This is a genomic window from Bacillus sp. CCNWLW194 (assembly GCF_037120585.1).
GTDB classification, from domain to species: domain Bacteria; phylum Bacillota; class Bacilli; order Bacillales; family Bacillaceae_G; genus Bacillus_A; species Bacillus_A basilensis.
Genome location: NZ_JBBBBL010000002.1, coordinates 345,636 through 460,978 on the forward strand (window position 1 = coordinate 345,636; position 115,343 = coordinate 460,978).

The 115,343-nt window shown below is 35.3% G+C and carries 124 protein-coding genes, 1 tRNA gene, 2 pseudogenes and 2 riboswitches (2 of these 129 cut by a window edge); of the genes and pseudogenes, 37 read left to right on the plus strand and 90 right to left on the minus strand.

Features of this window, described 5'->3' with window-relative positions; translation table 11 throughout:
* The 4 genes from V7S50_RS05170 to amaA form a co-directional block, all read right to left on the minus strand.
* Positions 1–514: the 5' portion of a hypothetical protein gene (locus tag V7S50_RS05170; RefSeq protein ID WP_242251098.1), read on the minus strand. It extends 260 nt beyond the left edge of the window; 514 of the gene's 774 nt are visible here — the first part of the coding sequence; the start codon lies at positions 512–514; its stop codon lies beyond the left edge, outside the window.
* A 24-nt stretch (positions 515–538) separates the two neighbouring features.
* Positions 539–985, minus strand: coding sequence for a flavodoxin (locus V7S50_RS05175; RefSeq protein ID WP_000041146.1), 447 nt, complete (start codon positions 983–985; stop codon positions 539–541).
* Entirely contained in the window at positions 978–1,148 is a 171-nt protein-coding gene (locus V7S50_RS05180) for a hypothetical protein (RefSeq protein ID WP_176545730.1), read from the minus strand. Before V7S50_RS05180 ends, V7S50_RS05175 begins: the two co-directional genes overlap by 8 nt.
* A gap of 230 nt (positions 1,149–1,378) precedes the next feature.
* Positions 1,379–2,548 (minus strand): N-acyl-aliphatic-L-amino acid amidohydrolase, encoded by a 1,170-nt coding sequence (amaA, locus tag V7S50_RS05185; RefSeq protein ID WP_242251097.1) that lies wholly within the window; start codon positions 2,546–2,548, stop codon positions 1,379–1,381.
* A 337-nt stretch (positions 2,549–2,885) separates the two neighbouring features.
* Here amaA and V7S50_RS05190 point away from each other — a divergent pair, with 337 nt between their 5' ends.
* The 5 genes from V7S50_RS05190 (at position 2,886) to dltD (ending at position 7,202) form a co-directional block, all read left to right on the plus strand.
* The gene (locus V7S50_RS05190) at positions 2,886–3,032 is read left to right on the plus strand and encodes a teichoic acid D-Ala incorporation-associated protein DltX (RefSeq protein WP_242251095.1); all 147 of its coding nucleotides are present in this window, start codon (positions 2,886–2,888) and stop codon (positions 3,030–3,032) included.
* 12 nt (positions 3,033–3,044) lie between these two features.
* Positions 3,045–4,559 (plus strand): D-alanine--poly(phosphoribitol) ligase subunit DltA, encoded by a 1,515-nt coding sequence (gene dltA / locus V7S50_RS05195; RefSeq protein WP_242251093.1) that lies wholly within the window; start codon positions 3,045–3,047, stop codon positions 4,557–4,559.
* Entirely contained in the window at positions 4,556–5,722 is a 1,167-nt protein-coding gene (dltB, locus tag V7S50_RS05200) for a D-alanyl-lipoteichoic acid biosynthesis protein DltB (RefSeq protein WP_242251091.1), read from the plus strand. The genes dltA and dltB overlap by 4 nt, the downstream gene beginning before the upstream one ends.
* A gap of 68 nt (positions 5,723–5,790) precedes the next feature.
* Positions 5,791–6,030, plus strand: coding sequence for a D-alanine--poly(phosphoribitol) ligase subunit DltC (dltC, locus tag V7S50_RS05205; RefSeq protein WP_000807310.1), 240 nt, complete (start codon positions 5,791–5,793; stop codon positions 6,028–6,030).
* On the plus strand, positions 6,027–7,202 hold the full coding sequence (gene dltD, locus V7S50_RS05210; RefSeq protein ID WP_242251089.1) for a D-alanyl-lipoteichoic acid biosynthesis protein DltD: 1,176 nt from the start codon (positions 6,027–6,029) through the stop codon (positions 7,200–7,202). Before dltC ends, dltD begins: the two co-directional genes overlap by 4 nt.
* A 17-nt stretch (positions 7,203–7,219) precedes the next feature.
* On the opposite strand, the gene V7S50_RS05215 is transcribed toward dltD, so the two are convergent.
* Complete coding sequence (locus tag V7S50_RS05215; RefSeq protein ID WP_242251087.1) at positions 7,220–8,317, minus strand: NAD(P)H-dependent flavin oxidoreductase; 1,098 nt, start codon at positions 8,315–8,317, stop codon at positions 7,220–7,222.
* A gap of 115 nt (positions 8,318–8,432) precedes the next feature.
* Here V7S50_RS05215 and V7S50_RS05220 point away from each other — a divergent pair, with 115 nt between their 5' ends.
* Positions 8,433–9,353, plus strand: a complete 921-nt coding sequence (locus V7S50_RS05220; protein ID WP_242251086.1) for a S66 peptidase family protein — start codon at positions 8,433–8,435, stop codon at positions 9,351–9,353.
* Positions 9,354–9,380: 27 nt separating this feature from the next.
* Here V7S50_RS05220 and V7S50_RS05225 read toward each other — a convergent pair whose 3' ends face one another.
* The 3 genes from V7S50_RS05225 to V7S50_RS05235 form a co-directional block, all read right to left on the minus strand.
* Positions 9,381–9,779: an SseB family protein gene (locus V7S50_RS05225; protein WP_242251085.1), complete on the minus strand. Its 399-nt coding sequence runs from the start codon at positions 9,777–9,779 to the stop codon at positions 9,381–9,383.
* 86 nt (positions 9,780–9,865) lie between these two features.
* Positions 9,866–10,420, minus strand: coding sequence for a cysteine hydrolase family protein (locus V7S50_RS05230; RefSeq protein ID WP_242251084.1), 555 nt, complete (start codon positions 10,418–10,420; stop codon positions 9,866–9,868).
* Positions 10,389–10,904, minus strand: coding sequence for a carboxymuconolactone decarboxylase family protein (locus tag V7S50_RS05235; RefSeq protein WP_242251083.1), 516 nt, complete (start codon positions 10,902–10,904; stop codon positions 10,389–10,391). Before V7S50_RS05235 ends, V7S50_RS05230 begins: the two co-directional genes overlap by 32 nt.
* A gap of 63 nt (positions 10,905–10,967) precedes the next feature.
* On the opposite strand from V7S50_RS05235, the gene V7S50_RS05240 reads away from it, so the two are divergent.
* Positions 10,968–11,420: an Lrp/AsnC family transcriptional regulator gene (locus tag V7S50_RS05240; protein WP_242251082.1), complete on the plus strand. Its 453-nt coding sequence runs from the start codon at positions 10,968–10,970 to the stop codon at positions 11,418–11,420.
* Positions 11,421–11,520: 100 nt separating this feature from the next.
* A complete protein-coding gene (locus V7S50_RS05245) occupies positions 11,521–11,703 on the plus strand; it encodes a DUF3913 family protein (RefSeq protein WP_000707107.1) in 183 nt (60 codons plus the stop codon).
* Positions 11,704–11,732: 29 nt separating this feature from the next.
* Here the strand turns inward: V7S50_RS05245 and V7S50_RS05250 are convergent, their stop codons facing one another.
* From V7S50_RS05250 to V7S50_RS05305, 12 genes and pseudogenes are all read right to left on the minus strand, one after another.
* The gene (locus V7S50_RS05250; RefSeq protein WP_242251081.1) at positions 11,733–12,746 is read right to left on the minus strand and encodes a CPBP family intramembrane glutamic endopeptidase; all 1,014 of its coding nucleotides are present in this window, start codon (positions 12,744–12,746) and stop codon (positions 11,733–11,735) included.
* Between the two features lie 199 nt (positions 12,747–12,945).
* Complete coding sequence (locus V7S50_RS05255) at positions 12,946–13,722, minus strand: ABC transporter permease (protein ID WP_242251079.1); 777 nt, start codon at positions 13,720–13,722, stop codon at positions 12,946–12,948.
* Complete coding sequence (locus tag V7S50_RS05260) at positions 13,722–14,624, minus strand: ABC transporter ATP-binding protein (protein WP_242251078.1); 903 nt, start codon at positions 14,622–14,624, stop codon at positions 13,722–13,724. The genes V7S50_RS05255 and V7S50_RS05260 overlap by 1 nt, the downstream gene beginning before the upstream one ends.
* A gap of 14 nt (positions 14,625–14,638) precedes the next feature.
* Positions 14,639–15,433: an ABC transporter permease gene (locus V7S50_RS05265; RefSeq protein WP_242251077.1), complete on the minus strand. Its 795-nt coding sequence runs from the start codon at positions 15,431–15,433 to the stop codon at positions 14,639–14,641.
* A complete protein-coding gene (locus V7S50_RS05270; RefSeq protein WP_242251076.1) occupies positions 15,430–16,128 on the minus strand; it encodes an ABC transporter ATP-binding protein in 699 nt (232 codons plus the stop codon). Before V7S50_RS05270 ends, V7S50_RS05265 begins: the two co-directional genes overlap by 4 nt.
* A complete protein-coding gene (locus tag V7S50_RS05275) occupies positions 16,125–16,505 on the minus strand; it encodes a GntR family transcriptional regulator (protein ID WP_000687513.1) in 381 nt (126 codons plus the stop codon). Before V7S50_RS05275 ends, V7S50_RS05270 begins: the two co-directional genes overlap by 4 nt.
* Positions 16,506–16,721: 216 nt before the next feature.
* Complete coding sequence (nrdF, locus tag V7S50_RS05280) at positions 16,722–17,690, minus strand: class 1b ribonucleoside-diphosphate reductase subunit beta (RefSeq protein ID WP_001203014.1); 969 nt, start codon at positions 17,688–17,690, stop codon at positions 16,722–16,724.
* A 93-nt stretch (positions 17,691–17,783) separates the two neighbouring features.
* Positions 17,784–18,734: a ribonucleotide reductase gene (locus V7S50_RS05285; RefSeq protein WP_306295567.1), complete on the minus strand. Its 951-nt coding sequence runs from the start codon at positions 18,732–18,734 to the stop codon at positions 17,784–17,786.
* Positions 18,735–19,116: 382 nt separating this feature from the next.
* Positions 19,117–20,244 (minus strand): annotated as a pseudogene (locus V7S50_RS05290) (ribonucleotide reductase N-terminal alpha domain-containing protein); the annotation flags it as partial.
* Entirely contained in the window at positions 20,231–20,590 is a 360-nt protein-coding gene (gene nrdI, locus V7S50_RS05295) for a class Ib ribonucleoside-diphosphate reductase assembly flavoprotein NrdI (protein ID WP_000959447.1), read from the minus strand. The pseudogene V7S50_RS05290 and the gene nrdI, both read right to left, overlap by 14 nt.
* 476 nt (positions 20,591–21,066) lie before the next feature.
* On the minus strand, positions 21,067–21,384 hold the full coding sequence (locus V7S50_RS05300) for a hypothetical protein (RefSeq protein WP_242251075.1): 318 nt from the start codon (positions 21,382–21,384) through the stop codon (positions 21,067–21,069).
* Between the two features lie 26 nt (positions 21,385–21,410).
* On the minus strand, positions 21,411–21,605 hold the full coding sequence (locus tag V7S50_RS05305; protein ID WP_000356685.1) for a hypothetical protein: 195 nt from the start codon (positions 21,603–21,605) through the stop codon (positions 21,411–21,413).
* Positions 21,606–21,850: 245 nt separating this feature from the next.
* Between V7S50_RS05305 and V7S50_RS05310 the strand changes: the two genes are divergently transcribed.
* A complete protein-coding gene (locus V7S50_RS05310; protein WP_063224495.1) occupies positions 21,851–22,429 on the plus strand; it encodes a GNAT family N-acetyltransferase in 579 nt (192 codons plus the stop codon).
* 34 nt (positions 22,430–22,463) lie between these two features.
* On the opposite strand, the gene V7S50_RS05315 is transcribed toward V7S50_RS05310, so the two are convergent.
* Both V7S50_RS05315 and V7S50_RS05320 read right to left on the minus strand, forming a co-directional pair.
* Positions 22,464–23,066 carry a histidine phosphatase family protein gene (locus V7S50_RS05315; protein ID WP_242251074.1) on the minus strand — a complete coding sequence of 201 codons (603 nt, stop codon included), beginning with the start codon at positions 23,064–23,066 and terminating at the stop codon, positions 22,464–22,466.
* 89 nt (positions 23,067–23,155) lie between these two features.
* Positions 23,156–23,338, minus strand: a complete 183-nt coding sequence (locus V7S50_RS05320) for a hypothetical protein (protein ID WP_142332716.1) — start codon at positions 23,336–23,338, stop codon at positions 23,156–23,158.
* Between the two features lie 235 nt (positions 23,339–23,573).
* Here V7S50_RS05320 and V7S50_RS05325 point away from each other — a divergent pair, with 235 nt between their 5' ends.
* Entirely contained in the window at positions 23,574–23,759 is a 186-nt protein-coding gene (locus V7S50_RS05325) for a YkvS family protein (RefSeq protein ID WP_001165081.1), read from the plus strand.
* A 55-nt stretch (positions 23,760–23,814) separates the two neighbouring features.
* Here the strand turns inward: V7S50_RS05325 and queF are convergent, their stop codons facing one another.
* Genes queF through queC form a run of 4 tightly spaced genes read right to left on the minus strand, consistent with a single transcriptional unit; the run spans position 23,815 to position 26,193 of the window.
* Entirely contained in the window at positions 23,815–24,312 is a 498-nt protein-coding gene (queF, locus tag V7S50_RS05330) for a preQ(1) synthase (protein WP_000918895.1), read from the minus strand.
* A gap of 18 nt (positions 24,313–24,330) precedes the next feature.
* Positions 24,331–25,047, minus strand: a complete 717-nt coding sequence (gene queE, locus V7S50_RS05335; protein ID WP_098556558.1) for a 7-carboxy-7-deazaguanine synthase QueE — start codon at positions 25,045–25,047, stop codon at positions 24,331–24,333.
* Positions 25,040–25,531 (minus strand): 6-carboxytetrahydropterin synthase QueD, encoded by a 492-nt coding sequence (gene queD / locus V7S50_RS05340; protein WP_063224498.1) that lies wholly within the window; start codon positions 25,529–25,531, stop codon positions 25,040–25,042. The genes queE and queD overlap by 8 nt, the downstream gene beginning before the upstream one ends.
* Complete coding sequence (gene queC / locus V7S50_RS05345) at positions 25,531–26,193, minus strand: 7-cyano-7-deazaguanine synthase QueC (RefSeq protein ID WP_000711596.1); 663 nt, start codon at positions 26,191–26,193, stop codon at positions 25,531–25,533. Before queC ends, queD begins: the two co-directional genes overlap by 1 nt.
* 93 nt (positions 26,194–26,286) lie before the next feature.
* Positions 26,287–26,330, minus strand: a riboswitch (PreQ1 riboswitch).
* Between the two features lie 207 nt (positions 26,331–26,537).
* Between queC and kinB the strand changes: the two genes are divergently transcribed.
* The gene (gene kinB / locus V7S50_RS05350; RefSeq protein ID WP_048526810.1) at positions 26,538–27,746 is read left to right on the plus strand and encodes a sporulation sensor histidine kinase KinB; all 1,209 of its coding nucleotides are present in this window, start codon (positions 26,538–26,540) and stop codon (positions 27,744–27,746) included.
* Between the two features lie 11 nt (positions 27,747–27,757).
* Here the strand turns inward: kinB and V7S50_RS05355 are convergent, their stop codons facing one another.
* The 4 genes from V7S50_RS05355 to V7S50_RS05370 all read right to left on the minus strand — a co-directional run bounded on the left by V7S50_RS05355 (position 27,758) and on the right by V7S50_RS05370 (position 30,949).
* Complete coding sequence (locus V7S50_RS05355; RefSeq protein ID WP_000038254.1) at positions 27,758–27,874, minus strand: DUF6254 family protein; 117 nt, start codon at positions 27,872–27,874, stop codon at positions 27,758–27,760.
* Between the two features lie 100 nt (positions 27,875–27,974).
* Entirely contained in the window at positions 27,975–28,508 is a 534-nt protein-coding gene (locus V7S50_RS05360) for a DinB family protein (protein WP_016088772.1), read from the minus strand.
* Positions 28,509–28,647: 139 nt separating this feature from the next.
* Complete coding sequence (locus tag V7S50_RS05365; protein WP_242251073.1) at positions 28,648–30,342, minus strand: M3 family oligoendopeptidase; 1,695 nt, start codon at positions 30,340–30,342, stop codon at positions 28,648–28,650.
* A gap of 160 nt (positions 30,343–30,502) precedes the next feature.
* Complete coding sequence (locus V7S50_RS05370; protein ID WP_242251072.1) at positions 30,503–30,949, minus strand: MarR family winged helix-turn-helix transcriptional regulator; 447 nt, start codon at positions 30,947–30,949, stop codon at positions 30,503–30,505.
* Positions 30,950–31,143: 194 nt separating this feature from the next.
* On the opposite strand from V7S50_RS05370, the gene V7S50_RS05375 reads away from it, so the two are divergent.
* Positions 31,144–32,640, plus strand: coding sequence for a DUF3149 domain-containing protein (locus V7S50_RS05375; RefSeq protein WP_336375979.1), 1,497 nt, complete (start codon positions 31,144–31,146; stop codon positions 32,638–32,640).
* A 29-nt stretch (positions 32,641–32,669) separates the two neighbouring features.
* On the opposite strand, the gene V7S50_RS05380 is transcribed toward V7S50_RS05375, so the two are convergent.
* The gene (locus V7S50_RS05380; protein WP_063224501.1) at positions 32,670–32,951 is read right to left on the minus strand and encodes an aspartyl-phosphate phosphatase Spo0E family protein; all 282 of its coding nucleotides are present in this window, start codon (positions 32,949–32,951) and stop codon (positions 32,670–32,672) included.
* Between the two features lie 395 nt (positions 32,952–33,346).
* On the opposite strand from V7S50_RS05380, the gene V7S50_RS05385 reads away from it, so the two are divergent.
* Complete coding sequence (locus V7S50_RS05385; protein WP_242251070.1) at positions 33,347–34,117, plus strand: divergent polysaccharide deacetylase family protein; 771 nt, start codon at positions 33,347–33,349, stop codon at positions 34,115–34,117.
* Between the two features lie 67 nt (positions 34,118–34,184).
* Here V7S50_RS05385 and cbpA read toward each other — a convergent pair whose 3' ends face one another.
* From cbpA to V7S50_RS05440, 11 genes are all read right to left on the minus strand, one after another.
* The gene (gene cbpA / locus V7S50_RS05390; RefSeq protein WP_242251069.1) at positions 34,185–34,808 is read right to left on the minus strand and encodes a cyclic di-AMP binding protein CbpA; all 624 of its coding nucleotides are present in this window, start codon (positions 34,806–34,808) and stop codon (positions 34,185–34,187) included.
* A gap of 129 nt (positions 34,809–34,937) precedes the next feature.
* Positions 34,938–35,567 carry a class II aldolase/adducin family protein gene (locus tag V7S50_RS05395; protein ID WP_063224504.1) on the minus strand — a complete coding sequence of 210 codons (630 nt, stop codon included), beginning with the start codon at positions 35,565–35,567 and terminating at the stop codon, positions 34,938–34,940.
* Between the two features lie 260 nt (positions 35,568–35,827).
* On the minus strand, positions 35,828–38,110 hold the full coding sequence (locus V7S50_RS05400) for an NEAT domain-containing leucine-rich repeat protein (protein WP_242251067.1): 2,283 nt from the start codon (positions 38,108–38,110) through the stop codon (positions 35,828–35,830).
* 429 nt (positions 38,111–38,539) lie between these two features.
* A complete protein-coding gene (locus V7S50_RS05405) occupies positions 38,540–39,322 on the minus strand; it encodes a DeoR/GlpR family DNA-binding transcription regulator (RefSeq protein ID WP_242251065.1) in 783 nt (260 codons plus the stop codon).
* 40 nt (positions 39,323–39,362) lie between these two features.
* A complete protein-coding gene (locus tag V7S50_RS05410) occupies positions 39,363–40,547 on the minus strand; it encodes a saccharopine dehydrogenase family protein (RefSeq protein WP_242251063.1) in 1,185 nt (394 codons plus the stop codon).
* Positions 40,544–41,641: a 2-aminoethylphosphonate--pyruvate transaminase gene (gene phnW / locus V7S50_RS05415; protein WP_242251061.1), complete on the minus strand. Its 1,098-nt coding sequence runs from the start codon at positions 41,639–41,641 to the stop codon at positions 40,544–40,546. Before phnW ends, V7S50_RS05410 begins: the two co-directional genes overlap by 4 nt.
* A gap of 15 nt (positions 41,642–41,656) precedes the next feature.
* Positions 41,657–42,451 (minus strand): phosphonoacetaldehyde hydrolase, encoded by a 795-nt coding sequence (gene phnX, locus V7S50_RS05420; RefSeq protein WP_063224509.1) that lies wholly within the window; start codon positions 42,449–42,451, stop codon positions 41,657–41,659.
* A 21-nt stretch (positions 42,452–42,472) separates the two neighbouring features.
* A complete protein-coding gene (locus V7S50_RS05425) occupies positions 42,473–44,230 on the minus strand; it encodes a putative 2-aminoethylphosphonate ABC transporter permease subunit (RefSeq protein ID WP_242251059.1) in 1,758 nt (585 codons plus the stop codon).
* Complete coding sequence (locus V7S50_RS05430; RefSeq protein ID WP_242251057.1) at positions 44,231–45,232, minus strand: putative 2-aminoethylphosphonate ABC transporter ATP-binding protein; 1,002 nt, start codon at positions 45,230–45,232, stop codon at positions 44,231–44,233.
* 20 nt (positions 45,233–45,252) lie between these two features.
* Positions 45,253–46,329 carry a putative 2-aminoethylphosphonate ABC transporter substrate-binding protein gene (locus tag V7S50_RS05435; protein WP_242251054.1) on the minus strand — a complete coding sequence of 359 codons (1,077 nt, stop codon included), beginning with the start codon at positions 46,327–46,329 and terminating at the stop codon, positions 45,253–45,255.
* A gap of 228 nt (positions 46,330–46,557) precedes the next feature.
* Positions 46,558–46,710 carry a hypothetical protein gene (locus V7S50_RS05440; RefSeq protein WP_000240799.1) on the minus strand — a complete coding sequence of 51 codons (153 nt, stop codon included), beginning with the start codon at positions 46,708–46,710 and terminating at the stop codon, positions 46,558–46,560.
* 148 nt (positions 46,711–46,858) lie between these two features.
* Between V7S50_RS05440 and V7S50_RS05445 the strand changes: the two genes are divergently transcribed.
* Positions 46,859–47,194, plus strand: a complete 336-nt coding sequence (locus tag V7S50_RS05445; protein WP_063224513.1) for a DUF3905 domain-containing protein — start codon at positions 46,859–46,861, stop codon at positions 47,192–47,194.
* A gap of 38 nt (positions 47,195–47,232) precedes the next feature.
* On the opposite strand, the gene V7S50_RS05450 is transcribed toward V7S50_RS05445, so the two are convergent.
* The 5 genes from V7S50_RS05450 to phaR all read right to left on the minus strand — a co-directional run bounded on the left by V7S50_RS05450 (position 47,233) and on the right by phaR (position 52,440).
* Complete coding sequence (locus V7S50_RS05450) at positions 47,233–48,582, minus strand: TrkH family potassium uptake protein (protein ID WP_063224514.1); 1,350 nt, start codon at positions 48,580–48,582, stop codon at positions 47,233–47,235.
* A 22-nt stretch (positions 48,583–48,604) separates the two neighbouring features.
* Positions 48,605–49,798: an NAD(P)/FAD-dependent oxidoreductase gene (locus V7S50_RS05455; protein WP_242251052.1), complete on the minus strand. Its 1,194-nt coding sequence runs from the start codon at positions 49,796–49,798 to the stop codon at positions 48,605–48,607.
* Between the two features lie 96 nt (positions 49,799–49,894).
* Positions 49,895–50,980 (minus strand): class III poly(R)-hydroxyalkanoic acid synthase subunit PhaC, encoded by a 1,086-nt coding sequence (phaC, locus tag V7S50_RS05460; RefSeq protein WP_060630047.1) that lies wholly within the window; start codon positions 50,978–50,980, stop codon positions 49,895–49,897.
* Positions 50,981–51,062: 82 nt separating this feature from the next.
* Positions 51,063–51,806 (minus strand): acetoacetyl-CoA reductase, encoded by a 744-nt coding sequence (locus tag V7S50_RS05465; protein ID WP_000250412.1) that lies wholly within the window; start codon positions 51,804–51,806, stop codon positions 51,063–51,065.
* A 151-nt stretch (positions 51,807–51,957) separates the two neighbouring features.
* Positions 51,958–52,440 (minus strand): polyhydroxyalkanoic acid synthase subunit PhaR, encoded by a 483-nt coding sequence (gene phaR / locus V7S50_RS05470; protein ID WP_000566952.1) that lies wholly within the window; start codon positions 52,438–52,440, stop codon positions 51,958–51,960.
* Positions 52,441–52,638: 198 nt separating this feature from the next.
* Here phaR and phaQ point away from each other — a divergent pair, with 198 nt between their 5' ends.
* The 7 genes from phaQ (at position 52,639) to V7S50_RS05505 (ending at position 58,114) form a co-directional block, all read left to right on the plus strand.
* Entirely contained in the window at positions 52,639–53,091 is a 453-nt protein-coding gene (phaQ, locus tag V7S50_RS05475) for a poly-beta-hydroxybutyrate-responsive repressor (protein WP_000939954.1), read from the plus strand.
* Positions 53,092–53,133: 42 nt separating this feature from the next.
* Positions 53,134–53,658, plus strand: a complete 525-nt coding sequence (gene phaP / locus V7S50_RS05480; protein WP_063224516.1) for a polyhydroxyalkanoic acid inclusion protein PhaP — start codon at positions 53,134–53,136, stop codon at positions 53,656–53,658.
* A gap of 101 nt (positions 53,659–53,759) precedes the next feature.
* Positions 53,760–54,203 carry a MaoC family dehydratase gene (locus tag V7S50_RS05485; protein ID WP_242251050.1) on the plus strand — a complete coding sequence of 148 codons (444 nt, stop codon included), beginning with the start codon at positions 53,760–53,762 and terminating at the stop codon, positions 54,201–54,203.
* 147 nt (positions 54,204–54,350) lie between these two features.
* A complete protein-coding gene (locus V7S50_RS05490; RefSeq protein ID WP_000241212.1) occupies positions 54,351–54,536 on the plus strand; it encodes an alpha/beta-type small acid-soluble spore protein in 186 nt (61 codons plus the stop codon).
* 114 nt (positions 54,537–54,650) lie between these two features.
* Entirely contained in the window at positions 54,651–55,970 is a 1,320-nt protein-coding gene (locus V7S50_RS05495) for a TrkH family potassium uptake protein (protein WP_242251049.1), read from the plus strand.
* A gap of 38 nt (positions 55,971–56,008) precedes the next feature.
* Positions 56,009–56,174, plus strand: a riboswitch (yybP-ykoY riboswitch).
* A gap of 90 nt (positions 56,175–56,264) precedes the next feature.
* On the plus strand, positions 56,265–57,059 hold the full coding sequence (locus V7S50_RS05500) for a TerC family protein (protein ID WP_000383325.1): 795 nt from the start codon (positions 56,265–56,267) through the stop codon (positions 57,057–57,059).
* Positions 57,060–57,262: 203 nt separating this feature from the next.
* A complete protein-coding gene (locus V7S50_RS05505) occupies positions 57,263–58,114 on the plus strand; it encodes a formate/nitrite transporter family protein (RefSeq protein WP_063224519.1) in 852 nt (283 codons plus the stop codon).
* Positions 58,115–58,141: 27 nt separating this feature from the next.
* Here the strand turns inward: V7S50_RS05505 and V7S50_RS05510 are convergent, their stop codons facing one another.
* From V7S50_RS05510 to V7S50_RS05550, 9 genes are all read right to left on the minus strand, one after another.
* A complete protein-coding gene (locus tag V7S50_RS05510; RefSeq protein WP_242251048.1) occupies positions 58,142–58,453 on the minus strand; it encodes a cyclic-phosphate processing receiver domain-containing protein in 312 nt (103 codons plus the stop codon).
* 14 nt (positions 58,454–58,467) lie between these two features.
* Positions 58,468–59,190, minus strand: a complete 723-nt coding sequence (locus V7S50_RS05515) for a prepilin peptidase (RefSeq protein ID WP_242251047.1) — start codon at positions 59,188–59,190, stop codon at positions 58,468–58,470.
* A gap of 112 nt (positions 59,191–59,302) precedes the next feature.
* Positions 59,303–60,013 carry a LutC/YkgG family protein gene (locus tag V7S50_RS05520; RefSeq protein ID WP_242251046.1) on the minus strand — a complete coding sequence of 237 codons (711 nt, stop codon included), beginning with the start codon at positions 60,011–60,013 and terminating at the stop codon, positions 59,303–59,305.
* Positions 60,013–61,434: a LutB/LldF family L-lactate oxidation iron-sulfur protein gene (locus tag V7S50_RS05525; RefSeq protein WP_242251045.1), complete on the minus strand. Its 1,422-nt coding sequence runs from the start codon at positions 61,432–61,434 to the stop codon at positions 60,013–60,015. The genes V7S50_RS05520 and V7S50_RS05525 overlap by 1 nt, the downstream gene beginning before the upstream one ends.
* 16 nt (positions 61,435–61,450) lie before the next feature.
* Positions 61,451–62,170, minus strand: a complete 720-nt coding sequence (locus V7S50_RS05530; RefSeq protein WP_242251044.1) for a (Fe-S)-binding protein — start codon at positions 62,168–62,170, stop codon at positions 61,451–61,453.
* A gap of 166 nt (positions 62,171–62,336) precedes the next feature.
* The gene (locus tag V7S50_RS05535) at positions 62,337–63,026 is read right to left on the minus strand and encodes a FadR/GntR family transcriptional regulator (protein ID WP_257148953.1); all 690 of its coding nucleotides are present in this window, start codon (positions 63,024–63,026) and stop codon (positions 62,337–62,339) included.
* Between the two features lie 227 nt (positions 63,027–63,253).
* Positions 63,254–64,654 (minus strand): sensor histidine kinase, encoded by a 1,401-nt coding sequence (locus V7S50_RS05540; RefSeq protein WP_242251043.1) that lies wholly within the window; start codon positions 64,652–64,654, stop codon positions 63,254–63,256.
* Positions 64,655–64,657: 3 nt separating this feature from the next.
* Entirely contained in the window at positions 64,658–65,329 is a 672-nt protein-coding gene (locus V7S50_RS05545; RefSeq protein ID WP_140968928.1) for a response regulator transcription factor, read from the minus strand.
* Positions 65,322–66,296, minus strand: coding sequence for a YncE family protein (locus V7S50_RS05550; protein ID WP_242251042.1), 975 nt, complete (start codon positions 66,294–66,296; stop codon positions 65,322–65,324). Before V7S50_RS05550 ends, V7S50_RS05545 begins: the two co-directional genes overlap by 8 nt.
* Positions 66,297–66,432: 136 nt before the next feature.
* Between V7S50_RS05550 and V7S50_RS05555 the strand changes: the two genes are divergently transcribed.
* From V7S50_RS05555 to V7S50_RS05570, 4 genes are all read left to right on the plus strand, one after another.
* Entirely contained in the window at positions 66,433–67,548 is a 1,116-nt protein-coding gene (locus tag V7S50_RS05555) for a CdaR family transcriptional regulator (RefSeq protein WP_242251041.1), read from the plus strand.
* 117 nt (positions 67,549–67,665) lie between these two features.
* Positions 67,666–69,078, plus strand: coding sequence for a glycolate oxidase subunit GlcD (gene glcD, locus V7S50_RS05560; protein ID WP_242251040.1), 1,413 nt, complete (start codon positions 67,666–67,668; stop codon positions 69,076–69,078).
* Positions 69,075–70,403 carry a (Fe-S)-binding protein gene (locus tag V7S50_RS05565; protein ID WP_242251038.1) on the plus strand — a complete coding sequence of 443 codons (1,329 nt, stop codon included), beginning with the start codon at positions 69,075–69,077 and terminating at the stop codon, positions 70,401–70,403. Before glcD ends, V7S50_RS05565 begins: the two co-directional genes overlap by 4 nt.
* 465 nt (positions 70,404–70,868) lie before the next feature.
* Positions 70,869–71,687 carry a CAP domain-containing protein gene (locus V7S50_RS05570; RefSeq protein ID WP_242251036.1) on the plus strand — a complete coding sequence of 273 codons (819 nt, stop codon included), beginning with the start codon at positions 70,869–70,871 and terminating at the stop codon, positions 71,685–71,687.
* 40 nt (positions 71,688–71,727) lie between these two features.
* Here the strand turns inward: V7S50_RS05570 and V7S50_RS05575 are convergent, their stop codons facing one another.
* The 11 genes from V7S50_RS05575 to inhA1 form a co-directional block, all read right to left on the minus strand.
* Positions 71,728–72,333 (minus strand): DUF1648 domain-containing protein, encoded by a 606-nt coding sequence (locus V7S50_RS05575; RefSeq protein ID WP_060630033.1) that lies wholly within the window; start codon positions 72,331–72,333, stop codon positions 71,728–71,730.
* A gap of 91 nt (positions 72,334–72,424) precedes the next feature.
* Positions 72,425–73,348 (minus strand): RluA family pseudouridine synthase, encoded by a 924-nt coding sequence (locus V7S50_RS05580; RefSeq protein ID WP_242251033.1) that lies wholly within the window; start codon positions 73,346–73,348, stop codon positions 72,425–72,427.
* Between the two features lie 99 nt (positions 73,349–73,447).
* A complete protein-coding gene (locus tag V7S50_RS05585) occupies positions 73,448–73,864 on the minus strand; it encodes a hypothetical protein (RefSeq protein WP_060630031.1) in 417 nt (138 codons plus the stop codon).
* A gap of 100 nt (positions 73,865–73,964) precedes the next feature.
* The gene (locus V7S50_RS05590; protein ID WP_242251031.1) at positions 73,965–76,157 is read right to left on the minus strand and encodes an MMPL family transporter; all 2,193 of its coding nucleotides are present in this window, start codon (positions 76,155–76,157) and stop codon (positions 73,965–73,967) included.
* Positions 76,158–76,267: 110 nt separating this feature from the next.
* On the minus strand, positions 76,268–76,885 hold the full coding sequence (locus tag V7S50_RS05595; protein WP_080468707.1) for a phosphatase PAP2 family protein: 618 nt from the start codon (positions 76,883–76,885) through the stop codon (positions 76,268–76,270).
* A gap of 86 nt (positions 76,886–76,971) precedes the next feature.
* A complete protein-coding gene (potD, locus tag V7S50_RS05600; protein WP_242251028.1) occupies positions 76,972–78,021 on the minus strand; it encodes a spermidine/putrescine ABC transporter substrate-binding protein PotD in 1,050 nt (349 codons plus the stop codon).
* 38 nt (positions 78,022–78,059) lie between these two features.
* On the minus strand, positions 78,060–78,860 hold the full coding sequence (gene potC / locus V7S50_RS05605; protein WP_000714199.1) for a spermidine/putrescine ABC transporter permease PotC: 801 nt from the start codon (positions 78,858–78,860) through the stop codon (positions 78,060–78,062).
* 6 nt (positions 78,861–78,866) lie between these two features.
* Positions 78,867–79,715 (minus strand): spermidine/putrescine ABC transporter permease PotB, encoded by an 849-nt coding sequence (potB, locus tag V7S50_RS05610; RefSeq protein WP_000715496.1) that lies wholly within the window; start codon positions 79,713–79,715, stop codon positions 78,867–78,869.
* On the minus strand, positions 79,712–80,695 hold the full coding sequence (gene potA / locus V7S50_RS05615) for a spermidine/putrescine ABC transporter ATP-binding protein PotA (RefSeq protein WP_242251027.1): 984 nt from the start codon (positions 80,693–80,695) through the stop codon (positions 79,712–79,714). The genes potB and potA overlap by 4 nt, the downstream gene beginning before the upstream one ends.
* Before the next feature lie 238 nt (positions 80,696–80,933).
* On the minus strand, positions 80,934–82,301 hold the full coding sequence (locus V7S50_RS05620) for an aldehyde dehydrogenase (RefSeq protein ID WP_242251026.1): 1,368 nt from the start codon (positions 82,299–82,301) through the stop codon (positions 80,934–80,936).
* Between the two features lie 171 nt (positions 82,302–82,472).
* On the minus strand, positions 82,473–84,860 hold the full coding sequence (inhA1, locus tag V7S50_RS05625; protein WP_063224539.1) for a M6 family metalloprotease immune inhibitor InhA1: 2,388 nt from the start codon (positions 84,858–84,860) through the stop codon (positions 82,473–82,475).
* A gap of 343 nt (positions 84,861–85,203) precedes the next feature.
* Between inhA1 and V7S50_RS05630 the strand changes: the two genes are divergently transcribed.
* Both V7S50_RS05630 and V7S50_RS05635 read left to right on the plus strand, forming a co-directional pair.
* On the plus strand, positions 85,204–85,338 hold the full coding sequence (locus tag V7S50_RS05630) for an anti-repressor SinI family protein (RefSeq protein ID WP_060630024.1): 135 nt from the start codon (positions 85,204–85,206) through the stop codon (positions 85,336–85,338).
* A gap of 79 nt (positions 85,339–85,417) precedes the next feature.
* A complete protein-coding gene (locus tag V7S50_RS05635) occupies positions 85,418–85,741 on the plus strand; it encodes a helix-turn-helix domain-containing protein (protein ID WP_000578882.1) in 324 nt (107 codons plus the stop codon).
* Positions 85,742–85,816: 75 nt separating this feature from the next.
* Here the strand turns inward: V7S50_RS05635 and calY are convergent, their stop codons facing one another.
* From calY to V7S50_RS05665, 6 genes are all read right to left on the minus strand, one after another.
* Positions 85,817–86,410 (minus strand): biofilm matrix protein CalY, encoded by a 594-nt coding sequence (gene calY / locus V7S50_RS05640; RefSeq protein ID WP_063224540.1) that lies wholly within the window; start codon positions 86,408–86,410, stop codon positions 85,817–85,819.
* 400 nt (positions 86,411–86,810) lie between these two features.
* On the minus strand, positions 86,811–87,581 hold the full coding sequence (locus V7S50_RS05645; RefSeq protein WP_242251024.1) for a DUF4047 domain-containing protein: 771 nt from the start codon (positions 87,579–87,581) through the stop codon (positions 86,811–86,813).
* Positions 87,582–87,742: 161 nt separating this feature from the next.
* Positions 87,743–88,330, minus strand: a complete 588-nt coding sequence (locus tag V7S50_RS05650) for a CalY family protein (protein WP_000172840.1) — start codon at positions 88,328–88,330, stop codon at positions 87,743–87,745.
* A gap of 62 nt (positions 88,331–88,392) precedes the next feature.
* Positions 88,393–88,962, minus strand: a complete 570-nt coding sequence (gene sipW, locus V7S50_RS05655) for a signal peptidase I SipW (protein WP_063224542.1) — start codon at positions 88,960–88,962, stop codon at positions 88,393–88,395.
* Positions 88,963–89,152: 190 nt separating this feature from the next.
* Positions 89,153–90,439 (minus strand): D-alanyl-D-alanine carboxypeptidase family protein, encoded by a 1,287-nt coding sequence (locus V7S50_RS05660; protein ID WP_242251023.1) that lies wholly within the window; start codon positions 90,437–90,439, stop codon positions 89,153–89,155.
* Positions 90,440–90,594: 155 nt separating this feature from the next.
* The gene (locus V7S50_RS05665) at positions 90,595–90,822 is read right to left on the minus strand and encodes a hypothetical protein (protein ID WP_000251865.1); all 228 of its coding nucleotides are present in this window, start codon (positions 90,820–90,822) and stop codon (positions 90,595–90,597) included.
* 354 nt (positions 90,823–91,176) lie between these two features.
* Here V7S50_RS05665 and V7S50_RS05670 point away from each other — a divergent pair, with 354 nt between their 5' ends.
* The 3 genes from V7S50_RS05670 to V7S50_RS05680 all read left to right on the plus strand — a co-directional run bounded on the left by V7S50_RS05670 (position 91,177) and on the right by V7S50_RS05680 (position 92,724).
* Positions 91,177–91,932: a class I SAM-dependent methyltransferase gene (locus tag V7S50_RS05670; RefSeq protein ID WP_242251022.1), complete on the plus strand. Its 756-nt coding sequence runs from the start codon at positions 91,177–91,179 to the stop codon at positions 91,930–91,932.
* 305 nt (positions 91,933–92,237) lie between these two features.
* Complete coding sequence (locus tag V7S50_RS05675; protein ID WP_212956578.1) at positions 92,238–92,462, plus strand: hypothetical protein; 225 nt, start codon at positions 92,238–92,240, stop codon at positions 92,460–92,462.
* 189 nt (positions 92,463–92,651) lie between these two features.
* Positions 92,652–92,724, plus strand: a tRNA-Val gene (locus tag V7S50_RS05680).
* Positions 92,725–93,220: 496 nt separating this feature from the next.
* Here the strand turns inward: V7S50_RS05680 and V7S50_RS05685 are convergent.
* The 10 genes and pseudogenes from V7S50_RS05685 to V7S50_RS05735 all read right to left on the minus strand — a co-directional run bounded on the left by V7S50_RS05685 (position 93,221) and on the right by V7S50_RS05735 (position 96,968).
* Positions 93,221–93,409, minus strand: coding sequence for a hypothetical protein (locus V7S50_RS05685; RefSeq protein ID WP_242251021.1), 189 nt, complete (start codon positions 93,407–93,409; stop codon positions 93,221–93,223).
* A 50-nt stretch (positions 93,410–93,459) separates the two neighbouring features.
* Positions 93,460–93,707, minus strand: a pseudogene (locus V7S50_RS05690) (DUF4176 domain-containing protein).
* A 171-nt stretch (positions 93,708–93,878) separates the two neighbouring features.
* Positions 93,879–94,073, minus strand: a complete 195-nt coding sequence (locus V7S50_RS05695; protein WP_242251020.1) for a hypothetical protein — start codon at positions 94,071–94,073, stop codon at positions 93,879–93,881.
* 2 nt (positions 94,074–94,075) lie between these two features.
* Entirely contained in the window at positions 94,076–94,507 is a 432-nt protein-coding gene (locus V7S50_RS05700; RefSeq protein ID WP_242251019.1) for a hypothetical protein, read from the minus strand.
* A gap of 202 nt (positions 94,508–94,709) precedes the next feature.
* Positions 94,710–95,123 carry a hypothetical protein gene (locus tag V7S50_RS05705; protein WP_252209200.1) on the minus strand — a complete coding sequence of 138 codons (414 nt, stop codon included), beginning with the start codon at positions 95,121–95,123 and terminating at the stop codon, positions 94,710–94,712.
* Positions 95,124–95,386: 263 nt separating this feature from the next.
* A complete protein-coding gene (locus V7S50_RS05715; protein ID WP_242251017.1) occupies positions 95,387–95,656 on the minus strand; it encodes a hypothetical protein in 270 nt (89 codons plus the stop codon).
* Between the two features lie 18 nt (positions 95,657–95,674).
* Complete coding sequence (locus V7S50_RS05720; protein ID WP_242251016.1) at positions 95,675–96,031, minus strand: hypothetical protein; 357 nt, start codon at positions 96,029–96,031, stop codon at positions 95,675–95,677.
* 136 nt (positions 96,032–96,167) lie between these two features.
* Positions 96,168–96,350: a DUF3976 domain-containing protein gene (locus V7S50_RS05725; protein ID WP_001178300.1), complete on the minus strand. Its 183-nt coding sequence runs from the start codon at positions 96,348–96,350 to the stop codon at positions 96,168–96,170.
* A gap of 28 nt (positions 96,351–96,378) precedes the next feature.
* Entirely contained in the window at positions 96,379–96,756 is a 378-nt protein-coding gene (locus V7S50_RS05730) for a hypothetical protein (RefSeq protein WP_063224556.1), read from the minus strand.
* Between the two features lie 2 nt (positions 96,757–96,758).
* Positions 96,759–96,968, minus strand: coding sequence for a helix-turn-helix transcriptional regulator (locus V7S50_RS05735; protein WP_000428510.1), 210 nt, complete (start codon positions 96,966–96,968; stop codon positions 96,759–96,761).
* An 825-nt stretch (positions 96,969–97,793) separates the two neighbouring features.
* Between V7S50_RS05735 and odhA the strand changes: the two genes are divergently transcribed.
* The 5 genes from odhA to V7S50_RS05760 all read left to right on the plus strand — a co-directional run bounded on the left by odhA (position 97,794) and on the right by V7S50_RS05760 (position 107,601).
* Positions 97,794–100,661 carry a 2-oxoglutarate dehydrogenase E1 component gene (odhA, locus tag V7S50_RS05740; RefSeq protein ID WP_242251014.1) on the plus strand — a complete coding sequence of 956 codons (2,868 nt, stop codon included), beginning with the start codon at positions 97,794–97,796 and terminating at the stop codon, positions 100,659–100,661.
* A 132-nt stretch (positions 100,662–100,793) separates the two neighbouring features.
* A complete protein-coding gene (gene odhB, locus V7S50_RS05745; RefSeq protein ID WP_063224558.1) occupies positions 100,794–102,053 on the plus strand; it encodes a 2-oxoglutarate dehydrogenase complex dihydrolipoyllysine-residue succinyltransferase in 1,260 nt (419 codons plus the stop codon).
* A gap of 125 nt (positions 102,054–102,178) precedes the next feature.
* Positions 102,179–104,098: a putative thiazole-containing bacteriocin maturation protein gene (locus V7S50_RS05750; RefSeq protein ID WP_242251013.1), complete on the plus strand. Its 1,920-nt coding sequence runs from the start codon at positions 102,179–102,181 to the stop codon at positions 104,096–104,098.
* Positions 104,095–106,044 carry a TOMM precursor leader peptide-binding protein gene (locus V7S50_RS05755; protein ID WP_242251010.1) on the plus strand — a complete coding sequence of 650 codons (1,950 nt, stop codon included), beginning with the start codon at positions 104,095–104,097 and terminating at the stop codon, positions 106,042–106,044. The genes V7S50_RS05750 and V7S50_RS05755 overlap by 4 nt, the downstream gene beginning before the upstream one ends.
* A gap of 15 nt (positions 106,045–106,059) precedes the next feature.
* Entirely contained in the window at positions 106,060–107,601 is a 1,542-nt protein-coding gene (locus tag V7S50_RS05760; protein ID WP_242251009.1) for a SagB family peptide dehydrogenase, read from the plus strand.
* Positions 107,602–107,631: 30 nt separating this feature from the next.
* Here the strand turns inward: V7S50_RS05760 and V7S50_RS05765 are convergent, their stop codons facing one another.
* The 3 genes from V7S50_RS05765 to V7S50_RS05775 all read right to left on the minus strand — a co-directional run bounded on the left by V7S50_RS05765 (position 107,632) and on the right by V7S50_RS05775 (position 110,112).
* The gene (locus tag V7S50_RS05765; protein ID WP_098555452.1) at positions 107,632–108,042 is read right to left on the minus strand and encodes a DUF3908 family protein; all 411 of its coding nucleotides are present in this window, start codon (positions 108,040–108,042) and stop codon (positions 107,632–107,634) included.
* A 146-nt stretch (positions 108,043–108,188) separates the two neighbouring features.
* Positions 108,189–108,677, minus strand: coding sequence for a GNAT family N-acetyltransferase (locus V7S50_RS05770; RefSeq protein ID WP_242251008.1), 489 nt, complete (start codon positions 108,675–108,677; stop codon positions 108,189–108,191).
* A gap of 100 nt (positions 108,678–108,777) precedes the next feature.
* Complete coding sequence (locus tag V7S50_RS05775; protein ID WP_242251007.1) at positions 108,778–110,112, minus strand: CoA-disulfide reductase; 1,335 nt, start codon at positions 110,110–110,112, stop codon at positions 108,778–108,780.
* 200 nt (positions 110,113–110,312) lie between these two features.
* Between V7S50_RS05775 and V7S50_RS05780 the strand changes: the two genes are divergently transcribed.
* On the plus strand, positions 110,313–110,744 hold the full coding sequence (locus V7S50_RS05780) for a hypothetical protein (RefSeq protein WP_063224565.1): 432 nt from the start codon (positions 110,313–110,315) through the stop codon (positions 110,742–110,744).
* 44 nt (positions 110,745–110,788) lie between these two features.
* Here V7S50_RS05780 and V7S50_RS05785 read toward each other — a convergent pair whose 3' ends face one another.
* Together V7S50_RS05785 and V7S50_RS05790 are read right to left on the minus strand one after the other, a co-directional pair.
* Complete coding sequence (locus tag V7S50_RS05785) at positions 110,789–112,024, minus strand: TcaA 3rd/4th domain-containing protein (protein WP_242251006.1); 1,236 nt, start codon at positions 112,022–112,024, stop codon at positions 110,789–110,791.
* A 19-nt stretch (positions 112,025–112,043) separates the two neighbouring features.
* On the minus strand, positions 112,044–112,829 hold the full coding sequence (locus V7S50_RS05790) for a zinc ribbon domain-containing protein (protein ID WP_242251005.1): 786 nt from the start codon (positions 112,827–112,829) through the stop codon (positions 112,044–112,046).
* Positions 112,830–113,024: 195 nt separating this feature from the next.
* Here V7S50_RS05790 and V7S50_RS05795 point away from each other — a divergent pair, with 195 nt between their 5' ends.
* Complete coding sequence (locus V7S50_RS05795) at positions 113,025–113,858, plus strand: hypothetical protein (protein ID WP_063224567.1); 834 nt, start codon at positions 113,025–113,027, stop codon at positions 113,856–113,858.
* A 45-nt stretch (positions 113,859–113,903) separates the two neighbouring features.
* Here V7S50_RS05795 and V7S50_RS05800 read toward each other — a convergent pair whose 3' ends face one another.
* Entirely contained in the window at positions 113,904–114,875 is a 972-nt protein-coding gene (locus tag V7S50_RS05800) for a DUF4179 domain-containing protein (RefSeq protein ID WP_242251004.1), read from the minus strand.
* Positions 114,876–114,879: 4 nt separating this feature from the next.
* Positions 114,880–115,343, minus strand: partial view of a sigma-70 family RNA polymerase sigma factor gene (locus V7S50_RS05805; protein WP_242251003.1) — the 3' portion only. The gene runs 76 nt beyond the window's last position; only the last 464 of its 540 coding nucleotides appear in the window; its start codon lies beyond the right edge, outside the window; the stop codon is at positions 114,880–114,882.

Here is a 115,343-nt window from a genome sequence, read left to right on the forward strand (position 1 = left end):
AACTGAATACTGTCATTAACTTTTGGCAAAGAGCAAGCATTTCCTCATCCGCATCGACAACATACTTTTTAATTACAAACGACTCAGTACTCCACTCACCAACTTCTAATGTCAATGACATGTGGACACCTAACTCTTCCATGTATGTTTGAAATTTTTCATATAAAAATAACGGCGGTGTCTGACTATCATCTCTTTCAACAAACTGTAATAAGTGATCCGTTAGCTTTGCTAACACAATATAATACTCCGTCTTCGAAGCAAACATATTAATCCTTACTTTTTTCCAATACTTTTCTATTAATATTAAAAGTACAATTTTCGTTTGTTGACCCGCAGGTAACGTGTAATATTCGTTAATAATTCGATTCACAATCATTTGTGCGATTTGTTGCCATTCAAACGAAGAAGGTTCTCTTCTTTTTATATGACGAAAATAAAATTTATGCGGACAACGCATAAAATCATACAAATGATAATCTGTCATCGTTTTGATCGCGATTTTCTCATGCACTTGCTCTTCATCTCCCTTCTGCCATTAAGAAAGGTGTTTTACAAATTCAGCTCCAAACTGTAAACATTTTTCTACATCTTCATCTTCTGGCGTTAATTCTACTTTTAGTCCTTCTAACACAACTGCTGCCCCGCGTTCTTGTAGCTTTTCTATTAAAATGTCAACCGCCACGCCATATTTTGGATAAGCCGAATCACATGATCCGAATACTGCCGCTTTTTTCCCAGTTAGATCAATAGAATCCATTGCGTCATAAAAATCTAAGAAATCATCAGGAAGGTCACCATCTCCCCAAGTGTATGCTCCTAAAATAATTCCATCATACTGTTCTAATATAGAAGCTTCTGGTGAATCCATAATATCAATAACTTCAATTTCATTCTCTGTTTCACGAATTGCACCGGCAATATGATCAGCCATTTCCTCTGTATTTCCACTCATACTTGCAAAAATCATCACTAACTTACTCAACTGAACCTCTCCCTTTACTTTGTATCTCTTTTTCTGTTTGAATGCTCTTTTTCTCATCTACATATTCAGACCGAATTACATTTCGTTGCCATTCCATATGCTGATCAACATCTTTATTTTTATCTTTTAATCCCCTCCGCAGAAGGTGAAATTTTTTTCTCATTAACATGTCGCATCCATCATATTGATAATAATTATCAATTTCAACTATATTTAGATTAATTGACATTGATTATCAATGTCAACAACTATTTTAAAAAAAATGATTAAAATGTACAAGCTTGTCCGTTAGCTATTCATATACTATAAATGAGCATAGTTCTTTCTCAGCCCTCTCTGACGGAAAGAAATAAAAGCAACTGCGATAGAGCGCAGTTGCCTTTTTTTATTTCTCTATGATTTTAGCAGTCTTATCACTGTCTCTAAAAATAGTTCCACTCCATAAACTAGAGCTGATTCGTCTACATCAAATTTTGGATGATGATGCGGATAGCAAGTATCTATCTTTTCATTACCGGTTCCTAGTTTAATGAAACAACCCGGTGCTTTTCTTAAATATGCTGAAAAATCTTCTCCTCCCATAGAAGGTTCCAACTTCACAACACACTCATCTCCAAACAAATGTAGTGCACTTTCTTCCACTACTTTCGTAATATATTCATCGTTAATAACCGGATCATATCCATATCGATACGTATATGTATACTCCCCTCCATGTGCTTTTGTAATGCCTTTCACGATTTGCTCAATTTTCTCTTCTGCTTCTACCCTTAATGCTTGATTAAATGAACGAACGGTTCCCATTAAAGTTGCTGCACTAGGAATGATATTATCAGCCATTCCCCCATGAAACTGCGTAACTGAAACGACTCTTTGCATGAAAGCACTTGTATTTCTTGATACGATATGTTGTAGATTTGTAATAATCTGTGCTCCGATAGCAATAGGATCTATCGTTTCTTCTGGCCTCGCCGCATGCCCTCCCTTCCCTTGAATTTCGACTGTAAATACGTCTGGTGCCGCCATCATCGGCCCATACGCAATTCCTATCTTCCCGCTCTCCAATCCAGACATAACATGTAAACCTATTACATAATCAACATCATCCATTACACCTGCCTCAACCATTTCTTCTCCCCCGCCGGGATACACTTCTTCTGCATGCTGAAAGAATAGACGAATCTCACCTGCAAAATCTTCCTTTATATTTGATAGCACTTCTGCTGTACTTAACAAAATAGCTGCATGAGCATCATGCCCACATGCATGCATTATTCCTTTATTCACAGACATATAAGATTTACTTGTCTCCTCTTGAATTGGCAAAGCATCTATATCAGCTCGAATCGCAATCACTTTCCCTTGTTCCGTTCCTCTTTTAATTGCTAGTACACTATATTTCGTCGGTCTTGTTACTTCAAAAGAAGAAAATGAGCATAATGTATCATATATAAACTGCGAAGTTTCTTTTTCATGAAATGATAATTCCGGATACTTATGAAAATGCCTTCTCCATTTCACGATATTTTCTTCCGAAATTAGACTCTTCCACACTCTATTCATGATAATTTCCTCCTTTTCAAAAGAGCTAGAAATTGTAAACTTTACTCTGTCTCAAATGATTAATGAAAACAAATACTCTATTTTTACGTATTCTTATAGTCCACTTTTATGTATTCACACAATCTACTTCCTATTTACATGTCAAACCCATTACAAATTCATGCTTAATGTAATATAATTGCTAAGTTAGGGATTTTCTTTTTTAGTATTTAGTGCTAATATCAGAAAAGAGCCTTTTGACTTATTTTTACCTAAAATGTGGAAGTTTGTTTTTTTCACAATAATGTAGGACATGATACCTACAAAGAGCTATTATTTCATTAAGAGAGGGACAGACATGCAAAGATTAAAAGAGATATGGTCTCAACCACTCACACAATGGGTTGCAAAGACGGTTTATTACCTTGCAATTTTATTTGCACTACTTTGGTTGTATGGATTCCATGATACAAACACAAGTACATTTATTTACAACGAATTTTAGGGTGGGAACGTTATGAAGTTATTAGAACAAATTGAAAAGTGGGCTATTGAAACGCCTGATCAAACTGCTTTTGTTTGGCGAGATGCGAAAATTACGTACAAACAATTAAAGGAAGATTCTGATGCGTTAGCACATTGGATTTCTTCTGAGTATCCAGATGATCGTTCACCAATTATGGTGTATGGCCATATGCAACCTGAAATGATTATTAACTTTTTAGGATGTGTAAAAGCTGGACATGCTTATATTCCTGTAGATTTATCTATCCCAGCTGATCGTGTACAACGTATCGCTGAAAATTCTGGTGCGAAATTACTTTTATCAGCAGCAGCAGTAACTGTAACTGATTTACCAGTTCGCATTGTAAGTGAAGACAACTTAAAAGATATTTTCTTTACTCATAAAGGGAACACTCCAAATCCTGAACATGCGGTAAAAGGTGATGAGAACTTCTACATTATTTACACATCAGGAAGCACAGGTAATCCGAAAGGGGTTCAGATTACTTATAACTGCCTTGTAAGCTTTACAAAATGGGCTGTAGAAGATTTCAACTTACAAACAGGACAAGTATTCTTAAACCAAGCACCTTTCTCATTCGATTTATCTGTCATGGATATTTACCCATCATTAGTAACAGGTAGTACACTTTGGGCAATCGACAAAGATATGATTGCACGTCCAAAAGACTTGTTTGCTTCTTTAGAGCAATCGGATATACAAGTATGGACTTCAACACCATCTTTCGCAGAGATGTGTTTAATGGAAACATCTTTCTCTGAGAGTATGCTACCAAACATGAAAACATTCTTATTCTGCGGTGAAGTATTACCAAATGAAGTAGCTAGAAAATTAATTGAGCGTTTCCCGAAAGCAACAATTATGAATACGTACGGTCCAACAGAAGCTACTGTCGCTGTAACAGGTATTCACGTTACAGAAGAAGTGCTTGATCAATACAAATCACTTCCAGTTGGTTACTGTAAATCAGACTGTCGCCTTCTTATTGTGAAAGAAGATGGCACTCTTGCACCTGATGGTGAAAAAGGTGAAATCGTAATTGTCGGTCCAAGCGTAAGCGTTGGATATTTAGGAAGCCCTGAATTAACAGAAAAAGCATTTACTATGATTGACGGTGAGCGTGCCTATAAAACAGGCGATGCTGGCTATGTTGAGAATGGTCTTCTATTCTATAATGGTCGTCTTGATTTCCAAATTAAGCTGCATGGTTATCGAATGGAATTAGAAGAAATTGAGCATCATCTTCGTGCGTGTTCTTACGTAGAAGGAGCAGTTATCGTTCCAATTAAAAAAGGTGAGAAATACGATTATTTATTAGCGGTTGTTGTTCCTGGAGAACATTCATTTGAAAAAGAATTCAAATTAACATCTGCAATCAAAAAAGAACTCAATGAGCGATTACCAAACTATATGATTCCACGTAAATTCATGTATCAATCTTCTATTCCAATGACACCAAATGGAAAGGTAGATCGCAAAAAATTATTGAGTGAGGTTACAGCATGACCGCATATGGATCATTTTATTTTTTCGCTATAGTGGGCATTTTATTAATACCTACTATCATAGCTGGATTTAAAGGTAAAATGTTGCGTAAATATAATGCCGTTTTAACACTAGTAATGCTTGCTATTATCTTCTCGGATAAGCCAAAGCAAGCGATTATGTTAGCCGCATTTATTATTTGGCAATATGCCCTAATTAAAGGCTATTTACTTTTAAGAAAACAAAATAATAGCACATTCACATTCTGTATAGCTGTTATTTTATCAATTTTGCCACTTATTTTGGCAAAAATCGCACCGTTTGCACCTGAACTAAAGTTTATTGTATTTTTAGGGATGTCTTATGTAACATTTAGAGCAGTGCAAATGGTATTTGAAGTTCGCGATGGATTAATTAAGGAACTTTCCTTCTTTAATTTTTGGGAATTCGTTTTATTCTTCCCGGCGATTTCAACAGGACCTATCGATCGTTACCGTAGATTCCAAAAAGATATCCAAAAGCCACCTAGCGCTGAAGAATATCAAAATTTACTATATACAGGATTAAACCGCATTTTCCAAGGTTTCTTGTATAAATTTATTATCGCTTACTTAATAAAGCAATATTTTATGGATCCAGCATTTGCTCAGCAAGATACAATCCTATCCAATATGATTTACATGTATAGCTATAGCTTATATTTATTCTTCGACTTTGCTGGTTATAGCTCATTTGTAATTGGTGTAAGTTATATGATGGGTATTAAAACGCCTGAAAACTTTAATAAACCGTTCATTAGTCGTAATATTAAAGACTTCTGGAACCGTTGGCACATGAGTTTATCATTCTGGTTCCGTGACTTTATTTACATGCGTTTCGTCTTTTTTGCAACGAAGAAAAAGTTAATTAAGAACCGTTACACAATTTCGTATATCGGTGCATTTTTGAACTTTTTCATCATGGGAATTTGGCATATTACTGGTGAGCATGTGTATCAATACATTATTTATGGTCTATATCATGCTGCACTGTTTATTCTATTCGATATTTTCGAACGAAAAAACAAGAAGCATAAGTTTTGGCCAAACAATAAATTTACACACGTCCTTGCGATTGTAATTACATTCCACGTTGTATGTTTCGGTTTCCTAATTTTCTCTGGACACCTTAACAGATACTTTTAATGCACCCTTCTTATACTATTAAGAAGTTGCACATATAATATATTTCGGATATAAAGGAGATTTTAAAAATGGCAGAATTCAAAGAGCAAGTATTAGATATTTTAGAAGAAGTATGTGAAAACGATATTGTGAAAGAAAACTTAGATGTTCAATTATTTGAAGAAGGTATTCTTGATTCATTCGCTGTAGTATCTTTATTAGTTGAATTCCAAGAGCGTTTAGATATTGAAGTTTCTATTTCTGATTTTGATCGTGACGAGTGGGCTACACCAAACATGGTTATTAAGAAGTTGGAAGAAATCCGATGAACAAAGCAAAATTTGGTCCGATGCTTTTAGCATTGGCCCTTTTTGCTGTATTCTTACTTATCCCAACTCGCTTCCTACTTCCACTTTTAAGTGATGAAAAAGTAGAACAAGCTGCGACTTCTTTAAAAGAAGAAAAGATTCAAAGTATGATTTTACAGCAAAAGATGTTAGCAGACCCGAAATACCTTCCGATGTATGGATCATCGGAATTCGCACGTATGGATGCTTTTCATCCATCAAATTATTTCAAAGTAAAGCCTGAAGGATTCACACCATTCCTACTCGGACGCGGGGGAACACAAGACCTTGTACATGTGTTAAACTTCGCATCTACAATGGATCAATTGAAAGATAAGAAAATGGTATTCGTTCTTTCTCCGCAATGGTTTGTACCACAAGGTATTGATGAAACGCACTTTGCACCTAACTTTTCAAAACAACAAGGTTATCACTTCATTTTCAACGATGATTTAAAACCTGAAATGAAAAAGCAAATTGCAAAACGTTTATTAAACTTTGAAATCGTTAAGAAAGAAACTTTATTAAAAATTTCGCTTGAAGGTATCGCCTACGATGATACGAAATATAAAGTAAAAGCACTTGCTGCTAAACCTTTCGCTTATATTTACCGTAACATTTTAGATCGTAAAGATTTATTTACAGCAATGTTTAATATTAAACCGCATAAAGAAAAACTTGACCCTTCATTAAAACAAATGAACTGGGAAGAGGCTCGTAAACATGCAGATCAAACTGGTGCAGTAGAATCAGGATCGAACGAATATGGTATCGAAGATGATTACTTCAACAGCAAAATCAAGAAGAAATTAAAGCAACGTGAAGGCTACTTAAAAAATGATGCTTATGATCAATCGCCAGAATATGAAGATTTACAAATTGTACTTGATTTATTAAAACAATCTGGTGCAAAACCACTCTTCATTTCTGTTCCTGTAAAAGGTCCTTGGTACGATTACGCTGGCTTCCCGAAAGAACGCCGCGAATTGTACTATAAGAAGGTTCATGAGCAAATTGAGAAAGCTGGCTATCCAATTGCCGACTTCTCAAATCATGAGTATGATAAATACTTCTTAAAAGATCATATGCACTTAGGTTGGAAAGGCTGGGTTTATATCGATGAAGCCATCCAACAATTTTATAAAGCAAACTAATGAAAAGACCGCTTGAATTATTCAAGTGGTCTTTTTCTATATACATTTTGTAATTGTTCGATTACGTTATCTGCTTCTTTCATAACTCGCTCCACTACATGCTGAGCTGATTCTATTCGTGCTAATGATGATGCTTGTCCCGCCCAAAGCGACATGTATTCTCCTTTATTTTGTTTAGCTGCTTCTTGTCGTATTTTAGAGGTTAATACATTTTGCACTGGATACATCGGAAGGCCTTCTTCTTTCCCTTCATGCTTCTCTATAAATTCATTACGAATACCCCGTGCATATTTCCCGGAAAACGCACGAGTCACAGTTGTACTCGTATCTGTACTATGTAAAACTGCAGCTTTATACACATCATGCGTAATACTTTCTTCACTCGTTAAAAAGGCTGATCCCATTTGAACAGCTTCTGCTCCCAGTGTAAATGCCGCAACAAGCCCTTGTCCGTTCATTACACCACCTGCTGCAACAATTGGGATATGCGGAACTGCTGCTACTAACTGTGGAATTAATGCAAACGTACCAATCATAGCATCCTGTTCTTTCCCGATAAACGTTCCTCTATGCCCTCCTGCCTCGCTACCTTGCCCGACAATAATGTCTACTCCTAATTCATCAGCAAGTACTTTTGCCTCTGTCACATGAGTAGCTGTTCCGATGACTTTTATTCCTCTCCTTTTTAAGTCATCTATTTCTTCTTTTTCTAACGTTTGAAATGCAAAGCTAACGACCGGTACTTTTTCTTCTAATAACACTTGTAATTGTTCTTTATAGCTTTTGGGAAGCTTTAACGCTTCTTCTCCCTCTATACTTAATTCTCTATTCACTCCGCTAAGTAATACCTTTGCTAAGTTTATCCTCTCTTCTTCGATCTGTATCTCTTTCGTTAACAGTAAATTAACACCGAAAGGCTTATCTGTTAGCTGCCTTATTTTATAAATCGCTTCACGAATTTGTTCAGGGCTCATATAACCTGCTCCAAGCGTTCCTAATCCTCCGCTATTACTTACAGCTGCAACAAGTTCTGGCGTCGTAATCGCACCTGCCATACCTGCTTGAATGATGGGATATTTAATTTGTAATATATCTATTACTCGACTTGTAAACATCATTTCTCCTCCTATTCCCCTTATATCTTCTTTATTTGACAAACTTTCCCCTTCTTTTACAAGGGTTGAACTTCATATGAAGCGAATATATTGAAAGAGAAGGAGGCTGAAAACAATGATGTATCCAAATGCGTTAAAACAAGGTGATACAGTAATGGTTATTGCACCGTCCGGCCCACCAACAATTGAAAATGTATTAAAAGGTGTAAACGTATTACAAGAAATGGGTTTATCTGTAGTAATCGGGAAGAGTGTTTATGAGAAATATGGATATTTAGCTGGAAGTGATCAAGTTCGTCTTGATGATATACATGAAGCATTTACAAACAATGAAGTAAAGGCCATTCTCTGCGCACGAGGTGGTTACGGTAGTGCTCGTCTCCTCCCTCACATTCAATATGAAATCATTCAACGGAATCCAAAAATCTTTTGGGGATATAGTGATATTACAGCTTTACATACTGCCTTTTCACGTTATGCAAAGCTCGTTACTTTTCATGGCCCAATGGTTGAAGAATTAGGAAAAGGTGTAGATTCTCTCTCTTTATCTTCTTTCAATCAACTATTCCATCCTTATTCCACCATTTTATCTGCGTCAGAATGTATCGTACCTAGCTCTTCCCGTACAATTACGGGTCAGTTAGTTGGAGGGAATTTAGCAGTGCTAACGAGCGTAATTGGCTCACCCTACGAGGTACATACAGCCAATAAATTTTTATTGCTTGAAGACATTGGAGAAGAACCGTATCGCATTGACCGTATGTTAAATCAGCTATTATTATCTGGAAAGTTTAATGAATGTAGTGGTGTTATTTTTACAAGTTGTCACGACTGCACTCCTTCTAAACCATCTCAATCATTGCAAACCATACTATATGAATATTTCGCACCATATCATATACCTGTCCTATTCGGTTTACCGATTGGACATATAAACCCAAACATCGGTATTCCTCTTGGAGCTACAGCGACAATAAATACAAATAATAAAATACTCTCTATTTCTTCTGGCGTAGCCACTCCGTGTTCAAATTAAAAAGGAAAAGCGATTCAGCTTTTCCTTTTATTTATAATAATTAAAAATTCGTCCAGATGCGATATCTGCAATCTCTTCTGGAATAAATGTTTTACTTATATCAGTGCCAACATTTAATACGGCTGTAGCATCTTTCTCAATGCTACCAAATAATTCTTTCCCGCGTATCGTAATAAGGGGCGTTCCTTCTGGCAGCACGTCTTTTACAAATTGCATTTGTGTAAAGAACGGAACGATCCATCTACCCTCTCCTTGGAAATGACGCAAACGAAGTATCCCTTCTGTTGCCCCGTCCTCTGCTTCTAGTGAGCCAGCAACATAAAACTCAGTAGATAAGAGCAATTCATAAAATTCCTTTTGCTTTTGTTTATCATCCCCTGCTACAACAAGTACTTCTTCTATTCTCTTTACCGGAATTTGCTCCATATGATGCCACCCCTATTTTCAAAATGATTGTACTTAGATTATACGAAATATTCTTATTTTTTTCTACATAATTCGCAATTATTTTCTTAAAATAATTTTAATACTTCTTTTGTCGTCACAATCGTAGCAAACTCTTCATGTAAATTTACAAGTGTCATATTATGAATATCTTCTGCACTATACTCTTTACCACCTAGACCTTTACGGTTAAAAGTAGCCGTCGCATCACTCACTAAATATGTTGTAAATCCTAAATTCCCTGCCATTCGTGTCGTAGTCTCCACACAGTGATTTGTCGTTAATCCTACAACCACTACTGCATTACATTTGTTCTCTCTTAATTGCTCTTCTAAATTTGTTCCAATGAACGCGCTGTTAACGAATTTCTGAATAACCACTTCACCTGGTAGTGGTTTCACCTCTTCTTTAAAATTGACCGTTTCGGCTCCCTCATAAAACATCGACTGAGCATTTTCTTTATTTACATGTTGAATATGAAAAACTGGTCGCTTCCTTTTTCTCCATTCTTCTAACAAAATTTTCATGTTTGCTTCAGCAAAAAGATTATTTCTCTCGCCCCAATATGGTAATTGAAACGCCTTTTGTACATCAATTATGATAAGTGCTATTTGATTCGTCATCATTTTCTCCTTCATTCGGCTGTAATTGAAACAGAAAACCAAGTTGTTGCGACGCAGTAATAAAACAAATATAAGCGCAAAGCTCTACAATTTCTTTTTCCGTCCAGTATTGTTTCAATACATGAAACATAGTATCATCTATCGCTTGCTTATCATGAACAAAAGTATGTGCAAAAGTAACGGCTACACCAATTTCTTCTACCTTTTGCATATCATCAGGTCTTCCCTTTGCCATACAATACGGACATTCATTCCCGTACGCTAATGTTCTTCTTACTTGCTCCTTCAACTCTGCCGAAAGAGTTCCTTTACTATACAGCGTATTCTCTACCAGACTCCATGCATGTAATAGATCCGGATTATGCCCTAATAACTTTTGAAATTTTGTATCTCCTATATTCGATAATGAAATTCTCTCCATCATTTCCCCTCCTATTTCCTTCTGTTTTATTGTAAAATAAATAAAGTTCACTTCACATTTCATATGAATCTTAATTTATATTTTTCCTTTACAAAAATTATCATTTTACTGGAGGTATATTTACAAATGCAATTAGATCGTGTTGATCGAAAAATTTTAAATGAATTATATAATGATAGTCGCCTTTCCATGCGCGAATTGGCAAAACGAGTAAACTTATCTGCTCCGTCTACTGCAGAACGTGTTCGTAAACTCGAAAGTGAAGGCGTTATTCAAAAATACACAATCGATATCGATTATAAAAAAGCAGGACTTGTTTTAGATTGTATTTTAGAAGTCACTTTAAAAAATGGTGATACAACACGTATGCAACAATTTATCCAATCTTATCCATCCGCAAGTTTTTGTTACCGCGTAACAGGAAGCTTATGCTACATTGTAAAAATCTCTGTTCCTTCACTCGTTGAACTTGAAGATTTTATCAATGATGTTTCTTCATATGCAACGACAGTTTCTCATATCGTATTATCAGAAGTGTCTCTTACTCCTGATATTGAACATATCTTCCCAGAAGATTAATTCATTTTTATTCATAAAATATATAAAAACCCCTTACAATAAGAATAAAAATAATATATTATGTATTAAAATACATAAAGTTCGAGAAAGGGGCTTTACATTGAAAATCTGGTTTTATGAAAAAACGGCACAATTAGATGATTTGCTTGGCATTTGGGATAATGTTCCCACTATCCCTCGAATTGGTGAAAAAGTGGAGATTTTAAAAACAGTCCGCACTGTTACAGATATTAAATATGTAAAGAACGGTAATAATTTTCGTGTAGAAATTATTACAAATTAAAAAGTAGCTCTTTAGGAGCTACTTTTTAATTATCTATCATGTGCTTTCTTTATAACAATTTTATCTTCTTCTACAGATACTGTTACATAATCATTTTCTTCTAACCGGAGCTTATTTACGGCCTCATCTGGTAGCTCTACAGCCATCAATCTATCTGTTACGATCACTTGACTATACACTTCATTTTCTTTTGATGTACTCACTACTTTTTCCTCATTTATGAAGCGCATCAGTGGCACACCCACTTCTTTTACTGTACGCCATTGTTTCCAAACGTAAGGAATTAACCAAAGTAATCCAACAACTGTAAGACCGATACCAATCCATAAATTACTTTGCGCTTGTAATTCAGGAATTGAGATTGCAGTACTTTCTTCTCCACCGATAAATTGCATACTTGTTGCAATCAAATTATTTAGAGCATGTACAGCGATATTCGTCCATATATTTTTCGTCTTTATGTATAAGAGACACATCACAACACCAAACATGAACGCACCAATAACATCAAAATGTCCTAGACCAAAAATAATTGAAGATATAATGACAGCTTTTTTAATCCCCCATTTATAAGCCATTCGCTGTAAAAAGAATCCCCTAAAAATAACCTCTTCCATAATAGGTGCTAATACACATGCTGAAATGAAAGTAAATATCGTCATATATATGTTACTCGTATTAATAACAGTTCCATCTTCTAACATAGTAACTAAGAAATTCGGTAACGTATGTGCTAATATGTAAAATTGAATATGAGATATACCGACTGAGAAAATCATTCCCATTATCGTTGCTAATACAATTAATCCCCACGGTAAACGTCCTGGCTTATCAAAAAAACTGTTAAATACAACATTATTTTTATTTGTTTTTACGTATAACCAACATAACGGAAATACAAAAAACACAGTTATTTGTGAAATAACCTCCATCGTATTCTCAGAAACATTTGATAGGCCTAATGGGATCATCGTAAGGAACACCCCTATAATCATCCATCCAAAAAAGCTACGTAGTCTTATACGTGAAAATGCATAGTGCATATAGAACACCCCCAAAGATAATAAAAATAAATGGTCGAATAACTAAATTATAATTCGAATATAGTTGAAATTCTTCCTATTTTTCTCAAATACTTTCAAACAACATATCTCTTAAAATACCATATCACTGTTCTTTAAGTTGCAATCTATGAGAAAGTTATGTAATAAAAATCCCCGTTTTTACAAGCGGGGATTTTTATTATAATACGTCACGTTTTTGGAATAATGCACCTGATGCTACAAGTAATACAACAAAGTATACAGCTACAAGTAATAATGAAGTTGCGAACGTAAATTCTGTAAATGTAGGTTCTACTCCGCCACTAATTAATTTATTACTGTCGTAGGCTCTTAAATCCAAATGGAAGAATACTACAAACTTCGCTACACCTTTTGCAAACATCATTAATACCATATTAATTGGTCCTTGTAAGAAGAACAGGAACATCGTAATAATTAATGGTAATACAGATTTTCTAAATACGTTCGCTAAGAAAAATGCAAGCGTCGCAAAGAAGAACGGTGAAAGTACTTGATATAAAGTAGATTTCATTACGATTCCTATCGTTAATTCTGTTTTACTACCATCCATTACAATTCCGCCAATAATCATTGCAATTAACGTGCTAGCAAATATGATAAATACTAGAGTAAGTAACACTGTAATATATTTCGAGAATAAAACTGTCATTCGTTTTCTTGGACGAATTAATAACTGCTTAATTGTACCCTTTTGGAACTCATCAGTAATCATACGAGAAGCAATCGTAATTCCAAAAATTGTTGCAAACAAAGTTATTAAACTAATCTCTGAACTTGCAAAATCTAGATATGATCCTTTAAATTCAGTTCCGTCTCCCCATTTCAGCATTGCTAAAACTCCCAAAATCTCCAACACTGCAATGACACCAATTAAAATATACATACCTTTTTTCGCATGCAACTTTAAAAATTCATTTTGAATTAATTTAAACATTACGCTTTCACTCCCCCAGTAATCGCTAAGAACTCATCTTCTAACGTTTTATTTTGAACAGTAACTCCGTATATAAGCACATCGTCATTCACAAGTTTTTTTACAAGCTGCGGAATTTCTTCTTTCATTACAGATACTAAAATGACATTTCCTTGCGCCTTACCTTTAATGATTTCATTTGCTTTCTGAACTTGATCTACTTCAAACGCTACAACTACTGCCTCATCATGTTTTGCTTGTTCGTGTAAGTTGTACTCTTGTACAAACTCACCTTGCTTAATAATAACGACGCGATCACACATGAGTTCAATTTCACTTAATAAGTGACTTGATACGATTACAGCAATATTCTCTTCTTTCGCTAAACGTTGTAAATAATCACGAATTTGGCGAATACCAGCTGGATCTAATCCATTTGTCGGCTCATCTAAAATTAAGATTTTCGGCTGATGCAGTAATGCCTGTGCAATTCCTAAACGTTGTTTCATACCAAGTGAATATGTTTTCACTTTTTTATGAATCGCATGCTCTAATTCAACAAGCTTTACAATTTCAGCAATGCGCTCTTTACTAATCGGTGTAATTGCCATGTTCGCAAAATGCTTTAAGTTTTGCATTCCTGTCATATAATCATATAGTTCAGGATTTTCTACAATCGCTCCAATTTGCTCTAGCGCTTTTTCACGCTCCGTGCGAATACTATGACCACAAATTGTAATATCGCCCTCTGTCATTGATATAAGACCTGTCATCATACGAATTGTCGTCGTTTTACCACTACCGTTCGGTCCAAGGAACCCGTACACTTCCCCTTCACGAACTTCAAATGATAAACCACGGATAATTTCCGTTCCACCAATCTTTTTTCGAACATTCTCTAACTTTACTACTACGTTTCCCAATGCCGATTCCTCCTTTAGACTTCTAATTTTTTATCGATTATGCGACCTGTTATATAAACAAGTAAAACAAATATACCGATTGAAAAAGCAATACTATATAAATTCATAAGTTTTTCTGGATATAGTGTGAGATTTACATCTGTCGATTCATCTATATAAACTAATTTTTTGATAAAAGCAGATGTAGGTGCAAATCCGCCTAACATTTCATATATCATATTGATTACTTTCGTCACTAGTAAAAATAAGAAGAAAATAATTACATACTCCATTTTTTTCTTTTTCAAAGAAAATACTTTCACGCCAGCTACTATAAAAAGTAAGACTAATAATATACTTGATAAATTAAATACATATAACACGCTACTAAATAACTGCTTTACCATATCTAGTGTAAGTGTACTTTCGGTAAATAACAATTCATGGAGTTCTGTACCTTTTATTACTTTCATCGAAATACTATAGAAAAACATAGCACCTATTACTTCAAAACACATTAAGCTAATTGCTGCATATGACAATATTGCTAAAACAATTTTTTTACCAGATATCGGTGTTAACCGAAATAATTTACTTTCAGTCATTTTCCCAAACGCAGACATCGCCTGCAGAAATACTAATACCGCAAAAATTAAATAAACTAAGAATACTAAAGCAATTGTAATCATTTGCCTTACTTCTCCTGATTCTTGTTTAATATAATTCCCCATACTTACAAAAGCGACAGCTGCAATAAATATGAATGACAATAACGAAATGAAAATTTGTTTTTTATTCGCATTGTACATATATATTAAACTGGCCTTCATCTACTAAACACCTCCTTAAACAAATCCGTAACAGCTTTTCCTCGATGGAAGCGTAACTCCTCTACATTTTCATGAAGTACACTTTCACCATCTTTTAAAAAGATTACTTCGTCAAAAATTTTTTCCACTTCTCCAATTAAATGTGTTGCAATTAAAATAGTACAATCTTCGCGATAAAACTGTAAAATAAGTTCCAGTACGTGTTCCCTAGAAACGAGATCAATCCCGCCAAGCGGTTCATCTAATACGTATAACTTCGCTTTCCGAGAAAACGTTAAAATAATTTGTAATTTTTCAACCATACCTTTTGATAAAGCTGTAATTCTTTCTTCTAGCGGTATTTTAAATTCGGCGATTGTATCTACCGCTTTTTGAATATCAAAGTCTTTATAAAAGTCTCTATAGAAAAATAAGGAATCTTTAACCGTCATCCAATCATCAAATACTGGTTTATCCGACATAAAAGAAACAATTTCTTTCGTTTCTAATCCTACCTTTTTACCAGCGATTGTAATACTCCCTTCAGAAGGGTGCTGCAGACCAGCAATCATTTTCAATAACGTCGTTTTCCCGCTCCCGTTATCTCCAACAAGCCCTATAATTTTCCCTTCCGTAATCTCTATGTTTAATTCACGGATCACTGCTTTTAACCCGTATCTCTTCCATAAGTTTTCTATTTTTAATAGCTCTGTCATTCGCTCTCCTCCCTTTTCTCATGTAATGAAGAACGAAGGATTGTAAGAATTTCTTCTTCTGAAAAACCTAAATTGTCCATTCCATCTATAAAAGAATGAAGTAATTCTTTCGCCATCTCTTTTCGCAGCTCCATAATTTTCTCCCCTTCATTCGTTACATATCGTCCCATTCCTCTACGTGTTACAACAACTCCATCCCGTTCTAGCTCTTGAAATGTACGCTGAATCGTATTTGGATTTACTTGTAATTCACTCGCTAATTCACGTACAGAGGGAATTTTATCACCAGGCAATAAATGTCCTGTTACGATTTCTTTTTTTATGTATTCCATTACCTGAATGTAAATTGGTGTATTTGGAGAAAACTCTATTTTCATTTCTTCCCTCCTTTTGTATCGGTGTACTAGTTAAATAATACACTGATACAAGACGTTTGTAAATACCCATTAAATTACAAAAAAGTTCTATCCATTAGCTGAATAGAACTTTTTAAATAGAACTCATTATATGAAAATAATAGTGTTATGTAAACAAAATTATAAAGAAAAGCTGTCTTATCAATGAATAAGACAGCTTTTCTTTATGATCATATATTAAAAATTAAACACGAAGTCATCGTCAGCTAACTTTTCAACGTTCGTTGCTTTTACGTAACCATTTCCTTTTACAGAGAAGAAATCATGGTTTTTCGTATCTGTACGTAAACCATTTAAAACGATTGGGTTAATTTCTTCTTCTTCAAACTTCGGCTCAAGTCCTAAGTTCATAAGTCCCTTATTCGCATTGTAACGAACGAAACGATTTACATCTTCTACAAGACCAATAGAAGTATAAATTTCTTCTGTGTATGCCATTTCAATTTCATATAGTTCCATTAATAACTCTTGCGTTTCTTTTTGCACTTCTTGTTGATCTTCTGCAGAAAGTTCTGCGAAGATTTGTTGTGCTAAAATACCGACGAATACGCCGTGAATTGATTCATCACGAATTATTAAGTTAATAATTTCACCACTTGCCGTCAATTTACCTTGACCTGCTAAGTAAAGCGGATAGAAGAATCCACTATAGAATAAATAACTTTCTAAGAATACACTTGCCACCATCGCCATGTATAACTCTTTTTTCGTTACTTCAGGCTTTAATAAACGACGATAATAACTAGTAACAATACCAGCCTTTTTCTCAAGTAATGGATGTTTATCTACCCATTCAAAAATATCATCGATTTCTTCTTCAGTAGCTAACGTTGTGAAAATATGACTGTAACTCTTCGCATGTACTTCTTCCATAGCTCCCATGAAAGCTAATACACTTTTTGCTTGTAAATTTTCAAGATGAACAAGTACAAGTGGCATCCCTTCGCCGCCTTGTTTCGTATCTAAAAGTGTTAAGCCACCTAATACACGCTTATAAGCAACCTGCTCTTCTTTTGATAATTGCGCCCAAGTATTTTTGTCAGAAGACACTGCGATTTCTTCTTCTGTCCAAAACTGAGCGATGTTTTGCTTCCAAAACATTAAACTAAAATCATCTTCTTTTTTGTTCCAGTTTACCGCACGCATTCAATCGCCCCTTCTCTAAATAAACATGAAAAATTGATAACTAAGCATGAGCAGGGTTCAGAAAACCCTGCTCATCATGTCTCATTTCTTATATTAAACGGTACAAGCCACACACTCTTCCACGCTTAATTTACGTGTTCTCGTATAATACAGACTCTTTAAACCTTTTTTATGTGCATAGATGTAGTAACGTGCTAATTCACGTGTTGAAATATCACTATTAACGTAAAGAATTGTACTAATTCCTTGGTCAATATGTTCTTGAATTTCTGCGATTAAATCAATTAATTTAAACTGATTCATATCGTAAGAAGATTTATAGTACCAGAACGTATCTTTTGATAAATATGGCATTGGATAATATGTTGTCGCATTCGCATATGTTCTTGATTCGATTTGACTTACGATCGGCATTACGCTTGAAGTTGCATTTTGAACGTAACTGATAGATTGTGTTGGAGCAATAGCAAGACGGTAGGAATTATATAATCCATTCTTCTTCACTTGCTCTTTTAAACTTGTCCAATCTTCTTTTGTTGGAATATGAATTCCTTCAAATAATTGCTGAACTTTTTCAGTTACTGGGCTGTAATCTGTCGTTTCATACTTTTCAAAGTATGTGCCATTCGCATAATCAGACTTATCAAAGTCTTTAAATGTTTCGCCTTTTTCTTTAGCGATTTCCATACTTTTCTCAATAGAGTAGTAATTTAACATCATAAAGAATGTACGAGCGAACTCTTTCGCTTCTGCACTTTCATATGCGATTTTGTTTTTGGATAAATATCCGTGTAAGTTCATTGCACCAAGTCCAACTGAATGAAGCTCATCATTTGCTTTTTTCACAGTTGGTGCATTCGGAATAATCGTCATATCAGAAACAGCTGTTAAAGCTTCCATTCCCGCATGAACGGCTTCACGAATTTCTTTATTTTCCATTACATTTACGATATTTAACGATCCTAAGTTACAGTTAATATCACGACGGATAATGTCATCTGTACCGTAATCGTTAATTTCAGAAGTTTCTTGAAGCTGGAAGATTTCTGTCTCGAATGTTCAACTGAGTCCGCTACTCCTCAGTCCGTTGCTCATGCAACTGCTGTATGTCACCATACAGGACAGACTATATCACCACCTACAGCATTACCTGATTAGGTGCTCCGCTTTTCGAACGCCAATCGCTTGCGCTCTACTCCCATAAGGGATAGTCGTTAGGCTTTTACTTATCTTAATCTTTCAGAAAGTCTCTTATTACTTTATGTTGTCCCATAACTCTGCTATACAAAATAATAAGATACATTCTGAACTTTTATATTTTCATTCTAAGATAAGATTTAGCACGGTAGGTTACCTCAAATTTGAGGCTTTCCCCGTTTAACGGAGTTTTCGACTAGCATTTCTACTAGAAGGTGCTACATATTTAACACAAGTTCGACATCTTCACAGTTCCAATATCCTTCAATGGATGTTGGTTATTTGCATTTGATTTAAACATTAAGTACGGATAACCAGACTCAAGCTGAATCATAGCAATTTTAATAAGCATGTCACGCGCACTAATATCTAGAGGCTTCTTCTTCACTTTCGGATTGCTCATTAATTCATCGTACATTTCATCGATGTCAATATCATCTAAATGCTTTCCGTATTCTTTATACACCGTATAAGGCGCGAAAACATGGAAAGGTTCGTTTTTCTCAGCAAGCTCAAAGAACTTACTTGGAACGATAATTCCGATTGATAGAGACTGAATACGGCTCTTCTCATCGGCATTTATTTTTTTTGTATCAAGGAATTCAATAATATCCCAATGGAAAATGTTTAAGTATACTGCACCGGCACCTTTTCGTTGGCCAAGTTGATTCGCATATGAAAACGAATCTTCAAGCAATTTCATAACGGGCACTACACCACTTGCAGCGTTGTCGATACCTTTAATTTGCTCACCGCGTGCGCGTAGCTTAGATAAGTTTAAAGCTACTCCTCCGCCGATTTTCGATAATTGCATTGCAGTATTAATGTTAAAGCCGATTGAATTTAAGCTATCATCCATCTCTAACAAGAAACAAGACACCATTTCTCCTCTTCTGCTTCTTCCCGCATTTAAAAAGGTTGGTGTCGCTGGTTGGTAGTTTTGTTTGACAATCATGCTTGCGAATTGTTTTGCTTTCGCAACATCACCGCGTCCTAAGTATAATGACACAATTGCTACACGATCTTCATAGCTTTCTAAGTATTGTTTTTGATCATTCGTTTTTAACGCATAATCTTTGTAGAACTTAGATGCTGCCATATAAGATTGGAACTCGAAGTTTTCACCATAAGCGATGTTATATACCTCTTCTACTTCCTCCAATCTATACTCGTCCAGAACGTTGTAATAGTAATCATGTTCTTTCATATACTCCATTCGCTCTGCCACGCTATTAAAAGAAACGGTATTCTCTCTAGCTTCTTCCATAAAGACTTCTAATGCCTCTTTATCCTTATGAAGCTGATAAAAACCGTCCTGCATTTGCGTGATTTCATTATTCAGTTCAATGTGTCGCAATCTCCCGCACCCTTTCCTTAAAATATTCTACATCGTTATTTGTTCCAGATAACTCAAATTTTGATACAATAGGCACTTCATATTTAGTAGAAATTTTGTCAGCACTTGCACCGAACATGTCTCCCCAGTTACGATTGCCGCTTGCAGATACGCCTTTTAATTTTTCATTATTGCGCTCTAAAAAGTCTAAAACACGTTCTGGTACATTGCCAAAACCTGTTGTATACGTAATAAGAATAAAGTCTTCATCTATTACTAGATCTTCATCAATTTGAACGGCCGGCATATTTAATTTGTGGATGAAACGCTTCACGTTTCCTGTCATGGAATCATATGCAACTAACATTTCCGACCCCTCCCTCTCCAATCTATATTCTCTATATGTTGTTCTTGATTTCTCTATATATTGTATTACGTTTCAAAATAAGACACAAGATATATGTATAAATTCTTTCTTTTTTTAACTTTTACTTTTCGACAAGACAGTCGATTTTTTTCAATACAATGACTATGAAACAACATTCTAAAACTCATGTCAATAAAGTGCTTTTCAAAAAAGTTGTCAACGAATTTAACCTTATTTTTAAAAAAGGTTCCAATGTATTTTGTCATAAAACGGCAAATGCTGGAGGAATATATTTCTCCAGCATCACGCAAAAAAGAACAGACATGAAACGATAATCTGTTCTAAAAAACGATTACATTTATCAATTTTACTTTATTAAATATTATACATATACTTTCGGTTCGCGTTACATACTAAAAGATAACTATTATAGAAAAAGATAATTATTATGGAAATTCAACTTATTTATGAAAAGATTATTCAGAGTGCTCAATACGCAAAATATCTTTTACAAAAATATGATGTGGATTTTCATCTTTATCAATCATTGTACATACAGGAGCTTCTTCATCAAAGTAAACAATCATTCCTTCTACGTACTGATATGTATGTTGAACTTGTACAGTTACTTTAATTTCTATAGCCTCTTCATATGCTCTTTTTATTTTCTGAAGCATTTTTGCCGAACACTTTCGTTTCTCTGGATACATAACCATCCCCATAAATCGATTACCGGTTCTATCTTTCCACATATAATCCCAATGCGGTAATATGCCTTGTTTAAAATCGCCCATAATTCTCCTCCCCTATATTCTTCTAGTTACGAACGTGGCGTTTCTGAATATGTATAAATTACTTGTCCGCCGCGCTGTGCGTTCCCAATAATATGTTTAAAGTCTTCCCTACTTACTACAACTTCTCTGAACGTATAAAATACATCTTTCGTAACAACATACTCCTTTATTTCACCATTTTTCAGCTGATCCAAAATTGTATTTGCTAATTCTTTATCCATGTATTTCACCTCTATGCAATATTTTATTTTATCTTATATTCTATAGGTCAACAACTGTAAATTTATCCAGATGCTATACCTTCATTTCATTTTCATTATTTTTCAAAAGATATCTCTTTATTATATGTCCACTAAATATCATATACTAACATAGCTACTTCTCTATATCAAACATTTCGACATTCAATTATGCAAAGTTCCATACCACTATGCTACAATATATAAATAGAATTAGGAGGGATACTATGATTCGGAAAGCAAAAAAGACAGATGCAACGGCAATAGCTCCTTTATTGTATAATGCTCTGCACGAAATTGCTGAAAAAATCACAGGTAGCACAGTTGAGACCGAAGTATTACTAGGACTTGAAACATGGTTCTCAAAAGAGGGCAATCGACTGAGCTATGAAAACTGTTTTGTATATGAGCAAGACGGGGGTGCAGTTGGAGTTATTGTCGCTTATCACGGTAGTGAGGCAACAAGGCTTGATGAACCAATTGTACATCACTTAAGAGAATTACATAAAGATGAATCGATTACGTTAGAAAAAGAAGCTGAACTTGATGAATATTACATTGATACATTATCAGTTTCAAGTGCACATGGTGGAAAAGGAATTGGTTCTAAATTAATTGAAGCTGCTGAAATTCATGCAACTGAAAAGGAACATGAAAAAATCGCATTACTTGTTAATTTAGAAAACAAACGTGCCTATTCACTATACGAAAAACTAGGTTATAAAAAAGATCAAATCGTTATGCTTGTAGGCGAACCTTATGCACATCTTGTAAAACCATTGAACATCCAAATTTCTATATCTTAAAAAAAAGCATACGATGTATATACATCGTGTGCTTTTATGTTAAATTCGTATTTAATATATTTCCATTCATCGCCTCATGAAACGTATATGTTGTACATCCCCATGGCTCTCTATGCAAAATAGGCGTACCAGACCATCCCATTGCTCTCAGTTCCGTACCAATCATTACATTCACATAATTATGACCTACAAGAGCAATACTTCCATGTACGAGAGCGTAACGGTGTAATAAGTAAGCCGCTTGCTTTGCCCTCTCCCTTACTTCCTTATAAGACTCAACATCTTTATGGTAACCAAGTATCCATACTGCTCGTCCGATAAACATCCATACGTTAGGTTTACATTTTAACCATTTTGGAGCATAAAAACTCGTCGGAACTTCAGCTTCCCTAAAAAGAGCATTTTGCATAAAAGATAAAGAATCCACTAATTCAGCTGCTGACTGTACTGCACACCTTTGATCACTCGTTAAAATCAATTTTGCTGCTTCAACCGCTTCCCTTGTTTCCAATGGTATAGGTGCTTTCTCTGTTATAGTATGTAAGTCATATCCTTTCATCCATTCATGAAAGAATGTAACCGTCATTGGTTCTATAGTACGATCTAAGCGACCATGACGAATAAAAGAAATCTTCATTCTTTCCACTCTCCATTCATCACTTACGAACTCTATTATGTACTATTTTTACATATCATACCACGCAAAAAAAAGAAAGTTATACACCTTTACATATCCCCGCCACTCTCATGTGTGATTGAAGCATGTATACCATCCATCCCATCAAAATATGTAGTCGTTTCATGATGACGAATCTTTTTTAAATGTATATAAGAAAATAAAAACAAAGTTAAAGCTATAGCACTCCCCACAAATTCAAACATCATTTTACCGCCTCTAATTTCTCCCACTTTAGCAGGTTATCTTATATCTTTATTATACCCCTATATAAAGATACATGCATTTCTACCATTATTTCTCCTAATAACATGGGTTTTTCGTATATTTTCTTACAAAAAGTGAATATTTTTCGAATTTTTACTTTGGAAACATTTACAAAGTAGGAAATATGGTTCAAAATAGGTGGAAATAAAAAAACCCAAATTTATTCTTTTTTTGGGAAAACTGTAACAAGGAGAGTTGCTTATGCAGATCGCAGAAACTGGAGATATCATCGAATTTAAAGGTGGAATGCAAGGCCGTGTTCAAAAAGTAAATCAAAACTCCGTTATTGTAGATATAACAATTATGGAAAATTTTAGAGAACTAGATATGGAACCTCTTACAGTTGTAAGTCATAAAAACTATACTGTCATTAATCAAAATGCATAATATAATAGAAAGAAAGGATCTGTATAACATACAGATCCTTTCTTTCTATTATATATTAACGATTATCAATTGTTTCTGGATATAGATCATGGTTCATCATGCGGTAGTCTGCCATTTGCTCATACTTCGTTCCTGGGCGACCATAGTTGCAGTAAGGATCAATTGAAATCCCTCCACGTGGTGTGAATTTCCCCCATACCTCAATGTAACGCGGATCCATTAATTTAATTAAATCATTCATAATAACGTTCATGCAATCTTCGTGGAAGTCACCGTGATTGCGGAAACTAAATAAATATAGCTTTAAAGATTTACTCTCTACCATTCTTTGTTCTGGAATGTAGCTAATATAAATTGTTGCAAAGTCTGGTTGGCCTGTTTTCGGACATAAACTTGTAAATTCAGGACAATTAAATTTCACAAAATAATCACGGTTTGGATGATTATTATCAAATACCTCTAAAATTTCTGGGCTATATTCAAATAAATATTTTGTATTTTGATTTCCTAATAATGTTACATCTTTTAAATCTTCATCTAATCTTCCTGCCATTTTAAACATCCCTTCTCATTATACTCCGCGTTTATTTCCCCATACTAAGGCATGAAGCTGCGGCAATACTTTTGCATTATTCATCTCTTTACAATTTACAGCTTTATCAATCAGCCACTCATATTTATCTAATAATTTCTTAATCAGCATCGCATCATCCACTGTTTTTGTATCATCATTCCCTACTTGTAAGAAAAATGGTACATCTGGATAACGTTCGTGCATCTTAACTGCATACTCGAAGTCATAATCGTCAAATACTACTACCTTTAAACTAATATCTTTTCCTGCTAGTTTCTGAATAACAGCATCTAACTTCTGAAAATCAGTATTCATCTTCGAACTTGGTGGCTTTGGAGAAATCGTTATCTCATCAATTTGAAGTAACCAATCTTGCCATTTACTCCCTTGCGTTTCGATTGCTGTTCGCATTCCATTCTCTTTTAATATAGAAAGAAGAAACTCAATATTTTTCAGCAATGCTGGATTTCCACCTGAAATCGTAACATGAGAAAAATTTTCGCCACCAATTTCTACAAGCTCATTCCAAACGTCTTCTGCTGTCATCTGTCTAATTTGATCTTTAGCCGATCCATCCCACGTAAAAGCAGAATCACACCAAGCGCAGCTATAATCACAACCAGCTGTACGAATAAACATCGTCTTTTGTCCTACAACCATTCCTTCACCTTGAATAGTTGGACCAAATATTTCTAAAACAGGGATTTTACTCATCGAGCATCCACTCCCGTCTTACTTCCGCATAACTAGTTGGCGTCTCGAAAAGACGAACAAATTCAACACGAGCTCCTTTATATTCGTTCGCACGATTATCTTTTAATAATGCTTCTGCCATCTTTTCGTAAATCCAAACGACCATGTTTTCAGCAGTCGTATTCATCGCTGGTAACGTTTCGTTTAAATAACGATGGTCTAAATAAATTTCTATTTCATTCTTCCAAATTTCTTTTATATCTCCAAAGTCAATCGCAAGACCTATCTCATTTACATATCCACTAATCCCAAATACAACTTTATATGTGTGACCATGTAAGTTTTTACATTTCCCTTCATAACAGTGTAAATGGTGTGCTGCATCAAATGTAAATTCCTTGCTGACCATTACTCTTTTATTATGATATTTGAGCTGTTTACGCTGAATATCCTCGTCCATTTTTTGCAAATTTTCTACAATGCGAAATCCAAAGAAATTATCCATTAGTTACTCGCTCCTTCGCGTTCTTGTAGGTACGTATCTAATCCTGCTTTACGAAGTTGACATGCTGGACATTCACCGCAACCATCACCAATGATTCCGTTATAACATGTTAATGTTTTTTCTCGAACAAACTCGAATGCTCCAAGTTCATCTGATAATTTCCATGTTTCCGCTTTATCAATCCACATAAGTGGTGTATGAATCACAAACGGATAATCCATGGATAAATTTAAAGTAACGTTTAACGATTTCACAAACACGTCACGGCAATCTGGATAACCACTAAAATCAGTTTCACATACACCCGTTACAATATGACGTGCTCCAACTTGTTTTGCTAATACAGCAGCAAATGATAAGAATAGTAAATTTCGTCCATCTACAAACGTCGATGGCAATTCACCTTCTTCATGTGTAATCTCCATATCGGTTCTCGTTAACGCATTTGGAGCAAGTTGATTTAATAGACTCATATCTAGTACCGTATGTTTAATTCCTAGCTCTTTTGCAATTTCCGCTGCACAATCAATTTCTAGCTTATGACGTTGATTGTAATTAAACGTTACAGCCTCTACTTCTGCAAACTGCTCTATTGCCCAAAATAAACATGTCGTACTATCTTGTCCTCCACTAAAAACAACAACTGCCTTTTCTTTTTTCATTTCACTCATTCTCCTTCTCTACTACGAATAAGAAGAAAGAACGTTCTTGAACTGTCACAATAAAAAAACAAAACAATACCTAAAGATATTGTTGTTTCCATAGTTTTTTATAGAGGGAGTTCGCGAACCTCTCCCGTGCATTGCACGGAATTCCTTCTTTCATTGACAAAGGTTATTGTAACATATTGTATACTATCAGAAAAAATTTCTGATTTTTCCGCTATTTCTCATTTCATTTCTTTCATTTTATAGTATGATTAATTTAATGTGAGAAGAGAGGAGGCATCCCACTGAAACCCTTTATTATTTATCTCTTTTTAAATATATTATTCATCCTTGTTACAATGCTCGTATACCATTTATTTTGGAATCAAAAAGGGAAACGTTCTCCTAAATTAAATTCAGCAATATTTATTGTATTATGTTGCCTCGTTACTATACTATGTATCACTTTCGCAGCAAAAACAAATTATGGATTTCAATTTGATATGCGGCATATCGTATTAATTGTCGGTACATTAACCGGAGGTCCTATTGCTGGTGGATCTATATTAGTTGTATTAAATATATACCGCTTCTTATTAGGAGGAATAGGGGTTTTCCCATCGATTATCGGTTCTATCCTTCTATTTATTGTCCTATTATTTACATACAAATTTTTCAATCGAACTTCTAATCGTATAAAAATAATACTTGCTATTATCTACAGTCTCACATACGGATTTAGTTGGATACCTTTCTTCCTTTCAAAGGTTACAAACAAGGCTGATTATATACCACATATTATTGTGTATGAGTTATGTACGATACTTGGTACGATCCTTATTTTATATTTACTACACATATTACAAACTCAAGTGCGTCTCCAAAACGAACTTATGAATGCTGAAAAATTTCATTTAATTGGTGAAATGGCAGCGTCTATCTCTCATGAAATTCGCAATCCATTAACTTCAACAAAAGGATTTTTGCAACTTTTACAATCAGATACATGTACTGAGCAGGAGCGAAAATTATATATTGACATAGCCATCAACGGAATCGAACAAGCAAACCACGTTCTTACAGATTATTTAACCTTTGCAAAACCAAGTATTGAAAAAGAACAAAGATTACAGTTAGAAGAAGAACTACTACATGCATTATCGTTAATTACACCGCTTGCTAATTTAGCAAATGTGCGTACACATTATATAAAGCAAAGCACTTCTTTTTTTATCGCGGGAGAAAAACAAAAACTAAATCAATGCTTGTTAAATATTTTAAAAAACTGCATTGAGGCCATGCCAAAAGGCGGTGATCTTTATTTCACATTAGTTCCTGATCATAAGCATATTCAGTTATATATAAAAGATACAGGAGTCGGTATGGATACCGAACAAGTGAAGCGTCTTGGCTCTCCTTTCTACTCAACAAAAGAAAAAGGGACTGGACTTGGAATGATGGTCGTATTCAGTGTTGTTCAAGCTATGAATGGAAAAATTGATATTATAAGTGAAAAAGGAATCGGTACAACCTTCTTATTAACTTTTCCACTCATACAAAAAACGTGATGAAATAATCATCACGTTTTTTCTGTTCCTTCAACTAATTCAGCAAAAGCTTTCACTTTTCCATGTGGTTTTTGATTTTCTTTACGTGCTTTCCAAGCGCGCTCTTCTTCTTTCTTTTTCTTGGACATACTTTTCAACTCCTTCTTTCCTTTCTCCATCTAGTATTCCAAAATAAGAAAGAAAACTATGCACATATCAAAAAAGAAGTGGTCTCCCACTTCTTCCTAATTATCTTTGTAAAATTGCGTGTTTCGCCTCTTTTAACTGCGTAAGATGTCTTTGTTCATGCAAATCAAGAAATTGAATCCACTGATACAAATTCAGATCATTAAAAACAGGATGCTTTAATCCATTTTCAAATAGATCTTTTTCATCTATAACACTATGAAGCGCGTGTAATAGTTCTTGTCGTGAATGTTCTAGTAATTGAATTCCTTGCTGTTTTTTCATTAACGTTTCTGTTGGTTGCATTTGCTGAGGAGCTTCTCGTTTATGTGTGCGATCAAGCGTAAGTTGGAGGTCTTTAAATGGAGTCGTGTTTCTTTCATTTTTTTGTAAAGCATATACAAGGGCAGACGTGACAGATTGTTCAACTAAATGCAAGTGATGCAAAATTTGAATAATACTCCATTTATCACGGCGTGGCTTTACATTCACTTCTGTATCATTTAACATTTCAATTTCTGATAATAGCGTGCTTCGAGTAGACTGTAATGAGTTCACCAAACTTTCTAAACTCACATCCATATTAGATTGAAGCATACTTCTTTCCCCCCTTTTTGTTGGTGAAAAGAGGTGCTCCTTATTAGAAACACCTCTTTAGTATTCTGAATTTTCTTTTATTATCTCATCATTTTCACATTATGTCGATGTTAAACATGTGAAAAAAAGCGCATGTTTTTTACAATTTTGTGTCGTCAATCGCATGTAGCCATGCTTCAATTTCTGTAATGACGCTTTTTACACAGCCTTCAGCAAATGGTGATGTTAAATTTGCAACTTCTACTAATTCTAAGAACGATTTACTTCCACCTTGTTGGCAAAGATTCACATAATCTTCCCACGCCTCTTGTCTATTATCTCTTGCACGTTTCCAAAATTGCAGTGCGCAAATTTGTGCTAACGTGTAGTCGATATAGTAGAACGGCGAGCTATAAATATGCCCTTGACGTTGCCAGAATCCACCGCGCTCTAAATAATCATTATCTTCATAATCACGATGCGGCAAATACTTTTTCTCTATATTGCGCCATGCTGTCTTACGCTCTTCTGGCGAAGCTTCTGGATTTTCATATACATAATGTTGATATTCATCAACAGATACACCATACGGTAAAAACAGAAGTGCTGAACTTAGGTGAGAGAAGTAATATTTATCTGCATCTTCTTCAAAGAATAACTTCATCCATGGCCATGTAAAGAATTCCATACTCATAGAATGAATTTCACACGCTTCATACGTTGGCCAGTTGTATTCTGGAATTTCAAACTTACGACTTTCATATACTTGGAAAGCATGACCAGCTTCATGTGTTAATACGTCAATGTCGCCAGATGTTCCGTTGAAGTTCGAGAATATAAATGGCGCTTTATAATTCTCGATATATGTACAATATCCACCGCCTGCTTTTCCTTTTTTCGCAACTAAATCTAATAAATCATTATCTAGCATGAAATTGAAAAATTCATCCGTTTCAGCCGATAACTCTTTATACATCGTTTTCCCATGATTAACAATCCAATCCGCATCTCCTTTTGGAGTTGGATTACCAGTAGAAAACTCAAAGTTCTCATCATAATATGCTAATTTTTCTACACCAATACGTGCTTTTTGTCTTTGTCTTAATTCCGTTGTAACTGGAACAATATAATCAAGTACTTGCTGACGATAATTCGCCACCATTTCCGCATTATAATCTGTACGGTACATTCTTGCATATCCAAGTTCAACAAAGTTTTTGAAACCTAAAGATTTAGCAATTTTCGTTCTCACTTTAACAAGCTCATCATAAATACGATCTAACTCTTCCTCATTCTCAGATAAAAAACCGTAATATGCTTCACTTGCTGCTTTACGTTCACTTCTTTCCTTTCCTTGCATAAATGGAATAAGCTGTGATAACGTTCTTTCTTCTCCTGCAAAGTCAATTTTTGCAGACGCTAATAACTGTGTATATTGTGAAGACAATTTATTCTCTAATTGTAAATCTTTCACGACTTCATCAGAATATATTTTTAAATCACACTCCGCAAGGGCAAATAATTGCTTCCCATAATACGCTTCTAATTCTTCACGGAATGGAGAATGAATTAACGCATTATAATACTTTGTACCATATCCTTGTACAACTGGAGAGAATTCATCAAAGAAATCTTGCTCTTCCTTATAAAAAGCATCTGTCGTATCAACAGAATGACGAATATAACAAAGATTCCCCATTGTACCAAAATCGTTGCGAATTTCGTTAATTGAATGAATGACTTGCTTTTGTTCTTCTACAGTTTTTGCGTTATCAAACTTCTCTAAAGCAACAGTAAACTTCTCTTTTAATTCTTCAATATTTGGCCGTTTATATTCATAGTCTTTAAATGACATGAACGAGCCTCCTCTCCATTATATGCATCCTTACTATAATTCAATGCTTACTTACAAATCTCCTCTTATTCTTCAGCAAAATACGGCAAATGCTGTCATAATTACATGTAAACAAAAAAGCCTTGGATTTCTTTATCCAAAGCTCCTTTGGAACATACTATTATTTTTCATACTTTCCAATCTTTTTTAATAGATCAAGTAATTCATCCTTTTCCTCTTTCGTTAACATTTCAAAAGACTGATGTATAACTTGCTCATGCCCTGGAAAAATAGAAGCAATAAAGTTCTCTCCCGACTCAGTTAGTTGTGCATAAATAACACGTCTGTCATTCGGGCACGGAATTCTCTTTACTAGTCCCTTTTTCTCTAGCTTATCTACAACATATGTAATGCTGCCACTAGCTATTAAAATACGCTCACCAATTTGCTGAAGTGGTTGACCACCTTTATGATATAGCAGTTCTAATACAGCAAATTCAGTTGGATTTAACCCGTTACTTTGTATAGACTTATTTGTAGTATCCATAACAGCACGATGTACACGAGATAATGCTATAAATACTTTTAAAGATTGAGAAATATCTTCTCGTTCATTATTTGATGTCATACAACTTTCAACCCTTCACTTAAATTCTCAGTAATAAAAAGAAAAAACAGCTTAGTACTTCATGTAATTCCCGAATGAGCATTCACTCATTCATTACCTCTCCCCAAACATATTATGCATGATTCTTGAATAAAAACATGACAATTTTAACATAGTTTATATATAATGATAATAAAAAAGAAGGAGTACGAAATTTGAAAGTCAAATTCCACAGCATAGTTTTATATATATTGCTTGTCATCCTACCAACAATAGGGATTGGTGCTACATTTTATTCGTATCATTCGTATAAAATGAAACAGGAAAACAAACTATCTGCTCACACCGTTCTCTTTTTATATAGAGACTATTTAGATCATCACCTTGGTGAAGCAATTTCCGCATTAGAAATGCTCGCAAAGGTCGTAGGAACCGAGACTGGAAATATAAATGGAATTAAAGAAATTGTACATGATACAGATGGAAACGATGCACGTTTTTCTGGTCTATATTACGCTACACCAGAAGGCGTCATTACAATCGCATCGGAAGGCGACCGACCACCTGTTGATGTCTCAGATCGTAAATATATTCAAAACGCATTACAAACTAAGAAAACAACTGTATCATCCGTCATTACAGATCGTGTTCTTGGACATCAAGCTATTATGATTGCTTCTCCCATTTTCAATAAACAGAAAGAGTTCTCAGGCTTATTGTTAGCAAGTTTACGCTTTGACTACATTTCATCATCTTTAAATGCCATTAAGCCGCAATACCATTTTGAAGTAACCGATAAATATGATGTCGTTTTTCTAACCGATGATAATAACGAAACAAGTGCTGCTCATTCAAATATGCTTACTACTCCACTTCAAAGATTAGATTGGAAGGTCTCTGTTTCTCCGTTACCTATTCATCAAAAAACTTTATACCAGTGGGTTTCCGTAGAATGTATAGCTACTTTATTTTTAATGTCAATTTTATTTTTACTCGCTCAATATATGTTGTTAAAACGGCAAACAAAACTGGAAAGACAACAAAATGAACTACAAAAAATTGAATTGGTTGGAACTTTTGCAGCTAGTACAGCCCACGAAATCCGTAATCCTCTTACCGGAATTAAAGGGCTCGTCGCTCTATTAAAAGAGAAATATAAAGATGAACAAGATCAGTTCTATTTTTCCATCATCGAACAAGAAATAGAACGGATTAATGAAATTGTAAGCGAATTTCTTATTCTCGGAAAGCCAACTGCTATCATTGAACAAACTTATGATGTGAGAACCATTCTAAATGAGGTAACGTTAATTATTCAATCTGAGGCGAATCTACATAACATTGTATTCCATTTACATTTGCCAGACCATCATGTTCATATCCGTTGCTCAAAAGACCATATGAAACAAGTGGTTTTAAACATTACAAAAAATGCAATTGAAGCCATGACTTCTGGTGACACACTCACCATTGTCGTAACAAACACTGAAACGCACGCACAATTGCAAATTATAGATACTGGAAAAGGGATTCCAAAACATATTCAAAAACACCTCTTTCATCCGTTCTTTACTAATAAAGATACTGGAACAGGTCTTGGACTTGTTATATGTAAACGAATTGTAGAGATGTACAATGGGCATATTTTTATTGACAGTATAGAAAACGAAGGAACAACAGTTCATATCGAAATTCCGTTACACTCAGTATAATTATCCTTATCCCAAAAGGGTAATTATACTTATTTCATAAAACCAGCCACAAGCATTCGCCAAAAATTACTCGATTTCCCTTCATACCCAATTTGAAAAATAGGTACCTTTATAATCGATAACCATCTTGGTGTTTGTTTCTCTTTATAACACTGGTACTGTAAAATAAGCTTGTCCAATTCTTGACTAACTTGAATTGTCTCCATACTATTTAACCCACTCGTTAAACCTAATTGAATCATCTCTTCACGTTTCATATGAATATCACGTGAAAGCTTTTCTAATGTGTACTTCCTTTTTACAGTAAACATTCATATCCCCCTTATTATACTTCCATGCTCTCAACTTCACTTCTCCATCGACCTTGTAACTACTTAATCATATTTGAATTTGAAGAATCAGAAAATTAAACATTTTCTCCCTGTAATTTACAAATCTTTACCCTCACTTTGAGAATTATTACAAATTATTCTATCTTTGTAAATACATTCGCAATAATAGACATTTTTTTCATCTTCTTTTTTTATAAACACCTATTAAATAGCGGATTCTCTATTTTCCATATACTTTTCTTCGACATTTTTTGTTTAATTTATATAAAAACGCAAAACATAATGATGATTGATAAAGTGAAAATTTAATCATTGAGGGCGTTCACTCCTCACTGCCCGCAAATAGTAGGATAAAATAGAAAGGAAATATTTATATGCGCAAATATACAATTGCATTTCTTATGCTTGCTATGTTCTTACCATCTTTCTTGTTTCCTGTTCAAGCAAAGGCACATACAAACAAAGTAGCTATTGTCATTGATGACTTCGGCAATAATATGAAGGGAACTGATAAAATGTTATCACTTCCTATTCCACTGACTGTTGCCGTTATGCCTTTTCTTCCTTCCACAAAGGAAGATGCGATAGCGGCTCACAAGAAAGGGCACGAAGTTATTATACATATGCCAATGGAACCTATTAAAGGTAAAAAAGAATGGCTTGGACCAAAAGCAATTACAACTGATTTAAGCAATGAAGAAATAAATAACCGACTCGAACAAGCAATTCAAGAAGTACCGCATGCAATTGGGATGAACAATCATATGGGATCAAAAGTGACTGCGGACGAAAGAATTGTACGACTTATACTTGCAGCTTGTAAAAAACACGGTTTATTTTATTTAGATAGCAAAACAAATCCTAAGAGTGTCGTCCCGAAAATCGGGAAAGAATTAGGAGTGCCTATTATTGAAAATCAATTATTTTTTGATGATGTGTATACAGCCACACATATTTCAAAACAAGCCCAATTACTCATAAAAAAACTTCAAGAAAAACCGATTATGGTAGCTATCGGACATGTTGGGCCTCCAGGTGAAATTACATCACGTGTAATAGAAACTTCTATTCCTAAAATTCGCGCACATGCAGACTTTATTTTTTTATCTGATTTAGCATTATCTCCACCTCCTGTTTCAAAATAAGATTCATTACTCAAACTAAAAAAGGACCAATCTGCATATAGCAAATTGGTCCCTTTTCCTTTTCACCTTAAATATAATCTACATGACTCACCCTGAATCCTTTTTTCTCTATTTTTTCGATTAATTGCTTTAATTTTTTTTCATTTAACTCATCTGTTATATTTACGATAACACGGCGAATATATTGATCGCCGTTATCTAACGTAAATAATCCACCGATATTAAATGCTTTCAACAATGTCCCAAGTTCCTTAATCGTTCCCTTACAATCTTGTGTTGCAATCGTTAATATATAACCACCCGTCCGCATACCGAATGAATCTTCAATAACATCAAATATATTAGAATGCGTTAAGATACCGACAAATTCATTATAATCATTTAACACAGCTAAAAATGGAAGGCGACGAATAACATAAAATGCTCTAAAAAAAGAATCCTTTTCAAAAATAAATGCAGCGGAATCTTCCAGCATATGTTCCGTACTTAATTTCTCTAATCCACCATCACACTTCTTTTCTAAAAGATCTACTTTATAAATTATCCCCATGAATTTCTTTTCATCTTCTGCTACTACAGGGATTGCTCGAAATCCCGTTTCATTCATAATTTGCAAAGCCTCTTTACCTGAATCTTTCATTTTGCAAAATGTTACTTGCTGTTTTGGCAGAAAATGATATTTAACTCGCAAAATATGTTCCTCCTTACATGTCAACATGTAATCTATATATAATAAGGAAACCTATATTTTATGAGTAAAATCATTTTTAAAACGCTTTCATTTTTTTATTGACTTGTAACGAACGACACCACAAACATTTTATATTACAGAGCTCTTCGCACCTTTTATCATTAACAATTTCACATGGTAATTCATTAAATATTCTATACCCTCTAGCCATTTTTTCGCTTCTTCTGGAGTTTTCCCCCACACGATCATGCCATAATTATGAACGAGAACTACTCCTCCACCTTCAATAAAATTCGGCACATCATTTTCTAATAAATCAGCGAATTTTTTCTCATCTTCTACAATGGGAATTGTCATTTCTGTTATACCTTCTTTTCCAAAAACACGTTCCACGCTACGTTTATCGAATGTTACTTCCCCTTCTTCTCCGTATAACTCTGATATTAAATGACTATCTACAGTCTGCACTTGTAAAATACATTCTGCACTACTTTTTTTATAAATATCCGCATGCATAAATGATTCCGCAGCTGGTTTTTCTTCATTTTCAAATACTGGCTCACACATACAATTTACAACAATAAAATCTTCTTCTGAAAATAGCCCTTTATCTCTTCCCTCAACGTTTACTAAAAAAGTTAACGGCTCTTTTGACGTACAGAGTGATAAACTAATTTTTGTACCATAAAACCAATCACGAAGTGCTAATTCAGATTTCACATCTTTCAATTCATTCCATTTCTTTAGAAAAAATAACATTTCGTCACCCCCGGCGTAATATTTATATAATGTTCAAATCCTTTCTATGTAAAAGGAGTATTTTTTGATTATTCTAAAAATTTAATTGAATTATCACATGAGAACGCTTTTTTGTCAATATAGTTTCACAGCTCTTCTTTAAAATGGGCCATTCATATGTCCATTCATATGTCCATACACCTGTCGATTGCCTATTTCATTTTATACATAAAAAATACGTTATTCTTTTTACATTAAAGAATAACGTATTTTCTCATCTTTTATTTCGTTATTGCGTTATATAAAAACTGTGCATATTGTTCACGTGTTACGAAATCATCACCTAAAAAGTTTCCTTTTCCATCACCTTTAGATATATTATTATCCGCTAAAGATGTCACATATTCTTCTGCCCAGTGACCAGTTGGTACATCTTTAAAATTCACTTTATTATTTCCATATTCTTTTAACTGAAATACTTTATATAATACGACAGACATTTCGTATCGAGTTAATACTCCATCTGGACGAAATTCCCCAGTACCATCTCCTTGCATAATTCCAGCTTGCGCAACTGTAGCAATATCTTGCTCAAACATATGCCCTTTCGTATCTGTAAATCTCTCTTTCTGCTCTACTTTATTTTCTAATTTCAAGTACCTTTGTACTAAAGACGCAACTTGTCCACGAGTAATATTATCCCCAAATCCAAATTGTCCATTTCCATATCCCTTGAAAATATTTTCTTTCGCTAAATAGTTAATTGCTTCTTCTGACCAATGTCCTTTTGGTACATCTTTAAATTCTACTACTTCTACTTTTTCATCTTCTTTAGAAGTGTTATCCCCTTTGCTTTCTACCACATTTTGAATTACAGATCCTGTGAAGAAGATTCCTGTATCAGCAAATGGATCTTTCACACCAAATTCGTATATTTTCTCACCTGATGTACTCCACTTAACTGCATCATTACTATACGTACCACCTTCGCTCTTCAAACGAATTTTTGTAGAGATGTTACCATCTTTTTCGTATATAGGTACTTTTACTTCTTTATTTACTTCTGTTTCCCCTAAAAATACTTTTTGATTTTGAACATTGATATAAGCTTTCTTACTTAGTTCTATTACTGGTCTAACATCGCGGATCTCATTTGCAACAAAACTTAGATATACTAACTTATTCAACTTACTAACTGACGATAAGTCTGAAATATAATTTGCTTCTAAATCAAGCTTTTGTAAGTTTACTAGACTGGATAATGGCATAATATCTTTTAATTCATTGTTAGGTAAATCTAATTCTGTAAGTTGAGTCATTTTAGCAAGTGGTGTCACATCTTCAATTTGATTTTTCCCGATAAATAACTTACTTAATTGATTCATTTGATCAATGCCCGATAAATCTTTAACTTTATTACGTGTTAATACTAAGTCTTTTAAAGGTAATGAATATAACGGTTTAATATCTTCAATTTGATTACCAGCTAAAGTCAAGTAAGTTACATTTTTTAACGCGCTTAATGGAGCAACATTCGTAATTTTATTATTTGCTAAATTCAAGTAATCTAGTTGTTCCATTTTCGCTAATGCTGTTACATCTTCTATTTGGTTGCCTGATAGATATAAACTTTTTACATTTTTCATTTCAACTAACGGTGCAACGTTTGTAATTTTATTATTACTTAAATCTAGAGATTCTAAATTATCCATCTTAACAAGTGGCGTTACATCTGAAAATTCATTACCACGCAAAGCTAAATGATTTAATTGCTTTAAGTTCGCAAAGAACGACGGATCTGTTATCTTCGCATTCGCAACTGTTAAAGATTTTAAATTTGGCATATATTTTAATGCACTATAATCAAGAATCTCATTCGTATTTAAAAACAAGTTCTTTACTTGTAATAACTCTTCTTTCGTAATTGGTGTATTTAAATCTTTTCTATTAAATACTTTTTTATTAACAAGTTCTCTTAATTTGTTATCTGTTATCATATTTTGATTATCAACTGGATTATCCGTTTCTGTATTGCCTGAATTGGAGTTATCATCTGGTTTCTCTGTTTCTTTGTCACCTATAGTTGGATCTTTAATTTCAAATTGAACTTGATATTTGTGATCATATCCAATAGCCGGAATAAGTATGTGCATTTGCATATTATGCTTCTTCTCAAACTCTCCAATTTCAAATTGAACTACTTTCGTTCCATTCTTCCTCTTATCTTCTGACAAAACTTTCACATCATGAAATACACCTGGTTGGTTTCTATCTTCTATTCTAAGATATTGAAAATAATCACTATCTTGCATTGTTACAGTAACAATTTTTTTCCCGGCTGCAATTGTTACTTTAGGATCTTTTATATATTGAGAAACCATTGATGGCTCATCTTTTTGATCCTTATATATTTTAATCTCAGTATCATACATACGATCACTCGCTGCTGCTACTGATTGGTTTGCTTCAATTTTTATTGCTGCCAATGCTGGAGTAGAATAAGCAGCAAATGGAATGGCTAATGTCGTTGCTACTACTAACGCCTTCATATAGTTTTTTTTCAAAATAATATCCCCTATCATATATAGTTTTTTATAATTGATAACACTTATCAATTACCTACAATTAAATGATAATGAATATCATTATCATTGTCAATAGGAATATTACATTAGATTTATATTTTCAAAGATAAAAAATAAAAAACCCTTTATTCAAAGGGATTTTTTACCTATCGTATGAAGAATTTCACTTTTTTCCTTCTCATTAATTACACCGATTTTCTGCAAAATATTCGCGTACAATACAAGTTTATTATATATTCGTTCTGACATGTTCCCCCTTCTTTCCTTCGACCAACTTTTTTTGTATTGGTAAATTATATGAAAGAGACGAGAAAATGTGTCCACTTTTTGCATAAATACAAATCTTTTATTCCGCTCTTTGCAGGCAGTAAAACTCCCACCTAAAAATCAGGTGGGAGTTCAATTTATTTAGCAAATTGTCCATTGAATATTATGCTTTTTAATTTCCTCTTCAAAACTATAGGGCATTTTTTTATCACAAATAACATGCTGAATACGATAAAATGCTGCTATTCGATAATTCCCTTTTACGCCTATCTTTGTATGATCACATAGAATATATGTTTTTTCCGCTAATTTCATCATCGCTTCTGACAGTTTTGCCTTTTCTAATTCAAAACTAGAAACTCCAAAACTAGGCAATAATCCATCAATCGAAACGAATGCTTTATGAAAATGGAATTGCTGTATTACTTGCTGGGAAATAGATCCTGATACGCGTGAATGCTTTGGAGATACTTTCCCACCAATAAATAAAACTTCACCGTGAAACATTTTTTTATTAATAGAAGAAATTAATTGTGTGGCTACTGGAAATGAACTTGTTACAATCGTTAAATTTTTTCGATGAACAAGATATGGTACCATTTGAAGTGGTGTACTTCCGTCATCAATTGCAATCACATCTCCATCTTCCACAAACGTTGCTGCTTTATACCCAATTCTCTTCTTCTCTTCTATATGCAGCATCTCTCGTTCTAACATTGGTGCCTCTATTCCAGCTCCCGGAAGTTGGACTGCTCCACCATACACTTTCTTCAACTTCTTTTCACGATCCAATTCTTCTAAATAACGACGAATCGTCTCTGTTGAGACAGCAAACTCTCTCGCTAATTCTGAAACTTTTACTTTCCCTTTAAACTCTACCTTCTCAAGAATGGTTCGCTTTCTTTCTTCACCTACTACAGACATAACCTCACCCCATTGATTTCTACCTCATACACTGCTTTACTTATACAAAGTTATAACTTTCTTTGTAAGTGAAAACTTCTTCATGAATATGAATGCCACGCTTTTTTAGTTCATCAAAAATAATTTGTGGATTTACAAAAGCTTCCTCTGGCGTCACAACACCAACTTTATTTACATTCCCTTTTGCGATTAACTCTGTAGCAATCCCAAATGGAATACCGACGTTTCTCGTATACGCTCTTAATTTTCCCCATCCTACAACAGATCCATCAGATAACGGGTGTGTATGATATAATACGTGCCCTTGTTTCTCATTATTTTTCATACCTATTACTTCTACATGAAGTGCATAACCGTAAACCTCTGTTTCTTGTCCTTCTTTCGATTGCAATAGGTACTTCGAAATACAATCCATAATCCCAATGTCTTTCCCGTTTATTTCAATTTGATCATTACGCAATATACCATAATCATATAAAGCACGTACGAGCTGCATATTTTGCTTTGGCCAAGTTCCTCTCGTCTCTATCAGCTTGACGCCTTTATTTTCTAGCGCTTTTGCTAACGTCATTGTTTCAGAATGCGGAATGATATACTGCGTTGTTTTACCGTAAGGCGCAGGCAATTCAATTTCTCTCGGACGCGCAAACGGAGGTACTTGCTTAAACTCACCATCTTCATACACTGTACGCGATGGCAAATGTGGATCATATTCATATGTCGTTGTCTCTGTAATGGATGCAGAAAAAGCAATTGGACGATATGAACCGTGACTTACACGAACTGACTCTACAGTATCTAGCTGATTTGCTGCATGCATCGCCATCATTTGCGTTACACCTGGCGTCATACCAAAACCAGGTAAACACGTTTTTCCATTTTTAACAAATATAGAATGCGAATCATTTTCTTCACCAAATCCATTCAAATTCACACCGTGACAATCTGCTTCTGCAATACATCGAGTAGACAATCCATTTAGCTTTATCGTCGTACCGTCCATTACAATGTCATAGCCTTTCATCTTTGCAACCGTATCCTCGTGATTCATTACATCTACTTTAACAAAATCTACGCGAGGATCGTTGAGCCATTCTACTACTTTAAGGCCCTCTTCCTCATTAAAATCAGCTACTGTAATCGTCTCAAAAGATGAAAATTGCACTAAATCTAAAATGGCTTCACGACAAATTTTACCTGCTCCACCTAAGCAAAATACTTTCAACCTATAACAACTCCTTTAGTGATACTATCAACTAAGCGATTTATGTCTTCCTCATGTACATCACCAATATTTCCAATGCGGAACGTATCTACTTTCGAAATTTTCCCAGGGTAAATAACAAATCCATAGCGTTTTAACTCATTATATAACTGTTGAAACTCGAAGTTCCCTTCCGGATAAATGAAAGATGTAATAATGGGAGATTGATATTTTTCATCTACGAGTGGTTTGAATCCGATTTCTCCCATTCTATACACTAGTAGTTTTTGATTGTTGTAATATCGATTGTAACGTGCGCTTACTCCGCCCTCTTTTTCTAATTCAAGCAATGCTTGATAAAAAGCGTGTACAACATGTGTAGGTGATGTAAAACGCCATTTTCCATTTTGATTTTCCATCGTTTCCCACTGATCATATAAATCAAGAGATAAAGAGCGAGCTTGCCCCTTACACTTCAGTAATTCAGCACGCTTTGCAATAACAAATCCGAATCCCGGAACACCTTGAATGCACTTATTCGCACTACTAACTAAAAAATCAATTTGCAAATCAGCAATGTCTATTTCAATCCCGCCGAAACTACTCATTGCATCAACAATTGTAACCTTTCCGTACTGCTTTCCTAATTTACATACATCTACAATTGGATTTATAATGCCTGTTGTTGTTTCACAATGAACAACTGCAACATGCGTAATCTCTTTGTCTTCTTGCAATATCTTTTCTATCTCTATAATATTAGTAGGTTCCCACTCTTCTGTTTGACTGACCACCACATTTATATGTAACATCTTTGCTATTTGTACAATTCGCTTACCGTACGCACCATTTGTACAAACAAGAAGCTTTCCGTTTTTTGGAATGACAGAACCAATCACTGCTTCAACTGAAAACGTACCGCTTCCTTGCATTAGAACAGTTGTATATTTCGCTTCTTCCTTCGTCGCTAACGATACAAGTTTAGCCCTTACTTCTTGTACCATCGTGTTATATTCAACATCCCACGTACACCAATCGTATAACATAACTTCTTTTACAGTTTTTGTTGTCGTTAATGGTCCTGGCGTTAATAATAAGTAGTGATTTTCAGTCATGATTCTATTCCCCTTTTATGAAATAATAAGTTCTTGTTTCTCGATATGTTCCATTACGGTTTCAAGTTCCTGCATCGTTTCAATCGTAAAGTGCGCCCCATTTTCAACGAAACGATTGCGAACTACTTCTACTTTTTCACGAAGTTCTGCTGGATCCATATTCTCCACTTCCTCTTCAGTTAAACCGAGTTCGCTACTGCCAAGAATTACACCAACTGTCCACATACCAGCATTTCTTCCCTCTTTCATATCTGATACCGTGTCTCCAACTTTTATCATATGATTCATCGGATATACACCAAGTTCCATCGCATTTTTATAGCACATCCACGGATACGGACGACCCGCTGGAACATCATCTGGCGTTACAAGAAAATCAGGTTTATATCCTTGTAGCGCTGCTTCTTTTGCTACAATGTCCATCATTTCTCTCGTATAACCAGTCGTTGAACCAATTTTAATTCCTCTTTCACGTAAAGAAGCAATCACTTCTTTTACTCCATGGATTGGCGACGCATAGCGCGGTAAAATAGCGAAGAGAATCTCTTCAAATTCTTCATACATCTCCTGAATGTCTGCTTCTGTTGGTAATTGTCCAAAAACACGATTCCACTCACTCGCAATACGAGGCATCTCTGTAAGTGCCCTTACATGATCAATCTTCAATAACCCCATTGGCTTACGAGCTTCTTCCGCTGTAATTGCAACACCGCGTTTATGGAAAATCTCCATAAACACTTCCAGTGGTGCAAAACATCCGTAATCAACTGTCGTACCTGCCCAATCAAAAATAACCGCTTCAATTTTCATTCTATCCATCACCTTTCTCACTTATCTTTTTTGCCATTGTGACGTTCGGTTACGAAGTGCTTTCGTTCCCCATTCATATACAACTCTTACTACAATATTTGTAACAACAATAAGTACACTCATTGCAGCTGCTGGCGCTACATTTCCTGCATCATCCATATTTACGATTGATACGGCAGCTAGTTTAAAATCAGCTGCGTATAAGAATACAACTGCTGACACAGTTACCATTGAATTTACGAAGTAGTACATCACCATTTCTAGAATGGCTGGTAAACACATTGGTACTGTTACTCTAAAGAATGTTTTATAAAACGGAATGCCCATCGACTGCGAAACAAGCTCAAACTCTCGGTCTAATTTCTTTAAAGCAGTCGTTGCCGTAACGAATGTTACAGAATAAAAATGAATGATATTGACTAGTACTAACACAGCGATTGTTCCGTATAAAGAATGAAACGGATTCGTTACTGATAGTCCAAGTATTTGGATTGTTGGTTGACTAAAGAAAAAGACGTATCCCAATCCAAGTACTAAACCTGGTATTGCTAAAGGGACGATAGAGAAAAAGTAACCTGCTTTTCGTAAAAATTGTAGCTGATTTATTTTCTCAATCGCATATGCGAACATAAATGTTAAGACGGCCCCAATAACCGCTGTAATTGCTGAAACAATTACGCTATTTTTAAACGCTTCAAGTCCATCTCCTGTTAAACTAGAAAAATCAAAATGCTCAAATGTAAAGCTCATATTATACGGCCATACTTTCACACTTGCAGCAATACCAACTGCCACAAATAATAGAATGATCATAAGTGTTATTACGCTACAATATACAAATGAAATAACATCTCGTTTCTTATTATTTATTATTCTGTAAGGTACTGCTTTGGAAGATAAGAAATTAGCCTGCTTTCTTTGCGTAATACGATCAACTGCAAACGCAAATATAGCTGGGATTAATAAAATCATTCCGACAGTTGCACCCATCGGCATATTTTGTTGTCCAATTACTTGTTTGTATACGTCAGTAGCGAGCACATTATATTGCCCACCAACAATTTTTGGTGCACCAAAATCAGTGAAACTCAGTGTAAACACAACAAACATCGCACTAATTAATCCGTACTTTACACTAGGTAAAGTAACAGTGAAAAATTGCTTTGTTTTACTCGCTCCCAACATATTAGAAGCTTCATATAATCGATAATCAGAGCCTTGAAATGCAATTAATAATATAAGAAAGGCTTGCGGAAATGTATACATGACTTCAGCCATTACAATTCCTACTGGTCCATATAAAGGGATTTGTATACCTTCAAACAAACCAAACATTCCTTTCGTTACTAACCCTTGATTACCAAATAAATATGTCAGTGCGATACCGTGCATCATCGTTGGTGCGAATAATGGTAACAACGCGACATATTGAAATACACGCTTCCCAAACACATTCGTACGAGCAATCGCATAGGCGTAAGCGAAAGCGAGTGTCACTGCAATAATTGTTGTCGCGCCCGAAATCCATACCGTATTTTGTAATGATTGAACTAGCGTTGGTGTTGTGAAATATTTACTGAAATTCGCAACACCAATGAAAGCTCCATCTTTATCATAAAAAGCTTGTGTAAACAGTTGTAATAGCGGCAATACAAGCATAATCAAAAAGGCAAGAATCATACCAATAACTAATAGTCTTTGTATCCACTCTTCTTTACCGATACGTCTCTTAATCTTTTTTTTCGTATTTTCTACCTTTAAATCTTCTAATATCTCCATCTATACAACAACCTTCTTTCCATATGACAACATATGATTTTCTGAGAAAGAGATTTGAATCGGCTTTCCTTTCCTAATAGCTGATTTTTCTACTTCTGATGCCAATATATCTACAACAATTTTCTCATTATATAGATGTGTTTTCTCCTCTATAACTCGCACTTCTGTCCGGTATACAGATCCCCGAAACTCCATGCTCTCTACAATTGTTTTCATACCATTATTTTGTACAACTGTTACATGTTCAGGACGAATTGCATGTTCTTCGTTATTTGTCGAAAAGAAATTAATAGAACCAATAAAATCTGCCACAAACGGATTGGCTGGTCTTTGATAAATCTCCTCTGGTGTGCCAATCTGCATAATTTCCGCATGATTCATTACAACAATTTTATCAGCCATCGTTAATGCCTCTTCTTGATCATGCGTGACCATAATAGTTGTTACTCCTACTTTTTCTTGCAAATCACGCATTTCTCTACGTAACTTTTCACGTACTTTTGCATCTAAAGCAGATAACGGCTCATCGAGTAACAAAATATCCGGAGACAGAGCGAGCGCACGTGCAAGTGCTACTCGCTGCTGTTGTCCGCCAGACATTTGAGCAGGATATTTATCTTTTACATTCAGCAAATCTACAAGTTCTAACGCATCGAGCGCTTTCTCTTTTACTTCTGCTTTTCCATATTTTTTTGTCTTTAAGCCATATTCAATGTTTTCAAGTGCTGTTAAATTAGGAAACAATGCATATGATTGAAACACCATTCCGAAATTCCTCTTTCCAGGAGGTAATGCTGTAATATCTTTTCCATTCACAGCTATACTACCTGTTGTTGCTTCTTCTAACCCTGCTAAAATTCGAAGCAATGTTGTTTTTCCACAGCCACTTGGGCCTAATAAACATACAAACTCATTTTTTTTCACAGTAAAAGAAATGTCTTTTAACGCTGTAAATGCATCAAACTGTTTTTGAATGTGTTGAATTGATAAATATTCGCTCATTTTTTCTCTCTCCCACTCACTTACTTTTTCGGTTCTGCTTTTTGGCCAAACTCTTTTTCCCATTTTTCTAAAATTTTGTCGCGATTTTCTGCTGCCCACTTAAAGTCATTCTTTTTGTATAACTTTTCCGTCACATCTTTAGGGAATCCATCTGGAAGTTTATAATCATTTTTAATTGTCACAAATCCATTTTTTTCAAAGTATAATTTCATTACATCATCAGTAATTGCCCAATCTAAAAATGCTTGCGCTAATTTTTCATTTTTCGCGTTTTCTTTTTTAATAAGTGCGTTTGCTTCTACTTCCCAGCCTAATCCTTCTTTCGGCAGTACAACTTCAACCGGTGCACCTTTTTGTTTCTCTTTCAAAGCACTATAAACCATTGATACACCAACTGGATATTCACCTGCTCCTGCTAATTTCGCTGGTTTTGATCCTGAATGCGTATAACTTGCCATATTATCATGAAGTTTCTTCATGTAATCCCAGCCTTTATCTTCACCCATAATTTGTAGCCATGCGGAAACTGTTAAAAACCCTGTTCCTGAAGAAGCCGGATGTGGCATAATAAGTGTTCCTTTATATTCTGGTTTCGTTAAGTCTTCGTATGATTCTGGCATCGGTAAATTTTTCTTCTTTAATTCTTCTTTATTTATAGCAATCCCCGTCATAAATGCAGTATTTCCTACCCATTTTTCTGGTTGCTTATCATCTTTAAATTGCGGAAGAACACGATCCGCTCCTTTTGGAGAGTATCCTTTTAACATATCTTTTTTATCTAAAGCTAATAGACTTGATGCAGCAGTTCCCCATACAACATCTGCTTGTGTATTCTTTCCTTCAGCTAGCAATTTCGCTGTAATAACTCCAGTTGAATCACGAACAATGTTCAATTTCACATCTGGATATTTCTTTTTAAAAGAATCAAGATAAATTGGTACAAGTTCTTCTTCAATCGCTGTGTAAACAGTTAATGATCCAGATAGTTTATCATCTTTTACTTTTGCTCCAGCACTTTCTTCTTTCTTTGCACCACACCCCATTAATAACGAAAATACCATTCCAGTTGCTACAGCTTTAAAGATTGTTTTTTTCACTGTCTCTCTCTCCTTTTACAAATCTTATGTACAACTCAAATATAAACAACTAGTGTAAAAGCAGTATTAAACCAACATTAATCTTTTGTTTGTTGTTTGTTTTTGTGTAATACGTTGCTACTTCTATGTTTTTTCGCATTTTTCTGCTAATAATGAACACTAAATTTACAAATAATTAAAAAAACCTTTATAATCCCACAAAAAAATGAGGCGTTTGTAAAAAACGCCTCATTTTTGTTTACCCTTTTTTGAATTACGATTTGCATACTTCGCGCTATTTTCTCCTTCATACTCTAATGCAAATTCTGCATCTGGTAAGCTTTCTTTCGGAGTTTTATTATTGTTGATTGCCGCATTTTGTTTCACTTTTCTTTTTACCAATACATTCACCTGCTCTCAAGAATTCACTTTCTACTCTAGTTTGAAGCAACATAAAAGAATTATTACTGGCAAGTGTTAACAAGTACATAAGAGCCGTTAGATGGAAATACTACGTATGAAGAAATCATTATAAAAAGGAGCAATTATTTTGAAGAAGAAAGATAAAATTCAGTCACCAATTTTAGACGAAACGCTCCCGCATCAAATGAACTTTCCATCTTTTAAAGGCACAGGTAAAAAGATGCAACAACCTTTTATAAATCAATATGAAGTTGTAATTGGAGACAGTAAATATAATTCCGAGAACAGTCCGCTTAACAATTGGAGCGATGAAGTAGATCCTGCCATTATGGCTGGTGATGAATGGATCCATCCTACAAATGATATTGGGTGGATTTCAGAAGAGAATCAAGAGTTGCTAAAAAAAGAAGCAGATAATAAAAATGAAGCTTTCATGCACCCACAATTTGGAATTAACGACTAAAAAACCATTCTACCTAACATGGGTAGAATGGTTTCATGCTATCCAATAATAATCCGCTCTTTCGGGTATTTATAGCGGGGCGGCTGTTCTCTTCCGCCACTAGCTAGTATAAATGTTAAAATACCAACGCGACCAATAAACATAAGTACAATGAGTACAAGTTTACCAACAGTTGTTAAATCTGGCGTAATACCTGTCGATAGTCCTGTCGTCCCAAAAGCAGAACACACTTCAACAATTAAACTCATAAGCGGTACATTTTCCGTAATAGATAAGATAAATAGTGCTGTCGCACATAATAAAATCCCCATCGTCATAACGACAGATGCTTTCAGCACATCTTCTTCATGTAGCTGACGTTTGAAGACTCTAACCGTTCTCCCGCCTCTTGCAAAAGTGTATAGCGATAATATACTAACAGCAAATGTTGTTGTACGTATTCCGCCTCCAACCGAACTTGGAGATGCTCCTATAAACATTAATATACTCATAAATAAAAGCGTCGGTTGTGACAACTCACGTATATCCATCGTAGCAAGCCCACCACTTCGCGTCGTCACAGATTGGAATAATGTATAGAAAACTGTTTCATGCCATGACTTTCCTGCTAAAAACTGATTTCGTTCTAGCAAAAAAATCATAATTGTCCCAACGATAACGAGTGCAAAAAATGTTGTTGTCGTCAGTTTTGTAAATAATGAAAAACGAAATAGTTGCTGTCTCCTTTTACTAAGGAATTGTTTCACTTCCATTAATACCGGGAAACCAATTGCTCCTAAAATAATAAGTAACATATGAATCATTTGAACAATATAATCTTTCTTATACGGAATTAGTGATTGCCCTGTTAAATCAAATCCGCCGTTCGTGGTTGCACTAACAGCCGCAAAGAAACCGTGAAAATAAGCTTCTTGCCAAGTTGGAAAATAAAGTAGGAATCTTGTACCTAATAGTATTGCTCCAATAAGTTCTATCGAAATAATTACAATTAAAATAGAACGCATCAATTCTACAAGACCTGATAAGTTTCCTTGATTATGGTCTGCCATAATCAATCTTCTTCTCTGCAAACCAATCTTTTTCCCCGTTATGATCCAAACAAAAGTACCAAGCGCCATAATTCCTAAGCCGCCTAATTGTAAAATAAGGGCTAAAACAATAATCCCTGCCGTAGTAAATGTATCTGAAATCGTAACAACAGACAGTCCCGTAACACTTACCGCACTAACAGATGTAAATAGGGCATCGATAAATGTCCATTTCACACCAGACTTCGTAACAAACGGTAAACTAAGTAATATTACCGATACAACTACTGCTAATAAATAAAACAAAACAATGAGTTGTACAGGACGTAATTTTTGTAAAAACTTTTTTATATCTCTCATTCCATCACTTCGCTACCTTTTTCTATCGATTAAATAAAGAAAAATCTTCACTTTCTTTATTTGTAAATAACTGCTCAAATAATTTGGCAAATACCATTCCATACAAAGTTCCATTACCTCCATGCAGTAATGCGTAAAATAAATTATGTATCTTTTTGTCTTCTTTTAAAATAGGTAGACCATCATGGCTACTACCAAATGATGCTGCCCAATAATACTCTGCTTGTATATTTTTATACTGCGGGAACATCTCTTTTACAATGTTAATAAGGATATCACGCTTATGCAATAATTTCGTATCACCGATTGTTTGAATTTGCATCGCTTCATCTAATCCGCCTACAATAATACGGTTTTGATGCGTCCGAAAATATAAGTAGGGCCGTGCTGTTTCCCAAATTAATGATCGCTCATGCCAGCCTTCAAACTGATCTATTTCATTTGTCACAACTGCATAAGATGTCTCTACTGTTGTATTTTTTTCTTTCTTCCCAAAAAGCGCTTCATAACCCGTTGCCATAATAATATTCTTTGCTACAATTTGATTTCCTGTTTTCGTGTAACAAATTAAATCACTTTGGCGTTTTTTTATATGTATGGCCTCTGTATGTTCATGTATAGTAGCACCCATTTGATTTGCTTTATGCAAAAGACTATGTGCTAATAAATACGGGTTCACTTCGGCATCACCGTGTGTGTATAATGCTGATTGTTTTGTAAAGGAATAACGTTCCTTAATATTAGATTCTGTAAAATACTCAACAGGAAATCCATAGTTCTGTAACGTATTGTACTCCTCTTGTAAAAATGAGACATCCTCACTTTTACTTGCATAATATAAACTACTTCGTGGAATAAAATGGGGATCAATATCGAGAGTCTGTACAACTTTCTCCATTGTTCGTAACGCTTCGTAACAAAGCTTATATGCTCGTACCCCTTTTTCTTCACCAAATGTATGGATAAGTGAGGTTAACGATTTATCATGAAGAAACTGTAATAAACCTGCATTTGCAAATGTACTACCACATGCAATTTTTCTTTTTTCAATAAGCATCACACTCATGCCAATTTTCGCTAAAAAATACGCTATATGGGCACCTGCTTCGCCACTTCCGACTACAAGCACATCACATATCATATCATTTTCTAACGGTGGATAACAAGGTACAGAAACTCCTGTATTCCAAAACAACTTACCAGTCATAAGTTTCATAATTATACTCCTAAAATATAAATTTCTCCTTTCTATGTTTTGTTATTTTCCATAAAAAAATCCAACTAACACAACGCTAGTTGGATTTTTTTATTTTTACTTCGAACGCTCGTCAAGCCAATCTCCAATCATCGGATAAGTTTGTTTTACAGCTGTTCCGCCGTAAACGATAGACATATGCCCTGTTGGTAAACATACATATTGTTTATCTGTGCTAGAAATATGATCTAGCAATGCTTCTACTTGGCATGGTAGGGCGATATGATCACGTTTCCCGGAAATATTTAAGACATTCGCCTTAATATTTGCAAGGTCTACCTTTTGTCCGCGAATAACGAGTTCACCCTTAACCAGTTTATTATTTTGATAAAAATCACGAATCCACTGTCTATATGATTCACCTGGAAACGGAATGCCATCGCCAACCCACTTTTGAACTAACCTCCAGCTTTCCACGAAGCGCTCATTCTCTGAACGATCTACTAAAGCAACGTATGGGCCAACAAAGTTTGTAATTGGTTTTAGCATTTTGTTTCCGAAATCAATCATTTCTGGGGGAATATTACCAAATGTATCAACCGCTTTATCTAAATTGAAATATTTTTCATCTAGTAAAGGACCATATAATCCTGTTTCAGAGAAATCAAAAGGACTTGTCATGAAAATTAAATTGCGAATTGGCATGTGTGGATGAAGTGCTGCATAAATGGAAGTTAGCGTTCCACCCATGCAATAACCAAGTAAAGAAATCTCGTCCGATTTTGCAGTTCGCATTACTTTTTTTACTGCTTTTGCAATATAATCAAACACGAAATCATCAAATTTCAAATGACTATCTTCTAAACCAAATGTGCCCCAATCAAGCATATACACATCAAAACCACGGTCCACTAGATATTCCACTAAACTATTTCCAGGAGTTAAGTCCATAATATATGGTTTATTAATAAGAGCATATATTAATAGAATTGGAACTCTTTGTGTTTTTTCTTGTTTTGGAATGTAGCGATAAAGCTTCGTCTTATTCTTCGTCCAAATAACCTCTTTCGGCGTTAAGCCTACTTGCGGCTCTGGTTCACGTAATAAAATTTCACTCGCCCTTTTCACTCGGCGATATGCTTTTCGGTATTCTTCTGGGTATAGCTCTAATTGCTTTTCCCATTCTGTTGCGAATGTAGTCATTTTTCTATCTCCTTTTTGGTCGATTTCCTTCTAAAAAAAGAAGTGCATTCCTGCTATGGATATGCACTTTTTTCTTACTTCATTACATATATAATCCGCCGTTAATGTTTAATTGCTGACCTGTGATATAAGCACCGTCACGGCATAGGTATACTACACCTTTTGCAATTTCATCAGCTTGACCAAAACGTTTTTTAGGGATTTTTGCAACGATTTTTTGACGTACTTCTTCTGGTACTTCTGCTACCATTTCAGTATCAATAAATCCTGGGCAAATAGCATTTACAGTTACATTTGTTTTTGCAAGCTCTAATGCTAATGATTTTGTAAATCCTAGCATACCTGCTTTCGCTGCTGAGTAGTTTGTTTGTCCAAATCCACCCGCTTGTCCAATAATAGAAGAAATGCTAATGATTCTTCCTTCTTCTGCTTCCGTTATGTATGGAAGTACAGCGCTTGTCGTATTAAATACGCTGCTTAAGTTCACGTCAATTACGCGCTCCCAATCTTCACGATTTAACTTTTTGAATGTACGATCTCTTGTAATACCAGCATTATTAACAAGAATATCAACTTTACCAAAATGATTCACTGCTTCTTCTACAAGTCGGTTTGCATCTTCTACTTTAGAAACATCCGCTTGAACTGCATAAACGTCATGTCCTTCTTTTCCTAGCTCATTTACTAAGTTTTCAGCTGCTTCTTTACTGCTGTTATAGTTAATAACAACTTTTGCTCCCTCTTGTGCTAGCGCTACTGTAATCGCTTTTCCAATTCCTTTTGCCCCACCTGTTACGATTGCTACTTTTCCATTTAATTGAACCATTTCTTTTCCCCCTTAAATGAATTTGTGAACGACTATTATGAATCATTTTGGTACTCATACTATGGAGTCCCTATATAATTATGTTTCGCTGTTTATACATAAAAAAGAGATTCTCCCTCTCTCTTTTATCTGTTATAAACAAGCGCTATTATCACTTTTTATTTTCTGGCTTATTCGTAGGTTTTACTTCTTCTTTTACAGGTTCTTGTAGTTTCGCTAGTACTGCATTTTGCTTTTCTAGCAATTCTAAAATTTGATCAACTTTCGTTTCTAATGTGCGAAGATCTTGTTTTACTTTCGTAACATCACGCTTTAATGTAGGAGCTTGTCCTAACGAATCCACTTTCTCTTCTAGAACTTCCTCAATGTTATCTACTTTATTTTCTAAGTTAATAACAAGCGTAGCCACTCTAGCTATATCCTCTTTCGTAGGCACATTTACCTGCTCTAAATAGTTTTTTGTTGTATCATTTAATGCTTTTTGATAAAACAAATTCAAATCTAGAACACTGCCCATCCAAGCAGAATATTCTTCTGTTTTAATTGTTTCATTGAGCGCTTTTCCCCAAAATGTTTCGGTTTGTTCATAAGCATTTTTCCATGCTTGTAGTGGATCGAATTTTTGATCAATCACTTTACCTACACTCCCTTTTTCGTTTTTGAAACAATTCAACCTATTCACTATTTTCTAATATTCTGAATAAAACTTCAAGTATATATTTTATTTTTCTTTATTTTCCAACAAATGTATTGACATTAAAAACAGATAGGTGTAAATTGCACTTATAAGCAAAAAATTCCATCTAACTGATTCATGAGGTGATGCACAATCATGCTACAAAATGAACCAGAACAACGCGAAAGTTTGGAGAACAACCAAGCAAAACAACCAAACTCCATGCCAAAAAACTTCTTAGTTCCCTTCTTACTTCTCTGTCTAAAAGACTGGAGTCTTCATGGTTACAAACTTATTCAAATGCTAATGGATATCGGCTTCTCTTCTGTTGACCAAGGTAATGTGTATAGAACACTACGCAAATTAGAAAAAGAAAACCTTATTTCTTCTACTTGGGATACAAGCGACGGAGGGCCAGCAAAAAGAATTTATTCTTTAACTGAATATGGAGAGCAATATTTAACAACATGCGCGACTTCTTTTGAGCATTACCAAAATATGCTGCGGACGTTTTTCACGTTATACACCAACGCATTCTTTCCATTTTCTACTTCTCCAGAAAAGGATGAAAAGGATTCTTCATCTTCACCTGGTGGTACAGCAGAGTAATCTGCGTTCACAATATGCAAAAAAACATTTGGGGGTCAAACAATGGAAACTAAGCCATACGAATTAGTCGATGCATTTTGGAAAAACTGGTCTCAATCTCTTTCCCTTTTCTCTTCAGCAGGGAAACAATTAGAGCAACTTACTTTAGAAACGTTAAAACAACAACAAGACGCTTTGCATAAATTAACATCAGGTGTAGATGAACTAGAAAAAGAACTACACCAATTCACTGCTCAGTTCAATAACCAATATACAGATTACGTGAAGCAATTAACTGGAAACTCCTTAAATGACCAAATTAACGAGTGGCAAGAAAAATGGAATGAGCTTTCTACTCAAATGCACCAACTTACTGTTTCTCCTACGAAAACATCTTTGTCTATTCTTACTCAAACAAGTGGGCAATTTGAAGAAACAACAAAGCAATTTATCGAGCAACAACAATCACAACGTGAAGAGGTTCAAAAACAGTTAGAAGTTTTTTTGGGAGAGTTCAAGTCCAAACAACTAGAACTCGCAAAGCAATTCGAGGAAAACTCAAAAAATCTATTTACTTCCATCAAGTAAGAAAAATGTGGCAACTAACTGCAGCACAAACAAAACTCTTTCTTCCTCCTACTACATCAAGATGGCTGGCATTTTTCGATATGGAAAAGAAGGAGGACAAAATGAATCCATTTCAAGAAGCACAAACTGTTCCAGAGCTTCGTTATGATGAGATTCAAGTCGGTGACCAAGCATCATTAACAAAACAAATTACGGATGAGGACGTTATCAATTTTGCAAAATTGACTGGAGATGTGAATCCCATTCATATTTTAGATTCTTTTGCAAAAACGACAATGTTTAAAGAACGTATTGCTCATGGCATGCTCGTTTCCAGTTTTATTTCTACCATTCTCGGAACGAAACTCCCTGGCAAAAATACGATTTATTTATCTCAAAACGTTTCATTCTGCGCTCCTGTCAAAATCGGCGATACACTTCGTGTAGTGGCAGAAGTCATCAAAAAACGGGATGATAAAAAAATCATTATATTACAAACAAACATCTATAATCAATCCGATGATATTGTCGTGGAAGGTACAGCGACAATACTGAAAAAAGAGTAGCAAATTTGCTACTCTTTTTTCTATCCAAGAACTTCTAATCACACCGATTACTTCCGGGTATGAGTACGTTATTTCCACATAAAATAACGGTACCAGTTCAGATAAGTATTTAACTGGACTGGACTACTCATAAGGATGTGTATCAACATGGTAAAAACAAACAAATTACTAGTTCCAGGTGCTGAACAAGCGCTTGAACAATTTAAATATGAAATTGCACAAGAATTCGGTGTAAGCTTAGGATCTAATACAGCATCTCGTTCTAACGGATCAGTTGGCGGTGAAGTAACAAAACGCCTTGTTGCTTTAGCTCAACAACAATTACGTGGATAAACCTATAACATATGGCTTAGAGGCAGATATTCTCTGCCTCTTTCTATTTTTAACATACATAATCGTGCTTTTTCACATACTAGTAAGAGCAAACTGAAAGGAACGATATGTAACATGAAACGGATTAATATTCGCATGAGTCCTCCTCGTGTTCTTACTTTGTCTTTTATTATGTTATCAATTATCGGTACATGCTTATTAAAACTACCAATTGCTACAACAACGTCTATTTCATGGCTCGATGCTTTATTTACAACCGTTTCTGCTTGTACGGTTACAGGGCTTGGTGTTGTGGACACTGGAAAAGTATTTACCTTATTTGGCCAATGTGTCATTTTAACGCTTATACAAGTGGGCGGACTGGGCATTATGAGCTTTGCCGTTTTAACCGCGATTATGCTCGGCAGAAAAATTGGTCTTCAAAATCGAATTTTACTGCAACAAGCGTTAAATCAAACGAATATCGGCGGTGTCATTCGTCTTGCCAAAGCATTATTTTTATTCTCTTTTACCGTTGAATGTATCGCTACGTTGATCCTTTCTTTTGAATGGGTACCAAAATACGGTATTGCTAAAGGGGTCTATTATAGCTTTTTTCATTCGATTTCTGCTTTTAACAATGCAGGTTTTTCTGTGTGGAGTGATAATTTAATGTCCCATTCTCATAGCGTTCTTGTCAATCTCGTTATTTCCTCCCTCATTATTTTAGGTGGGATTGGTTTTACAGTAATCGTAGATATAAAGAGAAAGAAAAATTTTAAAAACCTTACATTACACTCAAAACTTATGCTCTCTTCTACTCTAATCATTAATATTATTGCGACTGTTTTTATTTTTATATTCGAGTTCCACAATTCTCTTTCTATGAGAGGCTTTACCCCATTTGAAGAGGGAATGGCTGCTTATTTCCAAGCCATTTCAACGCGAACTGCCGGATTTAATACGGTTGATATTTCTGCATTATCCAAACCTTCCTTACTATTAATGATGCTCCTTATGTTTATTGGTGCTGGTAGTGCTTCAACGGGTGGCGGGATTAAGTTAACAACATTTTTAATCATGTTTTTTGGGGTGTTTAAATTTTTACAAGAACAAGATGATATTGTCGTATTTAAAAAATCAATTAAAGATACTCTCATTGTCAAATCATTGACCATCACTATTATTTCTATTTCATTTATCTTTTTCGCTATTTTAATTTTAAGTATTACTGAGCAAGTTCCTCTATTAATGAGTGCTTTCGAAGTATTTTCAGCATTTGGGACTGTTGGCCTCAGTATGAATTTCACACCCCACTTAACTATGATTGGAAAAGCTATTATTATCTTTATGATGTTTTTTGGGAAAATGGGGCCTTTAACATTGGCTTTTTCCTTTGCACGTAAAAAGAACCGGAAAATAAAATATCCGAATGAAGATATTTTAACAGGTTGACAACCGTATAAATTATCCATATAATGAGAATATAACAGCATATCTCCAAAGGGGAGTAGCGTCCAAGAATGTTTCTTGGAAACAAAGTCGTCATTACGTAGAACTTAGTTCTTCCGGCTTTGTTGGCATTTTCATTACATATGTCTAGCAAGACCTTTGCCTATTAACGGCAGAGGTCTTTTTTGTATTAATTACCAAATTCTTCCAAAGTTAATAGGCAGGAGTATGGGGAAACTAAATAGTGGGGAAATTCTTCACTTATTTAGTACTTATAGAAATGAGAGGAGAATGTACATGGATGTATCATTATTATTGGAGTATGGTTGGGTATTACTCATCCTAATTGCACTTGAGGGGATTTTAGCGGCTGATAACGCGCTTGTTCTTGCAATTATGGTAAAACATTTACCAGAAGAAAAACGTAAAAAAGCACTATTTTACGGATTAGCGGGGGCATTTGTTTTCCGATTCGGATCGTTATTTATGATCTCGTTCTTAGTCGATGTATGGCAAGTGCAAGCAATCGGTGCAATTTACCTTATGTTTATCGCTGGTAATCATTTATTTAAAACGTATGTTAAAAAGAATACGGATGAAGAAACAGAAGAAAAAGAAGCAAAGAAAAAACAAGAGAACTTTTGGTGGACTGTATTTAAAGTTGAGGTTGCAGATATTGCCTTCGCAGTTGATTCTATTTTAGCTGCCGTTGCATTAGCAATGACTTTACCGAAAACAGGATTAGGTACAATTGGTAGTCTTGATACAGGGCAATTCGTTGTTATCTTTGTAGGTGGACTTATCGGATTAATCATCATGCGATTTGCAGCAACTGCTTTCGTACAAATATTAAAACGTAAACCAGGACTTGAAACTGCAGCATTCTTAATTGTAGGTTGGGTTGGTGTGAAATTAGCAGTTTATACGTTAGCACACCCTGCATTAAATGTAATTCCGCATTCATTCCCAGAATCTACACCATGGAAGCTTACATTCTGGATTGTATTAGTTGGAATCGCAGTTGGCGGTTGGTTCTTCTCGAAAGAAGTAGAAACAAAAGTAGAAAAGAATTTAGACGAAAAAGCGCTGTAATTACAGCGCTTTTTCTTTTTCCCTTGTCCCCTCTCTATGTCCAGAAAAAATTCCATTATACTATTTATTGTAAGCGTTTTCCTTATGTATGTATGTCCTTTTTGTGAAACATTGCACAAACTTATTGAAACTATGACTAAATCCATGTACTTTATTCATATAAGGAGTATTTATAGATGATGTACTAAAGGAGCGTATTACTCATGCTAGAACAAGGATTAGATTATGTTGTCAAACTGGCTAAAAGCAAAAAACAAATACTAGATACAAACCCGATGCAATATTTCATTCGTGCAGCACTTGCGGGTATTTATATCGGTTTTATTATTGTTCTATGTTTTAAATTAGGTAACTTTTTTCACATTGCAGATTCACCAGCAACTTATTTAGCAGCTTCTATGTTTTTCGGAATTGCTCTCGTACTTATTATATATGGTGGTGCTGAATTGTTTACTGGAAATACAATGTATTTCACAGTGGCAACTTTAAGAAAAGAAACAACGATTTCTGATACACTTCGTAACTGGGTTGCTTGTTATGCAGGTAACTTAGCTGGTGCTTTATTCTTTGCCTTACTATTTTACGCAACTGGCATTTTCGAAGCAATCGATCACGGTCATTTAATGAATAAAGTAGTGGAAGGAAAAATGAACACACCTACAATGCAATTATTCTTTAAAGCAATTTTATGTAACTGGCTCGTATGTCTCGCCTGCTTCTTACCTTCCCAAGTTAAAGGTGATACAGCAAAAATAATGGTGATGATGCTACTTGTTTTCACATTCTTCTTATCTGGTTATGAGCATAGCATCGCAAACTTATCACTGTTTGCTCTATCTTTAGTTTCACCGCATCCTGAGACAATTTCTTTTGCAGGTGCTATTCATAACTTAATTCCTGTTACAATCGGTAACATTATTGGCGGATCGGTATTTGTCGGTATGGTCTATCATTACTTAACAAAGAAAGCGCCTGTTTTTGAACAAGAAGAAACTGAATTAGTCGCAGCTCAAACAGAGGAAATCATACCTTTACAAGCACATATGAAACATTAAAAACTCCAAAGTTTTACTTTGGAGTTTTTAGCTCCCCACATATTTAACGACAATATGAGGATCAATTTCTCTTTGCTCTTTCCCCTTCGCAATTCTCTGTTTCATCTGATGTATACCGATGACATCATTTGTATGAAGGTGAATTTCATTAACATATAGACCTTCTGTACAAAAGGCTTCTACAAATTCCGCCCCATTCTTTTGCCTCCATCCCATGTTAAAGTCAAGAGAGAGGATGTTTACCTTATTACTCCGAACAAATTGTAACGCAGATTCTACTGTAGTTGCCAAAACATACCCGTACGGACAACTTCTTTGATCATCCATATATACATTCATTTTCTATCCCCTCTCTATTTTGTATATGTAACCAACATATAACATATTGCCCCAAGGGTAATAAAAGGGCCAAACGGAATTTGGGTCCTCATTTTCATACGTTTTAATACTATAGCAGCTCCAAAGAAACAAAGACTAAAGCAAGATGCTAAAAATAAAATCAGAAAGATCCCTTTCAGTCCAACTATAAATCCAAGTAACGAAAGTAATTTTATATCTCCTCCACCAAGCCCTTCTGGATATATCTTTTGCATGCAATATAACAAAATGAATATAACTCCACTACCAACTATACTATCTATCAAAGTAACTAACGGCACAAAAGCACATTCTAAAATGAGTAAACAAGCAAACCAAGCTAAAATGCGATTAGGGATTAACATATATATGTAATCTGTAACTGAAATAATAAGAAGTAACGAAAAAAGCGATAAAATGATGATAAGCTCTCGTTCCACCCCAATCATATATACAGTAAGAAGAAATATTATTCCGGTTATAAGTTCAAATACTACGTACAAAATTGAAATTTTCCTCTTACAATTCGTACAACGTCCTCCTTGTATACAAAAAGAAATGATTGGAATTAATTCTTTTGGCTTTAGCACGTACTTACAATAATGACAATGTGAACGAGGGGTAATGATAGACTCACCTTGTGGAACTCTCATCGCAATTAACATAAAAAAAGAACCAAACACCATCCCCACTAACAATGCATATAAATAAGTGAACATCCTTTCCTCTCCTTTCCAGAAGAACATAGCAAAAAAAGGAGAGAACTTCTACTTCATATTATCTCTATTCTATTAAAAAAGCAGGCCATTTTCTGGCCTGCTTTCCCCTCTTTTATACGATGAAATATACTGCTTTTAATGGTCCATGTACCCCGACAACAAGATTCATTTCAATATCTGCCGAGTTACTAGGTCCTGTAATAAAGTTAATACAAGATGCCACTGTCTCGCCATTTTCTACACGTGTGTTCATATCCTCAACTGCTTGTGTAATACGAGGCACAAGTGTTTCACGTGGAATAATAGCAAAGTATACAGTCGGTAAAAAGTGTAAAGAACGCCCTTGGCCTTTATGACTTTGTACAACAATCGTACCAGATTCAGCTAAAGTATAATCACTAAATGCAATTCCAATATTCGTTCTTTCCGCGATACGCATATTCTCTTCTTTTTTCTCCCGGTCCCATACATTCACTTCAACATTTTGCTTTGGAAGCTCTTCTTTAAATAAAGAAGTCAACCCATAAGAATCAAAACGTTCATCCGCCGATAACATAATAGGTCCCCCGCCGTTTTCCACGATTACCTTTTGAATATCTTCACGTAAACGGTCGTTTGTCGTTTCCACAACAGTTGTATGAATGTTTGTACATTGATTTTTAAATACTTCTAACAATTCTTCTTGTGAATAATCTTTTAACGTTTCTTTATTCACATTATTTTTCCATGCTGGGCGTTCTACACCATCCGTTTTACGTGCGCGTCCAAGTTCTTTTGCAATATTATCTAGAAAGGACTCACGGTTTTGAATTAATCCTGTCATTATTTGTCCCCGCCTTTCTTATGATCTTTATACCAATCACGGAATCGTTCTTTACTTGGAGCCGGGAATTCACGAATATCTGTCCAGTTTTTAAGTGGCCCAACACCTTTTGATACACGGTTACCAGATGTAAATGGACTCATTGCTGCTGGCGCCATTTTTGATCCCATTTTATATAAAGCTGCTGAAGATGCGCCCATACTAAACATTTTCATTGCTAATTTTTCTGCAAGTGGAGCACGTCCTTCTTGCTCAACGATAACTTGACGATGTTTTAATAATAAATCATGCAATGGAATTTTTACTGGACAAGCTTCTGTACACGCTCCGCATAAACTAGAAGCATAAGGAAGCTCTTTATAATCATCATATCCACCTAGAAGTGGTGTTAATACCGCACCAATTGGTCCTGAGTATATAGAACCATATGAATGTCCACCAACATGACGATATACAGGACATACGTTAACACAAGCAGCGCAACGGATACATTGCAATACTGAACGGAATTCAGATCCAAGAATTTGAGAGCGGCCATTATCAACAACAACTAAATGAAATTCTTCAGGCCCATCTACTTCCTCTTCTTGAATTGGTCCCGCTACAGTTACATAACTTGTTAACTTTTGACCTACTGCACTACGACATAGTAAACCAACTAAAACATCTAATTCTTCCATTGTCGGAACCATACGTTCCATACCCATAACCGCAATTTGTGTTTTTGGAATCGACATAACAAGATCGGCGTTACCTTCATTTGTTACTAAGCAAAGAGAACCAGTATTTGCAACAGCGAAGTTACAACCTGTCACACCAATTTCTGCATCCATAAATTTTTCACGAAGTTGTTTACGAACAAACTTCGTCATTTCGTAAGGATCATCAGAATTTTCATAGCCAAGCTTTTCTTTAAATACATCACGAATTTGTGTTCTATTTTTATGAAGTGCAGGCGCAATAATATGTGAAGGTGGATCGTTATCTACTTGCAGAATATACTCTCCTAAATCACTTTCTAACACTTCACAACCAATCTCTTCAAGCGCATGGTTCATACTAATTTCTTCTGTTACCATCGACTTTGATTTTACTACTTTTTTTGCCTGCTTCTTTTTCGCAACATCTTGGATATACTTTGCTGCTTCCTCTTTCGTTTTCGCAAAGTACACATGGCCGCCTCTTTTTGATACATTTTCACTTAACTGCATTAAGTAATAATCAAGATTTTCTAACGTATGTTGACGAATTTCTTCACCGAGTTCACGCCACTCTTCCCAGTTTCCTAATTCGTCCGCTGCTTTTAAGCGATTCGTATATAAACGCGTTTGTGCAGAAGATACTGCTCCGCGCATAAACGAATCTTGAATTCCATCGCCAACGCGATCATTAAATTTTTTCTCACTGATTTTCATAGACATAGCTTATGTTCCCCCTTCATGAGCGACTATTCAGTACCTCAGCAATATGCATTACTTTTATTTCTTTTCCTAAACGCTCAATACGTCCGCCAATGTTTAACAAACACCCACAATCTGCACCGATTAAATAATCTGCACCTGTTTCCATTGCACTATCTACCTTTTCATCTACCATTTGCTCAGAAATTGGAGTCATCTTCACTGAAAACGTTCCCCCAAACCCGCAACAATTTTGCACATTTGGCAACTCTCTCACAGTTAATCCTTTTACATTTGACAATAAAATTCCTGGTGCTTCTTTTACTCCAAGCATACGTGTCATATGACAAGATTTATGAATAGTAGCTATCCCTGGTAAACTTGCACCAACATCAGTAACCTTTAAAACATCTACAATAAATTGTGTAAATTCATATGTTTTGTCAGCAACTTTTTGTGCACGTTTAGCCCACTTTGGATCATCTTTAAAAACATGCGGATACTCATGAAACATTGTCGCACAAGAACCAGATGGCGTAACGATATATTCTGCATCTTCAAAAGTTTCAATCATATGTTTCATCGCTTCTTTTGCTGCTTCTACATGGCCGCTATTATACGCAGGCTGACCGCAACAAACTTGCGCTTCTGGAAATTCAATTTCACAACCTAAACGCTCCAACACCTCAACTGTTGCTTTGCCGACGTTTGTTTCAAACATATCGACTAAACAAGTAACAAATAAAGTAACTTTCATAATTATTACTCCCCCTTTTTACAACTCCACCAACAAACATATGGTCATCAGATGACTAAAGGAAGAAGAAATAGGCTCAACCATGGCCTATCCTCTCCCTTTTCTAAAGAAAACGCTTACTTAATCTCTCTATTTTATCAGAAAATTAGATTTTTAAAAGATTAAATTACGAATTTATATCGTTTCTACCTGTGACAATATGTTCTACATTTGTTAAATGATCTAACATTGCTTGCTGCGCTAATTCTACATCTTGCTTTAACACTGCATCATATATGACTTGATGCTCTTCTATAAGTCGTTCTGATGTTGTTTGTTCACCATATAAAATAATGCGTCTTGATTCACCAATTGTTTCAGCAATCATCTCTGAAACATGATTCATGAGTTCAAGCAAAATGTTATTATGCGAAGACTCTGCAATTCCCATATGGAACTGAAAATCTGCTTTTTCACCAGCTTTTTCATCTCCAATGCTCTTTGCCATTTCATCTAACCAATGCTTCATATTTTGCAAATTAGATTCCGTACGTTTTGCCGCAGCTGCTCGAACTGCCCCCACTTCAAGCACCTTTCGTACTTCTAATAAATTCAAAATATCTTCTTTCTTCATTAATAATCTATTGTTTAATGATTTTGTTAATGAAGAAGAATCGAAATTCTTCACATATGTACCTTCTCCTTGTTTCATCTCAATTAAGCCCATCGCTCTTAGCGCACTTAGCGCTTCACGAACAGCAGATCTGCCAACTTGAAACTGCTCAGCTAATTGATGTACAGGAAGTAGTTTGTCACCAGGTTTTAACGTACCATTTTTAATCATTGTTAAAATAGCTTCAGATACTTCTTCGTAAATCTTTTTCGGTTTAATAGATTTGTACTCCAGTTAAATCACCTCAGTATCTTCCAAACAACAATTGAAACGATTTATAAGAACTTTGCATCATAACTATTTTAGAACGAATTGGTAAGAAGTACAAATGTTTTGTTCATAAAATCGTCAAAATTTCGATATTTATTACATATTAATTTATATCTTTACGTATAACTATTGTCTTCAATATAAAGAGCATGCTCTAAAAATTAGAACATGCTCTCCTCATCCTGTATTTTTAATTTAATACTAACCGTCGTTCCATTCCCTTTTTCACTTTCAATTCGCCACTGTCCATCATGTATATGAACAATTTGTCTTACAATTGCCAGGCCTAAACCTGTTCCACCATGTTGACGACTTCTTGCTTTATCAACTCGGTAAAAACGTTCGCCAAGGTTTTCTAAATGCTCTGTGTCAATACCGATTCCTGTATCTTTTATGTTCAGTTCACAGTAATCATCTATCTGCCTGAGCGTTATCATAATATCCCCGTCTTGATTTGTATACCGTATCGCATTATCTAACACGTTATGAAGTACTTGTTGCATACGATCCTCATCAATCATCACAATGATTTCTGGATTTAAATTTGTTGAAATACGAATTTTCTTTTCTATAAACTTAATCTCATACGTATCTAACACATCTTCAATCAGTTGTGAAAAAACGATAGGTTGTTTCTTTAACGGAAAATGTTCACCTTCTAATTGTGCTAAATCTAATAAATCATGAACGAGACGCTGCATGCGATCTGCTTCTTTATGAATGAGCTGTGTTACTTTTTCCTGCTGCGGTCCCTTCGCTACACCATCTAAAATAGCCTCGCTATATCCTTTTATATAACTAAGCGGTGTTCTTAGTTCATGCGAAACGTTAGCTAAAAACTCTTTACGCTTTACGTCTTCTGTCTCTAAAGAATTGGCCATTTTATTAAATGCTTTTCCTAATCGTCCAATTTCATCTTCGGAAGAAACTGTAATTCGTTCTGAGAAATCTCCCGTAGCCAAATGATTGGCAACTCGTTCCATTTGCGAAAGTGGTCTCGTAATAGCAATAATAATTTTTCTACCAATCCATATTGTCAGTAAAGTAATAGCAAGTGCTAACGGTGCTAAAATAAGGCCCATATCATATATTAAGTCTTTTATACTTTTTAAAGGAATATAAGAATATACAATGCCCACTAATTTCTTATTTTCTAAAACAGGGATGACAACACCCATAATATTACGATCAAAATGTTCCTCATATCCTATCTTTGTTACAGTTTTTCCATCTAATAAAGATTGCCTGTCCCCTTCACTTATAAGAGAATGATGATGCACATCAAAAGGTAAACATGCGCTTAAATCACGCGGATTAGATACGAAAAGAACGTCTGAACTAGATATTTGATCAAATGCTCTTACTTTCTCTTCGAAAGTTGATATTCCTTCGCGCTTATCATATTGCGCCGCAAGACGCTTCCCTTCCATTACTAATGAATCTTTTAAATTATCAACGTATAATTTTTCATACGAATATAAAGATACAAAATAAAGAAAGGAAACTGTTACAAATACTGCACATACTACTGTCAGCCAAAGCTTCTGTACCATCGTAAACATAGGTTACACCTCAAATTTATAGCCTACACCCCAAACAGTTTGAATGTAGTTTCCACTTTCCCCAAGCTTCAAACGCATCGTTTTCACGTGCGTATCTACTGTCCTTGTACTTCCGGCATAATCATATCCCCATACCTTTTCCAGCAATTGTTCCCGGCTAAATACTTGTCCCGTATGTTGGCAAAGAAAATAGAGTAAATCAAACTCTTTTACTGTAAGAGAAATCGGTTCACCATCAGCCTCAATCTTCCTACTTTTTTCATTAATAAGAATCGGTCCAAACTGAATCTCTTCTTGTTGCTCTTGCTTTGTATAACGTCTTAATACAGCTTCCATACGAGCGATTAGTTCACCAGGACTAAATGGCTTTACAATATAATCATCTGCTCCCATACGTAAGCCGTTCACCCTATTCCACTCTTCACCTTTTGCTGTTAAAAATATAATTGGTACATCTGACGTTTTTCTAATTTCTTTACAAACTGAAAGTCCATCCATCTCTGGCATCATAATATCTAGTACAACGAAATCATAATGATCCGTCTCTAATTTTTTTAGAGCCTCTTTTCCATTTTCAGCTTCTCCCCACTCGTATCCGAAATTATCTAAGTACATTCCAACAAGCTGCCTCATATCACTTTCATCATCTACAACTAATACCCTATATTTATTCATTGTCCTTCCCTTCCCTCTCTATGAGTTGAAACGGCCCTTTTCCTACTTTAATTGTTTGTTTTATTTTCAAATTCTTCATATCCATGACGCACACTTCATCACTATCATAGCTTGCTACGTACCCTTCTGCTCCGCTCTTCAAAAATGCAAATGGGTTCGATCCTACTTCTGCAGAAGCCACCTCTTTATACGTGCTAACATCAAACTTTCTAAGCGTATTCGAACCGTGACTTAATGCATATACATACTTATTATCCTTGGTTATATTCACAGGCATAAACGGAGCATGTAAAGAACGCACCATTTCTCCGCTTTGTAAAGAATACACTAATACTTTCTCATTGACTTGATTTCCATCACCATGTCCGCCAATCCATATTTCTTTCCCATCCGGACTAATTGTTGCTCCCGTTGACGCTGGGGGAATCATAAAGGATTGTATCACTTCTTTTTTCTTTGTATCAATTGTCGTTAGTTTCGTATCATAAAAGTTTAATACAGATAATTGGTTATGGTACTCTACCATCGTTATTGGTCCTTTTCCGGTTGACACACTCCCTGTCTCTTTCCCTTTTATCGTAAAGAACCTTACCTTTTGAGCAGTCTGATCGGCAGCAAATAATTGTTTTTTATCTTCAGATACGATTACATTTACAATACCTTTTCCAGTTTTATATTTTTTCACTTGTCTTCCTTCTGCTAGTGAATATACATACATGTACTCTAACTGCTTACCATATACAAGTATATCCTCGCCGTTTGGAAGTAGTGCAATTCCTGCCATCGGTTCATTAAGTTCCCATGTCGTAATTAACCTTTTAGTTTGTTTATCAACAAAACTAATACTACCTTCTTTTATATTCGTTGTTATAATAACACTTTTATCTTTAGCAATCGGTGTATATGAACTTCCTTGACACCCTACTAATAGAAATAAAAAACAGAGAAGAAAAACGTACTTTCTCAAAAGATTCCCTCCATCTTCGGATGATTTCGTTATAATTGTAAAATAACAAATAAATGTGTGGAAAGTGTGAAATTTCCCTTTCTTACTTCATTTACATATATAATGTACAACAAATAGAATTTGAGGTGTGCAAATTATGCTTTTTCCTGATTTAGCGAATAAAATTGTACGAGAAGTACGCAGACTAATTAAAGAAAATATCATTATCATTAATATACAAGGCGTTATTATCGCAAGTACAGATATAGAAAGAATCGGTCAATTTCATGAAGGTGCACTCCGCTGTGCGAAACAAAAGAAAACTGTCATTATTACAAAAGAAGATGAACAACGTTTGCATGGCGTAAAGGCGGGTATGAACCTCCCTTTACTATTCCATGACGAAGTAATTGGTGTCATTGGAATTACAGGCGAACCTGAAAACATTTCACAATACGGCGAAATATTACGTAAGATGACCGAACTACTCATTCATGAGAACTACTTTTTAGAACAACTAGAACTTGAACACCGTTCTTATGAAGCATTTGTCTTTGATTGGCTTCAAAATACAGACTGGTCTCCAAGCTTTCTCGATCGCGCAAAAACACTTGGTATTGATTTATATAAGAAGAAACAACTTATTTTGTTCTCTATCGATCAAAATGACACGATGCTTCAGCGTAAGATTTGGCAACACGTACGCAATCTATTAACAAAGGAGCATCTATTTGTTCGCTGGGGAAATGATCGATTCATTTTATTTACAGCCACAAACTCCAAAGAGCAAACGTATCAATTTTTAAAACGATTAAAACAAGACTGTGAAACTTTGTTTTCTATTCCTTTATATATCGGGATTGGACAATCCGTTACGCCAAGCAATATGAACTTATCATACGAACAAGCATTACAAGCTCTTTCCGTATCACTTGAAACGAAAAAGATTGTATTTAATGAAGATTTACGTTTAGAAATGTGCTTACAAGATATTTCTGCTGAAACGCGGGAACAGTTTCTAAGACGCACCATCGAAAACTTACTATCATCTTCTGAGCTTATGCACACTTTACGCTTATTTATCGATTATAACCAATCCTATAAACAAACAGCTGAACAATTACATATACACATTAACACATTGCATTACAGGCTTAAAAAGATTGATGAGCTTACAGGACTTGACCCGAAAGAATTCAAAGACTTAAACATTTTATACTTTTCGCTCCTTTTATTAGATAATCAAACAAAAAATAACGATAAAACAGATTAATCTTTAGATGATTATACATAGAAAGAATCCCTCGACTTTTTTATCATTATAATGAAAGCACTGTGACAACGTTTTTTATTATGACTAATTACGTTAACAGTTTGAGGGGGATTTCCAATGTTAGAAAAGCAAATTATTCATTCATTCGTATCCATTGTTGGCGAAGATAATGTAGATACATCCAATATGGGGCGTTTAACGTATAGTTATGATGCCACTCCAAACTTCCAAGCAATGCCTGACGCAGTCATTGCTCCTCGTAATACAAATGAAGTAGCTGACGTGTTAAAAGTATGTAACACTCACAACATTCCTGTATATGTTCGTGGTTCTGGAACAAATCTTTGCGCAGGAACATGTCCACTTGAAGGCGGTATCGTCCTTATTTTCCGTCATATGAATAACATTTTAGAAATTGATGAAGAGAATTTAACAATTACTGTACAAGCTGGTGTTATTACGCTTGATATTATTAAAGCGGTAGAAGAAAAAGGTTTATTTTATCCACCAGATCCAAGCTCGATGAAAATTTCTACAATCGGCGGTAACATTAATGAAAACTCAGGTGGATTACGCGGATTAAAATATGGCGTAACACGTGATTATGTGATGGGTCTTGAACTTGTCTTACCAAACGGCGATATTATTCGTACTGGTGGTAAATTAGCAAAAGATGTAGCTGGTTACGATTTAACTCGTTTATTTATCGGTTCTGAAGGAACGCTTGGCGTCGTAACTGAAGCCATATTAAAACTTGTTCCTATGCCTGAAACGAAGAAAACGATGCTTGCACTATATGAAGATATTAACGAAGCTGCACGTGCTGTTTCTTCTATTATTGCAAATAAAATCATTCCAGCGACACTTGAGTTTTTAGATCAGCCGACAATTGAAGTAGTAGAAGAATTTGCACAAATCGGTTTACCAACTGATGTAAAAGCAATTTTATTAATTGAACAAGATGGTCCACCTGAAGTTGTCAATCGAGATATTGAAAAAATGGCTAACGTTTGCCGCTCTATGAACGCGGTCGATGTTCGCGTTGCAAAAGATGAAGCGGAAGCAGATGCACTTCGGACGGCTCGTCGTAGTGCACTATCAGCACTTGCAAGATTAAAGCCTACTACTATATTAGAAGATGCAACAGTACCACGCTCACAGATTGCTCCGATGGTTGAAGCTATTAATGCCATTGCCAAAAAATATAATATTCCTATTTGTACGTTTGGGCATGCTGGCGATGGCAACCTACACCCAACTTGTATGACAGATGCTCGCAACGATGAAGAAATGCACCGAGCTGAACAAGCTTTTGCTGAAATATTTGCGAAAGCAATCGAACTTGGTGGCACGATCACTGGTGAACATGGTGTTGGCGCGATGAAAGCTCCGTATTTAGAAATGAAATTAGGTAAGGAAGGTATTGCTGCTATGCAGGGAATTAAACAAGCCTTCGATCCAAATAACATTATGAATCCAGGAAAGATGTTCGCGAAGGACACTCGCAAAAGAGTGGTGGTTGAACGATGACAACATTAAATAAAGAAAACATTCAAAAAGAATTTAAAGAACGATTAAGTGAAGACGAACTACTAAATTGTATGCGATGCGGTTTCTGTTTACCAACTTGCCCTACTTACATTCAATCTGGATATAAAGAATCACATTCACCACGAGGACGTATCGCATTAATGAAAGCGGTCGTTGACGGTTTAATTGAGCCAGATGAAGATGTTGAAAACACATTAAACGTTTGCCTTGGCTGTCGTGCTTGTGAACCTGTTTGTCCATCTGGTGTGAATTATGGCCATTTATTAGAAGAAGCCCGTGATATTATTAATCAAAATAAAAAGTTCTCAATGCCAGTGAGAGCTGTTCGTAAAGTCGTGTTTGAAGGACTATTCCCGCATCAAAATCGAATGCGAACATTAACAGGATTAATTGGATTTTATCAGCGTTCTGGTTTACAAACGCTAACACATAAAACAGGGGTTATGAAGTTATTCCCTGAAACACTTGCAACGATAGATCTTGTTTTACCAAAAGTCCCTAAAATGAAAGCAATGAAAGATCGTCCTGAATTTTTACCTGCTAAAAGTACAAAGAAGAAACAAGTTGCATTCTTCACAGGTTGTTTAATGGATACGATGTTTTTAGAAACAAATAACGCAACGATGAAACTTCTTCAGTTAGCTGGTTGTGATATCGTTATTCCGAAAACACAAAGTTGCTGCGGGGCATTACATGGGCATGCTGGTGAGAAAAGTGGAGCAAAAGAATTAGCGAAACGCAATATAAAAGCATTCGAAGATTTAAACATCGACTATATTATTACGAATGCTGGTGGTTGTGGAGCTTACCTCGTAGACTACGATTATCTTTTTAAAGATGATCCACAGTGGGCTGAACGTGCAAAGCAGTTTGTTTCTAAAATTAAAGATATTACTGCTATTCTAGTAGAACTAGATTTCCATAAACGAAACGACTTACGACTCACGCCGCAAATTATTACGTATCAAGACTCTTGTCACTTACGCAATGTTATGCGAACATCTTCTGAACCTCGTATGTTATTAGAATCAATCCAAGGCGCAACATACCGTGAAATGAAAGATGCGGACCGCTGCTGTGGTTCTGCTGGTATTTACAATATTGTTCATTCAGAGTTATCAATGGAATTTCTAGATTACAAAATGGACCGTGTGCATGAGACAGAGGCAGCAACCATCGTTACTGCAAATCCAGGTTGTTTATTACAAATGAAATTAGGTATTGAACGAGAGGGTCTTTCTCATAAAATGAGAGGAATTCACATTGTAGATTTATTATTAGAAGCAATTGAAACTAACTCGTAATAACTTGTAACATACGTAATAATAGGAAAACGGCTATCTCCTTCGTCTATGTAAAGAGATAGCCGCTTTTTTGTCTGCTACAACATTAAAAATATGTTACTTTATTATAAAAAAGAACAACAGAAACATTACAGTTTTGTAAAAATCAATCCAGTATATTCCTCAAAAAAACGCTCAAACCATTGATGCAATGGGATTCTTCATTTTCCATTTAGGAAACTTTATCCAAAAACCCCCTCTTAAAACTAGGTATTAAAGTGCTGAAAATTCCTTTTATACTCTATGTTTCTCTTATTTTTCCCCTTTTTCACTCTTAGGATAAATTAGGTAAATTTTAAGTCTATGAATTTTTTTCCATCTTTTTTCTCGCAAAATCTATGCTACGATGAATTTGTCAGTCAGACAGGCTGTCAAAAACAAATCGTGTGAAAACAAATTAAAACTTTATATAGGGGGACACACATCATGAAAAAGCGTGTTTTATTATCTGTAGCTGCTGCAACAGCTCTTACTTTAGGAGTATCTTCTTTAGATGCACAAGCTGCAACAGTACAACCATCTAATATTAAGGTTCAAAATATTCAGCATTCAAAAGTAATGATGAAACAAATGAGCCAACAAGAATTACAAGCATTCTTACAATCTATGGGCGTTGAGTCATTAGCACAATGGCAGCAAGGAAACTTCCAACCAAATTGCATTATTCCTGGTCAACAACCTACTGAAAATGTTGTAACTGAGCAACCAACAGCTAAGCCAGAAACTCAAAAGCCTGCTGAGGAAACTCAAAAACCTGCTGAACAAAAACCTGCTGAAGAAGTTCAAAAACCAGAAGCTCAAAAGCCTGCTGAAAACAACAATACTCAAAAACCTGCTGAGCAAAAGCCTGCTGAAGAAGCAAAATCTTTAAGCGAGTTCGAACAACGTGTTGTTGAATTAACAAACGCTGAGCGTGCAAAACAAGGTTTACCAGCTTTAAAAATCGACACTGAATTAAGCAAAGTAGCACGCATTAAATCTGAAGATATGCAAAAAAATAACTACTTTGATCATAATAGCCCTACATACGGGTCTCCGTTTGACATGATGAAGAAGTTTGGTATTTCATATACATCTGCAGGTGAAAACATCGCTCAAGGCCAACGTACACCTGAAGAAGTAGTACAAGCTTGGATGAACAGTGCTGGACACCGTGCAAACATCTTAAATAATGGCTTCACTCACATCGGTGTTGGCTATGTAGAAAGCGGCAACTACTGGACACAACAATTTATTACGAAGTAAATAGATTAAAAGAGTCTTCCCATAATGAGAAGACTCTTTTTTACGTTTCATAACTTTCTATTATGTATGAGTATAAAGCATAGAACATAAACAAAATAGAACCACCACTTATTACGCTAAGTAACACATAAAATCCCCATTTCAAGTTCAAAAACAATGAAAACAATATACTACATGCCATCACTTGAAAAATCCGCCTACTCACTAAACGAATCTTTTTTAATTTGATTGGGTCTTTTTCTGTACTCTGAACTTTTTTAAACGCCTTACTCAGCATAAAAAGAAACATACTAATTCCAATTGTTAGTCCTGTTTGAAAGGATATCATGCTTCCAAAATTAATAAAGAGAATGAGCATATGGATAAACAACATAAATAAAGTAATCGTCTTTAGAAATCCACTTATAATGACATGCTCGTCTTCATTAAACTTATATATATTATGTGAAATAATATACATCAATCCATGTAAGAAAATAATAAGGCAAGGAATAAGTGCTATAACAATTTGTTTACTCACAAACTCGTTCGGCCGACCATTTTCATTCCAATGTACTGCCATCTGATTCGGTAAATATGGATAGAGACATAGAGTAACTAAAAGACAAGCGAAAAATATTCCTAGTATATATTTATATTTGATCAAGTGATTCTCACCTCTCTTTTCTCTTAACGGCTTCGCTTCTTTTAGAGAAAATCCTGCAAAAATCTACTTTTCTCAAATTTAAACTTACACTTTACGCATTCACCCTTTGAAATTCTTTCATGGTATTGTTTAATTTTGTAGGAAATGATACATCAACTTCAATTTCTTCTTTCGTAATTGGATGTAAGAAGTTTATCTTCATCGCATGTAACGCTTGCCCCGACATATATTTCGTTTGTCCACCATATAATACATCTCCAACTAACGGATTACCGTTATGGCTCATATGAACACGAATTTGATGTGTTCTACCTGTTTCTAATTGTAACGTGACGAGCGTAGCATTTTGGTTTTTAAAATACTTCTCTACTTTATAATATGTTATAGCTTGGTCTCCCTTTGGAGAAACACGTCGTCTCGTCGCATGATGGCGATCTCTTCCAATAGCTGCGTCAATTGTTCCTTGCTTCTTTTTTACTTTCCCTTCCACAAGCGCCGCATATGTTCTTTTAATTTTTCGTTCCATTAATAAACGATCCATAATTGCACCAGCAATTCTATGCTTAGCAAATAAGACACCACCTGTCGTATCTTTATCTAACCGATGAATATGACGAACCTTCGTCTCTAAACCTTGCATTTGATAATGAAAGGCAACAAGATTTGCAAGTGTTCCCGTTCCACCTTTTTCAGCAGGATGCGTATCCATGTTCTCAGGCTTATTTACAATGAGTACGTGATCATCTTCATATACTACATCTAATTCACCATATTCAGGCTCTACACCGTATTCTTCCCCCATAAACATATGAACTTGTAACTTATCGCCTTCTTTTAAAAGCTCATTCCATCTTCTCTGTTCCCCGTTAACGGTAACACCTTTTTCCATACGAAGCTGATGTAACAACTTTTTCGGTATTTCCCATTCTATTTTTAATAACGAATCAATACTTATACCATTCCATTTCGCTGGAACAGTAATTTCGCACCATTCGCCCTGTTTCTTCGTTTCCATACTGTATCACCTTATTTCTATTGATTCTCTCATTGTAACGGAAAACACAATTTGATGCACCGTCAAAAATAGTGGACAGCCTTATAGTAGACTGCCCCCTCATGCTCTACGCCTTTTCATTTCCTGCAATACTTCTTCCGCTTTTTGTTCATACGATAAATCTTTAAAGAAATCCGCCAATCTTTTATAGTCATTATACGTATCTAATAAGTCATCCATCTTTTCTACTTTCATCACTTGTTGTTTTTGTTTCATTTTTACTGGATAACGATAGCCCGATACTTCTTGTATTTTGTAATACTCATCCTCTACTTGAATGACCTTTACAAGTTCCTCTTCTTCCGCATCCATCGTATACCCATCAAAATCTCTAAGCAATTCATAAATGATATGAGTCCATTCATCTTTTGGATAAAATCCTTTTTCTAACCGATAACCGACAATGCGATACATATGCCCATCGTTTTCTGCAAACTGTACTGTATCATTTAACTTAAACTTAAAATAACGAAACATTGCCTTCACCTACTTATATGTAATGTTCTTATCACATACTATTTGCAAAATGTAGGTCTTGCTATTCATAAAAAATACTCATCTTATAGATGAGTATTTTTTATGATGATTTTTCTCTTTTCTTTCGAAATGGTAACCACCAGTTCCAGTCTCCAAACAATTTCATTAAACTTGGTACGAGCATAAGACGAATAATTGTTGCATCAAGGAATATCGCTAATGCAACACCAAGCCCCATTTGCCGTACTGGTAAAATATCAGTAAAGGCGAACGCACCGGTAACAACAATCATAATTAAAGCGGCGGACGTAATAATTCTACTTGTTGACACAAGTCCTTCTAACGTTGCTTGATCATTATCTCCTGTTTCTTCATACAGTTCATGAATACGCGAAATAAGAAAGACTTCATAATCCATGCTAAGCCCAAAGACGAGGCCAAAAATGAAGATTGGTAAGACAAATAAAACTGGACTCGCTTCTAAACCAAAATGACCACCTTCAAATAACCAAACAACAATTCCAATTGTTGCGCTTAAGCTAAGTATATTCATAATAATCGCCTTAATCGGAATGAGTATAGATCGAAATGCAAATAATAATATAACGAAGGTCGATCCAAATATAACAGACATACCAATCGCAACTTTATCTTTAATTTCATCTTCTAACTCTTGTTGGAACGTCGTCATTCCGCCTAGATAATACGTAACATTCGTTTCTTTATAGTTTTGTTTAAAATCACGAACCCACTGTTTAGCAGTTTCAGTACGCGGTTTCGTTTTCAAAAAGATTTCTATCGTAGTCTTATTCTCTTTCGTATATGCTTCAAATACAGGGGCTAGTTTTGCTGCTTCTGGCGACTCTAATAATCCAGCAACTTGATCTGCTTTCATACCAGTTAACCCGTCGTATAAACTTCTTACTTCATATACTTTCTTATCATCTTTTAACTTTTGAACGACTTCTTCTACCTTTTGTAAACTTTCTTTTTCTTTCATATCTTTTTTCGTCTCTACCACTAATGTAACATCAGCATGTGTTTTTGCAGTTTCATTAAATGCCTCTTCGTACTTCTCATATGCAATTCTTGTATCACTTTGTTTAGGTAGAGCTTCCACGTCAGGGAACTGCAAATTAGCTGTACGTAATGGTAATAAGCAAATAACAATAAATGTTGTAACAACAATAATCATCGCTATTGGATGTTTCATTACAAATTGCGCAAATTTACGCCATGCCTTTGCCGGCGTATGTGCTACTTGATTCTTTTTTAATATTCGTTTACCAATTAGTGATAATAACGCCGGAAGAAGTGTGAGTGAGAATAAAATACTCATAATCACAACAATCATTCCGCTAATTGCGACAGACTGAATATAATCAATCTTAAAGAAAAACAAGCCAGATAATCCAACAAATACACATAATCCTGAAAATACGATCGCGCGCCCTGCTGTCTGATATGTAATTGCAATCGCTTCTTTTACCGTTCGCTTTGCAACTTCCTCTCGAAAGCGATTTACAAATAATAGTGCAAAATCAATAGATAGCGCAAGTCCGATCATCGGTGCAACATTTAACACAAAGATAGATAGTTCCTTATCGCTACCTATAAAGTATAATATGCCCATCGTACTAATAACACTAAGTGCCCCATTTACAATTGGTAAAATTGATGCTAAAAGGCTACCAAATGAAAATAGTAATACGAGGAATGCAACCGGTAACCCAATCATCTCTGCTACTTTTAAATCATTTTGCGTTCTTTCATTAATCTCTTGATTAATTTTCGGAAACCCTGTAGGCGTTACTTTTAATGCTGCATTACTTTCCTTTTCGATTTTATCAGCAAATTGTAATGTCGTTTCCATTCGTTCCTTATTTGTTTTCCCGGAAAATAAAATTGTCGCATAGCCGATATCATCTTGTAACATTTCTTTATTTTGTATCGGGTGATGGAAAGATTCATATGTCTCTTTCTCTTGTACACTTTTTACAATTCCCTCTACTTGCTTTTGAAATTCCTCATGTGAAACACCCTTATTTTTTTCAAAAACCAGTAGCAGCGTATCTTGAGACCTCTTAAAATCTTTATCTAAAATTTCTTTCGTTTTTTGATAGTCCCCTTCCGTTTGAAAGCCATCGCCACCTAATACTCCCGGTAGCTTTGGAGCGAAAATACCGAGTGCTATCGCAACCAGTAGTAGTGCTACAATTACTGTATAACGAAACTGATACAAAAAAGCTCCTAACTTCCCCCACTTATCCACTTTATGTACATTTGTTTTCAAACATTTTCACCTACTTTACATAATTCAATTGTCATTTATACTGTATCACATCTTCATGCAAACAAAAAACGTCTAGAAGAACTATAATAATAGTTTTTCTAGACGTTTTTCTATCTCTCTTTATTAAGACCAAGCCTCTCAGTAAGTAAACGATGGCAATAAATCGCGATAATTAATAGAATGCCACCTACGCAGTAACCTGCTAAAATATCAGTTGGATAATGTACATTTAAAATGACTCTACTTAATCCAATCGATACGATTACTATTCCCAACAAAATCGTTATAACATATTTCCCAGTCACATTCTTCAAATTTGCCGCAATAATATAAGCAAGAAACCCGAATGTCATAATAGATAACATTGCATGCCCACTAGGGAAACTATACCCAAGCGCATCAAATGCTTCATTTAACGACGGACGCTCCCTTTTCACAATTTCTTTTATCCCTTTATTCACAAGATGTGTTGTTAAAATGCCCATTGGATACACGATCATCGCAGCATAATAACGTTTTCTCCAAAAAACAAGTAAACTTATAACGAGCGTAGTTACAATCCCAATGGCAGACCCTAATTTTGTATAGTGTGAGAAAAATGTAAGCGAACCTTCTGTTTGTAATCCTTTTACTAATCCTCGGATATATGTATCCATCACTGTAACGCCACCAGCATGTACTCGCCAAGCAACAATGCCAAATACAGCAAGTAATAAACCGATACACATTCCCTCATATTGATGCAACTTCTTCAAACGATTTCCTCCTACTATGAAAAAATGCGATTTCTACTTTAGAAACCGCATCTCCTTACTTATTTACCTTTTGTTTTTAGCTCTGTCCAGTAACGATCATAGTCTTTTAACTTATCATCTACATCAACAAGCCATTCTGTACGATCTAATTCTTCTTTCGTTAAGAAAATCATATGGTTATCGCGATATTCTTTACTATGAAGAGGGTGAGCTTTTTCATTAGGATTACTGTATCCAATTGACTCGTAGTTTTTCACACTTACTTTTTCATCTAATAAGTAGTTCATAAACTTCTCTGCAAGCTCTTTGTTTTTCGCACCTTTTGGAATTGCTAACGTATCAGCCCAAATTGTGCCGCCTTCTTTTGGTACAACGTACTCTACATCTTTATTATCTTTTGCGATAAATGCTGCATCTCCAGACCAAACCGTTCCGATCCAAGCATCTTCTGTAATAAACTTTTGTTTAATATTATCTGTATCAAATGCTAATAAGTTTGGAAGTAGCTTCTGTAAATCAGTTGCTGCTGTCTTTAACTGCGCATCGTCTTTCGTGCTGTTTGAGAAGCCGTTTTTCTTAAGACCCATACCTAATACTTCACGAGAATCGTTTAATAAAGTTACATGCCCTTTATATTTCTCATTCCATAAGTCATTCCAGCTTGTAGGTGCTTCTTTCACATACTTTTTATTGTATGCAATACCAGTTACACCCCAAGTGTATACTAAAGAATATTTATTCTCTGGATCAAACGCAGGTGTTTTGAAATTAGAAACCATGTTTTCGATATTTGGGATATTCTTTTTATCTAACGGCGCTAATAAATCCATTTTTGCCATTGTTTTAACCATGTAATCAGATGGCTGAATTAAATCATACTTCGCGCCACCAGCTTGTAATTTCGCAAGCATTTCTTCATTACTTGCATACTTATCATAGTTAATTTTCACATTATATTTCTTTTCAAAATCTCTTAGCACTTGCTCATCAAAATTGTCAGCCCAGCTATAAATGTTTAACTCTTCTTTCTTTTCACCACAACCAGCAAGTACACCAGCTACAAGGCTAAAGCTAATTGCTGCGCCGGCTAATCTTTTCATTAATTTCATCGGTTTATTACCCCCTCGTACTTTCTATATCGTTCGTATTATAAAGGAAGGTGTCCTCCAGAGTTTTCTTCACCATCTGCACCTTTGTTACGGAAGATTTCAGATAGAACCATTAATCCTACGATAGCTACAATTAAAATTGTAGAAAGTGCATTAATTTCTGGTGATACTCCGCGCTTAACCATACTGTAAATGTATAATGGCAATGTTGTTGATCCTGGTCCTGATACGAAGAAACTAATTACAAAATCATCAATTGATAATGTGAATGTTAATAATGCGGCTGAAATAACTCCTGGTGCAATTGCTGGGAACGTTACATAACGAAACGTTTGCCACGGCGTTGCTCCTAGATCATTCGCAGCCTCTTCTAAATCACGTCCCATACCAGATAGACGTGCTGCTAAAATAACGACAACAAATGAAATACTAAATGTAATGTGTGCAATAATAATTGTTGTTTTGCCAAGTTCCATACCTAATTGACTAAATAAGATAAGTAAAGATAATCCCATTAAAATATCAGGAATTAAAATTGGTAAATACACAAGACCGTTAATAGCACCTTCATAACGATATTTATAACGATGCAATGCAATCGCGAAAATCACGCCAAGAACTGTCGTTACAATCGTTGTTACGATCGCGATCGTCATACTATTTACAAACGCATCAATAACATCTTGTTTTTGAAATAAATCTGTATACCAATGGAATGTAAAACCTTCCCATTCCGCGTTAATGCGAGAATCATTGAAGGAATATACCATTAAAACCATCATTGGAAAATACAAGAACAATAAAATTAACCAAGAATAAGAAACTAAAAACTTCTTCATCTTTGCCTATTCCCCTCCGTTCCCATCATATTTATATACTTTCGTTGCACGATAATATAAGTAAATTAACAGAACAGAGAATAGAACAACAATCATAGATAACGCAGATCCAAACGGCCAATCACGCGCTCCTAAGAATTGATTTTGAATTACGTTTCCGATTAACGCTACTTTCGATCCACCCATAACGTCTGATACAACAAACATTCCGATAGAAGAAACAAACACTAAAATAGAACCCGTAGCAATCCCTGACATCGTCATTGGTACTGTAACATTCCAAAATGCCTTTACTGGTGTTGCACCTAAATCATAAGCTGCTTCTAGCTTACGCTTATCAAGCTGCTCAATCGCTGCATACACTGGTAAAATCATAAATGGTAATAAAGAATATACCATTCCGAGTATTACAGAAGGTGTATTATATAGTAAATTTAAAGGTTCACTAATAATACCTAGTTTTAATAGCAATGTGTTTACAAGACCTTGTGAACGTAAAATAACAATCCATGCGTATGAACGAACAAGAAAGTTAATCCAAAACGGGATCGTTGCCAATAATAAAAGAATTGAACGGTATTTACGATCAACAATTGTAATTGTATAAGCAAATGGATAACCAATTACTAAACAGATTACTGTTGTAATAACTGCAATCTTAACAGTTTCCCATAACGTTCCCATGTATAGTGGATCAAACACACGAGCTATATTCTCTAACGTAAATTGCATTTCCACTGTTCCGTATGCTCCGCGCTGCATGAAGGCAAATGCCAATACAAACAGAAGGGGAATTAGGAAGAAGATTAACAGCCACGCGACTGTAGGTAGTGCGAGTAATTTCCCTTTTTTCAATTTAAGGTCACCTCGTCCTCTTGCTCCCAGCCTACGTATACATTATCTCCAATGTTCCACTGCGTTGCTTCTTCAGCAGTTTGATATGCCATTAGTAATTCTGATGTTTTCTCGTCACGTACATACAGCTTTTCCATATTTCCAACAAACTCAATGTCTTCAATATGTCCAAGATGGTATTCTTTTAAAATCGGCTCTTCAACCGAACGTACCTTTACGTTTTCAGGGCGAATTGCTACATAGCCTTCCCCGTTTTTCACAATATTATTTTCACCGATAAATGTTGCAACGAACATCGTTTTCGGCTTATTATAAATTTCTTTCGGCGTTCCGATTTGTTCAATATGTCCTTTATTCATAACAACAATACGATCACTCATGCTCATCGCTTCTTCTTGATCGTGCGTTACGTATATGAACGTAATTCCTAAATTACGTTGTAAGTTTTTCAATTCACGTTGCAAGTCTTTTCTTAACTTAAAGTCTAACGCCCCAAGTGGCTCATCTAGTAATAATACACGCGGGTTATTTACAATCGCTCTCGCAATTGCTACACGCTGCTGCTGTCCACCAGAAAGCTTCGCAGGTTTACGATTACGGAACTCAAGTAACTGCGTTAAACGCATTGCCTCTTCAGCACGCTCTTTCTGCTCTGCTGCCGGTACTTTCTGCATTTTCATACCGAAACAAATATTTTTCTCCACATTCATATGTGGGAATAGCGCATAATGTTGGAACACTAAATTCATATGGCGCTTGTACGGTGGCAAATCGTTAATCTTTTCATCATCTAATAAAAGATTCCCTTTAGTTGGAGTTTCAAAACCTGCGATCATACGAAGTAACGTCGTTTTCCCGCAACCACTCGGTCCTAAGATTGTTAAAAATTCTCCTTCTTTAATATCTAAAGAAAGAGGTGGGATAATCACTTGATTTCCAAAATGTTTTTCTACTGCTTCAACTTTAATAATCTTTTTCATTTTCCCGTCCTATCTACCTTAAATTTTAATTTTTATATTCATGAATAAATATTTATGTTCTATAGACTATTTTTTGTTTCGATCCAAACAAAAATGATTATTTAACAAGCGTTCGCTTCTATTCTTTATGTATTATGTTTGATTCATTTTCGCACGATACATAACGTCGAACAGAAAAACCCCTTCCATTGCGAAGGGGCTATTATCATACGGCTACGCCTACTGATAAACACCATCATCATTTTAACAACTTTCGTATGAATTTTAAAGCACTTTTTGTAGAAGAGTAACGAATTTTCATATCAAATGCCGTAGATTGGGCCAAAATGCTTTTATAATGTGAAAAAGTTCGAAAACTTTCTTCCCCATGATAACCCCCTAATCCACTACTACCGACGCCCCCAAAAGGTAAATATGGCGTTGCAAGATGATAGACAACATCATTAATACAACCTCCGCCATATGAAATATTACTCGTCACTTTCTTTTGTACTTCTTTATCTTCAGAAAATACATATAACGCTAACGGCTTTGGATGTTGCTGAATTGTGTCAATTACCTCTTCTATGTTGTCGTACTCTACAATTGGTAAAATCGGACCAAAAATTTCATCTTCCATAACCGCATCTTGCCATGTAATGTTCGTTACTACTGTCGGTTCAATATGTAATGTATCTTTCTTATAGTTCCCGCCAATTACGACTTGACCATCTTGTAAAAATCGACATAATCGTTCAAAATGACGATCACTCACAATTCGCACGTAATGATCATTATGCAGTGGCTCTTTGCCATACTGCTCCGCAATTTCGTGTCGTAATGCCTCGATTAACTGTTCTTTCACGGAAGCATGCACATACATATAATCCGGGGCTACACACGTTTGCCCTGCATTTAAAAACTTCCCCCACACAATTCGTCTTGCTGTTACATCTATTTTCGCATCTTTATGTACAATACATGGACTTTTTCCGCCAAGTTCTAACGTAAGCGGCGTCAACCGTTTCGCAGCTGCTTCCATCACAACTTTTCCAACACCAACACTACCTGTAAAGAAAATATAATCAAATGGTTCCTTTAACAATTCCGTACTCTCTTCTACACCGCCTTCTACTACCGCTACAAGCTCTTCTTGGAATAATTCCTCTAACATTCTCGTAAGCACTTTTGAAACATTTGGCGTTAACTCTGACGGCTTTAAAACAACTGTATTTCCAGCTGCCAACGCTCCTACAAGTGGTGCAATTGCTAATTGAAACGGATAGTTCCAAGGTGCAATAATAAGTGTCACACCGTACGGTTCGGGCACTACTTTCCCCTTTGATCCAAAATGGGTGAGTGCTGTTCGAACACGCTTCGGTTTACTCCATGATGAAATATGCTTCAATTGAAAGGAAATTTCTTTTAATACATACCCAACTTCCGTTGTAAACGACTCATGAATTGACTTATTTAAATCTAATTTCAACGCCTGAAATATTTCTTCTTCAAAACGCTGAATGCCTTCATAAAGCTTCTTCAAATTATTCTTTCTCACTGCTACACTTCGCGTATGGCCATTATAAAAATATTCCTTTTGTTTATTTACAATAGAAGAAACGCTCATTCATTCACCTTCCCCACTATTTTTATCCAATTCTTTCATTATTTATATAGACTTCATATTATAATAAATTTCTATTCGTAAAGTTACATTATATATAATTTCTTCTTTTATATAAAATTCATTGCTCACAAAAAAACTACCGAAAGAAAATCTCTCGGTAGTTTTACTGTATTAACGATATAAGCGAACAGCACCTGCAGAATTATCATCAGCTTGTCCTACTACTTCAAACTTTAGGCCAAGGTTCGGTAAAATACGTCCTGCATCTGGAATCTGTTGATTAATATACGTTTTCGAATCATCAAACTTCGGCACACCTGCTAAGCCATTATACGTATACGTTCCACGCGTTGGAGATACAACTTTCCATGCTGGCGTTTTATCAAATGAGAACGCCGCATCAGCGATTTGGAATCGTGTACTACTGTCAATTGTCGGTTTACCATTTAAAGTTCCTACAATTGCTTCTGGATGAGAGTCAACTACACCAAGGAAACCATGTCCTGGATGTAAACCAACCCAGTTATCTGTGTAAGCTGAGTCTGCATACCATACAACCATACCAGAGTTATATTCTGGACCGCGAGCAAATTTCAATGCGCTATCTGATCCAGTATGATTTCTCCACTCTACATAGTAGTTATGTTTTTTCTTCTCAGTTCCGTTAGAAACTGCGAAACCATCTAATTTAAATTGTGGTGTACCTTCTGCATCATCAGAGAATACTACTTTACCATCTACTGTTAATGAAGCATTATCAAGTAGGAAACCGTTTAATGCTAAACCACCATCTGTAATGTACTCAAATGTTAATTTTACTTTCTTACCTTTGAATTGGCTTAAATCATATGATTTATCAACCCATTTTCCATTTGTCGAATCTGCATTTCCACTATTTGCTTTCTCACCAAGTTTTTCAATTAGCGTTTTTTGCCCATCTTCTGTTACAGCATGTACTTCAAGGAAATCATACTCTGCTTCGATTTCATATAACGATTTGAAATCAAATTTCGCATTCGTTGCATTCGTTAAATCGAACAGCGGTGTTTCTAACGTTGTATGAAGATTGTCACCTTTTGTGCTGTAGTAATACTGCTTACCAAATGCTGGAGCAATCGTTTTTATATCTTTATCAGGTAAGTTTACACGAATCATACCTGGACGGTTCGTTTTCGTAACACTTTGGTCTAAATATGTTGCTAGACCGATACCTTTATTTAATTTCTCGTAATCTACTTCTACGATATTCGCCCAGTTACCACCAATTGTTTTTTGGAAAAACTCTTTATTTTGTGGTGAGAAACTCGTTGGCGTTGTTCCTGCAATCTTACCAGCCCAGCTTCCGCCACTCATAACAGACCAAGCTTGAATTGGCTCACCATGACCAGTATAGTCTGTATCATACTCATCTGGAAGGCCTAAATCATGACCATATTCATGCGCGAATACACCAACTGCGCCATCTTCTGGCTCAATTGTGTAGTCGAATGCCGCTATCTTTCCGCCCCAATATGGAACTTTCGCTTGTGTACCTTCAATTGGGAATGGTTTTGGTCCAACTGTCCAGCGATGTGACCAAATTGCATCGTCACCTAATTTACCACCGCCCGCTTCTTGTCCAACACCTGCATGAATAATCATTAAGTGATCAATTAAACCGTCCGGTTGCTTTTGATTTCCATCACCATTTACATCGTATTGATCGAACTGATCAAACTCAGATAAATCAATACCGCTATCTACAGCTGCTTTTAATGCATCTTTTACTAAATCACGAGGTCCTTTTGGTCCTTTATTATCATGACCTGTAGCAGCATCCGCACCGTAATCAGCAGCTTTACCAGGAACTGTTAACCATTTTGTAACTGTTCCGTCTACTGTGTAACTACCACCAGATTGCTCTTCATAATATTGTTTAAACGTTTCGATTTTGCTTCCATCCTCTAACGCAAATGGCTCATCACCGAATAACATTTTTTCATAATGTTCTTTGTTAAAGTCTTCCGAATACATATAGCCAGGCTCTTTATCGATATTGTTATGTTTAAAGTCAGCGTACTCTACAAGTAAAACGAGTACTTTATCTTTACGAACATCACCGTTGTACGCTTTTTCCTTTGCTGGAGATGTTGGTACTTTACCATTTAGACCACCCCTAACTGGTCCTGTCGCTGCAGGTGTTCCTGTTGCAGGTTTGTCTAACTTTTCTTTCGTATCTGCTTTCGCATCTTTCACTTTCTTTAAAAAGTCCGATGCTTCTTTCGTAAGTGGGTCCCCATTTGTTACTTCTTTCCCCGGATTTTCACCCTTTTTGTTCTCTACGTATTTTTCGACAGCTTTCTTTGTTTCTTTCTCTGAAGCCTTCGAATCAATTACCCCACGTTTTTTTAGCGCATCCGCTAAACGTTCTTCCGGAATTAAATGATCATCAACTGGGCTCGTAGCTGTCTTATTCACAGGCGTTTCAGCATATGCAGATTGAGTACCAGCTCCGAACGAAAGACCTAATACAGCTGTCAAAGCGATTGAAGATAAAACTTTGAACGGTTTCTTGTTCATCCCTTATTTCCTCCCCTAATAAATAATATGTATTACAAATTGAATTTTATTAAAAATTCAATATTTTTTCAATATTTAGTCATATTATGTAATGTTTTTAATATATTTGTAAAAATTCCATAGTTAGCATACGAGTATATCACAATTCAACAATGTTTTCTGAAAATATTGAAAATATTTGTCAGAAACTTTATAATCGCCATAGAGGGAATTTAATGGGGATTTTATCTTTGTTTTATCTACAAAATATTTGATAATTCACTACATAAAAATACAAAATCCGATTGCATTATCACGTATTCTGTAGCAGCAGTTATGACCGATAATTAGGGAGGAATTACATTTGTACAAAGATAAGACTGACGCATTGGATCAAGAATGGATTGATTTAATACTTGAAGCTCTAGACGCTGGTATCGCTCTACAAGATATCGAACATTTTTTCCAACGTACGAAACCATCAAGCCAGGCTCAATAGGTTTGTTCTTTTTAGCGAAGTTTATGTTATAATAATGACATCATAAGACGACGACATATTGATAGAAAGGTGCGCAAATATGATTGGAGAACGTATAAAACGCCTGCGTTTACAAAAAGGTATTTCATTAACTGAACTTGCCGAAAAAGCCGGTGTTGCTAAATCTTACATTAGTTCTATAGAACGAAATTTACAAAAAAACCCTTCCATTCAGTTTCTTGAAAAGATCGCAGCAGTTCTACAAATTCCAGTTGACACTCTACTTCATGATGAAACAACAAAGGAAAATCACCTAGACTCCGAATGGACACAACTCGTTAAAGATGCGATGAGCTCCGGCGTCTCCAAAGAACAATTTCGTGAATTTCTTGAATTTACAAAATGGAAGCAAGATCAAAAATAATAAATAGAAAGAAGTGCTTACAATCGGCACTTCTTTTTTCTTTATAAAAAAAAGCGGGGGATACCCGCTTTTTTATTATTTTTCTTCTCCAGCTTCTTGGTTAGCATTGAATGTCCATTCTAAATTCAATGAATCACCTTGGAAGATATTTTGGTCTTTTCCATCATCTACAAATTCAAATTGTACCCATAAATAATCCTCTGTACCAGCTTCTAATCCACCCTTTTCTCCCCACTCAGGAGCAAAGATGTCTTTAGCTAAAAGATCTGGGTCAGTTTTTTGTAGGTCTGCTAAAGTTGTTTCATATACAGGCTCACTTTGTTTATCCCAGTTCCAAAGGAATTTCACTTTAACGTGCTTACCAAAGTCTTCACCAGCATTATCACCTTTTGCATCTTTTACAGTATACTTTGTCGCTAGTTTAACATCTTTAATTGTTAATGAACCGCTATTCTTTAATAAGAACTCTTTCTTAATAGAATCCCCTGGTTTTAAATCTTTAATATCTACAAGCGTTTTAGGGTCTAATGTAAGATCTAACGTCCCAGCTGCAAATGTATTGTTCGATACTTCTTTATCGCTAAAGTAAGCGAATGTTCCTCCACCAATTAAAGATAACCCCAATGCTGCTGATGCAACTCCCATACCTAATTTCTTTTTCAGACTCACAATCAATTCCCCCTAGCTGTTTTTTATATTTTTTATTGCTATCTCTTATTTAAAATAAGAGATATAACTAAAACTATATTAGCTTAGCTAATATTTGTTCTTTTTTAAAAACCTTATGTTCATTATAACGAACATACCTATATAAATACAACACATATTTATTAATATTTTCAGTTATTTTCATTTCTCAATATTATTTGGAAATTTCAGTTAATTTTTGAAAAATAAAGAAAAATTTTGTTGATTTTTTGACCTATCTCCACTAATTAGTAAGCTTCGTCTATCTAACTACCTCTTATTGGCTAAATAAAATAAGCAGGACACGAAAAATAGGTGAGTGATAGTGCTCTCTCACCTATTTGTTTTATAATCTCTATCTGCTTTGAAATGTTACTATAATTTACTTGCTATCTTTATTTTTCTGTTCTTCTTGTTTTTTACTTTCTTCTAGCTTTTTCGCTTCTTCTTGTTTCTTCTTCTCTTCTAGTTTTTTCGCCTCTTCTTGTTTCTTCTCTTCTAGTTTTTTCGCTTCCTCTTGTTTCTTACTCTCTTCTAGTTTTTTCGCTTCCTCTTGTTTCTTCTTCTCTTCTAATTCCTTTTGTTTCTCAGCCTCACTCACTTGTTTTGCTGTTTCATCTACTAGTAACTTCTCAAAATCTTGAATTTTTTTATCAATCACTTGTAAATTAACTTCTTTATCAACATACTCACAGTTTACTTTCACTTTATGGAAGCCAGCATTCACATACGAGAATACTTGCTTATTCGATGCAGTTGTATTTCCTTTTAACTCTTCTTGTACTTGATTATAAGGTTCTTCTATTGATTTATATACTTTTTGTAACGCTTCTCTCTCAGCAACTATTTTCTCACGCCCTTGCTTCCACGTAACAAGCGCCTGTTCTAACTCTTGAGTGGAGGTAGCAGTTTCTTTTAATTTCATCCCTTCATACTCATGCAAAATGACTTCCTTATGCTGCTTAGCTTGTTCTATTAATTGATCAACTGTTTTTGGAAAAATACTTGCTGTAGAAATAGTGGCCTCTACTTTCGTTTCATGAATGAAAGCTGCTTCTGTATAAGTCATCATTTGAGAGCCTAAATAAAAAGTAATAGAACACAAACATGGCAATATAAGCATCTTTTTGAATTTGCGAGGTGGCTTCAGCATTTTAATCTCTCCTATCGAACAACTTGTTCTTTATCAAGAACTATATCTTTATTATAATAAAGTGAATTACAAAATGATATAAAAATTATGTTTCTTTTTACATTTCACTTTTAACAGAAAAAGAGACTATCACTTTTGATAGTCTCTTTTTGTTGTCCTTATTATTTTGTTTCACCATCGCCTTGTTGTGCGTCAAACGTCCAAGTTAATTGTAGCTTATCACCTTGGAATTCATTTTGATCTTTTTTATTATCAACAAACTCAAATTTCACTTTGAATTTATCAGATTTACCTGCTGAAATACCTTTTTCATCCCAGAACCAAGCAGCTAAATCGTTATTTACCGCAGTAAGTGTGTCACCCTTCAATTTATCTAGCGTTGTTTCTTTTACGATTGTTTCATGCTTGTCTACATTTTTTAAGAATGTTACTTTAATATGTTTACCAAAATCATCTTTATTATCTTTCTTCACATCTTCTACATTGTAATCTGTTTTTAGTAGTACTTTTTTAATATCTAATGTCCCTTTATTTTCTAATTTAAATTCTTTTTCAACTGTATCACCAGGTTTTAAATTCGATACATTAACAACTGTTGATGGATTTAATGCTAAATCAAGCGTACCAGTCGCAAATGTATTATTTGACACTTCTTTATCGCTGAAAAATGCAAATGTTCCTCCGCCAACTAATGCAGCCCCTAATACTGCTGATGCGATACCCATTCCTAATTTTTTCTTTAAAGTCATGTCCATATCCCCTTAATCTATATATTTGTCAACTTCCTAACCGGAAAGTATAACCAAACGAACTAGACGGATTGTTCTACTTTTTTCTCTTTCTTTTCTCCGTCTATGCTACGAATAGCACTAAAAATAGAAATCGCAGAATAGCCTAGTAAAAAGACTCCTGGAATAATAAGAAGCAAAGCTGCTCCAGCTTTTGAATTCGCATAATTTAGTGCATACCCTGCATAAGGAACTGTAATATCTGCATATTTCCCAATGACATTCTCCGCAAGTACTGGTTCTAGATCAGGGCCATTGTTGTTATCCCCTTTTGTTTCATACATTACTTTTCCATTTGTATCTTTCACACCAATAATACGGTGAGTGATAATTTTTTCATCTTTCTCTTTAAAGGTAATAACATCACCTTTTTGATATTTAGAACCATCTTTCTTCGGCTCTATCGCAATAATTGATCCTGTTAAAAATGTTGGTTCCATCGATCCAGAAAGAACGCTCTTAAATTGATATCCCATCACAGTTGGATCACCACCGCTCGCTTTTGAAGAAATAACTACAAAAGCTAAGCAAACCATTAACGCAAATAAAACAAATGAGATAACGTTGCTAATCACCTTCCAAATTAATTTCATCGTTTCTCTCCCTCTCCGTTGTTTTATATTATTTGAAGTATGCAATATTCACCTTAGTTCTTTAACAAGAACACAAGTAAATAATATAACGAACAAAAAGGAAATGCAATAATAAAATTTACAATTATTAGTTATTTCCAACAAAAAAAGACTGTGACAAAGTCTCTTCACAGCCTTTTAAACTAGTAATTTATTTTTCTTCTGATTTCATTCCTTTTGTATTTCGGCGCAGCACTACAAATAAAATGGCTCCAAATAATATGGCACCACCTATCCCAATGCTTATTATTTTCACGTTTGATTCGTTTACTTCAGGCTCGACCGTATCTTTTTTAGGCATCGCAAAAGTAACATCTTCTTTAGAAAGAACATTTACCGTCGCAATTGTTTGATTATTCTTCGTAATATCAACTGCCCCAACTACCTCACCACGATGAATTCCTTTATGATACAAAGAATCTTTATCTAATGAAGCCGCACGGAAAGTCGTTCTCACATTTTTTCCTTCATCTTTCTTAAGCATCAGTTCTGCACTTTTTTCAAGCTCGCTATCAATATCTTTATTTAAATACGTTGTCTTTTGATGCCAACTATGTTTATCTAGTACAGTTTGCTTCACAAATTGACCAAAAGAATATTCCGCCATCTGCTTCAAGTCTTCATAAATTTCAGGTCTTTGAGAAGCCATTACTACATTTATAATACAATTTCCATCCTTCTCATTTAATAAAACGAGCGTATTGCGCGCTTCATTTGTAAAACCCGTCTTACCGCCAATACTATATGGGTTTTCAAAATAAGTAGATTTATTAAAAATAGACACCGTCTGTCTAGATGTCGTAACTGTCGTTCTTTTCGTATTCATCGCTTGTAAAATTTCAGGATACTTTTGCACACCTCTCGTAATCATAGCCATATCAAATGGAGTTGTATAATGATTCGGATCATGTAATCCATTCGGTGTTACAAAATGACTATCTGTCGCCCCTAATTGCTTCGCTCTCTCATTCATCATATTAGCGAAATTCTCAACACTTCCGCCAATACGCTCCGCAATCGCATACGACACATCATTCGCACTTAGCACCATTAAAATCATAAGTGCAGTATTTCTATTAATCGTCTCACCAGGTTGAAACTCAATTTGATAATTACTCTTCTCTTGATCTAATGCTAATTGTGAAAACGTAAATTGATCCTCTGGCTTCGTATGCTCCATAAGTAAAATCGCCGTTAACACTTTCGTCATACTAGCCGGAAATGCACGATGATGTGCGTTTTTATCATACAAAACATCTCCAGTTTTCGCATCAATCGTAGTTGCAAACTGACTAAAAACATTTGGCCCTTCCTTAGGTGGTGGTGCCACTTGTTCTGGATTCACTCCAACATTCGTCTCAGCACGTAACGTCATAGGTGTCAAAAAAAATAAACAAATAACGGTAATAAAAGCCAAAATTTTCTTAAAATTTACCATATGACTCTCCCTTTTCACTATACTATCATAGCTTAAAAACTGAATCTACCAATCTATATGTAATTTGTATTAAATTGGAAGAACATTCACTGTTTTTTACTATATCATACTTTTACGATAAAGAACATAAATATACAATAAAAAATAAGAAAGAATTATTCTTTCTTATCCTTCTCATCAATCAATGAATCTATTAAATTTTGACTAGCTTCCTCAGGTGTAATCTCATCTGTCATCCCCATAAACGACCAACCTTTAGAATCGACCCACTCAACAAACTCTTGTAAAAACTCATCATGTGTAACATCCACATCAAGAATCGAGCCATTAATTGAAATCGTTCTATTTCTAGATACGCGCATCTTGAACGTTTTCCTTACCATTACAATAATTCTCCCTCTACTCTTGAATATTTATAAAATAATCTTGTATCTCTGTTATACATGATTTTAAGTAAATTGTAAAAAGGATATATTGGCCAATTTGGATATTGAAAATGGAAATCTCTTATCCTACATTACCCTCGTGCGATATACGAATGGTCATATTATTCAACAATTAGACCATTTAGATGAATAAGAAATCATGGTCTTTTGGAAGATATCATGCAAAATAGTATAATTTGAATAAGAGAACTAAGGCAGCTCCATTTAGCTGGACTTTTACGTTGTAGACTTAGAGACTGATGCGGAAATTACTATTTCTGTACATAATATCGCTGGAAAGAAGGTAGTACTGTGAAAACAACAGAAAATTTTACTGATAAGGCCGATATATATGCGAAATATCGCCCTAGTTATCCTAAAGAATATATTGATTATTTGCTTTCGGCTAACGAACTGAATGAGAATCAAATTGTGGCCGATATCGGTTCAGGTACGGGGATATTTAGCCACCAGCTGCTTACAAGTGGTTTACATGTTATTGGAGTTGAGCCAAATGATGACATGAGAAAAATGGCAGAACAATCGTTAAGCCATTTTTCTCGTTTTCAATCAATAAAAGCAACTGCCGAACATACCACTTTAAAAGAAAATAGTGTGGATTTAATAACTGTTGCTCAAGCATTTCATTGGTTTAATAAAAAAGCTTTCAAAATCGAATGCCAACGAATTTTGAAACAAAAGGCAAATGTTGCTCTTGTTTGGAATAGTAGAGATGTAACTAGTCCGATTATTAAAGAAAATGCAGAAATTTGCCAAAAAACCTGCCCAAACTTTAAAGGATTTAGCGGTGGAATCGAGGAAACGCCAGAAATTTTTAAAAACTTTTTTAAAGATGGAAAGTATGAGTTTAAAGAATATCAAAATGATTTACTTTTTGACTATGAAGGTTTTCTAGGAAGAAATTTATCAGGATCCTATGCTCCGAAAGAAAATGACGAAGAATATAAAAACTTTATTTCTCTCCTATCAGAGTTATTCGAAAAATACAGTAAGAATGGAAAAATTGTTCTCCCAAACTTAACGCGAAGCTATATGGGCAATGTGTAAACAACTGGACATAAAGTGAAACTTTAATCAGCCCTCACCAATCGGGCACGATCATTGAATAAACCTTAGCTTTGTTATATTTTGAGTACAGTGAAGTATCTTATATCGAATATTAAACAACTATATTTTAACCCGGTCTTAAATTCAGACCGGGGTTATGCTTTTTTTTAGGTGATGAAATTTAATAGCTTTATTATCTTTTTATAAAAAACAAAACACTTGCATTTTATCACACCAAATACACTTGACTTTAGTACAATAGAATGGAATATATTAGAAAACACCTAAAGACAAGGAGGAACTACATGGCGCGTTGTACGTATTGTAAAACGAAATGGAAAGTAAAAGATGTATGGTCGATACTCGTGACATTTGAAAAAGATTGTCCGTATTGTTTCGGAAGGCAATATTTATCAAAGAAAACAGTGAACGCTATGCCAGAACTTTTAAGCCTACCTTTACACTTCTTATTACCTTTTCTTGTTGATTTGAGTGATGAAGGTCCTTTGGATTGGTATCGAAAAAAATAATATAACCGTTTTATTCGAACCCACTTTTAATTAAACTTTCTATTTATATATTCCTTAATACACTACTAACGTAATTCCAAATACTTTCCTTTCAAAAGATTAATATAAAAATATTGTAAAATTTCAGTTAATTACTTATAATTACTTTAGCATAAAAATTAAAGATGTTATTACATAAGCATTTTTGAAGATCCCGTAGCTCAGCAGGGAGAGCGCCACCTTGACAGGGTGGAGGTCGTGAGTTCGAGCCTCTCCGGGGTCATAAAACCTAATATTATCAAGGATTGAGAGGGTATTCTCAAAAACTAAAACTGTGGAGATCTCCATCAGACACCACAAGTTAAGAGAGGACTAATTCTAGTCAGCAAACCAGCTGGCTCAGGGGTAGTCCTCTTTTTGTTTCCATAAAACTGAGAAAGGACTGAAAAGAAAATGCTACTTAAGTTTGTTATGAAAGATTTCAAAGAGGAAAAAGAGTTCGCTAATCTGTCTCCTCGTACAATTGTAGTTAGCATACGAGCTGGAAAAATCTCTGAAACTCTTAGTTTTAATCTAGACGAATTAACTGAGGAGATAATCAACGATACGTTTAATAGATAATACCTGCCGAGCCAACTCGAACATCCTAATTTAACGATACCCTACTTAGTAATTCTATACAAAAAATAAAGCAAGGATTTCTCCCTGCTTCTGTTAATTTCTTTTATTGAGAAGATTAGCTACCAATATTCTCATCTGACATTCTATACAATTTATATCTATTTTGCCCTCTTCTTTTTTCGATTTCTAAATATTACCTCTAACACTACTACTGTGGTGAATCCTACAGTCAGTTGTAAACCTATAAACAGCAGTTTATCATTTAGAGGAATATCAGGTGCACTCCACAGTAGTACCGGAGGGATAAGTATACCTATGATTACAAGAGTTCTCATTATCTTACCCATTTTGTTTCTCCTATCGTGTTTTTTAAATCTATATGTATTTTTAAACTAATCTACAATTCGACTAATTTCTCACGTAGAACTAATTACTCTCAGTCATATACCCTCTATGCATTTCCTCTACAATCTTATCATGATTAAAACACAGTGCTTTTTCATCACCTAAATAGCCCACTGGATAAGGGATGCCCACATAATCAAAATCACGTTTATCTGCTGATACAACCATTCTTCCAATGATCATAATAATCGGTTCTACTTCTTCTAGTTTTACTACTGTTCCTATTGGTAAAAGTTTCATATATATTCTCCTTTTTATTATTATAAAAACCAATTAAATATTATTAAAATCTACAAGTTAAAGTACCCTCAAAATCACAAATAATTCCTCTGTATTTGTGACCATAGGTACCCCCTATCATAATACACAGAGCATACTTACAATAATTGAATTCTTCCTTGTTTAAGTAAACTACTTATCTCTATTTTTTTTAAATTTATTAGTTATGTATTCTAATAAGTTCGTTGTACCAAAAGACAAAAGAGCTAGCAATATTATAAAAGCAATTAATGCTAATTTTTTTCCCCACCCATAAGGAGAAAATAAACTAAATATAAGTAAAGCTGAAAACCCAAAAATTTTTATAACTCTTGCTTGTTTAAACATAATTACTCTTGTCCTTCCTTAACAAATTTACCAAACAAACCACCACCAACATACGCACCAGTTTCTTGGCCAGCATGAAGCTTATAACCAAATGTTCCCAACCCTAATTCTCCACGTACTTCAAAATCATATTCACCTATTATTGGGATAAAGTCTGGGATATCAATTTTTGTTGATAATTCATATTTTTGAACCGTTAACTCTGCATCATCTTTTAAGGTGTAATCCTCAATTCCAAAAGCTACAGAACCATCTAGGAATTTTTGCGTTGCCTTCATCTCCTGATCGAATATAGCACTAGTTGTAATGGTATTCTCTAGACCTGTAACACCTGCTTTTCCTCCAATAATGTTGCCTGTAAACAAGTCTTCCTTTATGGTATCAAAGGAATAAGGAGCATTTACATCAATCTCACCATTTCCTGCCTTAAACATGAATTTAGTGTTTTCTGAAATATCAAACTTCCCTGTTACTAAATCCCCATCTGCTTTCCCGCCAAGGCGGCCATCTTCTTTCCATTCAGCTGAAACTCAGTTTGACCATTTACGCGGTCTTGTAGATACAATGCCCCCACAAAACTAGCAACCTCCATATTATCAGTTTCTTCAAATTTTTTGCGGTTGCAAGTAGAAACTTCTATATGGTTTTAAATTGTGTCATTTTAAATGATGAATCACGGAAATCCGTATTAAATTTCATATAGGTTGAGCCCAACCAATTACTAGAAATCATATCAATATCTCGTTTTAGTCGCTCCTGTGTTGCAGTTGCATTCGTGCTAACTCTGTAATATAACCTACTTTTTTGTATCTTTTTAATGATAATTTCTGCCTGGCCAAATGTTCTTTGATTTATTCCTTCTCTTATTTGCTTCAATATTTCTCTCGTTTCATCTGGTCCTCTCACATCTATCACGACAGGCTGATGTGAACCTTCGGGCAAATATTTCAATCTATCTTCAAACTGTTTTACTACAATGTTTATTAATGAACGTCTACCACTAGATGTCATAACATTGTAGTTTTTAACTTCTATTAAAACAGTAAACATTTTTGGTTTTACTTCGTTAAATCTCTGTTAAAATTGTTCTCTACTCGCTCCATTCCATTGTGTAGCGATATTCTTAATTTGATTGTATAGGTGTCATTATGTAAGTATTCTAAGAAGTGCCTGATGTTACTTACTGTCTTTGCAGTCTGTTCTAACCGTTCAGGCGTTACTTTTATCTATACCATTCCTTCTTTACATATTGATTTATATGTTTCTTCATTATAAATAGCAAAATAAAACCCAGCAACTTTAAGATTGCTGGGTTATCTCTTATTTATATTCGAAAAAACAATAACAATTGCCCCAAGCACATAATGCCCCGACACCAGCCACATACTCCGATCAAAAATCATAATTGACACCCAAAGCGATATATTAATAACAGCAAATAATACATATAAAATGAAGTCTCTCTTTTGTAGCTCCCCTCTATTCATTACAATGTAGATTGCACCGATTGGTGGAAGGATAAAACAAAGAAAAAAGACAAACATTTTTCTTAACGACCATGGATATGAGGTTACTGTCTGCATAGGAATCTCCTTTTCACTTTATAGTACTTTTAACATTGGCCTCACTATTCTATATTCGTCATTATACGGCTCCTTTATAATTAAAGGTAAATGGGGATCTTTTTCTTCTATCATTGTGAACACTTCTGTTTTTTCTTGTAATATGTTGGATTCACTATTTTTAGTAGGTTTTTTACTTGTTTCAATTTTCTTTGTAACTTTTCCGAGCCTTTGCCCCACTTTTTCAGTTTTAGCAGGTTCATTCGTTACGTAGTATTCCTGCCCCTCCCATACTAACATAGGTGGCACTTGTTCTCGTTTTTTACATATTATATAAGTAGTACTAGCTACAAGTAGTAGACATGTTAATAAAAAGAAGATAGTTTTTTTATTCATATACTATTCTCCCTATCCATCATTTTATTAAATTATATAATATCCATTATATGCAGTAAATGGATTATGCGGGAATTTTCGGATTTTAAACCAAAAAGGAAAAACCTTACTAATAGTAAGGTTCCATTTTTACATTCTATAGTGACTGATTTATTAAAACGATCATTACGATAATCGCTATAAACATAACAACTAAACAGCCGATCATTTTATAAAATCCTCGTTTCGTTAACGTCCCACCTTGCACGTCTTTACGAATAAATAAGAATACGGCTAAAAATAATACAAGCCCAATGCCAAAAGCATACATCATTTGCATATGTTAATCTTCCTTTCTCTCTTCCATCTTAATATCTTTTTGCCAAAACAACAAACGAGATAAAGACGGTACTCATCGTAAGTGCCATAAGTATATTCAATAGTTCAGTAGCAGATAGTGTAATTATTTTCAAGTTTAAGCCAATAGAGAAAAGAAGATAATATGCTGTTAACGCAAAAAAGCTGAAGAACATGCCTTTATAACGAATTAATTTCATCCGCTCGTCTTTTTCTTTAAATTGTGGGTGTAAGTAGCTGAGGCAGAAACACATAATCATCATTGCAAGAACTGTATAAGTTGGAGTCGGTGGTGCTGAATGCGTCATTATACCTGCTAATACCATAGTTCCACTCATAATAAAAAAAATAATTCCCATGATTAAAAAGTACTTTTGTGAATAGTTCATCTTTACTCCTCCCCTTCTTTTCCTTCATAAATAAATACATGTTCTATCGTTGTCTGAAATGTTTTTGCTATTTCAAATGCTAACGGAAGTGATGGATCGTATTTTCCCTTTTCAATTGAAATGATGGTTTGTCTGGAAACTCCAAGTTTCTCAGCCAATTTTTCTTGAGATAGTCCAAATTTTTTTCGGTATTCGACCATTTTATTTTCCAAGGAAATTTCTCCCTCCTTCCTTATACCGAGTATATATGTAAAGTAAACTTTACGTCAAGCTTCCTTTACATTAGTTTTGATTATTATTCACGCTATTTATATAGAAGAAACTTTTTCAATTTCAGTACGTCTATTTTGAAACAAAACACGGAACACTGTAAATAACCGTTACTATATCTCCTCCTCTCTTTTTTTAAAATTTAATATCTTCATATTTGTTTTACCCTTTTAAAATATTTCATTTATCCCTTTATTCCACGAAATGTGTTATTAGTTTTACGGTGTTTTTCAGCATATTTATAGAAACTAACTGTTTATGAAGCATTTTTTATGTTTAGCAACTTTTTTTGTAGAAATCCTTCACTTTCCTTTCGATATTTAACACTATCTAAATAAAGTTTACGCTAAATTCATAATTTTTTATTTTTTATACTATATTCCGTTATATTGTTGTATAATATCAATGAAAGCGCTTATTATTTCAATATACATAATTCGAACTCATTTTTATCGAAACATTCTAACTATTATACTTATATTTACATGCAATAATTTTAGCTATTCGTATAGGTATACCAAATATATCCACCCCATTTTTCTGTAAAATTACTTTATAACATGAAAGATTAACTTGGGTGATAAGTTATTGTGAATGTTTTTTTACAAAACAGATAAGTAATAGTGTTTGGTATTATGTAAATTATTGTAATAACATAAGAGTAAAGAAAACATTTACATTGATTATTGGTTCATTAATTATTGAAAAGAGCAAAATGCACCTTTTTGTATGGAAAAAGGATTATATGCATTGGGAGGTTTAAACAAATGACGAGGAAGAATACAACGACAAACCCTTGGGCCAAGTTCCACGGTCCGAACCTTGGTTATGTTATTGAACAGTATGATCTTTACGTAACTGGAGCAGGTTCTGTTGATCCGGAATTACAAGAGCTTTTTGAAATTTTTGGAGCTCCTTCGTTTCAAGATGATGTCGTAACAGGGGACAACACAGCAACACATTTTTCTCCTCAAAACACAGGGAACATTGAAAAAATTCTTAAAGTTGTTCAGCTTGTTGAGCAGATTCGTTCTTTCGGACATACGTTGGCTCACATCAATCCGATGGAAGATGCTGCAAATGGACAATCTCTTCTTGAGAAAGCAATGAACGAACTGAGCGATGCTGATTTGAAAGCGATTCCAGCAAAAACAGTATGGCAAGATGCACCAGAAGGTATTCACACTGCACTTGATGTAATTCATAGATTAAAAGAAGTGTATACACAATCTTTAGCTTATGAATTTTCTCATATACAAGATAGTGAAGAACGCGCGTGGTTGCATCAAATGGTGGAATCAAATTCATTGCGTCAACCACTATCAAATAAAAAACGAACTGCTCTTTTAAAACGTTTAACAGCTGTTGAAGGTTTCGAGCAATTCTTGCATAAAACATTCGTTGGGCAAAAGCGTTTCTCTATTGAAGGCGTTGATATGCTTGTACCTGTTCTAGATGAAATTGTTCTAGAAGGTGCCAAGGACGGCGTAGAAGATGTCATGATTGGTATGGCTCACCGCGGTCGTCTAAGCGTACTTGCTCACGTATTAGAAAAACCTTATAGTCACATGTTTGCTGAGTTCAAACATGCAAAAATAGAAGGCGCAGTGGCAAATTCTGGCTGGACTGGCGACGTGAAATACCATTTAGGTAGAGAACAAGTCGTTGGTAACGATGAAGTTAGCACTCGCGTTACATTAGCAAATAACCCAAGTCACCTTGAGTTCGTTAACCCTGTTGTGGAAGGTTTCGCACGTGCGGCTCAAGAAAATCGTAAAAAATCTGGTCTGCCAGAACAAGATACTTCAAAATCATTCGTAATTTTAGTTCATGGTGATGCTGCATTCCCTGGTCAAGGTATTGTATCTGAGACATTGAACTTAAGCAGATTGAACGCATATCAAACGGGCGGAACAATTCATGTTATCGCAAACAATGCAGTTGGTTTTACGACTGATAGCTATGATTCTCGTTCTACGAAATATTCAAGTGACCTTGCAAAAGGTTTCGATATTCCGATTGTTCATGTGAACGCTGATGATCCGGAAGCTTGTCTTGCTGCTGCTAACCTTGCGATTCAATATCGTACATTGTTCAAAAAAGATTTCTTAATCGATTTAATTGGTTACCGCCGCTACGGTCATAACGAAATGGATGACCCAGCAGTTACTCAACCACAAGTGTACAAAAAGATTAAAAATCACCCAACTGTAAGAGCAATTTATGCAGATCAATTACAAGCTGCTGGTGTTCTAAATGCAGATGAGATTGAAACAATTACACAGTTTACGCAAGAGCAATTAAAATCTGACTATGCACAAGTACCACCAGCTGATACGAGCGATGCAACAATTCACGTTAAAGTACCAGATGTTGTTGCAAAAGGTATTCAGCCAATTGATACTGGTGTTGGGCTTGACTCACTTCGTGCAATTAATGAAGGTCTACTCTCTTGGCCAGAAGGCTTTAACGTATATCCGAAAGTGAAGAAAATTCTTGAGCGCCGTAAAGATGCTCTTGAAGAGAACGGTAAAATTGAATGGGCACTTGCTGAGTCATTAGCATTCGCTTCTATTTTACAAGAAGGTACGCCAATTCGTTTAACTGGTCAAGATTCACAGCGTGGTACATTCGCGCACCGTCATATCGTATTACACGATACTGATACAAATGAAACATATTCACCATTACATCGTTTACCAAACATCAACGCTTCATTCTCTGTTCATAACAGTCCGTTATCAGAAGCTGCTGTTGTTGGTTACGAGTATGGTTATAACGTATTCGCTCCAGAAACTCTTGTTATGTGGGAAGCGCAATATGGTGACTTCTCAAATACTGCGCAAGCATTATTTGATCAATATGTTTCAGCTGGAAGAGCAAAATGGGGTCAAAAATCTGGTTTAGTTCTTCTATTACCACACGGTTATGAAGGTCAAGGACCAGAGCACTCTAGTGCACGTCCAGAGCGATTCTTACAGCTAGCTGCTGAGAACAACTGGACAGTTGCAAACTTAACGAGCGCGGCACAATACTTCCATATTTTACGTCGTCAAGCATCTATCTTAGGAACCGAAGCTGTTCGACCATTGGTACTGATGACGCCAAAGAGCTTATTACGTCACCCACTTACGCTTTCAACTGCTAGCCAGTTAAGCGAAGGACGTTTCCAACCTGCATTAGAACAAGAAAACCTTGGCACAAAACCAAACAAAGTAAAACGTCTTGTTTTAAGTACAGGTAAAATGGCGATTGACTTAGCAGCAGAAATCGAGTCTGGTAAGCATGAGTACAATTTAGATGAAGTTCATGTTGTTCGTATTGAACAATTGTACCCATTCCCTGCTGAAAAAGTTCAATCTATTATTAAACGCTTTAAAAACTTAGAAGAAATTATTTGGGTTCAAGAAGAGCCTCGTAATATGGGCGCATGGCATTACATGGCTCCAATTCTGTTCGAACTAGCTGGAGATAAAGTGAAAACAGGTTACATTGGACGCCCAGATCGCTCTAGCCCATCTGGCGGCGATCCATTCGCTCACAAAGCTGAGCAAGAACTAATTGTTGCACACGCTTTAGATGTGAAGTATAACTTCCGCCAAGATAAACAAGAAATTGAAGTTTTCAGCAACTAAAAAGTAACAATGAAGGTTTCTAGCTTGTTCTTGGGCAGATATTCTGCCCAAGGTCAGGCTAACAAATGGAGATTACCGAAGACAAAAGAAGAAAAAACACACCGTTAGGCAAATAAGGGGAGGACATTTAAAATGATCGAAATTAAAGTACCTGAGCTTGCAGAATCTATTACTGAAGGAACTATCTCACAATGGCTTATCAACGTAGGCGACAAAGTTGAGAAAGGTGGCAGCGTTGTTGAACTTGAAACTGATAAAGTCAATGTAGAAATCATTGCAGAAGATTCAGGTATTGTATCGAAATTACTAGGCGAACCTGGGGATACGGTTGAAGTTGGCGCAACTATCGCAATTTTAGATGCAAACGGAGCACCAGTTGCAGTAAGTACACCTGCTCCATTGGCTGAGCAACCAAAACAAGAAACAACAGAAGCACCGAAAGCAGCAGCTCCAAGTGCTGAGCAAACTGCAACTCTACAAGGTTTACCAAATACAAACCGTCCTATCGCATCACCAGCTGCTAGAAAAATGGCTCGTGAATTAGGAATCGACTTAAACGACGTACGTAGCACAGATCCACTTGGACGTGTGAGACCACACGATGTACAAGCCCATGCTGCAGCACCAAAAGAAGCACCCGCTGCTCCAAAAAGTCCAGCTCCTGCTCCAGTTGCAAAAACGGAATTCGAAAAACCAGTTGAGCGCGTGAAAATGTCCCGCCGCCGTCAAACAATTGCAAAACGTCTTGTAGAAGTTCAACAAACATCTGCAATGTTAACAACATTTAACGAAGTTGATATGACTGCAATCATGGAATTACGTAAAGAGCGTAAAGATGCTTTCGAGAAAAAACATGATGTACGTCTTGGTTTCATGTCATTCTTCACAAAAGCAGTTGTTGCAGCATTAAAACAATTCCCATTATTAAATGCTGAAATTCAAGGCGACGAGCTTATCATTAAAAAATTCTATGATATCGGTATTGCAGTAGCAGCTCCAGATGGATTAGTTGTTCCAGTTGTACGCGATGCTAACCAATTAAACTTCGCTGAAATCGAAAGCGAAATTCGTAATTTAGGTATGAAAGCACGCGATAACAAACTTTCATTAAAAGAACTACAAGGTGGTACATTTACAATTACAAACGGTGGTGTATTCGGTTCTCTAATGTCAACACCGATCCTAAACAGCCCACAAGTTGGTATTTTAGGAATGCACAAAATCCAAGTACGTCCAGTTGCAATTGATAACGAGCGTATGGAAAACCGTCCAATGATGTACATCGCTTTATCTTACGATCACCGTATTGTTGATGGTAAAGAAGCAGTTAGCTTCCTTGTTGCTGTTAAAGATATGCTTGAAGATCCAAAATCATTATTATTAGAAGGTTGATAGATTAATAATCTATTACAGGCTGTAGAATACATCATTCTACAGCCTTTTTTTATTGCGTTCATACGGGACAAATTGCATGACATAAGCTAATAACGTATGCCTAAAACGTAAGGAGGATTAAAATGAGTAACCTTCCAATTCATGCAAAACTTAAAGTAAATAAGGATACTTTCTTCCTCCCCGACTCAAACGGGGGTGTCTATTTTCGAAATAACGCCAGTTCATTTCGCATGGACGGTGATGGAATTTATAGCTGGATCGAAAAATTAATGCCAATGTTTAACGGTAATTATTCTTTAGCAGAAATAACGGATGGTCTCCCTCTTCCCTATCAAAATCGTGTATTTGAAATTGGAGAAATTTTATATACAAATGGGTTTGTCCGTGATGTAAGCCAAGATGCACCTCATGAATTAAACAGTGCATTACTTGACAGGTATGCTTCGCAAATTGAATTTCTAGAAGCTGATTCCCATTCAGGCGCTTTAAAATTTGAAACGTATCGCACTGCGAATGTACTTATAATTGGTTCTGGAGATATGCTTACCTCCTTAGTTTCTTCTTTATTAAAATCCGGATTACCTACATTTCATTACCTTGTGACAGATTATGCGGAAACGAATTACGACCGTATTCACGAGCTAGTAGAACTTGCACATGAAGTAGATGATACTGTACTTGTTGAAGAAATAGACACGACAATTGATCGTCCCCTGCATGAAGTGTTCGAACCTTTCGACTGGATTTTGTACGTTTCTCAAAATGGAGATATTGATGGCCTAAGAGCAGTTCATACAATTTGCAAGGAAATAGGAAAGAACTTCATACCTGCCGTCTGTTTATCAACACTTGGTATAGCTGGTCCTGTCGTAACAGCTAATCGTGAAGAATGCTGGGAATCCGCATGGCATCGGCTACATGAAACAGCTTTACAAAATGAACATTCATCAGCATCATTTTCACCAGTTACATCTGCAATGTTAGCAAATATAATCGTTTTTGAATTATTTAAACATGTTGCTGATGATTCACATCGAGAAAAGAATCCACAATTCTTTTTATTAAACTATGAAACACTTGAAGGTACATGGCATCCTTTTATAAAACATCCTCTCGCAACTGATGAAAGCTTTACAATTGATACGATAGAAAACCTTTCTGAAACACTTGAGCATCGGTCCAACCAACATACCTCAACTGATTTATTCCGTTTTTTCGATTCATTAACTTCTAAAGAAGCTGGTATATTCCATGTGTGGGATGAACAAGATTTATATCAATTACCGTTATCACAATGCAGTATTCAAGTAGCTACTCCACTATCAGATGGGCCTACTTCCATCCTGCCTCTTATGACTTTCAGCGGATTAACTCATAATGAAGCGCGACGAGAAGCTGGTTTAGCAGGAATTGAAACATACGTAGCGGAAATTATGCACCGCCTTATTCCTGAACATAATGATATCGGTATTGGTGCTGGAGAAACGATGACAGAAGGTGTATACCGGGCGCTACAACAACATTTAAATAACAAATTGTATGAACGGCAGTCACATATGCTAGAAGAGATTACAACAATCGATTTAACTGAAATTCATGATAAACATTGTAGATTTTATTACGATGCCCTCACTACAATTCATGAAACTCCTAAAATAGCAATGAGTGAAGAGATTCTCAGCTTCCCAGTCGTTTGGGTCGGTATAAATAATCGATGGTACGGTGCATCTAATATAAATATGACGTTAGCGTTACGAAACGCACTACAACTATCACTTCTTCACATTCAAAATGAAGAAACTCCTTACAGAGCTAATATTTTGCCTGAATCATCTATTATTTTATATGACACAGATTCTTTTAGAGTGGAAATACAAGCGGAAGAAGGAACTCCAAGTGTGCAATCTTTACAGCTTGCCTTACAACATTTAGAAGAACATAATTTTTATCCATTCGTGTTTGATTTAGCGATTGAATCATTTTTGAAAGAAAACCTAGATGGTGTGTACGGGGTATTAATTGCAAAGGAGGACGGTCTATGAGTCAAAATATATTACTTATAGGAGATGGCCTACTTGCAGACTATGTACATGATCAATTGCGCGAACAATATTCCATCACTCGCCAACATACAATTGCAAACGAACTCCCTGAAAATATCAACCTTGCTCTCGTATTACATGACGGCTCTCCTTCTACTATTCATCATGATGCTGAGCTAATTTTTCGTTCCAATCATATTCCGTGGCTACGTGCGTTTACTTCATTTGGTGAAGGTATTATCGGTCCTTACATTCATCCCCTTGCAGAGGGATGTACCAATTGCGCCGATGGACGACGCTTTATCGCTGGATTTGATCAACAAGAAATGTGGGAACTAAAGCGGAAATATGCAGTAAAAGAAGAGAACTTGACGAGGCGCGATGTACGTGCCACTCAAAATGGCATTCTGCAAATGTGTCATCTTATTCGTGCAGAAACAGAGAAAATATTAACTCATAACCATTCTTCATTAGAAAATAAACTCCTTTTACTCAACTTACAAACACTGCAATGTACGCGGCATTCTTTTCTTCCAGATCCGCTCTGTCCTGTATGTAGCAATTTACCTGATGATACGGCAGATGCAGCAGAGATTTCTTTACAACCGAGCTTAAAAACAAGTGATGCGACATATCGCTGTCGTTCGATTCATGAACTCAACACATTTTTAACAAAAGATTATTTAGATTACCGAGTCGGTATGCTGAACGGAAAAATGCAGCATTCTTTATTGCCGTTTGCTGACGTTATTATAAACATGCCGTTAATGTTTGGAAATGAAGGTGTTGCAGGTCGAACTCATTCATTTGCAATAAGTGAAGCGACTGCTATTTTAGAAGGTTTAGAAAGATATTGTGGTATGTCACCGCGCGGGAAAAAGACAACTGTACACGGCAGTTTTCATGATGTAGAGGATCACGCACTGAACCCTATCACACTCGGTGTGCATACAAACGAACATTACAATCGTGATAATTTTCCATTTAAACCGTTTGATCCTGACTATGACCAAAACTGGGTATGGGGATATTCATTATCACAAAACCGGCCAATTTTAGTTCCTGAATCAATTGCTTATTATAGCCTTGGTCATCGAGATGCTTTCGTATATGAAACATCAAATGGATGTGCCATTGGTGGTAGTTTAGAAGAAGCAATTTTTCACGGCATTTTAGAAATTGTAGAGCGTGACGCCTTTTTGCTCACTTGGTATACAGAATTACCTCTTCCCCGCCTTGATCTTGATTCGGCAAATGATACGGAATTACAATTAATGATTCAGCGGCTGTACACGATTACTGGATATGAATTACACACCTTTAACGCGACGATGGAACACGGCATCCCAAGCCTATGGGTAATTGCGAAAAATACGCGTAAAAAAGGAATGAACGTTGTTTGTGCAGGAGGCTCTCATTTAGACCCAATTCGCGCTCTAAAGAGTGCCATTCATGAAATAGCAGGCATGTTACTAATAACAGACGATGAACTCGAACAAAAAAGAGAGCACTACGAAAACTGCTTACAAGACCCTTATCTCGTAAATAAAATGGAAGACCATAGTATGCTGTACGGATTGAAAGAAGCAGAAGAACGTCTTCACTTTCTTTTACGTGACGATGCACCGGTACAAACGTTCCAAGAAATGAATGCATTACAATCGTTTGATATAGATTTAACATCCGATCTTCATCAACTTGTAAATCGTTTGCATCAATCTGATCTGGAAGTAATCGTTGTAGATCAAACCGTACCCCTTATAGAAAAGAACGGATTACATTGTGTAAAAGTCATTATACCTGGCATGTTACCGATGACGTTCGGTCACCATCTCACCCGGATTACAGGGCTGGACCGAGTTTATACTATACCGATGACACTTGGATATACAGCCGAACCTTTAACGAATGAACAATTAAATCCACATCCGCATCCGTTTCCATAGTAAAGGAGGGATTTCATGCAGCTAGATACTTTTTTACATCATCTCCATTTTTCTATTGATGAAATTATGCCAGATCATGAAGTGGATTGGGAAGATGCACCGCTTCCTTATAAAATATATCGAAATGTACCTGCAATTCCTCTCTCTTTAGAAATCCCATTATCTTTACCTAACCCTTCTACTACACCTACTTTGGAGGAAATTGGTCATTACCTTTGGTATTCATTTGGTTTAACACAATTGTGCCAACTAAATAGCGAGAAAATTTTATTCCGAAGGTCTATTCCTTCAGGCGGTGCTTTATATCCAAATGAATTGTATATATATTTAAAGATTGACGATTATCCATACGGCATTTACCATTACGACGTCGCACATCATCGACTTATCTTACTACGCGAAGGAAATTTCGACTCTTATATTACAGAAGCACTTGGCAATCGTTGTAACATACAGTCTTGTTTTGGTGCTGCATTTGTATCCACCATGTTTTGGAAAAATTTCTTTAAATACAATAATTTTTCATATCGTCTTCAAGGATTAGATAGTGGTGTTCTCATCGGCCAATTACTTGAATGTGCCAAACAATTTGGTTACACAAATGGCGTATATTTTCAGTTTTTAGACCGTGCAATAAATCATTTACTCGGACTGTCAGAAAGTGAAGAAAGCGTGTATGCTGTTGTTCCTTTAAGTACAGAACTACAAACTGATTGGTTTCACAATGATTACCGTGAAAATAAAACAGTTACTTCTCATGACCTGTTGCAGCAAATTCCGCCGTTAGCACATGAACATCTCGTTCGCTCAAAACATGTAGATGAATATCCAATGATATCAAAAATAAATGAAGCTTCTATGATTGAATCGACAGCACACTTCCAAACATTCGCTCATGAAGAGCGCTCTCAACATAATGCGCACGCTGTACAGCTACCGAAAGTAGAGCGGTTATCATACGATTTCTTACAACTTTGTAAACAACGGTATTCCCCTGATGCTGACTTTATTTTAACGAAATGGGATGCAACCAGTCTAGCTACTTTACTACAAGAAGCGAGACTCTCCTTCCCTTATTACAACGACCTTGATGGTAAGTATATAAATGAAAATGCACGTGTCTCATTATATGGATGTTTTTATAACGTAAAAGATATAGAAAACGGTGCTTACGCTTATAACAGTAAAACTCATTCCATACAACCTATACGATACGGAGATCTTCGTTATCCCCTTCAATCCAGCATGACGATGGATAACGTAAGCCTTTTTCAAGTACCGCTTTGCCTACATGTAATCGGAAAGAAAGATTACTATACACGCGCATTAGGCTATAGAGGATACCGTATTCACCAAATGGAAGCTGGTATACTCGTTCATAAACTCGTTTTTGCAGCGACCGCGATGGGGATGGGCGGGCATCCTTTACTTAGTTTTGATACAAATTCATGTAATCAGTTGTACGGGATAGATGTTGGAAATGAAACGTCACTTATTCAAATTCCTGTTGGAGCCTATCGAGCGCGGAATTGGTTAAAAGGGGATTTACGTATTTAGAAGCACGCCGGCTATCGGCGTGCTTTTTTACTAGATTAATTTAAAGATACTCTTAATTTGTCTTGCAAATAACCAATTTTTCGTACCGTAGTTATCATTTAAACTATCTAAATTGATAGCTTGTCCGTTAGCAAACTTTAGTTCTAACGTTGTATTTTTGTCATTTGTTTTTAAGTTGCTATGTGTAATGGCATCATACTTTAACTTTTCAATTTCAATATATTCGTCTTTTTCTTGTCCGATCACGACATGGTCTTGGAAGAAGAACAATACTTCTACTTTCTTACCGAAACAAAATACATTTTTCGTATAAATTAATGTCGCATTATCAAGTCCGACACATACTTCTTTCATCTCTTCAACAACATTTCCAAAGTCTTCTTCATGTCTTGCGTTTGATTCAGCAATCCATTCTTCGATTGTTTTCATGTTAATTGCCATACTGTGCCCCCTGGTTCGTTCATTGCTTTATTTAAAAATAAATACTATATGACAATATAAGCCATATGTACTATGTTTTCAAGGGTGAACGGTATATTCAAAATAAAATTAAATTTCAAAGTAATATACTAGGAGCATCCATCTCATTATATTTTAAACGTTTGAACGAGACATTCTTCATCATCGATTAACTGTGTTTTCTCATCAAATTCGATGTTTAGCTCCCTATATACTTTCTTCCAAAAAGAAACTGCTGGTATATTTTTCACAAGTTCGATAACGAAATATTGTCCTCGTTTCTCTTTTAGTACATTCTTAATAACTTGTTTACCGATTCCTTTCCCCTTGTATTGATTCAATATGAAAATGTCATTAATACCAAAGTCATTTTCCTTCTTTAAGAATGGACGTTCCAGTAGTAATAAAAATCCTACAATATCATTATCACTTTTAATAAAATACGGAGTAATTCCATCATTTACCCAAAACATGTGTAAATCTTCGTATTCAAAAAAACCATTTGTCCCAATCGTTATATGAGGAGTGAATGTAGAGAGGTCATGAAGATATAGTGCATACAAATTACGTAATATCTCTTTTTCTGATTCTTGAACTGCTTGAAGTGTTACAAACATTTTTAATGATCCCCTTCCCTATATGTAACTATTTCCCAATCCTCTTCATTCGACAAAAATGACGATTCCCCTTTAACGAAAAAATAGCACTTAAAAAGTGCTATTCCGCTCGTCTTGCCGCTTGCTGAATTGGATCCCAAACGCTGTTATATGGTGGTGCGTAACTTAAATCGACATCTTCTAAATCGTGAATGCTCATTTTATTGAAAAGTGCCATTGCGATTACATCAATACGTTTATCTACGCCTTCTTCTCCAATTACTTGTCCGCCTAATAATTGTTTCGTGTCAGAGCGATAGAGTAATTTCAAGTAAAGTGGTTTTGCATTTGGATAATAGCCCGCCATATTTGTCGAATCTACTTTGACTGTTTTATACGGGATATGTAGCCCTTTCGCCTCTTTTTCATTTAAGCCTGTTCTTGCAAGCGTCAGATCCATAAATTTAATAATGCCTGTACCTAACGTTCCTTTAAAGGCTCTTCGTTTATCAAGCATATTCAGTCCAGCAAGTCGCCCTTGTTTATTGGCAGTCGTTCCGAGCGGGATATGATCATGAATTTCCTTTATAACGTGGTAATGTGTCGCACAATCACCAGCTGCATATACGTCTTGCACATTCGTTTGCATATATGCATTTACCTCAATCGCCCCTTTATGATTTGTACGTATATTTGTTCCTTCAAGAAAATCAGTATTTGGCTTCACTCCAACAGATACTAAAACAAGGTCTGCTTTAAACGTTCCTTTATCAGTTTCAACTGCTTCTACTCGTTCATTCCCTTTAAACGCTTTTACATTTTCATTCGTTAAAATTTCAATATGATGTTTATCTGCTTCTTTATGTATATATTCCGCCATATCTGCATCATAAATCGTACCGATATGATCATTTCGCTCAATCATTCTCACTTTTTTACCAAGTTCGACGAATGTTTCTGCCATTTCCAGCCCAATTGCACCGCCGCCAATAATGGTTACATTCTCAACTTTATTCGTTTCTAGCGTTTTTAATATGCGCTCAGCATCCGGAATTGTTTTTAAAAGATGAACGCCTTGTAACTCTCGTCCTTCCCATTCTGGCATGACAGGACGTACTCCGGTCGCAATTAATAAACGGTCATACGAAAATTCAAAAACATCTTTCGTCTCCGTATGCTCTGCGTACACCATTTTCTTTTCCGTATCTACTTTCGTTACTTCATGTCGTACTTTCGCATCAATTCCGTATTTATCACGAAACGTCTTCACATTACGCGCGATTAATTTTTCCGTTGAAGCGATAGCACCACTAATGACATACGGTAATCCACACTGAGCGTACGAATAAATTTCACCTTTTTCTAACGTCACAACATTTGCATTTTCATCGTTTCTAACAATTTGCATAGCTGCACTCATACCAGCTGCATCTCCGCCAATAATGACATAGTTCACTTTACCACTCCTTCTTTTTTTACATACTCTTTACGCTTTCCATATTTTATAGAAATAACACCTACTTCTATTGTAAAGAAAGATAATTTCATCTTCAAATTTGGTGCACAAACCTATACTTTAATAGGTAACCGTCGTGTCTTATAAACAACATGTTTAATATGCTATAACAGTAACAATTGAAAGTAGGTGAAACATACATGTGCGCCGGCCTTCTCGCTCAGCTTCCAGATGAACCGCAAGAACCAAAAGAACCGAAACCCGCCCTCTCCCTTGACCAAGAATTTTCCATTAATGCAACAATATACAGCGCTCGTGCTTGGTTATCTAACGATGATACGTTTGCGCAAGATATATGGAAAGCTACCCAATTCGCTTCAGCATCACATGCTGGCAAGTCCATCTTTCCAGTCGGTTCTGTTAAAATTCTTAACTTTTCTGATGATACAATAACTGTTACTGCTTCACCAGAATCAGATCATGCGCTCAAAATAGTCGTACCACCCCATTCCGAGGCAGCTTTAACGTGTGGTCCTTTATCCCATATACAAGCTAGTACATCTGGAGGATCAAGTAAAGTCACATTTCTCTTTCACATCTTTTTCTCAAGGGATCCTGGTTCAGATAAATAACTATAAAAAAGGTACAGTTATGCACTGTACCTTTTTCACGTGTTCTATTCTCTTGATTTAATGAGTTCAACATTATAAGATTCAATATCCGTTAGCTTTCCTGTATAATACGGATTTTCTCTATACCAAGACTGTTTTGAAAAATACGCTTGCATATCTTTCGTTTGAAACATATGTCCATGTCTTGCGTATATTTCGTTTCTCGCTATTTTCAATTGTTCTTTCGATAAATATGTTAAGTCCCCACTCGTTAATTTTCGAATATCACTATCAGGAAAGATGAAGCCATTATATACATACTGAGTCGTAGCTGGCGGAGTAACATTGTAAACAACTGTTTTTTCTGTACTTTTCTTTTGGAATGGAAGATTATAAGTTGAAAATGCTGTTACCGTTTCTACTTTTGTCGTTTCCCGTCCACTTTCTCCATTTCGCTCTAAATAAATTGTCGTACTTCCATCAGTCGCTACCGGTCCCCACGTAATTTCTTCTCCCACCAGCACTGTAACTGGCTTTTGATTCACATATAATGTCGCACTAGGCACGTTCGTTTGCACTGTAATATATTGTCCTTGCAACGTTAAATCTATCGTTACGTTATTTTGGCTTTGTTTCATAAGTACAACCTTTTCCTCACGTGATAGTTTTACATAGTCATTTTTATATTCTGATTGAAATACTTGATTTCCTGGAAGAAACGGTCCATATTGCTTCTCAAACTTTTTGTCATCTGTTTTATCAATTTCTTTTCCGTTCATTTTTAAAGTTGTACCTTTTCCATTTGAAAGCAACGTCGTATAATACGTCCTCGCTTTCAATTTATACCGATCAAATAAAAAGAAATACTTTCCGTCTTTCGTTAACGAAAAATCTGCTCTTTCGATTCCGTTCCCTTGTTTTTCACCTATCCTCAAATGTTCTCTCAATTCATTCACGTAGGATGGATTTTCTTTTATATATGAAAATAGAGGCGTTAAACTCTCTCTCGTTACAGTAACTGATGGATCATCTGCGGTGACGATTTCAGCTAACTTTTCCCCGTCCTTCTCTTGTAAAATCGTAATCATCCGGTCCACTTGTGCCGCCTGCTTATAATACGATAATCCATACAAATACAGTCCCACACTCGCTATAACAAATAGCGTTAACAACGTAATGCCAATCTTTGCACCACCGCTCATGTTCTTCTTTACTACTGGACTTCCCCTCTTCATCCCGCAGTTTTGACAAAATTGTACACCATCTTCAAACTGAGTCCCACACTTTGTACATACATTCATCCATTCAACCACCTTTTCATTAGAAGCCAGTTAATCCCTGTGTAAAGGTTTGAATTATCGTACTAATGTAAGACCACAGTACAATGAATGTTGCAATTCCGATTAAAACATTTGCGATAAGAAGTGTGTAAATAGGATCTAATCCGCCGTTATCTAGTTTTACTATAGCTACAATTATACTAATTGACATATACGTTGTAGCCAGACCTAATAAGATTGGTAAGAAAAAGATTAATAAAAAGCTAAACAGAAAAGAAAGTACTAATATAGCAATAGCAGGCGTTGCTATCGTTCCCCATATACCGAATACTTCAAGAAACGAAAAAGATGATTTCATCATCTTCCCACTTACAAAAATAATAAATCCGACAAATAAAGTTAAAATTAATAAAAATAAAAAGACCGTTACAGAGTCCAAAAAGAATGTAGGAGTAGGTATATCTGGTGCAAATGTTTTCGTAACAGCTGCTGCAGCACTCATCATTCTATAAAAAATACATGCCCCTAAAAAACAAATAAGAACAAGACTTACAATTCCATTTCGTACTTCAACCTTGCCGCTTTTCATAATCGCTGTCGGTGCTTTAAAAGCATGTTTAAAAAACTGAAAATACCCACTCGCAAATCGCTTCGCTTGCTCTACCGTTTCATTCGTTCGAGTTTCCTTTGCTTGTGCTACACGCACTTGTTCCGGCTCTTCTTCTTGGCCACTACTTACCACTACTTCTTCCGTTAACGAATGTCCACAATTCCCGCAAAACCTTGCCTCTGTTGTATTTTCCGTATGACACGCCGAACATTTCATTCTCTCATCCCTCCTTTAAGCATATACCGTATAGGGTGTTACAAATTCAATATATGACTTTGGACATAAAACATGACTACAAGAAAAAGATTATGAAATCCTTCTTTCAAAAGAATATATATGCTAGCAATCTTGAGAAATAATGCTATTATGAAACAGAGCAAATAACATTTTTAACAGATTGGATGAAAAACAATGGAATTTGTAAACTCAATTGTTCAAATACTCCTTACAAGCGTAATCCAATTATTTTCTTTAATTGGCATTATTATTGTAATCGGATTTCTATTAGGCTATTTAGAATCTCTCACACGAATGTATTGGTCGAGAGCTTTCGGAAGAAAAGGATTCCTTTTAACAGCGTGGATTGGTGTCCCTATTCACGAACTTGGACATGCCATTATGTGTGTACTATTTCGTCATAAAATTGTAGCAACGCAGTTTTTCCCAACAGATACAAGTCAAGGTGCTTTAGGTTACGTACAACATCAATACAATCAAAAAAGTGTCTATCAACGAATTGGGAACTTCTTCATTGGAATTGGTCCTATTATTTCGGGTATTACAGCATTAATCCTTTTAATGCGCTATTTCGTACCAGATTCATATTTCTTATTTAATACAACTCTCGAAAAGACAATCGCTTCTACTTCTATTAATATAGAAATGGTTCAAAACATGCTCTTGTCGACGTTTGTATTGTTGAAAAGCTTATTTACAATAAGCAATTTATTAAATCCTTCCTTTTGGTTATTTTTATTTATCGCCATTTGTATTTCTGCACATATCGCTTTAAGTAAACCAGACATTAAAGGATCCATAGACGGTGTCATCGTCATGTTTATCGTGTTATTTTTATTCAATATAATAGCAGGACTTTTTCAGTACGACAGTAACCAGCTAATTGGACAGGTTATGAAATATAATATGTACCTCATTGCGTTTTCTAGCGTGGCACTGCTTTTCTCTTGTATTTCTACACTTGTTAGTTTTGGGTTTTCTAAAATAAGAAGAGGGCGTTCTTTTTGAACGCCCTCTTCTCTCCTTAAATAATTATTTATCAGCTTTAATAATTTATTGAATCGAAATAGGTGGTCCAATTGTTGTGTTTTCTTTCCCCGAATAAGGTACAAGTGAATATTTCCCTACTGATATATTAATTCCATCAAATCTACTAAAAGAAATACCACCATCTTCACTCGATATAGATGCTTCTTTAAATGTATGTGTTTTTCCAGATTCTGATTCGATTTTAAAATAAATATCTTCATTTGCACTTTGTGTCACATCATAATAAATTGTTGTAGAAATCGGCGTAGAAACTACTTTGTTAACAGTTACTTTATTACCATCGGATAAAGCAATTGTTTCATTTAAATCAAACGTCCGCTTCTCTTGTATCAACTGAGCTTGCGATACTTCAATATCAAATATCCATGGTTGCTCAATTACAGTATCCCTGTTGAATGTATCATAAGTAATTTCGATTTGAAGTTCATCGGTTTGTGGCATTTCACTTAACTCGATACCACCGTAGATTGTATACATAGAATCCTGTACTTCAATTGATTGTGCATCCTTTGTATTAGAAAAGTCACGCCCATTTATTCGTACCTGTGGAATTAAATATGTTTGATAATCAAATTTTACACCCTTCGCTGGCTCAAATGTTGAACTGATGAATAATTTATTTTCATCCATTAGTACCTCATTTAAAGTCAGTTTACCGTATTTATTTTCAGCGGTTTTCCCAATAGCCGTTTTATAGGGAGAATAGTCAAGTGGTTGCTGTTTATCAATATATTTTTCAATTAATCCCGCGATAAATGGCATATTTGCTAAAGATGTTTGTCCAAGCGGCACTGTAATGCTGACAATTAGCATGCAAGCTGCTGCGACTCCGAACCATTTTTTTGAATGTTTGTTTTTACGGAGCTTATTTTTCACACGTTTTTCCCACTGCTTTTCCTCTAGTTTGGTTAAGGGAGTCTCCTCAAACTCTTTGATATCCAACTGAATATCATTTAACTCTTTATAAATAGACATGCCCTCACACTCCATTTTTAAAAATAAAAATCTGTTTGAGCTTTTTTCGTCCGCGTGACAGTTTGTTATGAATCCATGACTCCTTCACGTTAAGATGGGATGCAATTTCACGAGACGGTACACCTTCTAAATAATACTTTTCAAAAATGTTACGATCTGTTACTGACAACTCACTAAGCAGTTCCTGTACGTCTAAGAAGTCATTTTGTTTTCTTTGTTCTTGATACAGACGATCACTAATCTCTGTACAGACAGTTTGTTGCTGATTTCTCACATTTTTCCGCTGATAATCAATTGCCCGATATTTTGCAATGGCTGCTATCCATTGTTTAAACGTATTTTTACTTGAATCAAATGAATCGATATGAAACCAAATCGCTAATAATACATCATCTAAGCATTCTTCATAATCTTGTTGATTGCTCTGTACATATCTTTTAATAATAGCGCTTAGTAAACCGCCGTATG

Excerpts from the sequence above, each read along its gene's own strand:
- V7S50_RS05180 (WP_176545730.1), bottom strand. The coding sequence starts at position 1,148 with ATGAGAAAAAAATTTCACCTTCTGCGGAGGGGATTAAAAGATAAAAAT.
- amaA (WP_242251097.1), bottom strand. The coding sequence starts at position 2,548 with ATGAATAGAGTGTGGAAGAGTCTAATTTCGGAAGAAAATATCGTGAAA.
- V7S50_RS05190 (WP_242251095.1), top strand. The coding sequence starts at position 2,886 with ATGCAAAGATTAAAAGAGATATGGTCTCAACCACTCACACAATGGGTT.
- dltA (WP_242251093.1), top strand. The coding sequence starts at position 3,045 with ATGAAGTTATTAGAACAAATTGAAAAGTGGGCTATTGAAACGCCTGAT.
- dltB (WP_242251091.1), top strand. The coding sequence starts at position 4,556 with ATGACCGCATATGGATCATTTTATTTTTTCGCTATAGTGGGCATTTTA.
- dltC (WP_000807310.1), top strand. The coding sequence starts at position 5,791 with ATGGCAGAATTCAAAGAGCAAGTATTAGATATTTTAGAAGAAGTATGT.
- dltD (WP_242251089.1), top strand. The coding sequence starts at position 6,027 with ATGAACAAAGCAAAATTTGGTCCGATGCTTTTAGCATTGGCCCTTTTT.
- V7S50_RS05215 (WP_242251087.1), bottom strand. The coding sequence starts at position 8,317 with ATGTTTACAAGTCGAGTAATAGATATATTACAAATTAAATATCCCATC.
- V7S50_RS05220 (WP_242251086.1), top strand. The coding sequence starts at position 8,433 with ATGATGTATCCAAATGCGTTAAAACAAGGTGATACAGTAATGGTTATT.
- V7S50_RS05225 (WP_242251085.1), bottom strand. The coding sequence starts at position 9,779 with ATGGAGCAAATTCCGGTAAAGAGAATAGAAGAAGTACTTGTTGTAGCA.
- V7S50_RS05230 (WP_242251084.1), bottom strand. The coding sequence starts at position 10,420 with ATGACGAATCAAATAGCACTTATCATAATTGATGTACAAAAGGCGTTT.
- V7S50_RS05235 (WP_242251083.1), bottom strand. The coding sequence starts at position 10,904 with ATGAAATGTGAAGTGAACTTTATTTATTTTACAATAAAACAGAAGGAA.
- V7S50_RS05240 (WP_242251082.1), top strand. The coding sequence starts at position 10,968 with ATGCAATTAGATCGTGTTGATCGAAAAATTTTAAATGAATTATATAAT.
- V7S50_RS05250 (WP_242251081.1), bottom strand. The coding sequence starts at position 12,746 with ATGCACTATGCATTTTCACGTATAAGACTACGTAGCTTTTTTGGATGG.
- V7S50_RS05255 (WP_242251079.1), bottom strand. The coding sequence starts at position 13,722 with ATGTTTAAATTAATTCAAAATGAATTTTTAAAGTTGCATGCGAAAAAA.
- V7S50_RS05265 (WP_242251077.1), bottom strand. The coding sequence starts at position 15,433 with ATGAAGGCCAGTTTAATATATATGTACAATGCGAATAAAAAACAAATT.
- V7S50_RS05270 (WP_242251076.1), bottom strand. The coding sequence starts at position 16,128 with ATGACAGAGCTATTAAAAATAGAAAACTTATGGAAGAGATACGGGTTA.
- V7S50_RS05275 (WP_000687513.1), bottom strand. The coding sequence starts at position 16,505 with ATGAAAATAGAGTTTTCTCCAAATACACCAATTTACATTCAGGTAATG.
- nrdF (WP_001203014.1), bottom strand. The coding sequence starts at position 17,690 with ATGCGTGCGGTAAACTGGAACAAAAAAGAAGATGATTTTAGTTTAATG.
- nrdI (WP_000959447.1), bottom strand. The coding sequence starts at position 20,590 with ATGTTAGTTGCATATGATTCCATGACAGGAAACGTGAAGCGTTTCATC.
- V7S50_RS05300 (WP_242251075.1), bottom strand. The coding sequence starts at position 21,384 with ATGGGCGATTTTAAACAAGGCATATTACCGCATTGGGATTATATGTGG.
- V7S50_RS05305 (WP_000356685.1), bottom strand. The coding sequence starts at position 21,605 with ATGGATAAAGAATTAGCAAATACAATTTTGGATCAGCTGAAAAATGGT.
- V7S50_RS05310 (WP_063224495.1), top strand. The coding sequence starts at position 21,851 with ATGATTCGGAAAGCAAAAAAGACAGATGCAACGGCAATAGCTCCTTTA.
- V7S50_RS05315 (WP_242251074.1), bottom strand. The coding sequence starts at position 23,066 with ATGAAGATTTCTTTTATTCGTCATGGTCGCTTAGATCGTACTATAGAA.
- V7S50_RS05325 (WP_001165081.1), top strand. The coding sequence starts at position 23,574 with ATGCAGATCGCAGAAACTGGAGATATCATCGAATTTAAAGGTGGAATG.
- queF (WP_000918895.1), bottom strand. The coding sequence starts at position 24,312 with ATGGCAGGAAGATTAGATGAAGATTTAAAAGATGTAACATTATTAGGA.
- queE (WP_098556558.1), bottom strand. The coding sequence starts at position 25,047 with ATGAGTAAAATCCCTGTTTTAGAAATATTTGGTCCAACTATTCAAGGT.
- queD (WP_063224498.1), bottom strand. The coding sequence starts at position 25,531 with ATGGATAATTTCTTTGGATTTCGCATTGTAGAAAATTTGCAAAAAATG.
- queC (WP_000711596.1), bottom strand. The coding sequence starts at position 26,193 with ATGAAAAAAGAAAAGGCAGTTGTTGTTTTTAGTGGAGGACAAGATAGT.
- kinB (WP_048526810.1), top strand. The coding sequence starts at position 26,538 with ATGCTCGTATACCATTTATTTTGGAATCAAAAAGGGAAACGTTCTCCT.
- V7S50_RS05355 (WP_000038254.1), bottom strand. The coding sequence starts at position 27,874 with ATGTCCAAGAAAAAGAAAGAAGAAGAGCGCGCTTGGAAAGCACGTAAA.
- V7S50_RS05360 (WP_016088772.1), bottom strand. The coding sequence starts at position 28,508 with ATGCTTCAATCTAATATGGATGTGAGTTTAGAAAGTTTGGTGAACTCA.
- V7S50_RS05365 (WP_242251073.1), bottom strand. The coding sequence starts at position 30,342 with ATGTCATTTAAAGACTATGAATATAAACGGCCAAATATTGAAGAATTA.
- V7S50_RS05370 (WP_242251072.1), bottom strand. The coding sequence starts at position 30,949 with ATGACATCAAATAATGAACGAGAAGATATTTCTCAATCTTTAAAAGTA.
- V7S50_RS05380 (WP_063224501.1), bottom strand. The coding sequence starts at position 32,951 with ATGTTTACTGTAAAAAGGAAGTACACATTAGAAAAGCTTTCACGTGAT.
- V7S50_RS05385 (WP_242251070.1), top strand. The coding sequence starts at position 33,347 with ATGCGCAAATATACAATTGCATTTCTTATGCTTGCTATGTTCTTACCA.
- V7S50_RS05395 (WP_063224504.1), bottom strand. The coding sequence starts at position 35,567 with ATGTTATTTTTTCTAAAGAAATGGAATGAATTGAAAGATGTGAAATCT.
- V7S50_RS05405 (WP_242251065.1), bottom strand. The coding sequence starts at position 39,322 with ATGTCTGTAGTAGGTGAAGAAAGAAAGCGAACCATTCTTGAGAAGGTA.
- phnW (WP_242251061.1), bottom strand. The coding sequence starts at position 41,641 with ATGACTGAAAATCACTACTTATTATTAACGCCAGGACCATTAACGACA.
- phnX (WP_063224509.1), bottom strand. The coding sequence starts at position 42,451 with ATGAAAATTGAAGCGGTTATTTTTGATTGGGCAGGTACGACAGTTGAT.
- V7S50_RS05425 (WP_242251059.1), bottom strand. The coding sequence starts at position 44,230 with ATGGAGATATTAGAAGATTTAAAGGTAGAAAATACGAAAAAAAAGATT.
- V7S50_RS05430 (WP_242251057.1), bottom strand. The coding sequence starts at position 45,232 with ATGAGCGAATATTTATCAATTCAACACATTCAAAAACAGTTTGATGCA.
- V7S50_RS05450 (WP_063224514.1), bottom strand. The coding sequence starts at position 48,582 with ATGAGAGATATAAAAAAGTTTTTACAAAAATTACGTCCTGTACAACTC.
- V7S50_RS05455 (WP_242251052.1), bottom strand. The coding sequence starts at position 49,798 with ATGAAACTTATGACTGGTAAGTTGTTTTGGAATACAGGAGTTTCTGTA.
- phaC (WP_060630047.1), bottom strand. The coding sequence starts at position 50,980 with ATGACTACATTCGCAACAGAATGGGAAAAGCAATTAGAGCTATACCCA.
- V7S50_RS05465 (WP_000250412.1), bottom strand. The coding sequence starts at position 51,806 with ATGGTTCAATTAAATGGAAAAGTAGCAATCGTAACAGGTGGGGCAAAA.
- phaQ (WP_000939954.1), top strand. The coding sequence starts at position 52,639 with ATGCTACAAAATGAACCAGAACAACGCGAAAGTTTGGAGAACAACCAA.
- phaP (WP_063224516.1), top strand. The coding sequence starts at position 53,134 with ATGGAAACTAAGCCATACGAATTAGTCGATGCATTTTGGAAAAACTGG.
- V7S50_RS05485 (WP_242251050.1), top strand. The coding sequence starts at position 53,760 with ATGAATCCATTTCAAGAAGCACAAACTGTTCCAGAGCTTCGTTATGAT.
- V7S50_RS05490 (WP_000241212.1), top strand. The coding sequence starts at position 54,351 with ATGGTAAAAACAAACAAATTACTAGTTCCAGGTGCTGAACAAGCGCTT.
- V7S50_RS05495 (WP_242251049.1), top strand. The coding sequence starts at position 54,651 with ATGAAACGGATTAATATTCGCATGAGTCCTCCTCGTGTTCTTACTTTG.
- V7S50_RS05500 (WP_000383325.1), top strand. The coding sequence starts at position 56,265 with ATGGATGTATCATTATTATTGGAGTATGGTTGGGTATTACTCATCCTA.
- V7S50_RS05505 (WP_063224519.1), top strand. The coding sequence starts at position 57,263 with ATGCTAGAACAAGGATTAGATTATGTTGTCAAACTGGCTAAAAGCAAA.
- V7S50_RS05510 (WP_242251048.1), bottom strand. The coding sequence starts at position 58,453 with ATGAATGTATATATGGATGATCAAAGAAGTTGTCCGTACGGGTATGTT.
- V7S50_RS05515 (WP_242251047.1), bottom strand. The coding sequence starts at position 59,190 with ATGTTCACTTATTTATATGCATTGTTAGTGGGGATGGTGTTTGGTTCT.
- V7S50_RS05520 (WP_242251046.1), bottom strand. The coding sequence starts at position 60,013 with ATGACAGGATTAATTCAAAACCGTGAGTCCTTTCTAGATAATATTGCA.
- V7S50_RS05525 (WP_242251045.1), bottom strand. The coding sequence starts at position 61,434 with ATGTCTATGAAAATCAGTGAGAAAAAATTTAATGATCGCGTTGGCGAT.
- V7S50_RS05530 (WP_242251044.1), bottom strand. The coding sequence starts at position 62,170 with ATGAAAGTTACTTTATTTGTTACTTGTTTAGTCGATATGTTTGAAACA.
- V7S50_RS05540 (WP_242251043.1), bottom strand. The coding sequence starts at position 64,654 with ATGTTTACGATGGTACAGAAGCTTTGGCTGACAGTAGTATGTGCAGTA.
- V7S50_RS05545 (WP_140968928.1), bottom strand. The coding sequence starts at position 65,329 with ATGAATAAATATAGGGTATTAGTTGTAGATGATGAAAGTGATATGAGG.
- V7S50_RS05555 (WP_242251041.1), top strand. The coding sequence starts at position 66,433 with ATGCTTTTTCCTGATTTAGCGAATAAAATTGTACGAGAAGTACGCAGA.
- glcD (WP_242251040.1), top strand. The coding sequence starts at position 67,666 with ATGTTAGAAAAGCAAATTATTCATTCATTCGTATCCATTGTTGGCGAA.
- V7S50_RS05565 (WP_242251038.1), top strand. The coding sequence starts at position 69,075 with ATGACAACATTAAATAAAGAAAACATTCAAAAAGAATTTAAAGAACGA.
- V7S50_RS05570 (WP_242251036.1), top strand. The coding sequence starts at position 70,869 with ATGAAAAAGCGTGTTTTATTATCTGTAGCTGCTGCAACAGCTCTTACT.
- V7S50_RS05580 (WP_242251033.1), bottom strand. The coding sequence starts at position 73,348 with ATGGAAACGAAGAAACAGGGCGAATGGTGCGAAATTACTGTTCCAGCG.
- V7S50_RS05585 (WP_060630031.1), bottom strand. The coding sequence starts at position 73,864 with ATGTTTCGTTATTTTAAGTTTAAGTTAAATGATACAGTACAGTTTGCA.
- V7S50_RS05595 (WP_080468707.1), bottom strand. The coding sequence starts at position 76,885 with ATGTGTATCGGTTTATTACTTGCTGTATTTGGCATTGTTGCTTGGCGA.
- potD (WP_242251028.1), bottom strand. The coding sequence starts at position 78,021 with ATGAAATTAATGAAAAGATTAGCCGGCGCAGCAATTAGCTTTAGCCTT.
- potC (WP_000714199.1), bottom strand. The coding sequence starts at position 78,860 with ATGAAGAAGTTTTTAGTTTCTTATTCTTGGTTAATTTTATTGTTCTTG.
- potA (WP_242251027.1), bottom strand. The coding sequence starts at position 80,695 with ATGAAAAAGATTATTAAAGTTGAAGCAGTAGAAAAACATTTTGGAAAT.
- V7S50_RS05620 (WP_242251026.1), bottom strand. The coding sequence starts at position 82,301 with ATGAGCGTTTCTTCTATTGTAAATAAACAAAAGGAATATTTTTATAAT.
- inhA1 (WP_063224539.1), bottom strand. The coding sequence starts at position 84,860 with ATGAACAAGAAACCGTTCAAAGTTTTATCTTCAATCGCTTTGACAGCT.
- V7S50_RS05635 (WP_000578882.1), top strand. The coding sequence starts at position 85,418 with ATGATTGGAGAACGTATAAAACGCCTGCGTTTACAAAAAGGTATTTCA.
- V7S50_RS05645 (WP_242251024.1), bottom strand. The coding sequence starts at position 87,581 with ATGCTGAAGCCACCTCGCAAATTCAAAAAGATGCTTATATTGCCATGT.
- V7S50_RS05650 (WP_000172840.1), bottom strand. The coding sequence starts at position 88,330 with ATGACTTTAAAGAAAAAATTAGGAATGGGTATCGCATCAGCAGTATTA.
- sipW (WP_063224542.1), bottom strand. The coding sequence starts at position 88,962 with ATGAAATTAATTTGGAAGGTGATTAGCAACGTTATCTCATTTGTTTTA.
- V7S50_RS05660 (WP_242251023.1), bottom strand. The coding sequence starts at position 90,439 with ATGGTAAATTTTAAGAAAATTTTGGCTTTTATTACCGTTATTTGTTTA.
- V7S50_RS05665 (WP_000251865.1), bottom strand. The coding sequence starts at position 90,822 with ATGGTAAGGAAAACGTTCAAGATGCGCGTATCTAGAAATAGAACGATT.
- V7S50_RS05675 (WP_212956578.1), top strand. The coding sequence starts at position 92,238 with ATGGCGCGTTGTACGTATTGTAAAACGAAATGGAAAGTAAAAGATGTA.
- V7S50_RS05685 (WP_242251021.1), bottom strand. The coding sequence starts at position 93,409 with ATGGGTAAGATAATGAGAACTCTTGTAATCATAGGTATACTTATCCCT.
- V7S50_RS05695 (WP_242251020.1), bottom strand. The coding sequence starts at position 94,073 with ATGTTTAAACAAGCAAGAGTTATAAAAATTTTTGGGTTTTCAGCTTTA.
- V7S50_RS05700 (WP_242251019.1), bottom strand. The coding sequence starts at position 94,507 with ATGTTTAAGGCAGGAAATGGTGAGATTGATGTAAATGCTCCTTATTCC.
- V7S50_RS05705 (WP_252209200.1), bottom strand. The coding sequence starts at position 95,123 with ATGTTTACTGTTTTAATAGAAGTTAAAAACTACAATGTTATGACATCT.
- V7S50_RS05715 (WP_242251017.1), bottom strand. The coding sequence starts at position 95,656 with ATGCAGACAGTAACCTCATATCCATGGTCGTTAAGAAAAATGTTTGTC.
- V7S50_RS05720 (WP_242251016.1), bottom strand. The coding sequence starts at position 96,031 with ATGAATAAAAAAACTATCTTCTTTTTATTAACATGTCTACTACTTGTA.
- V7S50_RS05725 (WP_001178300.1), bottom strand. The coding sequence starts at position 96,350 with ATGCAAATGATGTATGCTTTTGGCATTGGGCTTGTATTATTTTTAGCC.
- V7S50_RS05730 (WP_063224556.1), bottom strand. The coding sequence starts at position 96,756 with ATGAACTATTCACAAAAGTACTTTTTAATCATGGGAATTATTTTTTTT.
- odhA (WP_242251014.1), top strand. The coding sequence starts at position 97,794 with ATGACGAGGAAGAATACAACGACAAACCCTTGGGCCAAGTTCCACGGT.
- odhB (WP_063224558.1), top strand. The coding sequence starts at position 100,794 with ATGATCGAAATTAAAGTACCTGAGCTTGCAGAATCTATTACTGAAGGA.
- V7S50_RS05750 (WP_242251013.1), top strand. The coding sequence starts at position 102,179 with ATGAGTAACCTTCCAATTCATGCAAAACTTAAAGTAAATAAGGATACT.
- V7S50_RS05755 (WP_242251010.1), top strand. The coding sequence starts at position 104,095 with ATGAGTCAAAATATATTACTTATAGGAGATGGCCTACTTGCAGACTAT.
- V7S50_RS05760 (WP_242251009.1), top strand. The coding sequence starts at position 106,060 with ATGCAGCTAGATACTTTTTTACATCATCTCCATTTTTCTATTGATGAA.
- V7S50_RS05765 (WP_098555452.1), bottom strand. The coding sequence starts at position 108,042 with ATGGCAATTAACATGAAAACAATCGAAGAATGGATTGCTGAATCAAAC.
- V7S50_RS05770 (WP_242251008.1), bottom strand. The coding sequence starts at position 108,677 with ATGTTTGTAACACTTCAAGCAGTTCAAGAATCAGAAAAAGAGATATTA.
- V7S50_RS05780 (WP_063224565.1), top strand. The coding sequence starts at position 110,313 with ATGTGCGCCGGCCTTCTCGCTCAGCTTCCAGATGAACCGCAAGAACCA.
- V7S50_RS05785 (WP_242251006.1), bottom strand. The coding sequence starts at position 112,024 with ATGAATGTATGTACAAAGTGTGGGACTCAGTTTGAAGATGGTGTACAA.
- V7S50_RS05790 (WP_242251005.1), bottom strand. The coding sequence starts at position 112,829 with ATGAAATGTTCGGCGTGTCATACGGAAAATACAACAGAGGCAAGGTTT.
- V7S50_RS05795 (WP_063224567.1), top strand. The coding sequence starts at position 113,025 with ATGGAATTTGTAAACTCAATTGTTCAAATACTCCTTACAAGCGTAATC.
- V7S50_RS05800 (WP_242251004.1), bottom strand. The coding sequence starts at position 114,875 with ATGTCTATTTATAAAGAGTTAAATGATATTCAGTTGGATATCAAAGAG.